Genomic DNA, 115,033 nt, shown 5'->3' with positions numbered 1-115,033 from the left:
CCACGCCAAGCGTCGGCTTCTCGTCGCTCGCGCCGTCTTTCCCGACAAAATACCGTCGCCCGATTTCGAACAGGCGCGCACCGGCAGCGCCGCGGTCGGCATTACGCTTGGCGGCAGACAGCAGCCCGGGGATGAGCGAGGGGCGCATGGCTTTCATGTCCTCGCTGATCGGGTTGTCCAGCACCCACAATTGCGCTCCGTCCGCGAAATATTCCGCGTCGGCAGTCGGCAGGAAGGACCAGGTCACCGCTTCGTTCAGCCCGCGCGCGGCAGCGGCGCGGCGCAGCTTGCGCTCGACCTGCTGCAGCGGCGTGGCGGTCGGCCGGGCCACGCCCTCGACGCGCGGCAGCGCGACGCTCTCGACCTTGTCGAGCCCGTAAATGCGAACCACTTCCTCGACCAGATCGGCCGGGCCTTCGATATCGTGGCGACGCAGCGGGCAGGTCACCTGCCAGTCGCCTGCCACTTGGAAGTCCAGCGCTTCCAGGATCGCGCGCTGCTCGTCCTGCGGCACATCCACCCCGCCGAGCCGTGCCGTCAGGCCGGGATCGAACGCAACGACCTTCGGCTGGTTCGGCGCTTCGCCGGCGCGCACTACCTGTGTCGGTACACCGCCGCAGGTCTGCACTATCAGGTCGGTCAGCAGCGCCAGTCCCTCGTCGAGGAACGCCGGATCGACTCCGCGTTCGAAGCGCGTGCGCGCATCGGATGCCAGACCAAGCTTGCGCCCCGTCACGCCGATACGCGTGGGATCGAAATAGGCAATCTCCAGCAGCACGTCGCTGGTATCCTCGCCCGCGCCCGAATGTTCACCGCCCATGATCCCGGCGATGTCATGCACCCCGGCTTCGTCGGCGATCACGGTCATCGTATCGTCGAGCGTATAGGTCTTCTCGTTCAGCGCCTCGACCGTCTCGCCGTTCTTGGCGCGGCGCGCTGTCACGGCCCCGCTCAGCTTGGCAAGGTCGTAGACATGGGCCGGACGGCCGGTCGAAAGCATCAGGTAATTGGTGCAGTCCACCAGCGCGCTGATCGGGCGCTGGCCCGCAGCCTTGAGGCGGCGCTGCATCCAGTCGGGCGATGCGCCATTGGTCACGCCCCTGATGACGCGCCCGTAAAATGCGGGGCAGCCTTCGGGATCGTCGATCCGGATTTCGGTCGGGCATGCGCCGTCGCCTTCTATCGCGGGCACTTCGGGCGCCTTGAATGTGCCGAGCCCCGCTGCAGCCAGATCGCGCGCGATACCCATCACGCCCATGCAGTCTGGCCGGTTCGGCGTGATTGCCACATCGAACACGGGCGATGCATTGCTATATTCGGCAAAGCTGGTGCCCGTCGGCGCATCCTCGGGCAGTTCGATGATGCCGTCGTGTTCGTCGCCCAGTTCCAGTTCGCGAACCGAACACATCATGCCATTCGATTCGACGCCGCGGATCGCGCTCTTGCGCAGTTCCATTCCGTTCGCGGGGACCACCGCGCCCGGCAGGCCGAGCACGCCTTTCATCCCCGCGCGCGCATTGGGCGCACCGCAGACGACCTGCAGCGGGTCACCCTCGCCGGTATCGACGCTCAGCACCTGCAGCTTGTCGGCATCGGGGTGCGGCCCCGCCGTCAGCACATGCGCGACGCGGAAGCCGGCCAGCTTGTCGGCCGGGTCCTCGATACCTTCGACCTCGTGGCCGATCCGGTTGAGCGCGGACGCAATGTCGGCGACCGAAGCGTCGGTCTCGAGGTAATCCTTCAGCCATTCGAGCGAGAACTTCATGCCTTCGCTCCCACGCCTGCGGAAAGGGTCGGCTGGTCGAAGGCCGAAAAGCCGTAATGATCAAGCCATCGCTGGTCGCCGTCGAAGAAGGCGCGCAAATCGTCCATCCCGTATTTGAGCATGGCGAGCCGGTCGACGCCGAGCCCCCATGCGAAACCCTGCCATTCGTCGGGGTCGAGCCCCGCAGATTCGATCACGCGGCGATTGACCATGCCGCTGCCGAGCAATTCCATCCAGCCATGGCCCGGCGCATCGCCGTCGCCGCCCAGAACCTTGCGGCCGTTCACGTCTTCCCAGCCCACATCGACCTCGACCGATGGTTCGGTGAAGGGGAAATAGCTGGGGCGCAGGCGCAGGACGATATCGTCGCGCTCGAAGAACGCCTTGAGGAAGGTCTCCAGCGTCCATTTCAGATGGCCCAGGTGGATGCCCTTTTCGATCACCAGACCTTCGACCTGGTGAAACATCGGCGTGTGGGTCGCATCGCTGTCGCTGCGATAGACGCGGCCCGGCGCGATGATGCGGATCGGCGCGCCGCGCTCGACCAACGATCTGATCTGCACCGGAGATGTATGTGTTCGCAGCAGCATGCGTGTGTTCGGCGCATTATCAAACGTATGATCGACATGCTTTTGCGGGAAGTAGAACGTGTCGTGCATGGCCCGCGCGGGGTGCGTTTCGGCCATGTTGAGCGCAGTGAAATTGTGCCAGTCGTCCTCGACTTCCGGCCCTGTCGCGACGGAAAATCCAAGGTCTGCAAAGATTTCCGCCAGTTCGTCCATCACCTGGCTGACCGGGTGGACCGAACCCCTGGGCGCTTCCGGCGCCGGCAGCGTCAGGTCGATGCCCTCGCCCGCAAGCCGCGCTTCAAGCTCTGCATTTTCAAGCACTTCCTTGCGCGCCGCGATCGCATCGGCAGCCTCCGTGCGCAGTCCGTTGAGCAGCGGCCCCTGCACCTGCCGCTCTTCCGGCGACATCCCGCCCAGCGTCTTCATCAGGCCCGAAATCGACCCCTGCTTGCCGAGGAATTCGATCCGCAGTGCTTCGAGCGCTGCTGCATCGGGAGCGTTTTCGATCCGCGTCAGCGCATCGGTCTTGAGTTGGTCGAGGTCGGTCATCGGATCCGCTTGGAACTGTAGGAATTGTCTCTGCGCAGCCCCTAGCCGCATGTGCACAAATGCTAAAGCCCCGTTTCCCGCCGACCGGCGGCACGTTCCCGCATCACGCCTTCGGGCGGTTCGCCTTCACCTGTGCCGCGGGGCTGTGCAGCACCTGCATCGCTTCGCCCGCGACCGCCATACGCGCATGCGCCGCCGCGGCCAGGATCGGGTGCGGCAACCGGGCGTATTCGCTCGGCGACATGGTCATGAAGCGCTTGAAATCGCGCACGAAATGCGCCTGATCGTGATAATGCGTGTCGAGCGTGTCGATCCATTTGAGCGAAGGGTCGAGCATGAATTTCGCCAGACTGCGGATGAAGCGTTGACGGCGCAGCAGCAGCTGCGGACTGAAACCGAACACGCGGCCGCAGAACCGTTCCATCGTGCGCATTCCCATACCCAGCGCCCCCGCAAGCTCTGCCACGTTATGCATGTGCGGATCGACCAGAGCCTGCTCGCAGCGCAGTATTTTCGCCTCATGCGCCGCCGGCTCCGCGAAAATTCCCGCGAGGTGACGCAGGAGGGCGTCCCGCTCCGCCACGAGATCGCGGTCTTGCTCCGGGATACAATCGCACAGGGCCCGCAGCCGGGACAGAGCCGGGTCGGTGTCGACATCGGCATGGCGGTCGGCATAGTCGCTTGCAGGGGCAGATGTCAGCCGCGCCCAGCCGAGCGGCATCAGGCCGATTCCCCATGACCTGCCATTGGCGGCGCGGAACCGCGTGGTGACACTCGTCGGTCCGGTCAGCAGGGCCCGCGGCATTCGCTCAAGCGGACCGCCGCCAAGTGCCGCTTCGATGTTGCGATCAGGAATGATGCGCAGATTGGCCCATTCGGGATGCAACCAGTCTTCGACAGGTTCCTTCCCGCATCCGGATACCTCCAGATGATACAGCGTGGTGACATAGGGGCTCAGCCCTGGTGGTGGCAGGAAGAACCGCAAGGAAATCGCATCGAGCGCGCCTCCTTTACTCATCGCCATTCCACCCGGCCAATAGCCCGTATCACTTGCGCCCCCGCACACATTCTAGTTGTCCCCTTGGCAATTCCAGACCCGCAGCCAAAGCTATCCGGGCTTGTCGAGCGTCTGCACCGGCGACCCCCAGACCTTCTTTCGTTCCGCCATGAAGGCACTCAGCACAGGGTGCGGCTTTGCGGCATATTCGCTCGGCGCGCACTGCATGAAAGCATGAAACTCGTGCACGAAATGCGACTGGTCGTGATAATGGCGGTCGATCACCCGCGACCAGTTCGCCCGCGGCTCCAGCATGAAGGCGGCGAGGCTGCGCATCAGTCTTTGCCGCCGTAGCAGCAGGCGCGGCGAAAAGCCGAAATGCCGCAGGCAGATCCTCTCCAGCGTCCGCTTCGAAAGTCCGCATTTCTGGGCCAGCTCTTCGACCTGAACGATATACGGATCCACCATGGCTTCGTGTATGCGCTGAATACGGGCGCAGTCCCGCGGTGGATCGGCCAGATTGCGAAAAAAGTCGGTCAGCCATTCGAACTGCTCTTCGTCCGAATGATCCGGCGTACACAGCTTTTCGCATAAGGGAACGAACGGGGCGAAGGCCGAGCTGTGTTCGCCATCGACGACGGTATTGGCATGTTCGCATGCGTCGAGCCCGACAAAGCGCGCCCAGCCCAGGGGAAACAGTCCGATGCCCCACATGCGGGTACGACCGATGGTAAAGTGCGTCGGGCACGAACTCGGGCCGGTTGCCTGAAAGCGCATGCCTTCCACCCGCGAACCGTCGGTAAAATCGGCCGCCGGGGCATTACCGGCAAAGAAGCGCAAATTGGCCCATTCCGGCTGCAGCCAATCTTCCAGGATCTCGCCTTCGGGTAAATCGACCTCCACGCGATAGAAGCTGGTGAAACACGGAGCGAGGTCGGCAGGCGGCGCAAAAAAGCGCACGTCGATAGCTTTATGTGCAGTCAATCTCCCCCTCCCCTCCACACCAGAAGTATAGCCGGTTGTAGGCGAGCGACAAGGCGCACACGAAAAAGGGCGCCCCTTGCGGAGCGCCCTTTCGAAAAGTCGTTTGAGGCAAGGACCTTAGGCGGGAAGCGCCTTCTTGGCCTGCTCGATGATCGCCTTGAAGGCCGCGCCTTCGTTCATGGCGAGGTCTGCCATTACCTTGCGATCCAGCTCGATGCCGGCCAGCTTGGTACCGTGCATGAACTGCGAATAGGTCAGGCCTTCGGCGCGAACTGCCGCGTTGATACGCTGGATCCACAGAGCGCGGAAATTCCGCTTCTTGATCTTGCGGTCGCGGTAAGCGTACTGGCCGGCCTTTTCGACCGCCTGACGGGCGATGCGGATGGTGTTCTTGCGACGGCCGCGATAGCCCTTCGCCTGATCGAGGATCCGCTTGTGCTTCTGGCGCGTGGTGACGCCGCGTTTAATGCGAGGCATTTCGTATTCTCCTTAAATCGCGCTCAGTCGAGGCCGTAGGGGGCCCACTTTTTCACCGTACGGCTGTCGGCTTCCGACAGGACGGTGGTGCCGCGGTTCTGGCGAATATACTTCGCATTGTGGCTGATCAGGCGGTGGCGCTTGCCGGCGACACCATGCTTGACCTTGCCGGTTGCGGTGATTTTGAAGCGCTTTTTCACACCGCTTTTGGTCTTCAGCTTGGGCATTTTCATCTCCTTTACAGAGACACGTCGCGCCAGCCCTGGCAGCCCTTACGGCCAGACCGGCGGTGAATCACGTGTCGGTGAAGGGCGCGCGTCTAGCGATTCTGCGGGCAAAAGCAAGTCAGAAGTGGGTCAGGTAGCCCCCGTCGACCGCCAATGTGTGCCCGGTGATGTAACTCGCTTCGGGGGAGGCGAGGAACGCCACTGCCCCGCCGATCTCATCCGGATCGCCCCACCGGCCCAGCGATGTCCGCCGCTCCAGATGCTGCGCAATGCCCGGATCGGTGGACATTTCCTCGTTCGCCTCGGTCGCGAAATAGCCCGGCGCCACTGCGTTGACGGTAATGCCGGTGCCGCCAAGCTCTGCCGCGAAGGCTCTCGTCAGGGCGGCAAGCCCGCCCTTGCTGGCCGTGTAGAGAATATCGCCGCGGGCTATTTCGGCAGCGATGGAGGTTATGTTGACAATACGCCCATAGCCGCGCGCTTCCATCAACGGGACAGCCCGCCGCGCGAGATCGAAGGGAGCGACAAGGTTGGTCGCCAGCATGGCCGCCATGTCCTCTCGCCGCAGCTGCGCAAGCGAACGCCGATCACGCTGGCCGACATTGTTTACGAGGATGTCGAGCCCGTCTTCGGCCAGTGTTTCGAAGGCCGCTGCGGTCGCATCGTCATCGCCGATGTCGAATGCCAGCACGCGCGCATCGCCGCCGATCCGGTCGGCCGCGTCGCCAAGCGCAGCCCTGTCACGACCATTCAGCCAGACGCTCGCCCCGGCACGCACCAGGCGTTGCGCGATCGCAAACCCCAGCCCGCGCGCAGCCCCGGTGACAAGCGCTATGCGCCCCTCCAGTGAACCCTCCACATTCATGTCAGTGCTCGTAGATCATCTTGACCGTCATACCACCGTCGATGTTGAGATGCTGCCCCGTCACGAAGCCGGCCTCATGCAGATAGGCGACCGCCTGGGCAATGTCTTCGGGACGTCCGATCCGCCCAGCGGGATGCTGATCGCGATCTTTTGCACGGTGATCCGGATTGCTGCGCTGGCCCGTTTTCTGCCACGGCCCCGTTTCGATCCACCCCGGACGTATCGCATTGACGCGGATCTTGGGGCCCAGGGACACGGCAAGCGAATGGGTCAGTGCATCGAGACCGCCCTTTGCCGCAGCATAGGCAAAGGTGTCCGGTTCGCTCATCACCGCACGGGTAGAGGACATGTTCACAATGCTGGCGGTTTGCGCGCGGCGCAGAAGCGGGAGGGCCGATCGGGTCACGAGAAACGCGGCCGTCAGGCTGGCATCTACCCACGCCTGCCAGTCCTTCAGCGCCAGCTGTTCCAGCGGCCCTGCATAGGGATCGGCAATGCCGGAATTGTTCACTACGCAGTCTAGCGGATCGCCGTCCAACCAGTCTTCCACGCGCTCGAAAGCGCCCGCGACGGCGCCTTCCCTGCCGACGTCGGCTGTCAGGAACAACGCCGTTTCGCGCGGCAGCGCATCGCGCAGTTCCGCCAGCGCCTCCGCGTCCCGGTCCAGCCCGATGACGCGCCAGTCGAGGCCGTGAAAATGCATGGCGATGGCGCGGCCAATGCCATTGCCTGCGCCGGTTATCAGTATCGTTCGCATGCAACGCAAACGAGAACGGGGTCGATCAGTGCCTGTGACCGTGCGCCGAAGAACCGCCCATCGCTTCCAGCACATCGTCAAGCCGGGCCGCATCGCCGAGGGCGATCACGCGGCCGTCGCTTCCCGCGTCAAGCGGGTTGCCCTGCCAGTCGCTCATCACCCCACCGGCGCCTTCGACCACGGGGACGAGCGCCGCGAAATCATACAGCTTGAGCCCGGCTTCGATGACCACGTCGACATGGCCGCTCGCGACCAATCCGTAATTGTAGCAATCGCCGCCATATATAATCTTCCGTTCGGCCACCGCCTTGGCGACGCCCATGAATGCATCGACGTCGTCGCCAGAAAACTGATGCGGGCTGGTGGTCCCCAGCACTGCGTCGGAAAGGTCCTTGCATGGCGCGGCGCGCGCGGGCTTCCCGTTGAAGGTCGTCCCTTCGCCGATCTGCCCGACCCAGCGTTCCCGCGCGATAGGTTGATCGATCACGCCCAGCACCGGCCAGCCATCCTGCACTAGGGCGATCAGCGTGCCGAAGATCGGGCGCCCGGCGATGAAGCTGGTCGTTCCATCGATCGGATCGAGAACCCACTGCCGTGCGGCACCTTCGTTGCGTGTGCCATATTCCTCGCCGATGATCCCATCGTCTGAACGCTCGCTTTCGAGGATTGATCGCATCGCCGCTTCGGCTGCACGGTCGGCTTCGGTCACGAAGCTCTGGTCTGGTTTACGCTCCTGCGACCATTCGCCGCGAAAGAGGGGCCGGATGGCTTCCCCTGCGGCATCGGCGAGACGATTGGCGAGCGCGAGATCGGAATTTCTTTGCATTTGAACCCATTTGGCTCAATGCTCGGCCCGGTCAAGACGACACATAGTGACAATGTCATGCCCTTCGGGTCGCATCGAAGGGGGAAATGATCCGCATTGTCAGAAGAAAAACCACAACGATCCGGCAAGGATCGGGGCGACCAGACATGGCAGGGAATGACTTCCACGACCGGCTCGACCCCCGGCGGGATGCCGCTCGCCTATAATCGCGCGCCTTGCGATACACTCAAGCCTTGGATCACCCGATTGGGCGTCACTTCGGTAAACCTGCCGGAGGGAAAGACGATCGAATGCGGCACGTTCGGCGAACAGCCGATCCTGAGAATGATCTTCGGCTCCCAGTGGTCTGCGCACACAGCCGAAGGCTTGCAGACATTCAGTCCGGGCGAACGGGGCCTGGCACTCTATTTCGGACCCTGCACCAAGATGATGCGGCTTACCGCGCATGGGTCCTTCAAGGTGGTCACCGTCAATTTCGCACCCGGTGGCACGCTCGGGCTCGACCTGCCTTCCGTCGAAGAGACGATCGACCGCATCCTTCCCTTCGACCCCTTCGATCGTGCCGCCCGCCCGCACGAAGCCTACATACCCCGCGACGATGCCAAGGCATGGCTGGAGGCAGCCGAAACGCAGTTGTTGACGTCCTTCTCAGCGACTTCCCCGAAACGACCCCACGATCTTCTCGCGGAATTCGAACGGCTGTGCCTGACCGATCCGGGCGCATCGATCGCCGAATTTGCGCATGACAGGGGTATCGCGAGACGGACGCTCGAACGCGTCATCCGCAAGAGCTGGGGGGTCACCCCGCATTTCGCCATGCGCCGGGCGCGGGCGCTCGACATGGCGGCGGCGCTGCTCGAAGTTGCGCTTGAAGAGGACGAGCCGGAAATGCGCCTGCGCTATTTCGACCAGTCCCATGTGACGCGAGAATTGCGCAGCCTGCTGGATACCACGCCCGGGCGCCTCCAGAAGGGAAGTCATCCGCTGCTGCGGATTACCATGGAAATCCGCCAGTCGCGCAGGGTCGAAATTCTGGCTGGAGGTACCAGCGAAAATCCCCGGCCCTGGCGCGATCCGAATGCCGAACCGCGAAGTGTCAATCGAACAGAGAGCTGACCGAACTTTCGTCTGCGATGCGGCGAACGGCCTCGCCGATCAGCGGGGCGATGGTCAGGATGCGGATGCGCTGCGAATCCTTGGCATCATCCGTTGGACGGATCGAATCGGTAATGACCAGTTCTTCCAGCGCCGACCCGTCGACGCGGGCAACTGCACCGCCGGACAGCACCCCATGAGTGATGTAGGCAGTCACGCTCTTAGCGCCCTGATCGAGCAGAGCCTGCGCGGCGTTGCAGAGTGTCCCGCCCGAATCGATGATGTCGTCAATAAGGATACAGTGGCGGCCCGACACGTCGCCGATGATGTTCATCACCTCGCTCTCGCCCGGACGGTCACGGCGCTTGTCGACGATGGCCAGCGGCGCGTTGTCGAGCCGCTTGGCCAGCGCTCGGGCGCGCACCACACCGCCCACGTCGGGCGACACGACCATCAGGTCCTGATCGCCATACCGCGCCTGAATGTCCGCGGCCATGACGGGCGCGGCGAACAGATTGTCGGTCGGGATGTCGAAGAAACCCTGGATCTGGCCAGCGTGCAAATCGACTGCAAGAACGCGGTCGGCGCCTGCCTCGGTGATCAGGTTCGCAACCAGCTTGGCTGAAATCGGGGTTCGTGGCCCCGGTTTACGGTCCTGCCGGGCGTAGCCGAAATAGGGTACGACCGCCGTGATACGCCGCGCCGATGCCCGCTTGAGCGCATCGATGCAGATCAGCAGTTCCATAAGGTTGTCGTTCGCCGGATAGCTCGTCGACTGGACGACGAACACGTCTTCCCCGCGTACGTTCTCGTGGATTTCGACGAAGATTTCCTCGTCGGCGAAGCGGCGCACCTGCGCATCGACAAGCGGCATTTCGAGATAGGCTGCGATCGCACGCGCGAGCGGCAGGTTCGAATTGGCGGCCATGATCTTCATGCGGCGAATCCTTGGGAAAGCTGGCTGAGCGCCCCGCCTAGCCGAGCGTCATGGATATGCAACATGTCAGACGGGCATTTCCCCGCCCGGCGCAGCTTATTTTGCCCGGTGCTCGCCCTTGATCCAGCGCACCGTGCCGGAACTGGCCCGCATCACGACGCTTTCGGTCGTCATGCGGCCGTCACGCAGATATTTCACGCCTTCCAGCAGCGAACCGGAGGTGACGCCCGTAGCGGCAAAGATGCAATCGCCCTTCACCAGCTCGTCACGGGTGTAGATCCGGTCGAGATCGTCGATCCCCCACTTGGCGGCGCGTGCCTTCTCGTCATCGTTGCGGAAAACGAGGCGACCGTTGAACTGGCCACCCACGCAGCGCAGGGCCGCAGCGGCCAGGACACCTTCCGGCGCACCGCCCTGGCCCATGTACATGTCGATGGTCGTATCTTCGTCCGTAACCGCGATCACACCGGCGACATCGCCATCGCCGATCAGCACCACGCCGCAGCCGAGGTCGCGCAGTTCCGCGATGAGATCGGAATGGCGCGGACGATCGAGCACGCAAACGATGATGTCGCCGGGCTCGACACCCTTGGCTGCAGCAACGGCCTTCACGTTTTCGGTCGGCGATTTTGCCAGGTCGATGATCCCCTCTGGATAGCCGGGACCAACGGCCAGCTTGTCCATGTAGACGTCGGGCGCATTGAGCAGGCACCCTTCCTCCGCCGCTGCCAGCACCGCCAGCGCGTTGGGACCGGCCTTGGCGGTAATCGTCGTGCCTTCCAGCGGGTCGAGCGCGATATCGATCTTGGGACCCTTGCCCTGCGCCCCGCCGACCTTTTCGCCGATGAAGAGCATGGGCGCCTCGTCGCGTTCGCCTTCGCCGATGACGACGGTGCCGTCCATGTAAAGCGTGTCGAAGGCCTTGCGCATCGCTTCCACGGCGGCGGCATCGGCAGCCTTCTCGTCGCCGCGGCCGATAAGCCTCGAGGCGGCCACCGCCGCAGCTTCGGTCACGCGGACCATTTCGAGGACGAGGACGCGATCGAGCGGGTTGTCGGCAGGCGAGTTCATAATGGGTTCAGTCCTCGGAAAGCTGGTAGGGCTATGGATGGGCGATCCACCCGCTGGCAAGAATTCGTATGCGCGGCCGGATAGACAGGGAGCTTTGCATTGTCGAGACACTGGCGCGTCGGGCCGTTCATCGTGCTGGGCCTTTTACTGCCCGCCCCGCTTGCCGCGCAGGACGAATCCGGAGAGACGATCGACATTCTCGTCCCTCCCGAAGATTACCTTCCTCCCTCCGAAGATTGCAGTGCCGAGGAGGAGGCCGCGTCGATCTCGGGCGAGATCATCGTGTGCCGCAGGCGCTCGGATGGCGGCGAATACGGCTACGACAAGGAACGGGCCGAACGCGAATATGCTGCCAAGACCATGAACAAGGGTGACCTGCGTACTCCCAATGTCGATGGGCCAGGCATCTTCCAGGGGCCCGCGACGATTGGTGGTGTCTGCGGCATCGGCCTCAACCCCTGTCCGCCCCCGCCTGCCTATCTCATCGACTTCTCGACGCTGCCCGAAGCCCCGCCGGGATCGGATGCAGACCGGATTTCGCGCGGCTTGCCACCCCTGGGCCGCGGTGCCGCAACCACCGAGGCGGAAAGCGCCGCGCGGGCAAAGCAGCTCGGCCTACCCCCCGTGCCGGACAGCAATGTCAGTCCTTCAGAATCGGCATCACCAGAGGCGGAGCCGTCAGACTAGGCGATCCCTCCAGCAGTTCGAGCGCCTTGGTGACGCAACGCTCCGGTCCTTCGTGCGTGACCATCGCCACCAGCACTTCGCCGCCTTCGTGGTCACGCCCGCGCTGGATCAGGCTCTCGATCGAAACTTCCGCATCACGCATCGCCGCGGTAATCTCGGCCAGCACGCCGGGCCGGTCGGTGACGGTAAAGCGGATATAGTCGCGCCCGATGCGCTTGCCCGGATCGGCGGGCGGGAATGTCTCCAGTTCCTCCACCGGAACGGAAAACGGCGCGCCCAGATCTCCCCGCGCAATGTCGATCAGATCGGCGACGACCGCGCTGGCGGTCGGCCCGGCCCCGGCACCGGCGCCCTGAAACAGCAGGCGGCCCGAGAAATTACCTTCCGCCACCACGGCATTGGTCGGGCCCGTCACGGCGGCAAGCGGATGGCCGCGGGCCACCAGGCACGGGCGAACCCGTTGCAGCAAGGCCGGCGTGCCGTCGCTTTCGTCGATGGAAGCGATGCCGACCAGCCGGACGACATAGCCCAGCGTCCCAGCCTGCGTGATGTCCGCCGCACGCACTTCGCCGATACCGGTCGCATCGACATTGGCGAAATCGACCCGCGCGCCAAAGCCGATGGCCGACAGGATGGCCAGCTTGTGCGCGGCATCGACACCCTCGATGTCGAATGTGGGGTCGGCCTCGGCAAAACCCTTCGCCTGCGCTTCCGCCAGCATGGCGTCGAAGTCGGCGCCCGTCCGCTCCATTTCCGACAGGATGTAATTACAGGTGCCGTTGAGAATACCGTAGATCCGCTCGATACGGTTGGCCGCCGCTCCTTCGCGCAGGCCCTTCACCACCGGTATGCCGCCGGCAACCGCGGCCTCGAATTTCAGCGGCACGCCGCGCAGGGCGGCCTGTTCCGCCAGCGACAGGCCGTGATGCGCGATCATCGCCTTGTTCGCCGTCACGAAAGCCTTGCCCTCGTCCAGCGCCGCCCGCGCCAGCGTCAGCGCGGGTCCGTCCGAGCCACCGACCAGTTCGAGCACGACATCCACATCCGCCCGGGCGGCCATCGCCTGCATGTCGTCGACCCAGGCGAAAGGCGACAGGTCCACGCCGCGGTCGCGCATGCGGTCGCGGGCATTGACCGCAACGATCTGAAGCGCCCGCCCCGCGCGGCGTTCGATCGTCGAACGGTTGGTTTCGAGCAGCTCGATCACGCCGGTGCCGACAGTGCCGAGCCCGGCGAGGGCTATGCGTAAAGGATCAGACATGCCCGCTCGCCTAGCGCAGCATGCCTGTCAGTTGGAACCAGTTTGTCTTGGAAAGGGTGAAGCCGGGCCTGTTCAGCCGCGGGTCCGCTCGCATTTCCCGAGCGCCTGGCGCACCAGCGCATAGTCCGCCGCCGCAATTTCCCGCGACCGCGGGTCCTGCGACAGATTGGCATTGGTCGGCAGGGTCTCCGGCAGTGCGCAGGCCAGCTGGTACCATTCCAGCGTATTGCGCTGCGGGGCGGTGGCGGACTGATCGACGATCTCGGTCCACGACACGCCCCAGCGCGGCTCCTGACCCGGGCGGCGCACGATCGTCACCGATACCGGACCGTCGTTCTCCGTATCGAGGAACAGCTGCGTTTCCGATTCCCCCACCAGCGTGCCCTGCACCGCCAGCGCGTCGCGGATCCCCGTTACTTTCGGCGGCGCATCCTGCGACAGCAGGGACGAGAGCACCGGCCGTAGCCGGGTCTCGAACGCCTCGCTGTAAGGGAACTGGGCCTGCGGATCGATCAGCTGGATCTGATCGGCATGTCCCGGCACGGGCCGCGCGAACAGAATGACATCCTGCTTCTTCAGCTTGGGCGCCTTGCCTTTAGCCGTCATGGGCACGTCGACGAGATAGCGCAGGGACTCGCCTACCGGAGTCGTGCCCGCGATCAGCGCAGACGTGCGCGCCTCGACGTAAAGCCTTACGAAACCCGGGGCGAGACCCGGGGAGCGTTCCCGCTCGACAGTAGCCTGATTGCGGATCTCCGCACGCACCACCAGAGGAGCCGTGTCGGCCAGATCGACCAGATCGGCATAGGTCAGCGCAGGCGCTGTCCCCGCCGCCTGCTGAGCACCCGCTGCGGATGGCACCATCGCCAGCGCCGCACAGGCGAGGAGCAGGCGTGAAGGCACTCGGGAATTCGACATGGGCAAGAATCTTTCTTTTGATGCGTCGGTGCTCGCGATTCGGAAAACCACCGGGGCCATTCAGGGTTCCTTCCCGGGAAGCACTGAATCCGCGGTTAACCGATAAAGCGTTTGCGGAGGGGGGGCTCCTTGGGTAAGGATCGCCCCGGACCCGAGTAAATGATACATTGTTGCTTGGGGGGAGGCGTCCGGGTTCTTATCGGGAACTTCGGTGCGTCTTTGCCGCTTGGCATTTCGTGCCCAGGTGGCGCAAACGCCTTAACGGCACCCATTTCTTGCCATTCAGGCGGGTCGCAATGGGTGTCAATCTGCCCCGGGTTACCGGGGCGCCGATGGAGTGATGCAACCGAATGGCTTATGCTGACCAACAGATGAGCGGCAATCGCGTCGTCGCGATCATCATTGTTGCCCTCATCCATATCGCTCTCGGTTACGCCCTCATCACCGGCCTCGCATATAATGCGGTCCAGCAGGTGGTCGAGCGTGTGACTACGATCGATATCGAGGAACCCCCGCCGCCCGAAGAAGAACCGCCGCCGCCGCCGCCGGAAGATATTCCGGATACGCCGCCGCCGCCGGTCGCACCGCCGCCGCCGATCAATATCGCGCCGGCTCCGCCTCCGATCCGGACGCAACAGACGATTCCGCCGCCGGCACCCCCGCGGCTCGTCATTCCGCCGCCGGCACCCCCGGCACCGCCGCCACCGCCGGCCGTTGACCGGACTTCCGGTGCTACCCCACGGGGTCAGTCTGGTTGGGCGCGCCGCATTCAGAGCAACTACCCTCGTCGTGCCGAACGTGAAGGCACCGAAGGCTCTGTGGGCGTAACAGTGACCATCAGCCCTGATGGCCGCGTATCATCCTGCAGTGTTTCGCGTTCGAGCGGATCGAGTGATCTCGATGCGGCAGCGTGTGACGGGATGACGCGTTATGCTCGTTACAACCCCGCCACCAATGCGGCAGGCGATCCCGTGCAGGACACGGTATCGACCACCATCGTCTATCAGCTGAATTAATTATCCCGCGCCTGCTGCGGCGGGCGGATATCGGAATTTTCAAAAGGATTATTCGTTATGACCTTCGAACTTCTTGCTGCTGCGGGTGAAGCAGCGCCGCAGAACTCCTTTGGCTTCATGGAAGCCATGGAACAGGGCGGCATCATTGCCTGGTCGATCCTCGCCGTTCTGGTGATCATGTCGGTCGGCTCGTTCTACATTCTCTTCACCAAGCTGCTCGAACAGCGCAAGGTGATGAGCCAGTACAAGGCCGTGCGTACCAACTTCTGGAAGGCCAACAGCCTTCGTGACGGCGCTACCAAGCTCGACAAGAACAGCGCATGGCGCCAGCTCGTCGACGATGCGATCCTCGCAGAAGATCAGCACGCCAAGATGACCGACAAGCTCGAAGCCCACGACTGGATGCACGGCTCGCTCGCGCGTTCGGAAGACACCATCAACTCCAAGCTTGCTGGTGGCCTGCCGTTCCTCGCAACGGTCGGTGCAACCGCACCGTTCGTCGGACTGCTCGGTACGGTTATCGGTATCTACCGCGCCCTGATCAACATCGGCATCGCCGGTTCGGCTTCGATCGACAAGGTCGCAGGCCCGGTTGGTGAAGCACTGATCATGACCGCCATCGGTCTTCTGGTCGCGGTTCCGGCCGTGTTCGCCTACAACTGGCTCCAGGGTCGTAACAAGCGCATCGCTGAAATGCTCGGCGCCTTCACGACCGACCTGCTTGCCTACATCAACTCGAACGGCACGGTGAAGCCGGCTGCCCTGACCGCTACGTCGACGCAGCAGGCCGCCAAGGCTGCTCGTACGGCACCGGCAGGCGCGACCACCACGACCACGACTACGGTCAAGAAGTAATCGATCGGAACCCGGGGGCGGCTTCGGCCGTCCCCGACACCCTCGCATCGAACCCAAGAATTTCGAACGTTAGGAACTGAACCATGGCGATTTCGACAGGAGGTGGCGGCAATGCGCCCATGTCGGACATCAACACCACGCCACTCGTGGACGTGATGCTGGTGCTTCTGATCATCTTCCTCATCGCGGTTCCGGTCGCGATCCAGACCATCGAGAAGCTGGAAATTCCGGTTTTCGAATCGGTCGAATCTCAGGACAAGGTCGAAAACCTTCTCCTGACCGTCAGCACCAGTGACGATAACGGTGTTAGCGCCGGCGAACCCGGCTTCCAGGGCGCATCGCGCAATGGCGAATGCCGGGTATATTTCAACAACACCACCGCGGTGACGTCGGAAGAACTGTACGATCGGGCCTTTGAACGCCTCGACAACATCGTGCAGCGCGCCGGCGGTCCCGAAGTGATCATGAACGACCCGGAAAAGATTCCGCAGGTCCATATTCGTGGTGACGTCAATGCTCCGTGGTCGTGCGTTGCAGGTGCCATCTACAACGTCCAGGCGGCGGGTTATCCCACCGTCGGCTTCATCTCGAACCCGGTCGACCCCAACGGTTGATCGTGCGTTTCGCCAAGCAGATTAGGGAGTAATCCACTATGGCAATGTCAGGCGGTAGCGATGATGGCGCCCCGATGATGGAAATGAACATGACGCCGTTGATCGACGTCCTGCTCGTTCTCCTCATCATGTTCATCATCACCATCCCGGTCGCAACCCACTCGGTTGACATCGACCTTCCGGCACCCAGCCAAACCCCGCCCGACGTCACTGTCGAGCCGGACAAGAACAAGCTGGTGCTGACGGCAACCGACGAAATCCTGTGGAACGGCAATTCCATCGATCAGGGCCAGCTGCGTACGCTGCTCGATCAGTCGACACAGATGGCTGTCGAACCGGAACTGCAGTTCGAACCCGAACCCCTCGCCAGCTACGACCTTTCCGCAAAGGTCCTGCAGCTGATCAAGGTGAGCGGCGTGACCAAGTTCGGCTTCGTCGGTAACGAACGTTACAGGACATTCGGAAAGGCCGGTTGATCCAGCGGAACGTCGATAGAATACTCGGAAAGGGGCGGAGCGATCCGCCCCTTTCTTTTTATGCGGTGCCGAACATTGGCTGGCATTCACCCAATGCCGCTCAGTCGGCAGGCAAATCCACCTCGTCCACCCGCATGGCTGCACCGGCAAGGCTTTCCGCCTCCAGTAACAGCTCGTCGTCGACCGAACCCTGCGGCGTCGCCTCGCGGCCGATCATGACCATGACCGGCACTGCAAGCGGGCTCACCCGGTCGAGCTCGACATGCACCAGCTGTTCGGCGGAACGGTCCAGCAGATCACCCAGTCGCCCGACATCTGTCAGCCGGGTTCGCGCATCCGCCCACGCCGCTTCGAGAAGAACGTGGTCCGGCTCGTATTTGCGTAGGACGTCGTAGATCAGGTCGGTCGAGAAGGTGACCTGCTTGCCGGTCTTGCGCTTTCCCGGATGCTGGCGCTCCACCAGCCCGCCGATAACGGCAACCTCACGAAACGCGCGGCGAAGCAGGTGCGAATTCTGCACCCATTCGATGAATTCATCCTGCAGGATGTCGGGCGACAGCAAGGGGGCCGGATCCTGCACTGGCTTCAGGCCCCATACGGCGAGCGAATAATCGTTTGCGACGAACCCGCCCGGCATCAGGCCCCGTTCTTCCATTCGCCGCGTGATCAGCATTCCCAGGCTCTGGTTCGCGTTCCAGCCTTCGAAAGTGTAATAGACGCTGTAATGGCGCTTCGCGTGTGGGAAGCTTTCCACTAGCAACTGCCCCGGTCCGGGCATCTGCGAGCGCCAGTCCTGCACTTCCAGCCATTCGCGTACGTCGTCGGGAAAGCGCGCCCAGCCGGCGCGATCGACAAGCATCGTGCGTACCCGGTCGGCAAGATGCGTCGTCAGCGGCAGTCGCGCACCGCCGTAGCTGGGGATCATGGCGCTGGCCTTGGCTGCCTTCACGACGACCTCCATGTCCTGCACCTTGATCACCTCGAGGCTCATCCCCGCAAACGCGAAGGTATCGCCGGGGCTTAGCGATGCGGCAAAGCGCTCCTCGACCTTGCCGAGAGACCGTCCGCCGCGCCCTCGCCCCGCGCTAATGCGTACATCGAGCATTTCCGCATCGATGATGATCCCGGCGTTCATGCGGTGGCGCTGTGCCTGCTCGGGGTGGCTCAGGCGCCAGACGCCGTCGGCGTCGCGGACGATGCGCTTGAACTTGTCGTAGGCCTTCAGGGCATATCCGCCGGTTTCCACGAAAGAGAGGACACGCTCCCAGATCTCTTCGTCCAGCCAGGCATAGGAAAGGCTCGAGCGGACTTCCGCCAGCAGCTCGGCTTCCTGAAACGGTGCCGCGCAGGCGCAGGCCATCACGTGCTGGGCCAGCACGTCGAGCCCGCCGGGCCTGAATTCCTCGCCGTCGCGCTTGCCCTCGTCGACCGCCTCCTTCGCGGCCGTTGCCTCGAGGAATTCGAACCGGTTGCCCGGCACGAGCAAGGCGCGACTGGGCTGATCGAGCCTGTGGTTGGCCCGCCCGATGCGCTGCAGCAGGCGCGACGATCCCTTCGGTGCCCCCATCTGCACCACCAGATCGATATCGCCCCAGTCGACCCCCAGATCGAGGCTGGCGGTCGCCACCAGCGCGCGCAGTTCGCCCCGCGCCATCGCTCCCTCCACCTTTCGCCGCGCTTCCTTGCTTAGCGAGCCGTGATGGACGCCGATCGGTAGGTTTTCCTCATTCACTTCCCACAAATTCTGGAAGATGTACTCGGCGAGGAACCGCGTGTTGGTGAAGATCAGCGTCGTCCTGTTGGCCCTGATCTGTTCGTACAGCTGCGGTATGGCCCAGGTCGCCGCATGCCCGCCCCATGGCACGCGCTCCTCGTCCGGCAGTAGGATCTCGACCTCCGCCCGTGCCCCGGCCTCGCCCTCGACCAACCGGACAGTGTCGATATCCCCCCACGGCGCCAGCCATTCGCGAAACCCTTCCGGATTGGCCAGCGTTGCCGACAGCGCCGCTCGCCGCATGCCCGGCGCAATCGCCTGTAGCCGCGCCAGCGCCAAGGCGAGCAGATCGCCCCGCTTGCCCGTCGCGAACGCATGTACTTCATCAATCACCACCCGCTTCAGCCCGCGGAACAGTTCGAAGCTGTCGGGATAGGAAAGCAGCAGAGACAGGCTTTCCGGTGTCGTCAGCAGGACGTGCGGTGGCCGTGTCCGCTGGCGCTTCTTGCGGTCGGAAGGCGTATCTCCGCTACGGGTTTCGACCCGGATTGGCAGGTCGAGCTCTTCGATCGGCGTCAGAAGATTGCGCTGCACGTCATGTGCCAATGCCTTGAGCGGGGACACATAAAGGGTGTGCAAACCCTCGGGTGGCTTATCACCATCGAGGCGCGAGGGCGTGAAATCGGCCAGCGTCGGGAGAAAACCCGCGAGAGTCTTCCCAGCCCCGGTGTCGGCCACCAGCAAGGCGTGCCGGTCGGCATCGCTGGCGCCCAGCATATCAATCTGATGGCGCCTGACACGCCAGCCGCGTCCGGCAAACCAACCTTCCAGTTCTGGCGGCACAACGGACTGCATCACGACAGAAGCGATGGAGCCGTGGGTTCGGTTCCGCCCCCGCGCAGTTGCCGCGTGTCCACTCTACATTTCTGGGTCGAGGGCCGTTTCATCCATAGGCTTGGGCGGCTTTACGATTTCGCCCAAGCTATCCGCATCCACATCCAGAAGTTCAGCCAGCCGGCTCCGTTCGGCGGAGGTAAGATCCGCATACGCACGTTCGGCGGGGAGCGAACCCATCGCTTCTTTCATCGACGATTCCATGTCTCCGAATCCGCTCATCATGGCGGGCAATGCCTGCATGCTGGCCTGCATCACCTGTGGATCGGAGAACAACGCCATCGATTCTTTCGCATAAACGCCGCCGGTAGGTGTGGCGAAAAATGCAGAAATGTCGTTCAACTGGTTCTCGTCGAACCGCACGGCATAGGCTTTGGAAAGGCCGTCCCGCATCGGACCTTCCATTGCCGAGAACATGCCACCCATCTTGCCGGTCAGGACGTCCAAGATGACATCGACGCGCTGATCATACGCAGGGTCGAGCATGGACAGTATCTCGACCTGCTCAGTCTCGCCAAGCTGCGCGATCGCCTCCTGTTCGACCTCGAGCCGTGAGGCCAGGATGAATTCCGGTGTCGCGAACATGGAGACCACCGGACGTACCATCTTGTCCATCATGTCGCCCATCATCTTGCCATAGAAGCCTTCGGGCATCATCTGGCCAACGACTGCCTCTGCCATGGGCAGCCGCGATTGCTGCTCTGAAGTTAGGGGCTCGGTTTGAAAGAGGCCGGCCATCAGACCCGCGAATTCTTCCATCCTCTCAGGCGTTGAACTTGCGGACTCCTCGCTGTCCACATCTTGTGCAAACAGCGGGTTCGCAGCAGCAAGTGCTGCGATCGCTATCGTTGTCCTGACCAATTTTCGCATCACTTCCCTCCCTGATGTTACCGCTGGATCAATGGCCGGCCTGTGGCCCCCGCTGAAGACCGGACGCTTCAAGCTGCGCATCGATCTGTGCAACAAGTCGGTCCAGGCCTTCCTGGCTTTCGCTTTCGGCGCGAGCGACAAGGACATCCTGCGTGTTCGAAGCCCGTAGCAGCCACCAGCCATCGTCGGTCGTTACCCGCACACCATCGGTGGTGTCGGCAACCGCATCGCTCGCAGCGATCCTACCGGCGATCTCTTCGATCGCAGCGAACTTGCGGCTCTCATCGACCTGAAACCGCATTTCAGGCGTGTTGACCATAGGCGGCATCGCTCCGCGCAACTGGGTAACCGATCGGCCAAGCCGCGCTGCCGCGGTCATCAGTCGGACACCCGCATAGAGTGCATCGTCATACCCGTAATACTCGTCCGCGAAGAAGACATGCCCGCTCATTTCGCCTGCGAGCGGCGAACCTGTTTCCTTCATCTTGGATTTTATCAGAGAATGGCCGGTCTTCCACATTACGGGATTGCCGCCATGTGTTGCCACGTGATCGAACAGCGCTCGGCTGGCCTTCACATCGGCAATGATCGTCGCGCCCTTCGTCCGTGCCAGCAGGTCTTCCGCGTAGATCATGAGCAACTGATCGCCCCAGATTACGCGCCCCTCGCCATCGATTGCACCGATGCGATCTCCATCCCCGTCGAACGCCACACCAAAATCGAGCGACTTGTCGGCGACAAGCTTTCGCAGGTCCTCGAGATTTTCCTCTACCGTCGGGTCGGGGTGGTGATTGGGGAAATTCCCATCGACCTCGGTAAACAAGAGGTGATGTTCGCCCGGAAGCCGCGCCGTCAGTTTTTCAAGAGCGGGGCCGGCAGCGCCATTGCCTGCGTCCCACCCGACCTTGAGACTGTCCAGCACACCTGGTTCAACGCCGTTGAGTGCCTCGATCATACGTTCGATATACGCGTCGATTACGTCGCGACTTTCAACTTCGCCCGATCCGTCGGCCCATTCGCCTTCTGCGCCGCGGCGGCCCAGCTCCTGGATATCTGCGCCGAAGAACGGCCGACCCTGGAACACCATTTTGAAACCGTTGTAATTTGCCGGGTTGTGGCTGCCGGTGATCTGGATGCCGCCATCGACATCATCGGCGGAAGCTTCCGCATAATATAGCATCGGTGTCGGCCCCATGCCGATCCGGACGACGTCCATGCCCGATGCGGTCAGTCCCTCGATCAAAGCGTGTTCGAGCAAAGGCGAACTGACCCGACCATCATATCCGACGGCAACCTTGCTCCCACCCGCCTCAGCAAGCATGGTTGCAAACCCGCGACCGATTGCCCGCGCATCGTCCGGGCCCAAGGTCTCCCCGATAATGCCGCGAATGTCATACTCGCGCAGAACGGTGGGATCGAAAGCATGGCTCATTCTGGACGCTCCGGTTTTTCGTGCATTGTGTCACTTAGCAATAAGTCGCGGGCAGCGTTGAGTTCCTGCATTGCCGCGTTCGAACCGCCTCTGTCGGGATGTATCATGGCAGTTCTGCGACGATGCGCCTCGCGTATTTCGCGGCGATCGGCCCCCACACCTACGCCCAAGAGCGAACGCGCTTTTTCTATACCGATCTGATTGGCTGGCTTTGCCTGGAGGTATTCCCATGGCCATTTTCCGAATATCCAGCGACATGCAACCGAAAGCAGCACCAAAAGCGCTATGAGCCGGATCACTGCGTGCCGCCTTCGGAATTTTCGTTGCCGCTACCCGGTAAACGCAGACTCGCGACAAGGCCGCGTAGCTCTTGCCGTGCAACAAGGTGGCTGGTGCCAAGATCGCCCAGTTGTCCCTTGTCCAGCAAGGTCAATCCAGAGGGGAAGAGCTCACGATAGACGACGCGTTCTGACAGTCCCTTGGCCACGCGAAAACCAACACGTTTCGCCATTTCGCCCAGGGCCTGCTCGATCCGGGCCATGTTGCGCGCTTCGGTATAACCCGTGCGGTTGCGGACAACGACCCAGTCCATTTGCGCGCGCTGCTGTTCGATCGAGGTCCTGCTGCGCTTCAGCCGCGCTTCCCAGATGAGTTCGGCATAGAAGGACAGCTTCTTTACCTTGAAACTCTCCCCTTCGACCTGACCTATGAGATCGAAATCGACGAAACTGTCGTTCATTGGGGTGACGAGCGTGTCGGCAGTGGTCGCGGAATGCCGGGCCAGCGGGTCGTCACGCCCCGGCGTATCGATGACGATAAAGTCCGCACCGGCCGCCTGCTTTTCGATCAAGGCTTCCATGGCGCCTTCGTCCATATCTTCGACGACATGGCAGCGAGCCGTCGGCAGAGTGATCGAACGACGGCGCATCGTTTCTGCGCGATTTTCGAGATAGCGATGCATCGTCCGCTGCCGATGATCGAGATCGAAAGTGACGACATTGGCGCCCTGAAACGCGAGGGCGACGGCGACATGCACTGCTGTCGTCGATTTGCCCGTTCCGCCTTTTTCATTGGCGAAGACAATGCGATGAGGTTGCGAAACCATCAGGAAAAAGCTGGAAAAATCATGCTGCGCAATTCCCTATCCGCCCCATCACGTGGCGGCAACGCGCCTAGTGCCCGGAAGGCGTTTTTTTCCAGAATGACGCATCCCTACTAGCGCAATGCCGATCATTTGATAATCTTCGCCGATCCGGGTCGCGTGCGACGGGCGAGACACGACAGCAAGTCGGCAGCCGCGCACTGTTTTCACAATGGGGGACCCCGGATTATGAAAAAGGCATTTCTCGCGGCACTAGCCGTACTGTCGATGACCGGCCTGGTGTGCCAGCCCGTTCTGGCACAAGGCAAATCGTCCGGTCGCAAGGCACAGGATCGTGCGGCGACGGAAATTCCACGGTGCACCCGAAATCTCGGTACGATTGCGGTCGTCGAGCCGGACGACAAATGGTGGCGTGAACTGAATCTCGGCAGCCCAGAACAGATCATCCGCGTCTTCGTTCAGCGTTCGGGTTGTTTCACCATGGTCAGCCGAGGTCGTGCGATGCAGAGCCGTGCGATGGAACGGGCATTGCAGGAACAGGGCGAGCTTCAGGACGGACAGAATGTCGGGCTGGGCCAGGTGGTGACTGCCGATTACTTCCTGCAACCCGATATTGTCAGTGCGAACAGCAATTCCGGCGGTGGGGGCGGCGCCTTGGGCGGTGTCGTCGGAGGCCTGTTCGGCCGCGCTGCAGGGGCGCTTGCGGGCGGCATTCGGGTGAAAAAAGGCGAAGCGAACGTCGTGCTGTCGCTCGTCAATGTGCGCACTACTGTCGAAGAGGCGCTGGTCGAAGGGTATTTCCAGAAAAAGGATCTTGGCTGGGCCGTTGGGGGCGGCCTGTTCGGCGGGGGAGGAGGGGCTGCCGGGGGGTTCGGCGGCTACGAAAATACCGCTATCGGCCAGATCATCGTGCTCGCCTATCTCAACGCTTATACCGATATGGTAACCCAATTGGGCGGCCTGCCGCTCGATGCGGCGGCGGCAGCACCCGAGGCGCGCTGAGAAGCACCGGCTTGCAAGTTATGGGGCGGGACGGCACAGGACGCCCGCCCTTTATCGTAACCGGGAGGAGGCTCCTTGCAAACCGTCACCCAATTATCAGATCTGCGTCGTGAAACTGATGCCTTGCAGGCCACCGGTACACTCGCACTGGTGCCGACGATGGGGGCCCTGCACGAAGGCCATCTGACGCTGGTACGAGAGGCTGGCCGGGCGGCCGACCACGTCGCAGTATCGATATTCGTAAACCCTCGGCAATTCGGCGCGAACGAAGATCTGGACGCCTACCCGCGACAGCTTGCGCGAGATGCCGCTTTGCTGAAGGCAGAGGGGGCTTCCTTGCTCTGGGCCCCTCCCCCGGGAGAAGTTTACCCCGAAGGTTATGCGACCAACGTATCGGTTTCAGGTGTTAGCGAAGGCCTCTGTGGGGTCAATCGCCCCGGCCATTTCGATGGTGTCGCGACGGTTGTCTGCAAGCTGTTCAATCAGGTCCGGCCCGACATGGCTTTCTTCGGTGAGAAAGACTGGCAGCAGTTGGCCGTAATACGCCGGATGGCGAGAGACCTGGACCTTACCCGCCCCCATGTCGATGCGATCCACGGCGTCGCAATCGTGCGAGAAGACGATGGACTCGCGATGAGCAGTCGCAACGCCTATCTCTCCCGCGAGAATCGCGCCATCGCCGCAACTCTGCCGCAAGAGATGCGCTTGGCAATCGAGCGCATCGGCGCAGGTGATGCGACCGGGTCTGTTCTCGAAGCCTTTCGTGACCGGCTGCTCGATGCAGGGTTCGATTCGATCGATTACGCCGAAATTCGCGATGGCCGCGACCTTGCCCCTGCGAGTGAGCCTGGTCCGGGCGACCGATTTTTCGTAGCTGCACGAATCGGCGGGACGCGGCTGATTGACAATATGCCGGTTGCATGAAGCTGCCGAAGTCTGACATTTTTGGCCGGCGGTCCGAGGTGACCATTGAGCCGTCAGGAAATTTGGAGCTGATAAGGGAAGGAACTCACAACATTCGCAGCGCTAATGTGAGTAGGTGATTGCCAGGTATAGTAGGCGTGCGCCATGCATGTCCTATCAATTTCTAGCTGAAATTCGGTCGTGAGAATGTAAAATCGCAATGATTTTCCGGAGGTCTGCAATGAGATCGCCGTCCCGATCACTACACATTGCAATACTGCCCGCGATCTTTAGGAGGTCGGCTTGGATGGCCAAGCATTTTATCTGAAGGACGCAAATGCCCACGATAGTACCTGTTATTCTTTGCGGCGGTAGTGGCACACGGTTGTGGCCTCGCAGCCGGGCAGTAAAGCCAAAGCCCTTTCTGTCCTTGGTTGGTGATTGCACTTTATTCGAAGCCGCTCTGCGTCGTTGTCCCGCGTCGAGAGGCTTTTCTCCGCCAGTCGTGGTGACCGGCGGGAAACATGTCGAACATGTCGAAGCACAACTGGGTAAAATGGAAGGCGGCCAAGTCATCGTCGAGCCTGCCGCGCGCAATACTGCGGCCGCGATCGCACTGGCCGCGTATCGCCTGCCTGATGATGCGATCATGCTGGTGTGTCCGAGCGACCACCACATCGGTGATGCTGATGCGTTTGCGTCCACGGCCCGTGCCGCCGCGGACTTGGCAAGCGAAGGATGGCTGGTGTCCTTCGGGATCGAGGCCACAACGCCAGAAACCGGGTTCGGCTATTTGCGTCAGGGAGAAAAAATTTCCGACGCCGGCTATCGCACCGCACAGTTCATCGAAAAGCCTGATCTTGAGCGCGCCAAATCTTTTCTGGCCGAAGGTAGCTACGCCTGGAACGGCGGCATCTTCGCATTCCGCGTCAAAGATTTCATCGCTGAGCTTGAAAGCCATAGGCCCCAGATTGCGGCCGGCGTAAAGGAGGCCGTCGCCAAGGGTCAGGAAGAGGGCCAGCGCTTCCACCCAGATGCTGATGTCTTCGGCAACGTCCCTAGCGACTCCGTCGACTATGCCGTGATGGAAAACACCGAACGTGCTGCCATGGTTCCGGCCGTCATGAACTGGTCCGATATCGGTAACTGGCATGCCCTGCACGAAGCACTGGAACGTGATAGCTCGGGCAACTCAGTGCGCGGCGCCGGTACGGTCGAGATGGTCGATTGCCGAAATGTTCTTGTAGATACTGACAGGCTGCGCGTTTCGGTTATTGGGTTGGAAAACGTAATCGTCGTTGTCGATGGCGATGACGTCATGATCACCAGCGTCACCGGGACGCAAAAAGTCGGCAAGTTGGCCGGCGCCGTCAACCAATAGTTTTGCTACGAAAATCCAGGACACGCCCAATGAACGCCCAGCTTCCAATCCGTCAGGTCGCAAAGCCTTGGGGAAAGTGCGAACTGCCTGCTCCCTTTGGCACACGAGAAGGGGAGCGCATCGGCGAGATTTGGTTTGAGCCGCCGCAGGCGTTGCCTGAGCTGCTGGTGAAGTACATCTTCACCAGCGAACCCTTGTCTGTGCAGGTGCATCCTAGCGATAACCAGACAGTCGAAAAGGGCTTGGGCAAACAAGGTAAGGAAGAGTGCTGGCTCATCCTCGCCGCCGAAGAGGGCGCGAAATTGGGCATTGGCTTCGATGAGCCACTTTCGGCTGACGAAATGCGTGAAGCCGCCATGGACGGCTCGATAGAGCAAAAGATGACCTGGCACACTGTGTCACCGGGTGACTTTTTCTACATTCCGGCGAACACCGTGCATGCCATCGGCGCAGGCGTGAGCCTGATTGAGGTGCAGCAGAACAGTGACATCACCTATCGCCTCTACGACTATGACCGTCGGCGCGAACTGCACTTGGACGAAGGAATGGCGATAGCGAAAGGCGAACCCTATGTGCTCGATCAGTGTCATATGTATGTCTCGCCAGGTGTTAGCGCGACATTGGTAAAAGGACCGCTATTCCAGCTTGACCAAGTAGTAGGCCCCCCGGGAGACGATGTGGCCGCACGCTATTCTGGCAAACTTCTGGTCATCCCTCGTAACGGCGATGTGACGATCGGCAGCGAAGTTATCGCACCGGGCAGCTGCGGCTTTGCGGAAGCACTCTCGGAAGTCATGTTTTCTTCCGATGGCGTTTGCTTGGTCGCTGCACCTAATGCAAACGAACGGTCGTTGAGCGAACTCCGTCTCTAATTCTCAGTCGCCCGGCTCGGCAGCAACCGGCGCGATAAAACACTCCGCCGCAAAAACGCAATTCGACGGGCTTTGGCCGAGGTGGAGCAGGTGCGATTATTACCGATTACACCTTCCTCATCGCGGACAACCGGTTTTGCTTTCGCGCCAAGTTTGCTTATGCCGCGCCATTACACAATATACGAGTTAACATGACAGACATTCCCGCGATCGTTCCCGTCATCCTGTTTGGCGGGTGCCGCATTCGGCTTCGCCATGAGAAGGACCGCGCGGCGTTGTCGCAAGTGGGGGAATGACAATGATACGCACTGCTTCGATCGCCAACATCATGGCGGATTCTGGTGTGGCCTTCGGTACCAGTGGCGCGCGCGGCCTCGTTACCGCGATGACGGATGAGGTCTGCTTTGCGTATGCGTGCGGATTCCTGCAGCATATGGCCAAAATCGGCCAGTTTAAACCTGGCGGAGCAGTGGCAATCGCTGGAGACTTGCGCCCATCGAGCCCGCGCATCCTAGCCGCCTGCGCCGCCGCGATCCGGCACATGGGCGGACAAGTGGCCTACTGCGGCTTTGTGCCCTCACCCGCTGTTGCGGCCTACGGATTCGCACAGGCCATCCCATCGCTGATGGTGACAGGAAGCCACATTCCCGATGATCGCAACGGTATTAAATTTAACCGCGCGGACGGCGAAGTGCTCAAGCCCGACGAATTGGCAATGCGTGCGCAAACCGTAACGCTGCCCGGTCTGTTCGACGCTGCGGGCATGCTAGTCACACCGGAAGACTGCGGGCAATTGATAGATGTGGCCGCCCCATACGCATTGCGCTACGTCGATTTTTTTGGCGCCGAAGCGCTGCGCGGCATGAAACTAGGCGTCTACGAACACTCCGCTGTTGGCCGTGACTTGCTTGCCGGGATATTGACCGAACTGGGTGCAGAGGTCGTACGCTTGGGTCGTTCCGAACAGTTCATCCCTGTTGATACCGAAGCCGTCAGGCCCGAGGATCAGGCGCTCGCGCTTGACTGGGCGCGCGAACTCGACCTCGATGCGATCCTTTCAACTGATGGGGATAGCGATCGCCCGCTGCTTGCCGATGAAACCGGTGTATGGATGCGCGGCGACGTGCTGGGTATCCTGTGCGCGGAGGCGCTCGGGATCGATGCCGTGGCCACCCCGATCAGCTGCAACTCGGCGTTGGAGCTGTCGGGCGCCTTCTTCGCCGTGCGCCGTACTCGCATCGGCTCCCCCTTCGTTATCGAGGCAATGAACGCTCTGCTCGCCGATTTCGGGAGCGTCTGCGGTTACGAGGCGAACGGCGGATTCTTGATCGCTTCACCAGTGAAGGCTGGCGATCGCACACTCTCGGCATTGCCGACCCGCGACGCGGTACTGCCTATGGTCGCGGTCCTGGTCGCCGCCCGGCGTCAGAACATGACGCTGAGCGGCCTACAGGCAAAACTGCCCGCACGATACACCTTCAGTGACCGTTTGCAGAACTACCCGACCGCCAAGAGCCAAGCGCTGCTGACGCGACTTCAGGAAGGCACGAACGAAGACGTTCTGGAGCGCACCTCGGCGATGTTTGGCGAACTAGCTGGCTACGCGAGGGCCATCAACACCACCGACGGACTGCGTATCACCTTTGATGGGGGCGACATCATTCACCTACGCCCCAGTGGCAACGCACCCGAACTGCGCTGCTACGCCGAAAGCGCGACACCGGAACGGGCAGCTACGCTCGGCGAAGTGGCACTAGAGATCGTCCGCAAAAGCTGATGATCGACGTACGGTTGACAGACCCGCGCGGCTTCGATCAGGCCGATGCCCTTAATGTATGCGCAGACGGCTCGAGTTGGTCGTCCAACGCATCAATGATGATCGCAGCGGACTTCTTCCAGTCGGCGTCCGGAGCCGTGACCGCCGCGCGGCCCGCCCTGATGTCCGTAACCCAGTTGCCGATGTAATCCCCCAGCGTCGCGGCATCGCCCGTTGCGGGAAAATAACGCACCCCTCGCTCCTGGTGGACACGGAAGATCGGCAAATCGCGAGCAAGTACAGGCTTGAAGTGTCCGAGTGCCTCGATCAGCGGCAAGCCGAAGCCTTCCGCATGAGATGCAACGATGACCCCTTCGCAGGCTTGGTATATCTGTTCCAGTTCCAGATCCCCGACATCGTCGAACCAAAGAAGTTTATCTCCATGCTCGGGATGGTTACGAATGGCATCGCGCAGCATTTCGATCTTCCAGCCCATCCGACCGACCAGCACCAAGCGGTATTGCGAACCCTGTAGCCACAGTTCGCTGAAGGCGGAGATGACATCGGCGTGCCCCTTGCGTGGCTCCAGTGTTCCTACCATTAGCGAGAACGGCTGCGTCATATCAAACCGGGAGGTTGCTGGAGCTGCTGCCGCAGCTTCCTGCAGCATAGATTCTGAGATTGCATGCCCCATCGGGACGATGCGGGTCGCATAACCTTCCTCAAGGCCAAAGCGCTCGGCGAGCACCCGTCGCAAATCGTCCTCGGTTTGTTGCGATATGCATAGGAAGCCATCTGCGATGCCCGCGATGATCTCAAGCCACGCCTTGTACCGGAGGACATTATTGGCAGAGAACCACTCGGGCCGCTCCGCTGGCAGCAGATCACACACCAAAAACCAAAGGCTTCCCCCTGCACGCCGGAAACGGGAAAGCTGCCGGCGATGGTAACGCACGGTGTCGAGCGAGAAATCCAGACCGATGAAGACATCCCGCGGCCGCGCCACAATTGGCGTTCGGTCAATCGCTTCCACCTCACAAGGCCAAGAAATGACGTGATAGGGGTTTCGCCTATCGCCAGCAACGAACCGGACGTCCCATTGCTCTTCGGGGGTTTCGGCAAGCGCGAGAGCCAGCGCGCGCACCACCCGTTGAATGCCGGTGCCGGCATCGTGACGACTGATGACTGCAAGATCCACGTACATGCGCCGTATCTGCCTAGGGATCGCAGGTACCGTAGCTTTTTGCACCTTTCGCCGGCGCTTTATCCGCAGCCGACGCAAGGCTGGACCGGCAAAGTGCTGATCCAAGCGGAAAGGCAGCAAATCCAGAAAAGGACGCAAAGCTTTGGCCACGTCTAAAAAACTGGTCCGACCCTACTGCTGCGAAATCACTGTTGCAGTGGTGGCCGCTGGTAGCAGCGTTGAGAAGACCGCGCCAAGAAACTTCTGAAAATCAGCCAACGGAGCGTTTGAAACGTAAAGCACGTCCTTGTCTTGGATTGGAAAACTCTGCGCCACAAAGAGCGTCGCAGGATCCTTCAGATTTATGCGATAAATAACCGGGATCCTGCCATCTGGTGTCGGCTTACCCAGTTGTTTCAGGTTTTGAGGCAGAACTTCTGGTCGTTCGAAGCGAAAAATGAACACGCCCTTCGCATTAGCACGGGCGTCATCCAGACCAGAAATGCGTCCAAGTGCTTGCGCCAAAGTTAAGCCCGTAGCCTCGAAAGGCAACTCTCCGTTTCTCCCCACTGCACCAAGAGCAGTGAAGCTGTAAGGCTGGAACAACAAGGTCATGACATCATCAGGTTGTAGGCGTACGTTCTGGCGGGGATCACGTATCACGGTTTCCAGTGGCAGTGCAGATACGCTGGAACCACGTGTAATCTGTATCACCATTTTGCCAACGGGCTGCTTAACACCGCCCGCTTCTGCAAGAACGTCGAGTACGCGCTCTCCGCGCGCCGTCAGCGGTACGCGCGCGCTGGTAGCGACGTCACCAACCACAGTCACATTTGCCGCGGCGTTGCGGGCAAGGCGGACGATCGTCTGAGGTTGGTGTGCTTTGCCAATCAAGCGCGTGTTAATTTCTAGTCCGATTTCCTGAGGGGTCCGTCCGGCGGCCTGAACACGGCCAACGAACGGTACAATGATCTGACCATCGCTATCGACCATTTGCTCGGGCAACGCTGTTCCCCTTGCAGTCGCCCCTTGGGATGTTAGTTGCATTGCCCCACCGGCAACCCCGAACAATGCAGCAGGCGGCGCTTCCCAAATCGCAATATCCAGCACGTCACCCTTGCCGATTACTGATCCCATCGGGCTCCCTTCGCCAAGGCTCTCTGAGAAAGGTATCTGATAATTGCTAGCCACTATGTGGCGTGCGACTGCGTCGTTGACATCGATAATTGCAATTCCAGCGTCGCTGGCAGACGGACCGTTTGCAGCACGTTCGATTTGCCCGGTCGATGGACCGGAACCCGGCAAGACTGCGCATCCGGCCAAGGCCAGAGCTACGAAAAGAATGCCGCTCAGCCGGACAGGAACCATCATTTTTGTCATATTAAGTTAGCTAGCACCGTATAAAGCCACCGAGCGGTGGCTGAAATGACCCGGCATATGGAGCAAGCGGCGTTCCGGATCAAGGAATGCCGCTTGATTTTAAAAAACCGCAACCCGTGACGCCAAAATTTTCGATATTCGAAGGCCAACAATCATCGACGCTGGACGCTGGCAACTCTGATCGCTAGGGGTTCCCGCTGGACACTGCGGGCTGTGAAATTCCGTTGCTGAACAGAAAAATGATTGTTCACCCGTAACCCATGGGTCCGCCAATCTGCGAAACTCCACAGCGATGTGGCTGACAAGGTTCAAATGAAAACGTCGTTTAAAGCAAGTCTCGGAAAGGTGCGGCCACTCTTCCTTTTCATGGTTGTCATTCCAACCGCACTATCAATACTGTACTTTGGAGTATTCGCGTCTAACGTTTATATATCTGAATCGCAGTTCGTGGTTCGCAGCCCAGACAAGCAGTCGCCCACCGGCCTAGGAGTGTTGTTGAAGTCCACTGGTTTCGGCAGCTCAGGTGACGAAATTTATGCCGCCCAAGAGTACATGCTTTCGCGCGATGCTCTCGCGGCCCTCAATACCGACGACGACTTCGTCCAAGCATACGCAGCGCCATCAATATCTGTTTTTGATCGCTTCGCCCCCTTAGGTCTAAGTGATAGCTTCGAGGATTTGTATAAATATTACAAGAAGAAAGTCGCAATCCAGCAGGATACAACCTCCTCCATTGTGACGCTCACTGTTCGGGCCTTCACACCGATGGATGCTGCCGAAATCAATAGCCAGCTGCTGGAGATGGCTGAAGCAACCGTCAACAAGCTAAACGAACGTGGGCGACAAGATCTCATCCGTTTCGCGCAGAGGGAAGTTGATGAGGCAAAGGCTCAGTCCAAGGCGGCTGCGTTGGCCTTGTCAGTCTATCGAAACCAAGTGGGCGTAGTGGATCCCGAGAAGCAAGCAACTGTACAGCTGCAGATGATTTCGAAAATTCAGGACGAACTGATCGCTACCCGCATGCAGCTTCGCGAACTGCGGGCCTACACCCCGGAAAATCCTCAGATCGCAATTCTTGACGTACGTGCCAAGGGCTTGGCGCAAGAGATAGACGAGCAGCTTGGCCTCGTTGCCGGAAATCAAAAGTCCCTTTCATCGCGTGCCGCCGAATATCAACGGCTGGCGCTGGAGAGCCAGTTTGCTGATAAAAATCTGGCCAGCGCGATGGCTTCGCTGGAAGAGGCCCGCAATGAGGCGCGCCGAAAACAGGCATATGTGGAGCGTATCGTTGACCCTAACGTGCCCGATGCTCCTCTGGAGCCGCGCAGGTGGCGTGGAATCTTTTCTACGTTAATCCTCGGCCTTGCTGCCTGGGCTGTTATTAGCATGCTAGTAGCTGGCATGCTGGAACACAGAGACTAGAGATTAGGTCATGGCCGTCCAGCAGTTCATGGAAATTGGGAAAAGTGCGTCGATCCAATGGCGTGTAATCTATGCCCTGCTAATGCGCGAAATTCTCACGCGGTATGGACGCCACAATATCGGCTTTCTGTGGCTGTTCGTGGAGCCGATGCTTTTTACAACCGGGGTCACCATCTTATGGACCTTAGCAGAAGCGTTTCACGGCTCCTCCCTGCCAATCGTGGCATTTGCGCTGACGGGATATTCCAGCGTTCTGCTCTGGCGAAACATGCCAGCGCGCTGCATCGGAGCTATTGAGCCCAATTTGGCCCTCATGTATCATCGGAACGTCCGTGTGATTGATATCTTCTTGGCCCGCGTGCTCTTAGAAGCCGGCGGCGCGACAATATCATTTATCGTACTCAGCCTTTTTTACATCTATATAGGTTGGCTGGAACCGCCAGAAGACGTGCTAAAAGTGACACAAGGATGGCTGCTGTTGGCGTGGTTTGGCGCTGCACTCGCTATGCTCCTAGGCGCCATTGGAGAGAAAAGCGACTTGGTGGAACGTTTGTGGCATCCAGCTTCGTACATCATGTTTCCACTCTCTGGCGCAGCTTTCATGGTCGATGCGCTCCCTCCGACTGCTCAAAAGTACGCGCTATACGTGCCAATGGTAAATGGTGTGGAGATCGTTCGTGACGGTTATTTTGGCGACCAGATACGTACGCATTACGACCTGCCATATCTTCTAGGATGGTGCATGGCACTATCGGTGCTGGCCTTGGCGCAAGTCGCGGTCATCAACCGAGGGATCACTCCCGAATGATCGACGTCGATCATGTCCATAAGGTCTATCCCACCCGCCAAGGCGATAGGATCGTCTTAAATGACATTTCGTTCAAACTAGCACGGGGCGATAAGTTGGGAATTCTAGGCCGCAATGGCGCGGGCAAGTCGACGCTGGTTCGCCTTGTCAGCGGCGCGGAACAGCCCACGTCCGGGAGCATCACTCGTGGCATGTCGGTATCTTGGCCGATCGCCTTTGGCGGAGCGTTTCAGGCCACACTAACCGGCATGGACAATGTTCGCTTCATCAGCCGTATCTACAATCAGGACTACGCGCAAAATATCGATTTTGTGGAAAATTTCACGGAATTGGGGTTGTACTTGCGTGAACCGGTCCGCTCGTACTCGCAAGGTATGCGCGCGCGTCTCGCTTTCGCCATTTCAATGATTATCGAGTTTGACTGTTATCTAATCGACGAAGTGAGCGCGGTGGGAGACGCTCGCTTCCATGAGAAATGCGCAGTGGAATTATTCCAGAAACGGGCTGATCGCGCAATGCTCATTATTTCACACGACGTTGAGTATGTCCGCCATCACTGCTCGCAATTTGGTGTCCTACATGAGGGCAACATACAATTTTACCCAGATTTCAATCAGGCATATGATCAGCATATGGTCAACTTGCACGAATCGTAATGTTTCTTAAGTGTCAATATGCGCGTCTTATAGTTTGCTTGACCCACTCCTTGTCCGTGCAGTTGCTTTACACCAACGGCGCATTCAAATTTAGGCGATTTCTGTTAAAATGCATGTCAATGATCTTCTCGCGCTTAACAGTGCATCATTTATCGAAGCCGCATATTCGACAATCCTCAAGCGCCAGGCGGACCGAGAGGGCTTTGATCACTACATGGGTCGTCTCGAATTAGGAGATACCAAGGAAGCCATCCTCGTTGCCCTTGCCACCTCCACTGAAGCGCAAAGAATGAGAATAGACCTTACCGGGCTTCCGGCGGTTATCAAACGAAATGGTAAGTCACCTTGGCGCCGGTTCTCACGTTTTCTTTCCGAGATAGGGGGAATGCGACGACGACTGGTTCGCATTGAGCATATGTTGAGCGAACAGAGGCGTGGCCTTAGGAGTGCGGCCGTCGCCGACCCCGCGCTTGTATTCGATAGCGATCATTTGCCGAATTTGGCCGTTGCAGGCGATGAACTTAGTCAAACGTTGACTTTATTGAGGGACAACCTGTCCTACACTGCTCACGACGCCGATCTGTTTATAGACAATTTCAAAAAGACAATCCGCGCAAGCCCGTTATTTTTTGTGATAGGTAAGTAAATTGAAACCGGTATTTATGCAAGAAGACCTTGGAACGTCGTTCCAAGGTCGCATCATTCAGGTCACCGAAGCGCTTGACCGTGCCGATGCCGTTTCTAATCAAGTCATTGAACTCGATCGCATGTTTTTAAACATGGGAATTAATTCGATCGTGGTCAGTAAATTTCATCATGAAGACGTGTCGTCCCACCGTATCAACTTGGAAGATGTAGGTGTACAAGAGGATGATATTGTCATTTTTCATTCGTGCGGCTACACCGAACATGCCGGGCCTTGGGCTGCTCGGCAGTATTGCACTAAGGTTTTCTTATATCACAACATAACGCCGCACGAATTATTTTCTGAAAATTCTGATCTGTACAAGTTCTGCAAGTTAGGCCGGGAGCAGCTTGCCGATTTCATTCCGGATTTTCATTATTTCTGGGGTGATAGCCAGTATAACCTTGACGAGCTCATCGCGCTTGGCGCCCCGCCCGATCATAGTTTCGTCGTGCCGATCGTCGTGCCCCCTGCCCCGCCCGTCAGGCTGGGCCATGCAGGCGGCAAAGTCCCGGGAAGCTGGGTGTTCCTAGGCCGGATAGCGGGCAACAAGGGGCAGATCGACCTAGTGCGGCTGTTTGCCCGCGCGCGCCAGCAGGATCCCAGTGCGGCCAGCCGTCTGGCGATCGTGGGCGGCTTCAACACCGCCGATGATTATTATGTGCGGTTGCTGGAGGAAATCGACCTTTTGGGGCTGACCGATGATGTGACCATAACCGGCAAGGTCAGTGACGAACGGCGCGAGCAGTTATTGCGGGAGGCGCAATTTTATGTCGCACTCAGCGTGCATGAAGGATTTGGCGTTCCTCTCGTCGAAGCACCATTACGCGGCTTGGCCGTGCTGGCGCTGGACCGCGCGGCCGCGCGCGAAACCATGGGCGGCATCGGTCTACATGAAGATGAGGACAGCCTGTTTCGCGCACTTTTTACGCTCGCGAGGGACACTACCGCATACCGGGCGCTGGTAGAGGCGCAGGCCGCCAATGCCGGGCGCTTTGCCCGGGGTAGCGTACGCGCGGACCTGGTCACAGCGATCAAACCGATGCTGCCGGAAAAGGATCGCTACAAAAGCGTTTCAGTCGTCATTTGCACTTATAATCGCCGCGATTTTCTCGCCCGCAGCCTCGATTACCTCCAATGTCAGTCCAATCCCAATTTCGAGGTGGTCGTCGTCGACGGTCCGTCCGACGACGGAACGAAGGAACTGCTGGAAAACTGGCGCGGGCGGATTAAGATCGCCAGAAATCCGCTCCGCAATCTCTCAGTTTCGAGAAATCTGGGTATCGAACTCGCTCGAGGCGACATCGTCGCATTTATCGATGACGACGCTATCCCGTTCGACAACTGGATCGACAGCATCCTCGACGAATATAACAGCCGTCCGCTTCTGACCAAGGCGCTGGGCGGCCCGGCCTTCTTTGCCGGAACTCTGCGCTTTCAGTCCGAGGATATTGGGATCGACCGGCACGGCAACGCGTGGCTCAACATCCCTCGTCACGAAGTAGGTCAGGGTGGGTGGCTGCGTTCATGTCTTGGTACTAACTCCACATTTGTACGTCAGCACCTTGTCGACATCGGCGGATTTGACGAACAGTTCGATTATTATCTCGATGAATCAGAGCTTTGTTTAAGGATACAATTGCAAGGCAATCTGATTGGCTATGCCCCCGACTTGCTCGTTCGGCACGAGTTTGCCCAGAGCCACAATCGCAAGGGGCGGTATAATTACGACTGGCACACCATCAGCAAGAACACGGCTTATTATGTCGCAGCCTATAGCGGTTTATCGGGCGAGACTTTGCGGTCCAACCTGGTGCAGCGACTGGAGCGCGAACGCGTCCTGCCGCTGAAAGGTGCGCTCGACCGTGGCGAAATCTCCAAACCGCTGTTTGAGAATGCGCTCGCAGCGCTCGAGAAAGGCATGGAGCAGGGTCTGGCTGACGCAAAGTGTTGGCCCAAAACACGCAAGTTGGAGACAGGAAGCAGGCCGTTCCTGCCATTCGCTTTGCGGCAGGGATACAAGGTCGTCGGACGCGATATTCCCAGACTGCATATCTGCATCGTGACCAAGGAAATGCCCCCCTTCACGCGGGGCGGCGGCGTTGGAACGCTTTATTATCACCTCGTCAGTGAACTGATTCTGATGGGTCATGACGTCAGCATCGTGGTGCCGGGCATCGAGGAGAGGGCCGTCCGTCAGGGACCGCTGACGGTCTATTATACTCAATCCCGCTCGATCGACGTGCCCGGCATGGACGCGGGACTCAATAACAATATGACTTGGTCCGTTGCTGCGCTGCACCAAGTCATATGCATCCATGAGGAAAAGCGTGTGGACGTGATCGACAGCGCGCTGTGGGACAGCGAAGCGCTGGCGATCGCCGTCGTAAACCGCTTCGAACGTCCGCCACTGGTCATCCGGCTCGTCACTCCCTTTACCGTCGTGGCCGATATCAACGGATGGGCTGTGCAGCCGCGGACGGCGAGGTTGTTCGATGGCTTCGAAAAGGAACTGATCCAAAATGCCGACGCGATCATCCCGATCAGTGAGAAGATAGCGTCGACGATCAGCACCGCGCAGAAGATCACGCCCGACGCGCGGTGGCACCAGAGCTATTGCGGAATAGCCTACTGGCCGTTGTTTGATGTCAACGAAGATTATAACGACCTTCCGGAACTCAAAGGTCTGGGGTCCGATCATCTCGACAATTCCAAGATCATCCTGTTCATTGGTCGCTTAGAAAAGCGCAAAGGTATCGATCTCGTATTATCCGCCATCCCGTCGATGCTTGCGGCAGACCCGGAGGCGCGGATTGTCATCGCCGGCAGCGATCCGGAAGGCTGGCAGCAGCGCGCCCAATACATGATACCGTCAGAGGAAATACAGCGCGTGCATTTCTTGGGCATGGTTTCCGATGCCGTGAGAGAAAAACTGCTGGCACGCGCTTACTGCCTGTTGTTTCCATCACGGTATGAATCATTTGGCCTGGTGCCGCTGGAAGCCTTTGTCCATGGTGTTCCGGTAATCGCCTCTAAAAGCGGGGCCATTCCTGAAGTCGTCCTAGACGGAGAATGCGGATTACTGTTCGATGAAAGCGACAGTGATAAATTGGCAGATGCGGCCCGGCGTCTGCTTACTGACGCGTCGCTTCACCGTAGGTTGAGCGAAGGTGCTTTGAAACGCGTTCGTGACCTCAGCGCTCGCAACAGTGCGCAAAATACCCTGATGATTTATCAGGACCTCCTTTCCCATCGCGAGGCATCTGCATCATGAAAGATAGCTTGCAAAAACACTATGAGTCCGCCTTCGCCGAGAAGGAAGGCGAAATCTACGGCACTATGAGCAAATTGGATGTTGCCGCGCACACTCGCAAGGTCGAAATTCTTGCGAACATGGATCTTCCAGACTTGAGCGACGCCACTGTCCTTGATTATGGTGTCGGATCGTGGGGATTCGGCTGCATCTTCAATCGCCTTAAGCAATGTAAGGTCGGCATCGGCATCGACGTGTCATCCGTTGCCATCGCGATGAGCGAAAAAGTATCGTCTGCCGATCCAGCACTCAGCGGCAAGACGATCAAATATCTCACCTCGACTGGTTATGATATCGACCTTCCCGACAACAGCGTAGACCTCATTTTCTGTGGTGAGTGTATTGAACATATCGAGGAAAGCACTGCATTTCTGTCCGAGCTTTATCGAATACTGAAAATGGGCGGCATAGCCGTATTCACAACACCCAATTCAAGCCCGTGGCTTTATCGCCAATTCAATCTGCGCTGGTGTATGGGTTTCGAGCATGTCGCCCTCATGGATTATGCAATATTTCGGCATGAACTAGAGAAATATTTTCAGATCATCGACATAAAGGGGTTCAACCATTCTCTGCACCCGCAGATAGATTGGCAGTTGGACGAGCAATTCATCAATGACTGGGCCAAGATTGGCCTCGATACGCCACAAGACGCCACGAGCATGATTGCCACGGTCAAGAAAGTTGATGCCGAGCTTTATGAAAAACAGCGGGTCATCATCACCGAGGCGGATGCGGTTCCTACACTGGCAGAAGCGCAATCAGTCGAACTGGAGCCGGGCATCTTCGGTATCGCAGTAGAAATAGACAACGGCTTCACCGTCCCGGTACCCTCTGGCATGACCCGCTGCCAGCTCATCTTTTGGAACCATTCCTGGAGCGGCGTGGTCGAAATCGTCAACGGAGACGAAACGCGGTTGGTGGATTTGTATTCCCCGACGCCAGGATGCTGGAGAGAAAGCTTGGAAGTTACAGCAGGCGAAATTCTCGTTCGGCCGAGCGGTTCGGCATCTCCTGACAGTCACGGCACGCAGGCCATCCTGTATCGGGCGGTGTTCGGCGGCCCACAATAGCGAAAGAGCGCAGGGGACATGGTGTTTCTTCCCAAGCATGCGATAATTTTGTGTGGGACAATATCACCCTCCCCAGCGATTCGTCCATATTCAGGCGCGTGGGTCCATTGAGCCGCCATCGCTGGAGCCGCGTAGCGGCCCTAGTTGGTGCTGTGATACTCGGGCTTGCGGCGGCAAGGTCAACAGCCTCTGCTGTAACCCTTGATGACCTCTGGCGCGGCACTGCGCATTTCGAGCAGGTAGGGCAGATTGACTGGGTCTCGGCACCCCATGGTAGCATGGGGGAAAGCTCCAGCTGGTTCACGGTACGATCGGGCATCTGGTACGCGTTCAATCGGGTCGCCATGGCCGACCCCGATGGAAAATGCCCCTCCACCCATATGCAGATCGTCGTTCGCGAAAGTCACGATCAGGGTGGAAGTTGGTCCAATAGCACAGTAGCAGCAGCACCCGGCGACAGCGCCCGTGGCGATGGATGCGCCGTACTCGATGGTAGCGGTTATTTCGATGCAACTACCGGTATCTGGCATTTGCTGGCGCAATGTTCCGATGATAGGAACCAAGGGGGTTGGGGCATGTGCCATTATGTCCGCAAAGCCGCTTCCCCGATGGGGCGATTTACGCCTGATCCTGACAATCCTGTCGTCAAGGGAGGCGATCTGTGGGCACGCATTTGCAATCGGTCCGGTTCAGCTTGTCCCCCGACGACTGTCGATGAAGGCACGCCGGAAATCATCGCCCAATCCAACGGACAATTTCTGGTGACATTTCATGGCTTCGATTATGGTTCGAAAAGGGCGTTTCGAGGCTTGGCGTCCACATCCGATTTCAAAAGCTGGCGGGTCGAGGGCGCTGGGTTGCCGGGCGCTCCCTTGCTGGGCGCGTCCGAATGTGCGCACCAACTTCCCCACTGTGTGGGTGTAGGCCAGGCCACCACGCTCTTCACCGAAAGATATCTGTATGTTCTGGCAGAAGCGATGGACAAAAGCCTGCAGTGCCTGTCTGATCAGCAGTGGCAATTCTATCTTTATCGCGCGCCTGCAGGGCCGTTCCCGCAAACCGGGTCGAAAGTCTGGCAGACCTATCCCGGATCAGCCTTGCTAAAACCCTCCTCTGACGATCCGGCGACCACCTGCAAAGTGACCTATGCCCGCTGGATACAAGACGGATCCTCGACCTATCTCGTATACGAAGATCGTATAACCAAAAGCGTCTATCTTAACCGGCGATTATTGAAGCTGGTGCCGGGATCCGGAGCGGCCATTCGCTTGAAGTAAGACTTGGTATTGCTGCTATCAAAGCCATGGCGTTGCAATATTCAACCGACCGCCGCACACAGAAAATTCACTCGAGTCCATTCGCATTGGAAGCATGACTATTGCTAGCAACTATTTTTCTGGCGAACTCATATATTTCGCGATCAACGTCAGTCAGCGGCTCCAAGGCTTGCATGATTAACGCAGATGGCTTGATGGCCTCAATCTCTCGAATGCTAGGATGCTGAGCATGAACTACTTCGGTGACATTATCTCTCCGGAGCGAGTCAAATGAAGTAAAATTGAGGGTTCGAGCAAGCCTCTCAACGGATCTATCCATGCTCTCCGTAAGTACAATTTCGTCGACAGCTTCTAATCTATCTTTAACCTTCTTCAGTAATTCTCGTTTTTGATTGGCGGAAGAAGCGCATTCTTTAGAATCGGAAAATGTATGCAGGTAACAATTGTTAGTTGCGATTGATGATAATATGATGTCACAATTAAAAAACTCTTCCGCTGACATTATTTGCGCCGCACGAACTTGCGGATTAGGAGAGTCGCGTTTTGGATGAGAGTGATAATATCTGTATAGGGATAGAAGGCGGTCTATGGGATCGCGGAAGCACGTTATCAACGTTTTTCGATGCCGTGGCAGTGCAAGTGCGGTTTGATAATTAAAATGCCCGCCGATTAGATCATATTTACTTAGATGCTCTAAAGTGTACCCATGCGGATCACTAACTTGAAGGCTCAACCCACCTTTCGCTGAGTAAGACTCGGAAAGCCAATTGAAGAGCGAAGTACCGCCGGTTTTGGGCAAGTGAACCAGCACAGTGACGGAACGGTCGTAATCTGGGATAGCTCTGCTCTCACGACACTGTTGTCGTAGATGTGCCAGCCCTTCTTTGCTCCGAATAAGCGCTTGTCTTAACGACTCGAAGTCGGGGTGGTTGCGATGGTGTATAATTGCGACCTCGCTCTCGGGTGGCCTGCCCAGCAAGGCTCTATAGGCCCAGATCACTTCTTCACGCTTTAGCATAGTGCTCGCCTTAGTGCGTTCTCTTTTGCATACAAGTCTTGTACGCATTTTTCGAGGCTGCGATGGAATCTGTTTTTGTTCGCTCTTATAGCAGAGCGCAGCCATTTGCCTGCCTAACCTGCGGCTACATGGCGGGTTGGCTAGCTGTTCTTATTGCTCCTCACCAAACCTCGCTGGTCTCTATGAGCAACTCTCCTTTATCGACCGTCTCGACGATGCGAGGCGTCAGGCTTATTCCAGCCAACGACAGGTCGCTGCCGTCTGCAACCCATAGCCGGACTTCTACACTTTCTGCACGTTCGGTCATGACATAGTCGCCTTCAACGATCCATCGATCACCCATGTGCATCAATGGTGCGGTAAAATGCACCTTGGCGCCCCCGTCTGAGACAATGTCGATGGCTTCCGAACCGTCTAGGCGGGTTATGTCCCCTTCCGCCCTGATAGTCCAGGAACCGGCTTCGAGCGGTAGGTAGGGGCCAAACGCAAGAAAGCCAGCCTCTGCATTGGTGCGTATATGCGTGCCATCTGCGACGCCCACCTGCGAATGCAACCGATGATCGCTGCCCCAAAAGCGAAGAGCGCCATCCGGCAGCCAGCGAAGATAGGGCTGATTGATGCGCAGGACGCAGGCAAGCAGCGCATCGGCACTTTGCGCCCAAGTCAGCCATTTCATTCGCCGGGGCTTTGCCACGCCCTTCTTGGGTTTGAGCAGGTTTTCAATGGCCTGCGCCAGAACGGCAGGTTCCGTGGAATCGGGGAAGTAGGTTGCGGCGTCGCCCGCCACTTCGCGGAACACCGGAATATCGCGTGCCAGGACCGGCAGATCGTAGCGGGCCGCTTCAATCAGCGGCAGGCCGAACCCTTCGCCCTGGCTTGCCGCGATCAGATAATGACACGCCCCGTAGACCGCGAAAAGATAATCGTCCGCTATGCCCTGAAGCCAGAACAGACGCTTGCCCAACTCGAGATGATTTTTCAGTCGGGCGATGAAATCGTCCATCATCCAGCCAGGCTTACCGACGATGACGAAGTTGGCATCGACACCCTTGGCCCACAGCATCTCCATCGCATCGAGCGTCTGGCGAAAGCCCTTGCGGGGTTCGACCGTCGCGACCGACAGGAAGGAAGGTGTTTCCCGGAGCCGGGCGAGCTGAGCGTCCGCCCCCGCGGGCAGAGCATCGGACGTGGCAGATGACATTTCGGGGTCGCAACCCAGATGAAACCAATCGATGTCCAGCGGGGTGATGCGATCTGGGCCGTAATGGTCGAGCCATTCACGATATTCGTCCGCGACCGCCCGCGAAATGCAGACCACGCCGTCAAACTCGGAAATCACCTCCAGCCATGCATGGTGACTGGGTCGGGCACCGGGGAAGAAGAATTCGGGTGCGATCGCCGGCAGCAGATCATAGATGATAAAGCAGACCTTGACGCCCATGCGACGCCATTCCCGCAACATGGGCCGTTGCTGCGGCACGATGGCGGGCTGGAGGTCGAGGCCGACGAAAATGTCCCCGGCGACCGGCTCGACCTCTTCGTCCTCGCTCCAGAAAGGCCAGATGTCGAGCATCCGGCTGGTGAACTGGCGGGCATAGCGGTAATTGGGCTTGTTCAGTTCCGCATAGACGGGCTCGACGATATAGTCGGCCGGAGGGTTGAGCAGCCACTGCTTCAGGATCGAGCGGACCACGCGTTGGATACCCGAACCCCAGTCCCGCTGGACCAGCTCGGAAATGTCGACCAGCAATTTCTTGCGCCGGAGCGCCGGAGGAGCATTGCGGCCCATCGCCTGCACCAGGTTGAGCCAATCGCTTTCGTTCAGGGCGAGGTTTCTTCCAGCTAGCTCTTTTTCAAGGCCGGACTGGCCGGTTTCGGCCCGCGCATAGGTTGCTTCGATAGCCTCCGCATAATCCGCTGCACAGCGGCGGGGATCATTATGGCTGGCGATCCGGGCTCGCGCGCGATCCCCCATGTCCCGGCGCAGCAAGGCATCGGCGTACAGCTTCGACAGCGCCTCGATCAGATCGTCGTCGCTGAAATCATCCGGCATCATCCATACGGCGTCAGGGTCCAGCTCTGCCATGGAGCCATTGGCATTGACGATAGTCGGCAGCCCGACATTCATGCAGTCGAGTACGGTCCCGGATGTCTCTCCACGGGAAAGGGTCCGCAACTGGACACCGATATCGGCCGCGGCCAGCCATTGACGGAAGCTGGCCTGATCGGCCCAACCCGTGATCTCGATTCTGCCCGCCGAGCGGCTTGAACGAATGCGCCGGACCAGATCCTCGCCATAAGGCCCGGGATTATTTTCGCCCACGAAGATCAGGTGACAGTTTGGCTGGTCGGCGAGCGGACTTTCAAGCCATGCCGACAACAGCCGGTCGTTCATCTTCATCGGGCCGAGAATTCCGAAGCTGCACACGACGAAATCGTCCGGGCCCAGCCCCAGGATCTTGCGGGCGGCGACACGGTCGAGGCCGGCAGCAGGCTGACGCAGATGGGGAATCAGCGCCCAATCGTCACCCACGCCGTCGCCATAATAGGTCCGGGCAAGCTGGCGCGAGAAATCAGCGTGGACGATGACGTCCAACGCGTGCTGAAGCACCTCCATATTAGCAGGATAAGCCCAGACGACATCGGCCGTGTCCTCCGCCTTGAAACGGTGGACGACCGCCGGCCAGCCATGCGCCTCGAACAGCGCGCGCGCCCATGCGCCGGGCTCCTCGTCATACACGTCGCGGTGCGCCACGATGCCGGACAGGAAGAAATCATGAAGCATGACCACGCCGGGATAGGCGCGGATCAGGTCGAACATGTGCGAGTGGAAATGCGAATTGCCGAAGTGATACAGGATGCGGTCGAAGTCATGCGCATGCTGCTTGAACCAGCCGATCGACCGCATCTGAAAGTTCGCGGCGATCGCCGGATCGCTGATGCTGTCCTGGCGCACGATCACGTCGATACGGTAATGGCGCGCGAGATCCGGCAGAAGTTCGGCACTGTAATCACTGATCCCGCTGGCCTCGGGTGGAAGCGGCGAGATATAGGCCAGTCGGGGCTTCCGCGTTGAGACGCTCCGGGGCGGCGGGCTGACGGTGCGTCGCTCGTGCGCGATCGAAAGCGCGTCCCACGCGGCTTGCGCGGTCTGATCCCAGCTGAACCGTTTGGCTTGCTCCAGTCCGTGCCGTTCCAATCTTTCCCGCAACGCATCGTCCGTGAGGACGGCGCGCATCGCCCGGGTGATCGCGGTGACGTCATGCGGGTCGAACAGCGCCTCGCTGGTCCCGATCACTTCGGGGAGGCTGGAACGGTTGCTAGCGATGACGGCACGACCACATCGCATGGCCTCGAGGGCCGGCAGGCCGAACCCTTCATGCCATGAGGGAAAAACAAACAATTTGCACGCTCGGTAGCAGGCGAGAAGGTCATCTTCAGGAATGTAGCCGGTTAGAACCAACTCATCGCCGCCAAGCCCATGCTCTTTCGCCAGCGCGGTCAGCCGATCCCGGTCCGCTGGCTGAATGGAGCACACGACCGCAAGCTGATGCGCGCTACGGAGGGCAGAAGGCAGCATGGCATAGGCCTTGATCAGCCCTTCGATATTCTTGCGGTGATCGATTCCACCAGTGTACATGACAAACGGACGCACCAGTCCATAGGTTTTACCAAGCTCCGCCCGGCGCTTGGCGCTGACCGGAGCGGGGCTGAAATGATCTTCGGCTGCGGTCGATATGTTGACCGCTTCCTCCTGCCCGGCCCCAAGCCATTCGATCGCCTCTTGGCGGGACGATTGGGATATGGCGAGCAACAGGTCCGCGTCGCGCAGATGAGCCAGCTTGCGCTCGTACCATTTGGCCAACACGGGGTTCTGGAGATAGATGCCGCTGTTGATGAGCGGAATGAGATCATACAATACGACCGCGGTCGGTATGCGGGTGGTGAACCGCCCGATGCTCGAAACGACATCGTCCCCCAATCCTTCGAAAAGCGAAGTGATGAGCACGAAATCGGGGTTGAGGCTGGCGAGAAACTGCTCGCGCATCAGTTCGGCAGCTTCGCGCCGCGCATCGCACTGGGGATCCGCATCGTGAACCGGCCCTGCCAAATGCATGATCCGGATCGCCTCAGGCGGCAATATATTCTCAAGCGCCCGGCGCAACGGCTCAATGGTATCCGGGAACAGGGCGCTAAGCACCACGATCACCTCGTGCTTGCCCCGCAGGCGGGCCAGCCCGCGTGTAAGCGACAAGCAATAGCGACCGATGCCCCGATTGCGGTTAGATCCCTGCGCACCCTGAAGATCGACGACGAGACGCATTAGGCGTGCGCTCCAACGCTCTTGAGTGTCCGCATGCGGTGCAGAATGTTCCGTGCGTGGGGGCCACTGATCCGGGCGGTATCTACCTTGTGGAGGGATGGCGCAGCTGCCGCCAGCTCCGCCCGTTGGCTCTCCACGAGGCGATCAAAGCGTGCCTGCGCATCGTCGCGGATCAGCGCAAGAGCGTTGTGTGTGTCGATTCTGGCCTGATCCAGCTCTGCACGCAGCCCTGCTTCGCGAGCAGCAAGCGCAGCAAAAGCATGTTCCCCTTGCTCGCGCAATGCATTGGCCGCCCTTTCAAGCATTTCGTGCGATTGCGCGACGATTGATTTTATATGGGCCTGTCCGCCCTCTTTGGTTCGTGCAATGCGAACCGCATTGGCTTCGCTTTCGATATTTCTAATCTGCTGTTCCCACCGTTTCCGACCGAACCAGCGCCACCCTTGCCTGCTGCGCTTATGAATCTTCACGAGCCGCTCCAGTTCATAAGAAACCGACCGATGATCGACCGCCTCGTTGGATGCAGCGACATCCGCCTCGACGGCTGCACGGCTCTTGCGTTGAATTAGAGCCTCATAATGCGCGAGACCGTCCGGGTCCGCCCTGCGTCCCAAATAATTCTGGTAGAGCCATTCGATAAATTCCGTGTCGCTACCTTGTTCGCGTTGTTTGCACCGACGAACAGTGGCCTCGACCGACTGATAGATCTCAGCAATCATGGCGACGCGGCCGCATCCCAGATGCAGTGACCGTTCGCGGGCTCTTTGTTCAGATGATGAAGGCGCGCGGCCCAGCAGCAGTTTGAAGCTTTGGTGGACAAGATCGGGGGTCGGGAGCGAGAGAAGATCGACAACGGACTGGGCAGGCTGAAATGTTGCTTTCATAACGTCCTTGGGTTCGGCATCGCCGGCTGGCACAGGAATGGCGGAATAAATCGAAGCCATTGCAGGCTCAGCCGAAGGTTGGTCGATCATATGTTCGCGCAAGAGCCGGCGCAGGGGTTTGGCAAGAGCCCAGCTTCGACTGTTGATGATTGCGCTCATGCGGTTTTTACTATGACTAAGTTGCTTTGCAAGCTCATCTTTCTCCGCATGCGCTGCCGCAATCGTCTGTTGCTCCCGTCGCTCTAATTCGACAATTCGGAGCTGCGCTGATCGTTCACCCTCGATCGCCGCGTCAGTGATACGGGCAATTTCACCTCGAAATGCCTCAGCTTGCTTGATTAGCTCCGCTTGATGGGCCAGCGCCCGGTCTGCCGTCATATGTTCGGCAGCCACAATCCGGTTATGAGCATCGAACAGCAGGATCTGACTTTCTGCCCGCTGGCGTTCGGCCTCGGCGCGCAGCCGTTCTGCATCCTGTGCAGCCTCAGTCCGCAACCGGTCCAGCGCTTCGTGCATCTGATCCCGAATTGCGCGCTCCTGCATTACCGCAGCGTCACGCTCCCGGTCCAGCGCACGCTGCGTCTCGCGCATCTGGACCAGCGCCGCAGCGACGCGCTCTTCTGATGCCTGTAACACAATGCGTTCTTCGGCCAGACGTGTTTCAAGCCGGGCTGCCTCCACTGCGGCGACGCGTTTGACCGCGTCTTCGCCCTGGGCAAGCAATTCCCGCTCTCGCGTGGCCATGTCGGTCCGCAGACTCTCGATCCGATCGCGGGCCTCAACCAGATCGCGCTGCAGCGCCGCGACTTTTACATCCGCGTCGTGCGTAAGACGCCGGATATCACGCTCGCTAGCGGCGATCAGGTCAGCCTCACGCGCCGAGGCAACGGCGCGATCGCTTTCTAACGCGGCGCGCATTGCGGCAATCTGCTGTTCTAGACGAGCCTTATCGGCTGCCGCCGCAATCGCACCATCTCGCTCCCGCGCGGCAATCTCTGCCAAGCGGATTTCTGTTCTGTTCCGTTCTCGTTCGCGCAGGTCAGCCAATTCGGCATCCGCCGTGCGCCGAAAATCGGCGATTTGGCGTTCGGCTTCGCTTCTCCAATGTTCGCTGAGCGCGTCGGTTTCCGAGCGCATGTCGGCGAGGCTGCTTTTCAGTGTCTCTATTGTGCTCTCAAGGGCTTCGATGTCCGCTTGGTGCAATCGTTGGACGAGGATCGCGTGATCAGACAAGGGATCGAACTGGAACCCGTCGAAGATGTTGGGTGGGAGCGCGAAATGATCGTCCAGCGTGCGATGCGCGTCGCTGATGTAGAAGCGATTGAGGCCGTCATAATAGACATGGTGATAGCCTTTGGCGATGATCAGTTCTTCCCAGGATTCATGACTGGGCGTCTGGCTGCCGGGAAGATTGGCCTCTATCACGACGATCCAAGGACGCCGTAGAGACGTGCGCCAGCTTTCGAGCACCTCCCGCTCCATGCCCTCGACATCAATCTTCAGCCAGTGGATATCATCCGATGGGGCAAGCGCGAGAAGTTCGTCGAGCGAAACCGTGGGGACGGTGATTTCCCGATATGGGTACCCGGCGGCGGCATGTGCCTCCGCAATATCGCGACGGCCGGTGGAAAGGCCTGTGTCGGCGATGTTAAAAAAGGTGGCTGTCCCCTGATTTTCCGAAACAACCGCCGCGATAACCGTTTCGTTTGGACGGTCCTTGCGCAACATGTCAGAGAATTCGGGTGTCGGTTCGACATGGATGCCGCGCCAGCCATGTTCGGAAAATATCTTGCTGACGGAATCCTTAATTGGATGTTGTGCCCCTACGTCGATGAAGAACCCGGCCCCCACGTCACCAAGGGCCCGCCAAAGCATGACGTCCTCAAAGTTCTGGGAGCGGGATCGGATACCCATTGATCAAAAAACTTCCTGATGATGACTTCCGTTGGCCGGGACCGGCTTTGAAAAAGCAATGGCTCCAAGCTTGCGCTGCCTCGATCGAGTTAAGACCCTACGGAGCGGGCATTTCCCGATATTGCGGCCCGGAGAAATGCCAAGGGTGTTTTGGCATCGCCGAGCACGTAATATTATCTTCCAAGCATCCAAGCCAGTGTGTCGCGAAAGTCGTGGATCGCCCGCTGTCCAGTCAGATTTTCGATCTTGCTGCGGTCACCCCACAGCGTTTTCACCTCGTTTGCGCGAACGAAGGCGGGATTGACTGCAACATCGAAATCATGCCCCGAAATCTCTTTGATCATCGCGATGACATCGTAGAGCGTTTGCGCCTTACCCGAACAAATGTTGAAAATCTGGCCTATAGCGGTAGGATCATTCAGCAGCGCAGCGTAAGCAAACGCCACATCGCGCACGTCGGAAAAGTCGCGCGCTATTTCCAGATTTCCAAGTTCGATTGCCGTCGCGCCACGCCGGACATGATCAATGATCTTTGGAATGAGGAAATTGATCGCCTGCCCAACACCAGTATAGTTGAAGGGCCGAGCAATGATGATCGGTAGCTGGTCACGATAGAGACGAGCGACGAACTCCATCGCCAACTTGCTGACGGCATAATCGTTTATAGGATCGGGCGCGACGGTCTCGTCGATCGCTCCACTAATACGATTGCCATAGATGTTGGCGCTGGAAGCAAGGAGTACAGCGTTGGCGCTGCCGGCGGCAACCACCGCCTCGAGTATGTTGCGGCTACCCACCACGTTGGTCCGGTAGATATCTTCGATTACGCCATGAGAGACGAAAGCGATCGCAGCCAAATGCGCAACTTTGTCGGGCTGCACATTGAGAAGGATATCAGTGAGACTCTGTGCATCGTTGAGATCGCATACGTAGCAAGACGAAAGGCTTTCAATCGGCGTGGAAAGTTCGTTGTGTGAGATTCCGACCACCTGGTGCCCCTGCTCTGCCAGTGCGGTTGCTAAATAGCGACCAGTGAAGCCATCCACGCCGGTAATCAAAACTTTGCTCATAACCACCTCACCGTCGCTGAAGTGCATTACCTGGCGGCATCTGGCACCGCCGGGTAAATGCCGTTCTAATTAGCCGACCTTCGATCACGGAACTCAAAAAGACGCATTCACGCTGTTTCGAACGAGGTCGGCATCGACCATCATTTTGCAGAGTTGCTCTAACGTCGTTTTGGGCTTCCAGCCTAGCTTGTTAATCGCCTTTTCCGGATCGCCGATCAGCAGGTCAACTTCCGCGGGGCGATAGAATTGCGGATTGACCCGCATGACCGTTTTGCCGGTGGCGATGTCGATCGCAACTTCCTTGTCTTCCTTGCCGGAGAATTCCACCTCGATATCCGCGGCCTTGAACGCCATCTGCACGAAGTCGCGAACTGTTTCCGTACGGTTGGTCGCAAGAACATAGGTGTCGGGCTCGTCGGCTTGCAACATCCGCCACATGCCCTCGACATATTCTTTGGCGAAGCCCCAGTCACGCCGCGGATCGAGATTGCCTAGTTCCAGGCAGTCAAGCTTGCCGAGCTTCACCTTGGCAACGCTGTCGGTGATCTTGCGGGTCACAAATTCTCGGCCTCGCAGCGGGCTTTCATGGTTGAAGAGAATGCCGCTGGATCCGAAAATATTGTAGCTTTCACGATAGTTGACCGTGATCCAGTGCGCATAGAGCTTGGCAACGCCATAGGGGCTGCGCGGATAAAAAGGCGTGTCTTCCTTTTGCGGCACGGCCTGCACCTTGCCAAACATCTCCGACGTGCTCGCTTGATAGAAGCGGATCTTTGGATCAACGATCCGGATCGCTTCCAGCAGATTGAGCGGACCAATGCCGGTAATTTCAGCGGTTGTGATGGGCTGGTCGAAGGACACGCCGACAAAACTTTGTGCAGCAAGGTTGTATACTTCGGTGGCACCGGTCGTCTGTAGCAACCGGATGCTGGATGAAAGATCCGTCAGATCGTATTCCATCAAGGTCAAATTAGGGTGATTGGCAACGCCGACCTCCTCGATCCGCCAGAAGTTTACGGAACTCGTCCTGCGATAGGTGCCATAAACCTTGTACCCCTTGTCCAGCAGAAGTTCGGCTAGATAAGCACCATCTTGGCCCGAAATTCCGGTAACTATTGCAGTCTTCATGTAGTCCCTCGTGTAAAAAAGGCATCTGGCCCAAGCCAGCCATAGTGAACGCAGCGGCCATGTCGACGATCCTAACGCCGGATGCAACTCTAGGCACAGCGCTAAAGCAAAATTCTCTACTAGCCTAACGATGGCTGTCTGCTGATCCAGATTGCCCATATCTACTCTGCTCGGTGCGCGAGTGATGCCGATCATTCCCCCGGCCAATTCGATTCGGTATGTTTTTGCGAACGAACGCTTCCTCTATGACCGAGCGCAGGCCAAATCTCTTCGCATGTCCTTTGGCAATGCGCTTCAGCATCGATCGGTGCGGCGGCTTTTCTTGTGATAGGGCTATTGAGCTTCCCCTTGGAGTGCTTGCTCTTCTTCGATTATCAGGCTGTAGCTACTCAAATAAACCGCCCGGTGTTGCTCTTGCTGTGCCAGGACTGCCCGACACTGCCCAGGTCATTGGTTGCGCACGCACACCAATGTTCGAACCGGGCCGTTCATCTGGGCCGGGCGGAAGTGGTTTCTTTAGCCGAACATTGGATGGTGAAATCAACCGGCTTGATCGACACCCGTCATCGCGACGTTGGTGTACTCTGCTGCCAGCGCCAAGAAGATCCACTCTGCCTTGTGCCGCGCGTGTGCTTTTTCGCTGTGACTTTCTATCGAGGGATATTGCCGTCAGTCTTTTAAGACTTGGCCGTCAAAATGGCGGCATTGGTTGGCAACCGGACGAGCCAAGGCACAAATCAATAAGTTTTCAAGGGCCTTATATCACTTTTTTAGTGCATTTTTGGAGTTGGGTTGGAGCGGGTAAGGGGAATCGAACCCCTCTAGCCAGCTTGGAAGGCTGGAGCATTACCACTATGCTATACCCGCTCGGGTCAGGCGCCATTGCCACCGAAGCCGCGCCTGCGTCAACACGCTATTGCGTTTCTTTGCTTGCTTCGCCTTCGTCATCTTCTGTTTCTGTCGCCAAGCTTTCAGCCAGGGTAGGTTTTTCGACCTCCGCCGGCTGTTCTGCGGTGTACACCTCTATCTCGACTCGGCGATTTGCCAGCCTGCCCTCTTCATTTGGCGAACCGTCGGGAAGCGCGTTGGGCGCTGCCGGATTCTGTTCACCGAAGGCGATGACGGAAATACGGCTCGCTTCCACATCGTTTTCGACAAGCCAGTCTCGAACGGCTTCGGCGCGGGCACGAGAGGCTCGCATGTTCGCATCGTCGCTACCGCCGCTGTCGCTGTGTCCACGAAGGACGATAGCCCCTCCGCCGGTCACCTGGGGCGAGGCAAGTACGGTCGCCAGCTCCGCACGGGCTTCCTGAGAAAGTTCGGCGCCATCCGGAAAGATGATCCGGGTCTCCAGGGATTCCGGCGGGCTGAGGCTATCAATCGGCTCGACCTGAAATTCCGGACGGAAGATCGAGCGTTTACCTTCAGCGGGTTCTTCCGGGGTGGTTGGCGGTTGTTCGCTGTTGCACGCCGCCAAGAGTAACGTCGAAACAACGATTGCGACGTGGTGTTCATGCCGGTTCATCAATTCATGTTCCTTGCTCGGCGGTCTTGCTGCGCTTTCGCTCGCGTTTCGCGGCCGCGTCCTGTGCGGTACGTTCTTGTGGTGGAGCGAAACTGACTATGACATCGCCAGCCCGCGGTTCGGGTCTTGCCGCATGGGTGAAGAAGCGGATCGTCCCATTCTCTCGCAGCAGCAATAGCATTGCTGCCGCATCCGGCAAACGCTCGCGCGCTGCTTCGAAATCGAATTCGTCGGAGAGCTTCGTTTTGCGGAAGACCCATCCGCGCGAGAGGCGCTCGTTGACGTCTTCGACGCCGAACCCGCTTTCGAAGAGTGCGCGGCCGCGAATGCTGCTGGGAAGCGAATGTCGATCATCTTCATCCACAGCATCGCCGAGCTGGAAGACGGTGTCTCTGCCTATTTCGTATGCAAACTCGTTGCAAACCAATGCGTTATAAGCCTCGTTCTCCGTCGCGGCGACCAGGACGGCGTAGGGGGTAAGATCCAGATTATGCTCGGTCGCTTCGTTGAGGATTTCGCCGTGATAGAACGGCAGGCCATTCTGCCGGGCTAGTGCGAGACGTTGCCAGCTCGCATCGACGACCATGACCGGCGCCTTGAGCTCTTTCATCATCATCGCCAGCGATATGGTCCACGGCGTGCTGCCGACTATGATGATGCCCGGCCGATTGCTGCCTTTCAGGTTCAGCAGCTTGGCGACCAGATCGATCGTAAAACCATGGGCGACAATCGTTACGACGACCACGGCAAAGCTGAGGCCGATCAGGGCAGTCCCGTCATAGCCGATTTCTTCCAGGCGAAGTGCGAACAGGCCGGAGATTGCGACGAGCACGATCCCGCGAGGGGCAATCCACGCAAGAAAGAGCCGCTCGTTCCATGGAACCGAACTGCCCAGCAGGCTGAGCAGTATCGTGGCCGGGCGGACCAGGAATAGCAGCGCCAGCAGGAAGAGGCCGAAATTCCAGTTGAGGTATGCCAGTTCCTCGAATTTCAGGCTCGACGACAAGAGGATGAAGATACCGGAAATCAGGAGAACGGCCACGTTCTGTTTGAACGGATGGATGCTCCGCAGGGACGTCACGTTCATGTTTGCCAGCGCCACACCCATGACGGTGACGGCAACAAGGCCCGCCTCGTGCTCGATCTGATTGGACAGAACGAAGACCACGATCACCGCCGTCAGCAGCACCGGAACCTTCAGGAATTCAGGGACGGTACCGCGCGGGAAGGCCCACGCGATCGCTGCTGCAGCCACATAACCGATTACGCCGGCAAGGATTGCTGCGAAGATCAGCGGCGGGACGACTTCGAACAGGCCCGAACCCGGCGACGCGGTGACTGCACGGAAATATTCATACGCGACAACCGCGAACAGGGCGCCGATCGGATCGTTGACGATAGCTTCCCACTTGAGGATCGCCGCCGGTCGCGATTTCACCGATGATTGCCGCAACAAGGGCATGACGACGGTCGGGCCGGTGACCACAAGAATACCCGCAAACAGGATCGCCACAGGCCATTCGAGCCCGCCGATCGAATGTGCGGCAAAGGCCCCAAAGACCCAGGCGATCGGACCGCCCAGGATCACAAGGCGCCAGACAGCTTCGCCTGCGTGCCGCAATTCGCGGAGGTCGAGGCTCAGGCCGCCCTCGAAGAGGATAAGCGCAACGCCGATCGCCACCATCGGATCGAGCAGTTCGCCGAAGGCATGTTCGGGATCAAAGAGCCCGAAGACCGGACCCGCCAGAAATCCAGCGGCCAGCATGAGGACGATTGCTGGCCACCCGGTACGCCAGGCAAGCCATTGAGCGCCTATGCCCAACATGCCCACCATCGCGATGACTAATGACTGTTCCATGCCCCCCTCTGGCTGCGCGACTATATCGCTAGTCCGGGCGCCCACACGGCGCCAGCCCTACCAATGCCCGACCCTGGCATTATTTCCATCGCTATGCGCGATTCATGCGCCGGCGAAATTCATCAATGCGCGTACGTCGACCGAGCGTTCGGCGAGCTTTTCCCGACCACCAAGTTCGGGCAGATCAATAACGAATGCGGCGCGAGTGACCAACCCGCCCGCATTTCGCAACAATTCCGCCGCAGCGGCAGCGGTGCCGCCTGTTGCAAGAAGATCGTCGACGATCGCTACCGCTTGCCCGTGTGCAATGGACTGCGGGTCCATTTCCAAACGGTCGACGCCATATTCGAGTTCGTAATCTACGCCGATAACGCGGCAAGGCAACTTTCCGGGCTTGCGTATCGGAATGAACGGCAATTCCAGCCGCGCGGCGACCGCCGCACCAAAGATGAAGCCGCGCGCCTCCATGCCGGCGATTGCCTCAGCACCCGAAATTTCCCTGGCAAGCCATTCTATCGTGGCGGCAAAGCCAGGCCCATGACCGATGAGGGTGGTAATGTCGCGGAACTGGATTCCTGCCTTGGGAAAGTCCGGGATTGTCCGGACAAGGGCTTTGAGCTCGTCAGGCGTCATGGCGTCGACCCTCCAAACAAAGAAGCCCCTTGCATCCTGACGATGCAAGGGGCGCATATCATCTTGAGAAAAGAGATAATCTAGGCGTCTTTGCGCTTGGTCGCTGCCCAGATCTGCTTCTTGGAGAAGTACGCAAGCACAGTCGCGAAAAGCAGGAAGATCAACACCGGCCAACCTGTCTGCTTGCGCTTCACCAACGTGGGTTCCGCTGTCCATGTCAGGAATGCGGCTACGTCGGTAGCCATCTGCTCGATGGTGGCTTCGGTGCCATCGTCGAAGGTCACCTGACCGGCAGTCGTCAGCGGCGGAGCCATGGCAAGGTTGAGGTTCGGGAAATAGGGGTTGTGATGCAGGCCCGGAGCCGGCGCGGCTTCGGGATGTTCTGCCAACAGTTCCGCGGACGGTTCCTGATAGCCCATCAGCAGCGAGGCGACATAATTCGTGCCATCACGGCGCGCCTTGGTCATCAGCGAGAGATCAGGCGGAATGGCATTGTTGTTGGCTGCAGCCGCTGCGACATTGTTGGGATAAGGCGACGGGAAGTAGTCCGTAGGCAGGCCAGGACGCGTGGTCGCTTCGCCGGTGTTCGGGTCGATACCGGGCACCTGCTTGGATGCCGCGAAAGCCTTCACCTGACCTTCGTCATAGCCGATCTGTTCGAGATCGCGGAACGCGACGAACTTGAGGCTGTGACAGGCCGAGCAGACTTCGTTGTAGACCTTGAAGCCACGCTGAAGCTGCTGAACGTCCCATTTTCCGAAAGGCCCATCGAACGAATAGGCGATATCCCGCGGCTCTTCGTAAGGAAGGTAAGCGGGTGCCTCTTCCGTAATCGCGGCGTAGGCGCCGACCACGAAGGAATACAACGCTACGACCGCGAAGCCGAGGCCGACGAGAATTGCGACAAGGCGGATGCTGAGAAGCTTGGTCATTTCTTTTCTCGTACTCGCTTAGGCAGCCGTCTTGGCGTTTTTGCCGAGCACTGCCTTGTCGTCCGAGCCGAGCACGGCTTCGGTTATCGAATAGGGCAGCGGTTCCGGCTTCTCGATCTGGCTGACGATCGGAATGATCACCAGGAAGTGCAGGAAGTAGTAAGCCGTGGCGATCTGGCTCAACATCACGAAGGGTTCTTCGGCCGGCGCACCGCCGCAATAGAACAGCACGGCCATGGCAGGGATGAGACCGAACCAGAAGAACTTGCGGAACATCGGACGGTAATGGCCGCTGCGCACAGGCGACTTGTCGAGCCAGGGGAGGAAGAACCAGATCAGGATCGAACCGAACATCGCGATCACGCCCATCAGCTTGGCCGGAATGAACAGGAAGTCGACCGTGAAGGCGCGAAGGATCGCGTAGAAGGGCCAGAAGTACCATTCGGGCACGATGTGCGCCGGCGTCGAAAGCGGGTTCGCTTCGATGTAGTTATCCGGGTGACCCAGCGTGTTCGGCAGGAAGAATACCAGCGCGAAGTAGAGGATCAGCGCCACACCCAGACCGAAGCCGTCCTTCGCCGTGTAATACGGGTGGAAGGGCAGCGTGTCGCTTTCCTGCTTCACTTCCACGCCCGTCGGGTTCGACGATCCCGGAATGTGGAGCGCCCAGATGTGCAGGATAACAACCCCTGCGATTACGAAGGGCAGCAGGAAGTGGAGGCTGAAGAAACGATTGAGCGCCGCATTGTCCGGAGCGAAGCCGCCCAGCAACCAGACCTGAATCGGCTCGCCCACCAGTGGGATTGCGCCAAACAGGCCGGTGATGACCTTGGCGCCCCAGAAGCTCATCTGACCCCAGGGAAGGACGTAGCCCATGAAGGCGGTGGCCATCATCAGCAGGAAGATGACGACGCCCAGCAGCCAGATCATTTCACGCGGGGCCTTGTACGAGGAGTAGAAGAAGCCGCGGAAGATGTGCAGGTAGACGACGATGAAGAAGAAGCTGGCGCCGTTGGCGTGCGCATAGCGCATCATCCAGCCCCAGTTTACGTCGCGCATGATATGTTCGGTCGTGGCAAATGCCACCTGGGCGTTGGCAGCATAATGCATCGCCAGCACCACGCCGGTCACGATCTGAAGCACCAGGAAGAAGCCGGCCAAAACGCCGAAATTCCAGAAATAGCTCAGATTGCGGGGAACAGGATAGCCTGCACCGACAGCGTTATAGACGAGGCGCGGCAGCGGCAGCTTCTCGTCGAAGAACCTCATGACCGGATTGGTCGGGGTATATTCCTTGGCCCAGGGAAAGCTCATCGTATCGTCTCTTCTCTCTACGCTCAGCCGACCTGAATGACGGTGTCCGAGGTGAACTCGTATTCCGGCACTTCGAGATTTGCCGGCGCGGGACCCTTACGGATACGGCCAGCCGTATCGTAATGCGACCCGTGACAGGGGCAGAAATAGCCGCCGTATTCGCCTTTGACTTCGCCTTCGGCGGCACCGAGGGGAACACAGCCGAGGTGAGTACAGACGCCCATGGTCACGAGCATGTCTTCGTGACCTTCCTTCGTCCGTTCCTCGAGAGTCTGCGGATCCCGCAAGCTGCTGGTATCGACGGCGTTGGCCGCCTGGATTTCAGCACCCGTCAGGCGACGCACGAACAGCGGCTGCTTGCGAAACACTGCCTTGATGGCCTGTCCCGGCTCGATCGCCGAGACATCGACTTCCGTCGAACTGGCGGCAAGGACGTCTTTCGACGGCGCCATCTGGCTGATCAACGGATATACGACGGCAAGACCGCCGATACCCGCAGCACTGACTGCAGCGATGTCGAGAAAGTCACGGCGGCGGATACCGTCATCGGTAACGACTGCCGTTTCGGAAGTTGCGGTTGCAGCGGTGTCTGCCATCAGCGCTTTGCCTTGCCTGCCTTGGTATTGCGCCGTGGCCCGGACGGGTTAGGCGCAGAGTGCGAATCCATGGCCGGACCTATCCGAAAGCCGGTACGCCCGAATATACGGTACGTGCGCGGAAGCCCCCAGTGTGCCCGGTTTGGACGCGCCTCTAGCCGCTATGCGGCAGGTTGCCAACCGCCATTTTGGCAAGCTTTGTACGTCAAGGTGCAATCGCGGCAGGGATCACACGGGTAGTGCGATGACGCTGAGCTGCCTGCCCCCGGTTTCCTCGCCCCGATGCGTTGCGCGCCTGAACGAGAAGAAGCGATGGGGCTGCGCATAAGTGTCTTCGCGCAGATCCTCGATATCGCGGACACCTGCATCGCTCAGGCACTGGTACACATAGGCTGGCAGATCGAACTGGTAATGGCCGGGGCGCCCGGCTGCGAAGAATGGTGCATCGCGATTGTCGAACTGTTCGCGAAATCCCTGATCGACCTCGTAGCTGCCCTGCGCGATCGTGGGGCCGATTGCCGCCTTTATATCGGATGCATGTGCACCCAGCGACACCATCGCCGCCACCGTGTGTTCCAGCACGCCGCCCACTGCTCCGCGCCAGCCAGCATGCGCTGCACCGACAACGCCGGCTTTGGCATCGCTCAGCAAGACCGGAGCACAATCGGCGGTGACAATGCCCAATGCGATACCCCGCCTGGCGGTGACGAGCGCATCGGCTTGCGGTGGTTCGGGCCATGGCTCATCGACGATCACGACCGTCGCCGAATGTATCTGGCGCGGACACATCAATTTCGCGCCGCGGGCTATGTCGTCGGCTTCCAGACCAATCGACGTCGAGAAGCCATGGGGAATGCCATCGAGCAGGTCGGCCTTCAGGAAACCACTCACCACGCGATCATCCCAGCGAACGCGTGACCTGTTCGAACGTGTCGCGCGAGAGTTTTGGCGCAGCAGCAACTCTTTCGAGCGCGTCGCGCATCAACTTCGCGCGCCCTTCTTCGATCCGGCGCCAGCGCCCCAGGGACGGAATAAAGCGGGCTGCCGTCTGCGCATTGATCGGATCGAGTTCCAGAACGAGGTCAGCGATCATGTCATAGCCCTCGCCATCCGCCGCGTGAAATGCGGAAGGATTTGCCGCGAAGGCCATATAGAGCGAGCGCACTCTGTTGGGGTTCTTCAACGTGAAGTCCGGGTGAGCGCGCAGAGCTTTCACATGATCGATGGCGTGCGGATGAAGCGAACTGGCCTGCAACGCGAACCATTTATCGATGACCAGCGCATTGCCTGCGTAGCGATTGTAAAAATCTTGCAGCTTGTCGGTGCGTTCCGGGCTGTCCAAGCCGGCAAGGACCATCAAAGCGCCCTGACGATCGGTCATATTGTCCGAATGGTCGTACTGATAGGCAGCGAGTTCGGCTGCCTTTGCGGGATCGCTGGCAGCGGCATAGCTTAGCACCAGCGTCTTGACCTTTCGCGCGCCCTTGGCGTCTGCATCCAGCGAAAACGGCAGGCCTTCGACCCGATCGTAAAGAGCGTGGAACTGTGACGCCAACCGATCACCGAGATCGGCCTTCAGCGCCTCCCGCTCGGCATGAATTCGGCCAGGATCGGCAACCAGCATCTGCTCTGCGATATAGGCCTGGCTTGGCATCGACATCAGTTCGCCGCGCATGAGGTCTTCGAGGCGATCGTCTTCAATCACCGATTTCATTGCCTGCGCTATGTCGCCGCGCGCCGCCTTGCAGCCAGTATCGTCAAGATCGCCCGTCACTGCGCCGACGAGATAGCCGGTCATGAGTTCCTGCATCGCTTCATACCGGGCGAACGGATCGTCGTCCTGCGCAGCCAGAAACACGAGATCATCCCGAGATACGTCGCGCTCGATCGAAACCGGGGCTGAAAATGTCCGATTGATCGAAAGCACCGGCTTCTGCGCAAAGCCACCGAACGTGAAAATTGCGCTGTCCTGATCGAGAACGACGAGTTCTTCGCCCGTGTTCTCACCCGACTGACGGTCGAACAGCGCGACCTTCAGGGGAATCGGCATCGGTTTCTTGTCGGGCTGACCGGGAGTGGCAGGAATGGTTTGCGAAAGCCTCAGCGTCGCGCTGTTGCCCGCATGCTCGAGCTGCACCCTTACCTTCGGCGTGCCCGCCTGCGAATACCAGCGGCGGAACTGGGTCAGGTCCATGCCGGTGCCATCTTCGATGGATTTGACGAAATCCTCGCATGTCGCGGCTTCGCCATCGTGGCGATCGAAATAGAGGTCGGTCCCGCGGCGGAACCGCTCTTCGCCAGCCATGGTCCGCATCATGCGAATGACTTCGGCGCCCTTGTTGTAGATGGTCGCCGTGTAGAAGTTGCTTATCTCGCGATAGGAATCGGGCCGGATCGGATGCGCGAGAGGGCCGGAATCCTCGGGGAACTGTACGCCGCGCAATACGCGGACATCCTCGATGCGCTTGACCGGCGCACTGCCCATATCCTGGCTGAACAACTGGTCGCGTAGGACGGTGAAGCCTTCCTTGAGGCTCAGCTGGAACCAGTCGCGGCAGGTGATTCGGTTTCCCGACCAGTTGTGGAAGTACTCGTGGCCGATCACACCCTCGATCCCGTCGTAATCGCCGTCGGTGGCGGTGTCGGGATCGGCGAGGACATACTTCGTATTGAAGATATTGAGCCCTTTGTTCTCCATCGCCCCCATGTTGAAGTCCGAAACCGCGACGATATTGAACAGATCGAGATCGTATTCGCGCCCGAACGTCTCCTCGTCCCATTTCATGGATCGCTTCAGGCTCTCCATCGCATGCTCGGTCCGATCGAGATCTCCGTCGCGGACCCAGACGTTCAGTTCCACCTTGCGGCCGCTGGCAGTCGTGAAACTGTCTGTCCGAGCGACGAGGTCGCCGGCCACCAGGGCGAAGAGATAGGAAGGCTTGGGCCAGGGATCGTGCCATTCCGCCCAGTGCGTGTCGCCTTCTTCGCCAGTGTCGGAACGGTTGCCGTTGCACAGCAGTACAGGGAACTGCGCTTTCGGCCCGCTCATTCGCACAGTGTAGGTGCTGAGCACATCCGGGCGATCCGGGAAGAATGTGATGCGGCGAAAGCCTTCCGCCTCGCACTGGGTGCAAAGCATGCCATTGGAAGCGTACAGCCCCATCAGTTGCGAATTGTCGGACGGGTCCAGTTCGGTGACGATTTCGAGTGTATGCCGCTCGCCTTCCAGCGTGACGACGAGATCGTCGCCGTCCATCATATGCCCTGCGCAATCGCCTCCATCGCAAGTGATCGACACGAGTTCAAGACTATCGCCGTTCAGGCGAATTGTCGGGGAAGCGTCGGCATCCGGATTGCGTTCGACATCAAGCCTGGCGACCACACGCGTTTTATCGAGGCCCAGATCGAACTCCATCCTGATCGTCGGGATCAACCAGGCAAAAGGCGTGTAATCTGAGCGCTTTATTTCGGGCGGCGCCTTGGGTTCAAACGCTGCATCGGCCATTTCGGGGTTGCCGTCGGGCGAAGCGGGAGTGCGCGCAATATCCATGAATGTCCTGTCGTTTTTCCGGGCGAAAATGCTCTGTCACCCAATGCAACGCCCGTCGAGGCCTTGCGTTCAATCGGCAGGTCGCAGGTTCTGTCCGATTGACAGCAACGACCTGCTCCCGCACCGAACGCGTCCGATGCTGAACTCGATTGCCACCTTCCTTCGCGCTTTCGAAGGCCCTGTACGCGGCCAACCCGGCAGCGAATGAGCAGGCTGCTCATCTTCGGTCTCGGCTATACCGCATCCCGCATTGCGCGCATCATGGAAGCGCGTGGCTGGCACGTCGATGCGACGGGAGGCGCGGGCAATGTCAGTTTCGATGATTCGCACGCAGTGACTGCAGCCCTCGCTCGGGCAACCCACATCCTGAGTTCCGTTCCGCCGTCCGGTGATAGCGATCCGGTGCTGGATGCCTATGGCCATGCCTTGCGTGGAAAGTCGCTCTTTTACCTCTCCTCTACCGGCGTTTACGGCGATGCCGGCGGCGCTTGGGTCGACGAAGCTTCTCCAACCGGAACTGGGCGGCGAACTGCCCGGGCGCATTGCGATGCGCGGTGGCTCGAAATGGAGGCGCGGGTGTTCCGCCTGCCGGGCATCTATGGTCCCGGGCGCAGCGCGCTTGACCGGGTGGCAGAGGGCAAAGGACACCGGATCGACCTGCCGGACCAAGTCTTCAGCCGGGTCCACGTGGACGATATCGTTTCAGGGGTGGTAGCTGCTTTCGAAAGCGAGGCCCCGCCGGGAGCCTATAATCTCGCGGACGATCTGCCGACCAGCCAGAACGCAGTGATCGAAGAGGCTGCGCGGCTTCTGGACGTGCCACCTCCGCCGTTACAGACGATGGAGGAGGCCGACCTTTCGCCGATGGCGCGCGGTTTCTACGCCGAAAATCGCCGTGTGGCCAACGGCAAGGCGAAGCGGTTGCTCGGCTGGACCCCGCGCTATCCAACGTATCGCGAAGGTCTGGCCGCGATCAGGGCTCAGGCGTAGCACGGCGCGGCGGCGGACTTGCCCGCCCACGCATGGCGATCACCATTCCCGATAGCGTAATGACGGCCCCGGCTGCCGGCAGCGGTCCCCACACGAACCCTTCGAACAGGGTCGAAAGGACCATGGCCACTACCGGTACGATTACCGAACTGTAGGCCGCCTGACCGGCCCCGATTTTGCGAACCAGGCCATAATACAGCGGGAAAGTCACCACCGAACCGGCAAGCCCGAGATACAGGATACCGAGCGAGTATGAGGTGCGTGTATCGAATTGCGGCGGCCCCGACGTTGCCCATGCAAACACGCTGTTGATCACCACGCCAATGGCCATCGACCACGCCAAGAGGGTGAGAAAGGGCTGCTTCTTCGCGCCCTCCATTGCCTGCGTGATATTGGCAGCGCTGGCCGAAAGAATGCCGCAAACCGTCAGCCCGGCACCGAGCAGCACTTCGCTCAAGGTCGCAGGCGACGACTGCCATTCATGGGCGAAAAGCAGCGCGACACCTATTGCCGCGATCGCCGAGCCGACAATGAACGGCCCGGTGATCTGCTGGCCCAGAAAAACGCGCCCGAAGATCGCATTGGGAACGACCAGCAGGGCGAACATGACTGCCACGAGACCCGAAGTGATATAGCTTTCGGCATTGTAAACGAAGGCGAAATTGAGCGTGAACTGGAACAGGCCCAACAAACAGGCCCAGCGCATGCCACCCGGCGCGAGAGACAGTCTTTCCCGTCGGATTGCAGCCAGGGCGAACATGCCGAGGGCCGCCACGATGAAGCGATAGGAGATCGACCAGCTCGCCGGGACGCTGGCGATCTGGTCGCGTATCACCAGCCAGGTCCCGCCCCAGATCACGCTGACAAGCAGAAATGCGGCGAAATTACGGGGCGTAAACAGGCTTTCGCCCTCTACAGGCGTACTCATAGCTGGGCGAGCGCCTTTGCCAGAGCGGACGCGTCTTCTTCAGGCGTATTCCATGCCGTAACGAAGCGGGCAGCATCGTCGCCCCAGTCGTAAAAGCCGAAACCCTTTTCGCGCAGCGCCTGGCGTTCGTCTGCAGTGCAGCGCACGAACAATTCGTTCGCTTCCACTGCATGCATCAATCGCTCCTCGCAACCAGCGGCGATTTCCTGAGCCGCAGCATTGGCATGGCGCGCGTTGGTCAGCCAGATATCGCCGTCCAGCATGGCGTGAAGCTGCGCGGCAAGAAACCGGCCCTTGGATTGCAAGTGCCCGGCACGCTTGCGGCGGTAACGGGCCACATCGGCAAGAGCGGCGTCAAAGAACACGATTGCCTCAGCCCCGAGACCGCCGTTCTTGATGAATCCGAAGCTCAATGCGTCGACATCTCCTGCTGCTTCAGCCGGAGTGGATTCAAGAAAGGCAACGGCATTGGCAAAACGGGCGCCATCCATATGGATTGCGAGTTTGCGCTCTCGCGCCAGCGCCACGATGGCTGCAACCTCTTCGGGCCGATAGGTCCTGCCATATTCGCTGGCTTGAGTGATAGAGATGGCGTGCGGTTGAACCTGGTGCACATCGTCGCGGATCGGGTCGACGACGGCGCGGATCGCATCGGGCGTCAACTTGGCGCCATCGCCCTTCGCCAGCAGCAGCTTTGCGCCGTGAAGATAGAAGCCTGGCGCGCCCCCTTCGTCCATTTCGATATGGGCTTCTTCGTGGCAGACGATTCCCCCATGCGGTTGAACCATGGTTGCCAGGGCAAGACAGTTGGCTGCCGTCCCCGTAGCTACCCACAGAACCGCACATGGCTTGCCGAACAGGTCGGAAAATCTCTGGTCGAGAGCATTGCTCAGACCATCCCCGTCATAAGGCGAATCGGGTGCGTCCGCCGCCTTCAGGGCATCCCAGATGGCCGGGTGAACCGAGGCGGCATTATCGGATAGGAACTGCATCGGAACGCCCATAACCACCGGCGCATTGCTTGCACAGGAAGGAATAACGGAACGATGGAAACTTCACCGATTGCTATACGCAAAGAGGATAACGAAACGAGCGGTCAGTATGTCGCAAGCGACGGCGATGGTACGCACGCAGGCAAACTGACATGGACTCTGCGCAATGGCGCGCGTGATGCGGAGCACACCATCGTCGCGCCGGACATGCGCGGGAAGGGTATTGCCGCAAAACTGGTGGATGCCCTTATAGACGACGCACGCGACAAAGGCTTCAAGATCATCCCGAGCTGTTCCTATGTCGCCGCACAATTTGACCGCCATCCCGAATGGGAAGACTTGCGCGCCTAGGCAGATTGCGAACCGGCTTCCACAACCTCGGAAAAATCCTGCTCGCCCATGCTTGAAAGAACCGCGTCGCGGATGCGCATTGCGTCCGCCAACGCGATACCCCGCATTCGCAGGTGTCCCCCGGCAAGCCCGAACCTGATGTCGGCATAGCCCCGCACGCGCGCCAAGGGATTACGGACGATTTCGACCGATTGCAGCTTTTCGCGCGATGCAATGGCCATGCTGGGCGCGAACCAGCCGTGCCGGGTATATAACTGGCGTTGCCCCAGCGCATGCCGATCCCAGCGCCAGCGCATATATTCGTGCAGGGCAAACCATCCGCCTCCGGCTATTATCGGCAGCAAGGCGAGATATGCATTGCCAGATACGAACAGCGCGGCGGCAATTGCGATCATCAGGAAGAATCCCATGAGAAAGCCGTCGATCCGATAGCGCCGGGATGAGCGATGCCACTCGATTTCCGCGCCCGGCAGTTCGAACCCGGTTTCGGCCACTACCGGGGAAATTTCTTTCAGCCGGGCAAAAGGCACCGCTTCGTGATTGGCCGACCCGCTATCGCTGGCGAGACTGACGAGCTTCAGGGAATGCCAGCCGAACCACCGCCTGACCAATCCCGTGCTGAGCCGCAGCGCCTGCACCCGGTGCACCGGCATGACGAGATCGGTGCGCGTCAGCAGCCCGCGCCTGCGCCGCAAACCCTTGTCGGTTCGCTCCAGCCGGAAGCCCCATTCGCGAAGGACCGTTCGGACCACTCCCGTTGCGACACCGATGAAGATCAGCGAACCCACGGCGATCACACCCCCGACAAGCTGGGCAAGCACTCCGAGGCCAGCCAGCCATTGGCCGGGTCCGGCTATCTGTTCGCGCCACGAGCGCCAGTCCCAGACTTCGAACGGCAGCAGGAAATCGAGTTGTTGCGCGGCCCCCGCGACGACCGCGACGACGGCAAGGGAAAATTCGAACAGGCCGAAAGTGAGCACGCGCCCCGGCCCCATTTCATAGAGCAGTCGGGAATCCGGCTCGGGCGCGATGTCGGTGTGGATATTCTGCTCGGGTAGCGAACTGCCATCGCGCCGGGACCGGACGAGCTCCCGCAGGCGCTCGCCCTCGACCTCCGGCAGATAGGCAAGTTTCAGGTCGTCGCCCCCGCCCGCCCCGGTCTCGAATTTTACCTCGACGAGCCCGAACAGCCGCGGCACGAACTTCTGTTCAATGCTGACATCCTGAATTCGCTCATACGGTACCGACCGCGCCTCGCGCGACAGAACCCCGCTTTCCACCCGGATGTCGTCTGCTCCGACCGTATAGGTGAAGCGCGCCCAACGCAGATAGGCGAAGAATATGTTCGCCCCGACCGCCAGCACGACAAGGGGGAGGAAATATAGCAAGGCATCGCCGAAATCGCCTTTGTCCAGAATGGTGAAACCGCCGACGACGAGTGGCAGGACAAGCTGGGAAAGCATGGCGACAGCCCGCACGGCAAACGTGCGCGGGTCTGTTCTGCGGGGCGTGTCCTCCAACGGTTCGGTCACCGCGTGTCGCGCCTAATTGCCGCGCGGATATCTTCGCGCATGGCTGTCGCATCTGCATGGCGCAGGCCGGGAAGCGATACGGAGGCGTTGTGCGTGCCCGCCGTGTGGACGGTCAGAGTAGCCAGGCCGTAAGCGCGTTCCAGCGGCCCCTGCCCCACATCGATGTGCTGGACGCGGCCGAACGGCACGACCGTATCGGCACGGAAGAAAACGCCGCGCACCACCCGCAGTCTTTCCTGCGCCAGTGAATATCCGCGCGCATTGTAACGCCTCAACGGCACACGGACGAGCGCATAGGTGGCGACGAGCAAAGCCGGGATCCAAACCGCCCCGGTCCAGCCCGGGATTGCGAATTCCGCAATGGTGGCGGCCACCAGCAATACAACCCCCACGATCGCGAACTGCAGGCGCAGCATCGATTTGTAAGCAGGGTCGAGCGGGGTCAGATCGTCGGCTTCATCCATACCGTGCTAGCTAGGCAATACAGCGCGCCGATACAATCGGCTTTCGCATCGCGCCGGCATCCCTGCGGGCGGGGCGAACACTGGACATTCCATTTTCCGGGAAAATGGTGCTGCTGGGGAGGATTGAACTCCCGGCCTCACCCTTACCAAGGGTGCGCTCTACCACTGAGCTACAGCAGCACATGTCGCCGCGAGAAAGGCTCGCGGGGTGGAGGCGCGCGCTATTGGCAGACGCGGAGCATAAGTCAACCTTCGCTTGAGCCCGGAGGCAAAATTGGCGAAGGCTTTCTGCATGGCCAGTGAGAAAAACAAATCGAGCCGTGAGGAACGCCTCGCCGCAAAACTTCGCGAGAACCTGCGACGCAGGAAAGCGCAGGGGCGCGAAATCAGCGAATCGGACCAGACAAGCCTTCCCAATGAAGAAACAGAGCGCTAACGCGCACTGCTCCTAGGGGAAACCGGAGTAATCATGTCGAAACTGATCCTCGTTCGCCACGGACAGAGCGAGTGGAACCTCGCCAACCGTTTCACCGGCTGGTGGGATGTCGACCTGACCGAAAAAGGTGAAGCCGAAGCGCGTGAAGCCGGCGAATTGATGAACGCCAAGGGCGTCCTGCCCACCACGGCTTTCACCAGCCTTCAGAAGCGGGCGATCAAGACGCTCAACATCGCACTGGAAGCCTGCGACCGTCTGTGGATCCCGGTGACGCGCGACTGGCACCTGAACGAGCGCCACTATGGCGGTCTTACCGGGCTCGACAAACAGCAGACGCGCGAAAAGCACGGCGATGAACAGGTCCACGTCTGGCGCCGCAGTTTCGACGTCCCCCCGCCGGAAATGGAAGCCGGCAGCGAATTCGATCTTGCCGAGGATCCGCGCTATGCCGGGATCGACGTACCGCGCACCGAAAGCCTCAAGCTGACGATCGAACGCGTCCTGCCTTATTGGGAAGAAGCCATTCTGCCGCTGCTGGGCAAAGGCGAGACGGTCATCATCTCCGCCCACGGCAATTCCCTGCGCGCGCTGGTCAAGCACCTGTCCGCCATCTCGGATGACGAGATTACCGGGCTCGAAATCCCGACCGGTCAGCCGATCGTCTACGAGTTCGAGGGCACGAAGGTGTCGGGCGAACGCTACTACCTCAAGGATTCGTAAGGATGGGCGCCAAAGTTGCCATCGTCATGGGTAGCCAGTCCGACTGGGAAACCATGACCTGCGCCGCAGAGGTGCTCGACGAGCTCGGCGTGGAAAGCGACGTGCGCATCGTATCCGCGCATCGCACGCCCGACCGGATGTACGATTTTGCCAAGGGTGCGGCGGACGCGGGTTTCGAAGTCATCATCGCCGGCGCCGGCGGTGCGGCCCACCTTCCCGGCATGATCGCCGCGCTCACCCATATTCCCGTGCTCGGCGTGCCGGTGCAGTCCAAGGCGCTTTCGGGGCAGGACAGCCTGCTGTCGATCGTCCAGATGCCGGCCGGGGTTCCCGTGGGGACGCTGGCCATCGGCAAGGCAGGGGCGACCAATGCAGGGCTGCTCGCCGCGGCCATTCTTGCCAATCACGACGCCGCCGTGTCGCAGCGCCTGCAGGACTGGCGCGCGGCCCGCAGTGCGGCCGTGACCGAGCGTCCCGTCGGTTGATGCTGAAGCGCGGCAGCACGATCGGGATATTGGGTGGCGGCCAGCTTGGCCGGATGATGGCGGTCAGCGCGGCCCAGCTGGGCTATCGCTGCATCGCTTACGCGCCCGAGGGCGACAATGTCGTCAGCGACGTGTGCGACGACATCTTCACCAACAAATGGGACGATGCAGCCGCAGTCGCTGCCTTCGCTGCGCAATGCGATGCCGTGACCTGGGAATTCGAGAACGTGCCCGTCGCCACGGCGGCGTCTATCCCCGAAGACCGGATATTCCCGCATCCGCGCGCGCTCGAAACCGCGCAGGACCGGCTGAACGAGAAGCGCTTCGTCGAAGGGCTCGGCGGCCGACCGGCGGCGTATGCCCGCATCGATTCGCGCGCCGATCTGGAAGCCGCGATCGACACTCTGGGCGCACCGGGCATTCTCAAGACGCGGCGCGATGGATATGACGGCAAGGGCCAGTGGCGCATCGGTTCGGACCGCGATGCCCAAGGTCTGAACCTGCCGGACATGCCCTTGATTTACGAAGCTTTCGTCGAATTCGAGGCCGAGTTTTCGGTTATCCTGGTCCGCGGGCAGGACGGGGAAATCCGCTTCTGGGATTCGACGCGCAATTCGCATGATCACGGCATCCTTGCGACGTCCTCCCTGCCCGCTGGCGAAGCGATCGCGGCACAGGTCGACAGGGCGCGGGAGCTGGCGCGGCAGGTGGCCGACGCGCTGCGCTATGTAGGCGTGCTGACGCTGGAATTTTTCGCCACGCGGGACGGGCCGGTGTTCAACGAGATGGCCCCGCGGGTCCATAATTCGGGGCACTGGACGATCGAGGGCGCGGCCACGAGCCAGTTCGAAAATCACATCCGCGCTGTAGCCGGACTGCCGCTTGGCAGCACAGCCACGGTCGCCCGGTCGGTGACCATGACGAACATCATCGGGCGCGATATTCTCGAAACCGAAGAATGGCTTAGCCAGCCCGACACGCATCTGCACGACTATGGCAAGGCCGAGGTTCGCGAGGGGCGCAAGATGGGCCATGTAACGAAGCTGGAACGGTGAATCTGTTCCTGATCTATGCCCGCGCGGCCAATGGCTGCATCGGTCGGGACGGGGCGTTGCCGTGGCATCTGCCGGCCGATCTGAAGCGGTTCAAGGCGCTGACAATGGGCAAGCCGATGATCATGGGACGCAAGACTTTCGAGAGCCTTCCGGGCCTGTTGCCGGGTCGCAGGCACATCGTGCTGACCCGCCGAGAGCGCTGGGATTCGACCGGCGCCGAACTGGCGAGGGATGTCAATCAAGCGTTTGATCTGGCGTCGAACACTGCCGAACAGGCGGCAGTGATCGGCGGCGCGGCGATTTTCGACGTCTTCATGCCGCTGGCGGATCGGATCGAGCTGACCGACATCCATGCCGATTTCGAAGGCGACACCTTCATGCCCGCCCCCGGACCCGAATGGCGCGAGATCGCCCGCGAGGACCACGCTGCCGAAGGCGATGCGCCCGCCTACAGCTTCGTCACGCTGGAACGGGCGCGGGAGTATGCCGCGTGAGGTTCCTCGACCACCGCGAGCCACTGCCCGAAAGCCTGCGCGGCGCGATTGTGGCGCTGGGCAATTTCGACGGTTTCCACCTGGGCCACCAGGCCGTGGCGGGCGAGGCGATCCGCTGGGCGCGCGAGGAAGGCCGCCCGGCCATCATCGCCACTTTCGATCCGCATCCCGTGCGCCATTTCCAGCCCGATGCCCCGCCCTTCCGGCTGACGACGCTGGAACAGCGGCAGGAGCTGTACCTCGCTGCCGGGGCGACCGCGATGCTGGTGTTCCATTTCGACGGCGAGCTGGCCGGAACTACCGCAGAGGATTTCGTGCAGCGCCTGCTGGGCGACCATCTGGGCGTGGCAGGCGTGGTGACGGGCGAGGATTTCACCTTCGGCAAGGCGCGCGGCGGCAATTTCGACAGGCTGGTCAGCCTTGGCAAAGAGGTCGGGATCGAGGCGCGCGCGGTGCCGCCCGTGCTGGATGGCGGCGAAGCCGTATCGTCGAGCCGCGTGCGCAATGCCCTGCGCGACGGCGATCCGCAGGAAGCGGCCCGGCTGCTGACCCGGCCCTTCGCCATTCGCGGCGTGGTGCAGCATGGCGACAAGCGCGGGCGCGAGATCGGCTATCCCACGGCGAACCTGCCGGTGGAACATTACCTGCGCCCGAAATACGGCATTTACGCCGTGACCGGGCGCATCCTGTCGACCGGGCAGGAGCTGAAGGGCGCGGCCAATATCGGCGTGCGGCCTCAGTTCGATCCGCCCAAGGAACTGCTTGAGCCCTATTTCTTCGATTTTTCGGGCGATCTCTACGGGCAGGAGATCGAAGTCGCGTTTCACCACTTCCTGCGCGGCGAGGCAAAGTTCGACAGTCTCGACGCGCTGGTGGCGCAGATGGACAGGGATTGCGACGAAGCGCGGCGGCTGCTGGCGCAGCTTTAGCGATTCGTCATTCGCGCGCAGGCTGCAATCCAGCCGGGAAATGCCGTGGCCCGCGCCGGATCCCTGCCTGCGCGGGGATGACGGTAAGAGGCGGGCGGGCAGGCCACTCCGCACTTTCCTACACGGCTGCTTTGCCCTAACGGCCAGCACCTATGTCCGAAAAGCGCGATTACCGAGATACCGTCTTCCTGCCGAAGACCGATTTCCCCATGAAGGCCGGCCTCCCCCAGAAGGAGCCGGGCATTGCCGCACGCTGGGAATCGGACGGACTGTATCAGCAGCTGCGCGATGCACGCGCCGACCGCGAGAAGTTCATCTTCCACGATGGTCCGCCCTACGCCAATGGCGACATGCATATCGGCCACGCGCTGAACCATACGTTGAAGGACATGGTCTGCCGCACGCAGAACCTGTTGGGCAAGAATGCGCCCTATGTTCCGGGTTGGGACTGCCACGGCCTGCCGATCGAGTGGAAGGTCGAGGAACAGTACCGCAAGAAGAAGCTGGACAAGAAAGCGGTCCCGGCGAAGGAATTCCGCGCCGAATGCCGCGCCTATGCGCAGCACTGGGTCGATGTGCAGCGCGAACAGCTGAAGCGGCTGGGCATCATGGCGGACTGGGACAATCCCTATCTGACCATGCAGTTCGACAGCGAGGCGACCATCGTGGCCGAGCTGACGAAGTTCGCAGAAGCGGGCAATCTCTATCGCGGTTCGAAGCCGGTGATGTGGAGCCCGGTCGAAGAAACCGCGCTGGCCGAAGCCGAGGTCGAATACGAGGACATCACCAGCACGCAGATCGATGTCGCGTTCGAGATCACCGAGAGCCCGATCGAAGAACTGGTCGGCGCGCATGCGGTAATCTGGACGACCACGCCGTGGACGATCCCGGTGAACCAGGCTTTGGCCTATGGGCCGGACATTGAATACGCGCTTATCAGCTGGCCGAACGCCAAATATCTGGTGGCCCGCGAACTCGCTACTGAGTTTATCACTCGCATAACCACCGTTCCGAGTGGACAACCGTCCGAACCATGGCCCGACGCCGATAAGTGGGATGAGAATCTCCAGATATTCAAAGGCTCCGACCTCGCCGGAACGGTCGCGCGCCATCCGATGCACCATCTTGGCGGGTTCTACGCCAAGCCCCGCCCATTCCTGCCGGGCGATTTCGTTACCACCGACAGCGGTACGGGTCTGGTCCATATGTCGCCCGATCACGGCGAGGACGATTTCCTGCTGTGTCGCAAGCACGGCATCGAGCCGGTGTTCGCCGTCATGGCCGACGGGCGTTATCGCGACGACTGGGAATGGCTGGGCGCAGGCGATGTGGATGCGGACGGCAAGGAACGCCGCCGCAGCGTCATCAACAAGCCGTTCAATTCGCCCGAAGGCCCGATCTGTTCGGACCTGCGCGAAGCCGGTGGGCTGCTGTCCGCCAGCGACGACTACCAGCATTCCTATCCGCATAGCTGGCGCAGCAAGGCCAAGGTCATCTATCGCTGCACGCCGCAATGGTTCGTGCCGATGGACAAGCCGCTTGGCGCGCCCGAAGTGCCTGTCCTTCGACAGGCTCAGGACGAGCGGGGCGGGGAACAGGTCGCAGATACACCATCCGCTCAGCCTGAGCCTGTCGAAGGCCACGCGCTGCCCTCGACCCTGCGCGAGCGCGCGCTGAAGGCCATCGCCGACACGCGCTTCGTTCCCGAAAAGGGCCGCAACCGCATCGGTTCGATGGTCGAAGGCCGCCCCGACTGGGTGCTGTCCCGCCAGCGCGCCTGGGGCGTGCCGATCACGCTGTTCGTGAAGAACGGCACGGGCGAATATCTGCAGGATGCAGACGTGAACGCCCGCGTGATCGCCGCGGTGCGCGAAGAAGGCGTCGATGCCTGGGATGAGGCGCGCAAGGCCGAATTCCTCGGTTCCGCGCACAATCCCGACGATTACGAAATGGTCACCGACATTCTCGACGTCTGGTTCGATTCGGGCTGCACCCATGCCTTCGTCCTCGAATCGGGACGCTGGCCGGACATGCAGTGGCCCGCCGACCTCTATCTGGAAGGCAGCGACCAGCATCGCGGCTGGTTCCAGTCGAGCCTGCTGGAAAGCTGCGCGACGCGTGGCCGCGCGCCCTTCGACCAGATCCTGACCCATGGGTTCACCATGGCCAGCGACGGGCGCAAGATGTCCAAGAGCCTTGGCAATACCATCGACCCGCTGAAGGTGATGGAACAGTATGGCGCCGACATTATCCGCCTGTGGGCGCTGAGCGTCGATTTCACCGAGGATCACCGCATCGGCGATGAAATCCTCAAGGGCGTGGGCGACCAGTATCGCAAACTGCGCAATACCTTCCGCTATCTGCTGGGCGCGCTCGACGGTTTCGTGGGCGACATGGGCGATGCCGGGGAAATCCCCGAGCTGGAACGCTATGTCCTGGCCCTGCTGGCCGATCTGGACGGCAAGCTGCGCAAGGCCGTCGAGGATTACGACTTCAACGCCTATACCCGCCTGCTGGTCGATTTCTGCAACGAAGACCTGTCGGCCTTCTATTTCGATATCCGCAAGGACAGCCTTTATTGCGACGGGCCGGATTCGGTGCGCCGCAACGCCTATCGCACCGTGCTGGACATATTGTTCCACGCACTGGTCCGCTATGCCGCGCCGGTGCTGGTGTTTACGGCGGAAGAGGTGTGGGGCACGCGCTATCCGGATGGCGGCAGCGTCCACCTGCTGGAATGGCCTGCTGTGCCGGGCGTCACCGCGGACGGGGCGAAGTGGGACAAGCTGCGCGCCTTGCGCGAGGACGTGATGGAAGCGATCGAACCGCTGCGGCGCGAGAAGGTCATCCGGTCCGGCCTGGAGGCCGATGTAATCGTTCCCGCCGACGCTGTGCCGGAAGGTTTCAGCGACGATGATCTGGCCGAACTGTTCATCACCGCGTCAGTGACGCGTAGCGATAGCGCGGATGTGACGGTCACACGGACATCCGAAAACAAATGCGGGCGCTGCTGGCGCCTGCTTCCTTCCGTGACGGAAGACGGCGATCTATGCGACCGCTGCGAGCCCGTCGTCGCCCAACTGGATGCCGCCCGATGAACCCGATCATGAAGAACCGCATCATCGGCTGCGTGACGGCACTGGCCATCTTCGTGGTGGACCAGCTGACCAAGAATTACGTCACCAAGGGGCTGGGCATCGACCGTGTCGGCGATGCGATGGAAATCCTGCCCTTCTTCGACCTGCGCTTTACCCGCAATTTCGGCGTGTCGCTGGGCATGTTCGAAGCGACCAGCCCGGAAATGCGCTGGGGCCTGGTGCTGGTAACCGCGCTGATCGCCCTGGTGGTGACGGTATGGATGATGCGCGAGAAGCTGCTGGCGGATATCCTGGCACTGTCGCTGATCCTTGGCGGGGCGCTGGGCAATATCAAGGATCGCTACGATCTCGGCTATGTCGTCGATTTCGCCGATCTGCATTTCGGGGAATTCCGCCCCTTCCTCATTTTCAACGTAGCCGATGCGGCTATCACCATCGGTGTCGTCATCGTCCTTGCGCGTGCCTTCTTCATGGGCGACAAGGACAAGGCGGAGGTCGATGGCCTCATGAACAGCAAGGCGGCCGATGCCGCGGAGAGCAAGTGATGATCAAATTCGCCCGAATCGCCCTGATGGCCGGCCTCGGCGCCATGACCGCAGCCTGCGGCAGCGGGGGCCTTCTCGACCGCAACCGGCCCGATGAATTCGCCGTGCAGCGCCAGGCGCCGCTGGTGGTTCCGCCCGATTTCAACCTGCAGCCGCCCCAGCCCGGCGCCCCGCGCCCGAGCGAAGGCAGCGCCGCTGCGCAGACGCTGGACGTGTTGTTCGGCGGTCCGCAGGCCCGTAGCGGCGTGGAAACCAGCATGCTGGAACGCGCCGGTGCCGCCGAACCCGGCATTCGCAGCGCTGTGGGCGACCCGCAGACCGCGACCGTCGCCAAGGGCGCAGTGACCCGCGACATCATCGCCGCCCCCGAAGGCGACGGTGCAACCGCAAGCGCGGTGATACCGGGCTGAAGCCCGGGTTTCGTTCAGCCTCATGCGCCGGCGTCCGCGTGTGCGGCCTTAGGCTGTCCTCGCTCACACGCCCTTCGGGCGCATCGCTGCGGGCGGCCAGTCGGCCTTGCCTCGCCTGCGGCTCGGACACTTTCGCCATTCGTATGGTGTGCGCCAGATCCGGGCCGGTGAAGGTCCGGCAGGGGCGACCGCCCGCCCGCAGCGGGTGCAGCTTGCTGCACGTCTAGCGAGGACGAACCCGCGCAGGCCGGTTCGCAAATTAGAGAATCTCAAAATCCGCTGGCCTGGCGAAGGTCGTCAGCCCGCCTCGCGGCTCACCAGCAGCTTGTCGATCCGGCGACCGTCCATGTCGACCACTTCGAAACGCCAGCCCTGATCGGTGAAATAGTCGCCTTCGCCGGGCAGGCGCTTGAGCACATGCAGCGCGTAGCCCGCCGCCGTGCCGAATTCGCGATCGTCGCCATATTCGAGGCCCAGCCGGTCGGCCAGCACATCGGCCGAGAGCGAGCCGGAGACCAGCAGGCTGCCGTCTTCCCGCTCGACCACGCCGGGCCCTTCGGCACCGTCCTGATCGCTGAGGAAATTGCCGACCAGCGCGGTGAGCAGATCGACCGGAGTGACGATGCCGTCGAGATGGCCGTATTCGTCATGCACCATGGCCATCGCTATTTCGGCCTGCTGCAGCACGCGCAGCGCATCGACCGCATCGAGCTGATCGGGCACGACCTCGGTCTTGACCATCAGGGCGCGCAGATCGATCGGTTCCTTGGCGATCAGGCGCGTCAGGATATCGCGCACCTTGACTACGCCCAGCACCCTGTCGGCCGAGCCTTCCGCCACGGGCATGAGCGAATGCGGGCTGGTGTCGATCGCCGCGCGAATGGCCGCCGCGTCCGCATCGGCATCGATCCAGTCGACTTCGGTACGCGGGGTCATCAGCTCGCGTACTGGACGCTGGGCGAGGCGTACGACGCCCTGCAGCATCTGGTGCTGTTCGCTTTCGATCACCCCGCTGCGGGTGGCTTCGGCAAAGAGCATGTGCAGTTCTTCCGCCGTGACCGAGCTTTGCCCCGAGGGACGCACGCCGAGCAGGCGAATCAGCACGCCCGAGGACGCATCGAGCAGCCACACGAGCGGCGCCGCCACGCGCGCCAGGATCGCCATGGGCCGCGCCATGACCAGCGAGATGGGCACCGCCGCGCGCAGCGCGATCTGCTTGGGCACGAGCTCGCCGATGACCAGCGTGGCATAGGTGGTGATGGCGATGACAGACGCGAAGCCGATTTCCGCCGCATACTGCTGGGGCACGCCCAGCATGGCGAGCCGTTCGCCCGTCGGCCCGCCCAGGCTGGCGCCCGAATAGGCACCCGAAATGATCCCGACCAGCGTGATGCCGATCTGCACGGTCGACAGGAACTTGCCCGGATCGGATGCCAGGGAGATGGCCGTGGCGGCGCCCTTGCTCCCTTTGGAGGCGGCCTGCTGGAGGCGCGATGTCTTGGCCGACACGATGGCAAGCTCGCTCATGGCGAAGACGCCGTTGAGCACGATCAGCCCGATGATGATCAGCAGGTCTGTCCAGGGAAAGGGTGTCACGCGGCAACGGCTAGCACAAAAGTGCGCCGCTGCCAGCGCCCCGCGTGAAACTTATCTGACATGGCTGTGGAACGGCAGGGGCGTTGAAAGGTTTGAGGAACAGCGACGCGGGTGGGCGCGTCCGGTACCACTCGCCCGGAGCCGCCCCAAGGGTCGGATGCCGCGCAGAAAAGGGGAAGAATAGATGAAGAACTCACGCATTCTCACAGCAAGCCTTGCAGCCGTTTCGCTGCTGACCGTCTCGGCCTGTGTCACCGATCCGAACACCGGCGAACGCAAGGTCTCGCGCACCGTACTCGGCGGCGCCGGCGGCGCTGTTGCAGGCGGCCTGCTCGGCGGTCTCATCGGCGGCAAGACCGGCCGCATCATCGGCGCCGCAGCAGGCGGCATCGGTGGTGGCGTCATCGGCTACAAGATGGACCAGCAGATCAAGGAACTGGAAGAACAGACCGCCGGCACCGGCGTCGACGTTTCCGAAACCGATGGCGGCGAAGCCATTCTCGTCAACCTGCCAGACGGCGTGACATTCTCGACCGGCAGCTACACCATTTCGCCGGGCTTCCGCGATCTGCTCGACCGCGTGGCCGGCAGCCTGCGCCAGTATCCCAACAGCCTGATTGACGTATACGGTCACACCGACACGACCGGCTCGGCCACCACGAACCAGCGCCTGTCGGAACAGCGCGCACAGGCCGTGGCCAACTACCTGATCTCCCAGGGCGTCAGCTCTTCGCGCGTGCGCTGGATGGGCTTCGGCGAAACCCGCCTCAAGGTCTCGACCGGCGACAATGTGAACGAACCGCTGAACCGGCGCGTCGAAATCAAGATCGTTCCGTTCGATCAGCGGGACATCGAAGCCGCACAATCGCAGGGAATGTAATACTCCACAGCCCTTCGAGCTGTCGCAACCAACTGGGGCCGGTTTACGCCGGCCCCTTTTTCATTGTGCAGCCGCGACGCGTGTTGCGATCCGTGCCACCGCGGCGGCGTGGATGCCGGGGGCGCTGGCGAGTATGCCGAAGGCGCGGGGATCGCGCTTGTTATAGTCGAGCTTCTTCCCGAACGCATCGCTGACCGCCGCCCCTGCTTCGCGCGCGATCAGGCCCGCTGCGGCGATATCCCATTCGAAACCCCACCGCACCGTCGCCACGAGGTCCGCTTCGTCTGCAGCGACCATCGCGATGCGCAAGGCAATGGAGTTGGGTTGATCGACCGTCACCAGATCGGCATCGGCTTTCGGCAAGACATGCGCGGGCACCCGCGAGCCGGCGAATTCCTGACGCGTGCTGGCCACAAGCCTGTCGCCGTTGCGATAGGCGCCCTGCCCCGCCACCGCCTGCCAGGTTTCCTTGCGCGCGGGGGCGCACAAGGTGCCGATGAGCGGCCGCCCGCCACTGATCAGGGCAACGGAAACCGCCCAGCCGGTACGGCCGCGGATGAAATCGCGCGTCCCGTCGACCGGATCGACCAGCCAGATGAGATCATTGTCCAGCCGCGCTGGATCGTCGGCGGTTTCTTCCGACAGCCAGCCTGCCGACGGCAGCAGCGCCCCCAGTTCCCGCTTGAGAAAGGCGTCCACTGCGAGATCGGCTTCGCACACCGGATCGCCGGGCTTTTTCTCCCACGCATTCAGATCGTTCCCCGCCCCCGGCCAGAGGTCGTAGGCGATCCTTCCTGCTTCGGAGACGATGGATTCGAGGCGCTGACTATCGATCATGAAAGAATGCCTGCTGCCTGCACCCGAAAGCGGGCCTTTTCAAGCGCGTCCAGACATGCTTAGGGCCCTCGCAACTCACTTTCCCCAACGCATGACGCGAAGGACGACGCTCCACCATGAACATCCACGAATACCAGGCCAAGGAACTGCTCGCGAAATACGGCATCGGCATCCCTGCAGGGCATGCCGCGCTGACGGTCGAAGAGGCCGTGGAGGGTGCGAAGAAGCTGCCCGGACCGCTTTACGTCGTGAAGGCACAGATTCACGCCGGCGGCCGCGGCAAGGGCAAGTTCACCGAACTGGGTCCCGATGCGAAAGGCGGCGTACGCCTGTCTAAGAGCATCGAAGACGTGGAAGCCAATGCCAAGGAAATGCTCGGCAATACGCTGGTGACCGTACAGACGGGTGAGGCCGGCAAGCAGGTCAACCGCCTCTACGTGACCGACGGCGTCGACATTGCCAGCGAATACTATCTGTCGATGCTGGTCGACCGCGCTACCGGCCGCGTTGCCATGATCGTATCGACCGAAGGCGGCATGGACATCGAAGAGGTTGCCCATTCGACGCCCGAGAAGATCACCACCATCACCATCGATCCGGCACAGGGCTTCATGCCGCATCACGGCCGGGCAATGGCCTTCGCGCTCAAGCTGACGGGCGATCTGAACAAGCAGGCGCAGAAGCTGGCGAAGCAGCTGTACACCGCCTTCATGGATCTCGATTGCGAAATGCTCGAGATCAACCCGCTCGTCGAAACCGAAGACGGCAACCTTCTGGTGCTCGACACCAAAATGAGCTTCGACGGCAACGCGCTGTTCCGCCACAAGGACGTGGAAGCGCTGCGCGATGTGACCGAGGAAGATCCCGCCGAAGTCGAAGCGAGCGAATACGACCTCGCTTACATCAAGCTTGACGGCAACATCGGCTGCATGGTGAACGGCGCGGGCCTTGCCATGGCGACGATGGACATCATCAAGCTGAACGGCGCTTTCCCGGCCAACTTCCTCGACGTCGGCGGCGGCGCCACCACCGAGAAGGTGACGGCGGCATTCAAGATCATCCTGAAAGATCCTGCGGTCGAGGGCATCCTCGTCAACATCTTCGGCGGCATCATGAAATGCGATGTGATTGCCAACGGCATCGTGCAGGCAGCCAAGGACGTGAACCTTTCCGTGCCCCTCGTCGTACGCCTGGAAGGCACCAATGTCGAAGAAGGCAAAGCCATCCTCGACAATTCTGGCCTCGCCATCGTCAGCGCCGACGATCTGGGCGACGCGGCGAAGAAGATCGTTGCCGAGGTCAAGAAGGCCGCATGATCGCCCGGCACAGATGATTTGCAGCTTTTGAAAGGCGGGCCCCGGAAACGCGGCCCGCCTTTCTATTTCTGGCGCCAGGGAACACTCGTTCGCGGCCAGCCTTATCTAAGCGAAAGCCCGTCGAACGCTCACTTGACGTTTACGTAAACGCAAGTTAGGCGGGCGCCACAGTTTCCAGTCGAGAGGAAGGCAGAACCCATGAAAATCCTCGTCCCCGTCAAGCGGGTGATCGATTACAACGTCAAACCGCGCGTCAAGGCCGACGGTTCGGGGGTCGATCTTGCGAACGTCAAGATGAGCATGAACCCCTTCGATGAAATCGCCGTCGAAGAGGCGATCCGCCTGAAAGAAGCGGGCAAGGCCGAAGAGATCATCGCCGTCAGCATCGGCCCGGCAAAGGCGCAGGAAACGCTGCGCACCGCGCTGGCCATGGGCGCCGACCGCGCCATTCTGGTGCAGACCGATGACGAAGTCGAACCGCTCGCCGTTGCCAAGATCCTCAAGGCCATCGCGGACGAGGAACAGCCGGGCATCGTGATGCTGGGCAAGCAGGCGATCGACGACGATTCGAACCAGACCGGCCAGATGCTCGCGGCCCTGATGGGCCGTCCGCAGGGCACCTTCGCCAACACGGTCGAAGTCGACGGCGACAGCGTTACCGTGAAGCGCGAAGTGGATGGCGGCCTGCAGACGGTCAAGCTGACCATGCCGGCAATCGTCACCACCGACCTGCGCCTGAACGAGCCGCGCTACGCGTCGCTCCCCAATATCATGAAGGCGAAGCAGAAGCCGCTCGATACCAAGGCTCCGGTCGATTACGGTGTCGACACCGCACCGCGCCTCAAGACCACCAACGTCTCCGAACCGCCGGTTCGCCAGGCAGGCGAAAAGGTCGAGGACGTCGACGCGCTGGTCGCCAAGATCAAAGCCCTCGGCATTGCATAAGCCAGACAGACGAGAAGGAAGACAGATATGAAAACCCTCGTTTGGGTCGAACACGACAACAAGAGCCTCGCCGATGCGACGCTCGCCGCCGTAACCGCTGCCGGCAAGCTGGGTGAAGTCCACCTGCTGGTCGCAGGCTCGGGCTGCCGCGCGGTCGCCGACGAAGCCGCCAAGATCGAAGGCGTGGGCAAGGTCCATCTCGCAGACGATGCGGCCTACGAGCATGCGCTGCCGGAAAACGTTGCCCCGCTGGTGGCCGATCTGATGGGCCATCACGATGCGTTCGTGGCGCCTGCAACAACCACGGGCAAGAACATCGCCCCGCGTGTCGCCGCGCTGCTCGACGTGATGCAGATTTCTGACATCCTTTCGGTCGAAGGCGACAAGACCTTCACCCGCCCGATCTATGCCGGGAACGCGATCGCGACCGTCGAATCGTCCGACGAGAAGCTGGTGATCACCGTGCGCGGTACGGCCTTCGAAAAGGCCGCTGCCGAAGGCGGCTCGGCAAGTGTCGAAGAGGTTTCGGGGCCTACCGATGCCGGTCTTTCGACTTTCGTCAGCGAAGAAATCGCCGAAAGCGATCGTCCCGAACTGACGAGTGCCAAGGTCATCGTGTCGGGCGGCCGTGCGCTGAAGGATTCCGAAACCTTCGAACAGATCATCACCCCGCTCGCCGACAAGCTCGGTGCCGGGATCGGTGCCAGCCGCGCAGCCGTCGATGCGGGCTACGTTCCGAACGATTACCAAGTCGGTCAGACCGGCAAGATCGTCGCACCGGAAGTCTATATCGCCATCGGTATTTCAGGCGCGATCCAGCACCTTGCAGGCATGAAGGATTCCAAGACCATCATCGCCATCAACAAGGACGAGGACGCCCCGATCTTCCAGGTCGCGGACATCGGCCTGGTGGCCGACCTGTTCAAGGCGGTGCCGGAGCTTACTGAAAAGCTCTGATTGAATTGACATAATGTTTATGTACCCTCCCGCAGCGCATTGTTGCGGGAGGGTTTTTTGTTTCATCATGTTTCGAGGTTATCCATCTTTCTGGCCGTGGTCGCCACATCCCAACCTGTTCTTGCAAGCGCTCCGGATAGTATGGTCCTCGAACCATCGTCGCAGTGGCAACTCGATTACGGGGATACCCGCTGCCGGATCGGCCGGATTTTCGGTGAAGGCGAAACTGAGACGGCACTTTATCTGGAGCAGGTGGAGCCTTCTGAAAGCCTCCATTGGATCGTCGGGGGCGGGATAGTCACCCGCCTCGGATCGAAGTTCACAACCCAGTTCGGACCTGGTTTCGATCCTTACATCACCCGATCGGACATTGGTTTAACAATATCAGGTTTCGGGGATGCCGTTCGCGGGACCGGATTTGAAGATTCCGAATCGAACGCCGAATCCGACGAGGAAGAGCCAATCGGTCTACCACATCTGGATCCTAACGAAGGGGCTTCGGTTGAATGGGTGAGACTGTCTCGGGGCAATCGGAGCTATCAGCTTAAATTAGGCAATCTCAAGCCCGTATACGAAGCAATGAATACCTGCATGGTCAACTTGGTCACCTATTGGGGCGGCGATCCAGAATTGCTTCGCAAGCGAAAAACTGCACCCATCCTGACAAACTTGAACCTTGTTGCGATGCAAATCCAGCGCCACTATCCCTCGCAGGCACTTTCGAGAGGCGCACAGGCAGATTTGCTAATTCGCGCGATGGTCGAAGCCGACGGCACGGTAAGCAAATGCCATATTACAAGCCTGACGCAGGCAGACTTGTTCGATACCGAGGCGTGCCGTGTCATGCTTAAGGATGCGAAGTTCGAACCTGCGACAGACATGGATGGGCGCGCGATGGCATCTTACGCAATTCAACGAGTGCTCTACCGAATGAGTTCTAACCGTTAGAATATCGCCTCGAGTGTATGGATCGTCACGCCGACTAATCCGCCCACCATCGTACCGTTTATGCGGATGAACTGGAGGTCGCGCCCCACGGCGCCCTCTACCCGATCGGTGATCGTCCGGGCGTCCCAGCGGCGAACGGTTTCCGATACCAGCCGCACGATCTGGTCGCCATAACGGGTGGCGACACCGACCGCGGTACGGCGGGCGAAGCGGTTGACCTGGCGTTGCAGCCGCGCATCGTCGCGCAGAGCGGCGCCCAGTTCGCCCAGCGTCTCACCGAGATAACCGCCGCCCGGTCCATTGGAATTGCGGATCGACGTGATCAGATTGGCCCGCAGCCTTTCCCACACACCCTGCCACCATTCGCCGATGGCCGGATTGTCGAGCAGTTCGTTCTTCATGCGCTCCACACGCTCCCGCATCTCCGGATCTTCGCGCAGGCCCCTGGCGAGCTCGTGCAGGCCTTCCTCCACCTTGCTGCGGAGAGGATGCTCGGGATCGACCAGAACCTCCGCCAGCAGCTTGTAGAGCCCGTCGAGCACCGAATTGGCGAGCCGCTCGTCGAGGCCGGTGAACCGCAGTACGGCGTTGGCGCGCTTGTGCACCATGTCGCGCACCATCGTTTCGTTGTCTTCGAGTACCAGGCCGGCCCAGCGGATGATCTTGTCGATCAGCGGCTTGTGGCGCCCGTCGGCGATCATCGCGTCGAGCATGCCGCCCAGTAACGGCGCCACTTCGAGCTTGCCGAGCTGGGTCTTTATCCCGCTGCGGACCTGTGTGCCGAGCCGTTCCGGATCGAGCGATTCGAGTACTTCGACGGCAAGTTCCCCCGCCCCCGAACGGATACGCGAATCCTTCATCGCGCCGGGATCTGCCAGGTAACTGCCGACGGCGTGGGCCAGGTTCATCGAGCCCATCCGCCGGCCGACAACGGCTGGCGTCAGAAAGTTTTCGCGCAGGAAGCCTGCCATCGTGTCGGCGATGCGGTCCTTGTTCTCCGGAATGATCGCCGTATGCGGTATCGGCAGGCCGAGAGGGCGGCGAAACAGCGCGGTCACGGCGAACCAGTCGGCAAGGCCGCCGACCATGGCCGCTTCGGCAAAGGCGTGGAGATAGCCCCAGGCCGGATGCGCCTCGAGAAAGCGACCGGACCAAAGGAACAGCGCGGCCATCAGCACGATGAGCCCGGTTGCCGTGCGCCGCATGGTGCGCGCACGGTCTGCCGCTATCGGAGGGTCTCCGGAAGGCAGACCCGCTGGCGAGCGGCCCTTCACTCCGCGGGTTCGACCCCCGGCTCTTGCGAGCCGTTCCGCACGATCCCGCGCGTATCATCGCCTTCCTTGTACGTCAGCATGCGGGTGCGCAGCCACGGGCCAACCCGCTTTTCGAAGCCGTCGGCAAGGCTGAACCCTGCCGGCACGATAAGCAGCGTAAGCATCGTCGACAGGATCAGTCCGCCAATCACCACGGTACCCATCGGCGCGCGCCATGCCCCGTCGCCGCCGCCGAACACGCCCGACAGGGCCGTCGGCACCATGCCGGCGGTCATCGCGACCGTCGTCATGACGATCGGCTGTGCACGCTTGTGACCGGCATCGATGATGGCGTGCAGCTTGCGCGTGCCCTTGTCCATTTCCTCGATGGCGAAGTCGATCAGCAGGATGGAGTTCTTCGACACGATGCCCAGCAACAGCAGGATACCGATGTAGACCGGCATCGATTGCGGCTGGCCGAACAACCACACCAGCAGAATGCCGCCGAGGGGAGCCAGAGCGAGACTGGTCATGTTGACCAGCGGGCTCATCAGGCGCTTGTAGAGCAGCACCAGGACGGCAAACACGAGCAGGACCCCCGATGCGATGGCGATTGTCAGGCTGGTCATGAGCTCAGCCTGCCATTCGTCCTGACCGACGACGTCGCGATTCACCCCCTGCGGGAGATCCTGCAGGATTGGCAAGGCATCGATCTTCGCCTGCGCTTCGCCCGTCACCACGCCCTGCGCCAGATCGGCGCCGACAAGAACGCGGCGGTTCTGGTTGTAACGCTGGATCGTGGTCGGACCCGAACCGAAGGTAATGTCGGCAACGCGGGACAGCGGCACCGACCCGCCGCTGGCGGTCTGGACCGGCAGATTACGGATGGTGGTCAGATCTTCGCGCGATTGCTCCGGCAGCTTGACCCGGATGGGAATCTGGCGATCGGAGAGCGAGAACTTGGCGGCATTCTGTTCGATCTCGCCCATGGTCGCGATGCGGATCGTCTGGCTCAGCGCGACGGTCGTCACACCGAGTTCCGCGGCAATGTTCTCGCGCGGGGTGATGATCAGTTCGGGGCGGTTGATGTCCGCGCTGATGCGCGGCGCAACCAGCATGTCGATGCCCTTCATCTGTTCGACCAGCTTGGCAGCGGTTTCGTTGAGAAGTTCCGGATCCGACCCGGCAAGCATGACGGTCATATCGCGGCCAGACCCGAATCCACCCGATTGCGACGCGAACCGGACGCGCGCATCGGCGATCTGCGCAAAGGTCGGGGCCAGGGCTCGTTCAAATTGAATGGAGGTACGTTCACGGTCGGGGCGCAGCGTGATGTAAATCGTCGCCTGCCCTTCGCGCACGCGTTCAAGCGCCCGGTCGACTTCCTGCTGTTCGTAAAGGATCGCCGCGACCTGATCGGCTACCCGTTCGGTCGTCTCGAGAGTGGTCCCCGGGACCATCTCGATTTCGATCCGGCTATTGTCATCGTCGATATTCGGCTGGAACTGTGAGGGCACGATGCCGAACAGCAGGATGGTCAGCAGCAACGCGAAATAGCCGACACCCAGCATCCACACCCGGTGATCGAGGAAGCGGGCACGGAGATATTGCCACACCTGCGCCATGTGATCGCCGAAACGCCGAACAACGAAACCGAGGATTGCGAAGGCGGCCAGTGTGGCCAGCAGTCCGGCAGCGAGGGCCAGCGCAAGCTGGATCACGCCGACAAGTTTTGAAAGGATTTCAGCAGGCAGGCTGGCATTGGGGCCAGCGATCATGGCCGAAATGCCGAACCCCTGCAAAAATCCCGAAACCGTCATCGTGACACCGGCGGAAACGGCCAGGGCGAGCAGCACGACCAGCAACAGGGACAGGACGTAGAGCCAGCGATGGCGCGGTCCTTCAAGCCCTTCGCGCGCAGCATACATCTTGCCCCGATCGAGCGACCACCGCAGCACGTTCATATAGCGGTCCATCAAGGGACCTTCACCGTGCGCGGCTTCGCCATGGGCCTTGAGGAAATAGGCGGCGAGCATCGGCGTGATCATACGGGCGACGGCCAGCGACATGAGGACGGCGACGACGACGGTGAAGCCGAAATTCTTGAAGAACTGACCCGAAATACCGGGCATGGCGCCGACGGGGAAGAAGACCGCAACGATGCAGAAGCTGGTAGCGACCACCGGCAGTCCGATTTCATCGGCAGCATCGATCGATGCCTGATAGGCCGTCTTGCCCATGCGCATGTGTCTGACGATGTTTTCGATCTCGACGATCGCATCGTCCACCAGCACCCCTGCCACCAGGGCCAGGGCGAGAAGGGACAATTGGTTCAGATTGAACCCGAGCAGATCCATGAACCAGAATGTCGGGATAGCCGACAACGGAATGGCGACGGCCGAAATCGCCGTTGCCCGCCAGTCGCGCAGGAAGAAGAACACCACTACCACGGCGAGGATGGCGCCCTCGATCATCGCGGCCATAGCGCTTTCGTACTGCTCCTTGGTGTATTTCACCGTGTTGAACAGCGGGATGAACTTCACACCCGGATTTTCGGCTTCGATCTCCTTGATCTTTTCGAGAGCGTCTTCATAGACGGTGACGTCCGAAGCGCCCTTGGCGCGGCTCATGGCGAAATTGACGACTTCCTTGTCCCCGACCTTGCTGATCGACGTCCGTTCGGAATATCCGTCGCGCACCTTGGCGACATCGGCGAGCTTGACGGTGCGGCCGCCACCCAGCTGAATCTGGCGCTGGCTCAGCGCATAGGCGTCTTCGCTATTGCCGAGCACGCGAACCGACTGCTTGGTGCCGCCGACTTCGGTCGCGCCACCAGCCGCATCGATGTTGCTTTGCCGCAGCACTCCGTTGATCTGGCTCGCGGTAACACCCAACGCCTGCATCTTCGGCAGGTCGAGGATGACTTCTATCTCGCGATCCACTCCACCGAACCGGCTGACTTCCGCCATGCCTTCGATGCTCAGGAGTTGCTTGGCGACATTATCGTCGATGAACCAGCTCAAGCCTTCGATCGTCATGTCGTCCGCTTCGACGGCATAGATCGCCAGGAAGCCGCCGGAGACTTCCTGTTTGGTTACGCGCGGTTCAATAATCCCGTCAGGCAGAGACCCGCGGATCTGGTCGACCGCGTTCTTAACCTCGGCAACGGCGTCGTTCGGGTCCGTACCGATCTCGAACTCGATAAAAGTATTGGAATTACCCTCGCTCGCCGTCGAATTGATCGAATTGACCCCGTTGATCGAGCGAACGGCGGATTCGACCAGTTGCGTAATCTGGTTTTCGATTTCGGTCGGTGCCGCGCCGGGTTGGGAAATCGATACGCTGACCGCCGGAAATTCGATGTCCGGATTGTTGACCACATCCATGCGGGCAAAGCTGATCAGTCCCGCAAGCAGGAGGGCGGTGAACGCGACCAGCGGAATGACAGGATTGCGGATCGACCAGGCAGAAATGTTCCGGAAGCTCATCTACTTGTCTCCGCTCACTCGGCCTCGGCCGCGCGCGTCTTCACGGTTTCGCCTTCGGTCAGGAACCCACCGGCACGCAGCACGACTTTTTCACTGCCCGTAAGACCGTCGGTAATCACGATGCCCTTCGAAGTAACCGTACCTGTCGTGACCGGACGACGCTCCGCCTTGTTTTCGGCATTGACGATCAGGACGTATGGCCCCTCGCGATCGGACAAGACGGCGCTTTCCGGCAGGATCGGGGCAACGACGGTGCCGCTGGAGATGGTCGCGGTAGCAAATCCACCCGGCCGAAGCCCGGGAGCGTAAGACAGCGCTATGCGCACAGTGCCTTGCCTGTCTTCAGGGCTAATCGTGGGCGAAAGCTGCCAGACCTGCCCGGTATAAAGCTGGTTGGTGCCGACAGGGCGGATCTGCGCTCTTGTTCCGACAGAGATGGAACTGAGAGCATCTTCGTTCAGACGAGCCAGCATTTCCATTTCGCCGCCGCGCGCGATGCGGAACAGGGGGGCGGCCCCTGCGCTGACCGTCTGGCCGGTTTCGACACTGCGCTCCAGGACATAGCCGGAATCGGGTGCGACGATATTGAGGCGGGCGTTGCGGGCGCGCAATTCGCCGAGCTGTGCCTGCGCTACGCGGACGCGGGCGACCGCAGCATCGCGTGTGGCCGTCAGACGATCGACATCCGCCTTTGAAACGAAGCCGCGATCGACCAGCTGGAGCGCACGGTCGAGATTGGCCTGCGCCAGATTTGCATCGGCTTGGGCCACCTGGATATTGGCCGCGGCGCTCTGGACCTGCTGAGATTGTACGGACTGGTCGATGCTCGCGAGCACCTGTCCCTTGCGGACCCAGTCGCCGGCTTCCACCGGAACGGACACGACGCGGCCGCCTTCACCGACAACGCCCACAGGCATTTCGCGGCGCGCAGACAAAGTACCCGTGGCTGTGATTTCGCCATCGACCGTCGTCCGGCCGGGGGTGATCACGGTCACGGTCGGCGCCTGTGCATTTTCGTCACCCGCCGGCGTCGTCGTGCCCGCGCCGCGCAGGACGAAGAACGCCACGATCGCCACGGCAAGAACGAGCAGAGCAGCAATGATGATGATCCGGCGCTTCTTGCGCGCGGACCCTTCGAATTCGGCGGACTCACGGTCGAGTTCGACCGCAATCGGCTCGCCCTTTTCAGCCATCACTCCAGATTCGTAGTTCATCTTTTCCCTGCCCCAGTAGCGCCACGGATATGCGGTGTATTACATGCCTATATCACTTAGCGCAAGATTTTCGCAATCCGGGCGATATAACAGGGTCATGATTAGGGCAATCTAGGGTTCGACCGATGGCATGCATGGCTTGACGAATGTCACCGTCAAACCACAACGTGGAGCAGACACGAAAAGGGCGGAGCGCCTGGTAGCGCCCCGCCCTTCGCGAAATAAGTGTATCGTTCGGCTTAGCGGACGCGTCCGCGCTGAACCATATTGGCGATGCCGAGAAGCACGATTGCGCCCAGCAGCGACATCAGGAGGCCCGGTACGCTGAATTCGGTCAGCGTCGCGCCGATACCGATGAGCGAGCCGATGAAGCCGCCGATGAACGACCCGACGATGCCAACGATGATATTCCAGAAGATGCCCATCGAGGCATCACGGTTCATCACAAGGCTTGCGAGCCAGCCGATGATACCGCCGACGATGATTGCGATAATCCAACCCATTACAATTCCTCCTGTTTACCCCGTCAAACCCTTTGGCCCTTCAACGGACCGTCGTGTCATACGGTTCCCTGCGTTGGGTGCAGGAATGCAAGATGAGCGTGTGGGTGGGTGTTTGGTTCCCGCGGAGCGATCCCAGGGAACCGGCCGGGATCAATATTTCAGCTGACGCTCGTAGAGGTCGCGATAATGCTGGATGCGCGTTACCCGCAGGCCCTGCATGCCCGAACGGTCGACCGACCGCTGCCATGACGCGAATTCCTCGAGGCTGAGCGAATAGCGTTCGAGCACTTCATCGATGGTCAGCAGACCGCCGTTCACGGCAGCCACGACCTCCGCCTTGCGGCGCACGACCCAGCGCTTCGTCTTGGGTGAAGGCAAGTCGTCAACGGTCAGCGGCTCCCCGAGGGGGCCGATAACTTGTGCAGGGCGGATGTCCTGGTTTTCGATCATTTGTTCTCTCTATCGCCGTGCACCGCATCGCTTGCGGCATCCGCAGCACTTAACCCGGTGGGTTTGCCATGGCTTAAATCTTCATGGTTAAACGCCGGTTTACTTTCCTCGCCGACCTCGCGGCGAGCTTCGCCGAATGCGTTGAAGCCGCCGCCGACCTTGCCCAATTCGTCTCGCAAATCGCGAGTCGCGGCGAGTTTTGCGACCAGATCGGTCCAGCGGAACTGCCGCAAAACCGTAGTTTCACGCTGATCCTGGACCTGCGCCCTGTTGATGTGCCCCTCGAACATGCAAGATGGATAGCGCGCCATGGTAAACGATCCGTGAAACCATGATTGTGGGCCTTACGGGGTCCTACTGGTGGCAGGCGCGCAAGCCGTGTATGGGGCGGCAATGCACGCAACCGAAACCCTATCGCCGGACCAGGCCGCTGCACTGTTCGACCTGCCGCGGCCGGCTTCCGAATGCCGTATCGTCGTCGCCATGTCGGGCGGCGTGGACAGTTCCGTCGTGGCAGCGCTCGCGGCGCGCACCGGGGCCGAAGTCATCGGCATCACGCTGCAGCTCTACGACTATGGCGCGGCAACCGGGCGCAAGGGTGCGTGCTGCGCCGGGGACGACATTCGCGATGCGCGCGCGGTCGCCGAACGTCTCGGCATCGCGCATTACGTGCATGATCACGAAAGCGCCTTTCGCGAAGACGTGGTCGAAACATTCGCGGACGATTACCTCGCCGGACGCACGCCGGTGCCCTGCATCAGGTGCAACATGGGGCCCAAGTTCACCGATCTGCTCGACATGGCGCGCGAACTGGGGGCGGACTGCCTCGCTACGGGCCATTATGTCCGGCGCGTCATGGGCCCGGCCGGGGCCGAATTGCACCGCGCGGCCGATCTTGCGCGCGACCAGTCCTATTTCCTTTACGCCACGACCGACGACCAGCTCGATTTCCTGCGCTTCCCGCTGGGCGGCATGCCCAAGACCGATGTGCGCGATCTTGCCGAAGGGGCGGGCCTGCGCAACGCAGCCAAGCCCGACAGCCAGGACATCTGCTTCGTTCCGGACGGCGATTACGCCAAGATCGTCAAGAAGATGCGGCCCGAAGGCGCACGGCCGGGCGCGATCGTCCATGCCGCCACGGGCGAAACCCTGGGCGAACACAAGGGCGTCATCCACTACACGGTCGGCCAGCGCCGGGGTCTCGAAATCGGCGGCCAGCCCGAACCCCTGTATGTCGTCGGCATCGATGCCGCCGAAGCGCAGGTCAAGGTCGGCCCCAAGCGCATGCTGGCGGTGGCCGAAGCGCATATCATCGAGACCAATCGCATCGGCCCGCTTCCCGACGTGCCGCTGACGGCCAAGGTCCGCAGTCTCGCCAAGCCGGTGCCGATCGTGCTCGACGGTTCGCTGGGCGACGGCCAGCCCGTGGCGATACGCTTCGCCCAGCCCGAATTCGGCGTGGCTCCGGGCCAGGCGGCGGTGATCTATGCCGGTGACAGGGTCGTCGGTGGCGGCTGGATCCATTCGACCACGCAGGTCGCCGCCTAGTCCTGCCACTCCTGCAACAGGCAGCCGTAGCCTTCGCGGTACGTCGCGGTGTCGGACGCGATGAGCGGGATGGACGCTGTTACGCTCTTCGCTTCGGCATCCTCGCTCAGCGAGATCAGTTCCATGCCGTCCAGCTTGTCCTTGGCGCAATCGTCCAGGCTGCGTCCGGCCACGAAGCGGCACGAACAGGCGACCCGCGCGGCATAGGCCGATCCGGTGGCGCCCGTCTTGCGCAGGCCATCGCCCCACGCCAGCCAGGCGGCGCCCAGCAGCGCGGCAACCAGCAGGATCAGCCACAGCCAGCGGCGCGGGTTGCGGGAGTGTGTTTTGGCCGTTGCCAAGCGGGATTCCTTCGTGCGAGTGACGCTGGGCCATGACCCTGCATTTCGCCCCCCTTATCGCGCTTGCCCTCGCCACCTCAAGCCTCGTCTCCTGCGGCTCGCCGGGTCCGGTCGAAGAACCCCCGCTGAGCGATGAGGCTCTGGCCGCGGTGAGCAAGGATCCCGGCGCCCCGACCAAGGCCCTTGCCCGCGCGGCGGACGAATTGTTCACGCTGGACGGGCTCGGCGAAACGCGCGCGCTGGTGGTCTACCATGGCGGAAAGCTGGCGCTGGAACGCTACGCCCCGGGCTATGACAAGGATACGCGCTTCGTCAGCTGGTCGATGGCCAAGACGGTCACCGCCGTGATGATCGGCATGCTGGTGGCGGACGGGCAGCTGCGGCTCGATGCCCCCGCCCCGGTCCCGCGCTGGCAGCGCACCGGCGATCCGCGTGCCGAGATTACCCTGCGCCATCTGCTCCAGATGCGCAGCGGCCTCGAACACACCGAAGCCGGCGATCCGCCGTGGGAAAGCGGCGAAGTGCGCATGCTGTTCCTCGACGGGCGCGACGACATGGCCGATTACGCCACCGCCCAGCCGCTGGAGGCGGAACCCGGCGAAAAATTCGAATATTCCTCCAACACCACCGTGATTCTCGCCGCGATCGCGGCCCGCGCCCTGACCGACAGCAAGGATCCCGACGTGCGGCGCAAGGCGGTGGCCGATTATCTCAAGGCGCGATTGTTCGAACCGCTGGGCATGACCAGCGCCGTGCCCGAATTCGACCGTGCGGGGACACTGATCGGCGGCAGCCTGATTCATGCGACCGCGCGCGACTGGGCGAAATTCGGGGAATTGCTGCGCAACAAGGGATCCTATCGCGGCGAGCAGCTCGTCCCGCGCCAGTGGGTGGATGAAATGGTCGAACCCAGCCCGCGCAGCCCGCAATACGGGCTTCAGACCTGGCTCAACCGCCCCCTTCCCGAAGGCGAGGAACACCCGCTCTTTCCCGATCGTGCTCCGCACAGCGCCTTCTCGCTGATCGGTCACATGGGTCAGTATGTCTTCGTCTCGCCAGCACAGAAACTCACCGTCGTCCGGCTCGGCCATTCCAACGCCGAAGAACGCAAGGCCATGCTCCAGCAACTGGCCGACGTGATCGAACTCTATCCTGCAAGCTAGGGCAGGACGAAACTGCCTTCGACCACGGTGATGCAGGATCCGGACAGGATCGCCCTGTCCCCGTCCCGGCGGCAAACGGCATGCCCGCCACGTTTCGATGCCTGGAACGCAGTGAAGCTGTTCCGCCCCAGCCGCTCGGTCCAGAAATAGGTCAGCGCGGCGTGGGCCGACCCGGTGAAGCTGTCTTCATCCACGCCGCCGCCCGGCACGAAAACCCGGCTCACCACATCGGTTTCCAGACCCGGCGCCGTGCAGATGAACTGGTCGTTCCCCAGCGCGGCCAGACCGCGCAGATCCGGGTCCAGCGCACGCACCTGTTCCTCGTTTTCGAACAGATAGATGCCGTACCGATCGGGGCTGAGCCAGACGTCCTGCGGCTTCGCCCGCAACAGGTCTACCGCCTGCGCCCAGGCGTCCGGCTCGGTCGGGATCAACGGCAGTGCCAGCTCATATCCGGCAGCCCCGCGGGTTACCGCGAGCAGCCCTGCCCGGCGCGTACGGAACGTCACTTTATCGCCGCCATCGCGCATCAGCAGCGCGTGTCCGCTGGCAAGCGTCGCATGGCCGCACAGGCGCACTTCTTCCGTCGGGGTGAACCAGCGCAGTTCCCAGTCAGCCTCGCCGCTCGCATCGCGCACGACGAATGCGGTCTCGGCGAAATTGTTCTCTTCGGCGATGGCCAGCAGTGTCGCATCGTCCAGCCAGCGCTCCAGCGGCATCACCGCGGCCTGATTGCCCGTAAAGGGGCGCTCGGCAAAGGCATCGACATGGAAATAGGGCAGCTTCAAACTCACGCATCTTTCTCCAGCTTGGCGAATTCGTCATCCTCGACCAGCGGATTGCCGGGTTCGTCAACATGGCCTTCCGGGTCGATATGGATGAGCAGTTCCATGCCCGGAAACTGTCCGCACAAATCCTCTTCGACCCGTTCGATGATCGCGTGCGCCTGCTCGATCGTCATCGCCGGCGGCAGGTCGACATGGAACTGGACGAAATCGCGGTTGCCGCTGGTCCGTGTACGCAGGTCGTGCAGGTTGGAAAGCTCGGGATGCCTGGCCGCCGCCTCGACGAAGGCGATCCGGCGCGATTCGGGCCATTCGCGGTCCATCAGCGCATCCACCGCCTCGCTCGCGCCGCGCCACGCCCCGAAGGCGAGCCAGGCGGCAATGGCGAGGCCGAACAGCGGATCGGCCAGGCCCAGGCCCGCATACTGATCCAGCATCAGGGCTGCGATCACCGACAGGTTCAGCAGCAGGTCGGACTTGTAATGCAGGTGATCGGTCTGGATCGCCAGGCTGCGCGTCCGGCTCATCACGTAACGCTGCCAGCCGAGCAGGGCCAGGGTAAGCGCAATGGCAACCACCGATACGGCGATACCGTCTCCTGCGGCAGCGGTCTGGTGCTGCCCGGCAAGCTGCATGATGGCGCGCACCGCGATCCCGAATGCGGAAAGCGCAATCAGCATGACCTGGAATATCGCCGCCAGTGCCTCTGCCTTGCCATGACCGAACCGATGGTCCTCGTCGGCGGGCATGGAGGCGACCCATACGCCGGTCAGCGTGGCGAGGCTGGCGATCAGGTCGAGTGCCGAATCGGCCAGACTGCCGAGCATGGCCGTCGATCCGGTGCGCCAGCTGGCCCAGGTCTTCAGCGCAACCAGTATCACCGCCACGGTGATGGACGCCATCGCCGCGGAACGGGCGAGTTTGGCAGTGGGCGCCGTCATGGATAAAGCAGCGTGTTGGACCACGCTTCTTCCGCGCTATCACGCGAAAACAGGCGCCGGTCGTGAAGGCGGAATTCGCGATCCTGCCAGAATTCCATCCGGCGTGGACTGAGCCGGAAGCCCGTCCAGTGTTGCGGGCGCGGCAAATTGCCTTCGGGATAATGTTCTTCCAGAGCGGCCACCCGGTCGAGATAGACCTGGCGATCCGGCAGCGGGCGGGACTGGTCGCTGGCAGCGGAACCGATTTGCGAGACCCGGGCGCGCGAATGGAAATAGGCGTCGGCCATCTCCGCGCTGACTTCCTCCAGCGGGCCTTCTATCCGGATCTGCCTGCGCAGGCTTTTCCAGTGAAACAGCAGGGCCGCGCGCATATTGGCGCGGATCTGCTCACCCTTGCGGCTTTCGGCATTGGTATAGAATACGAAGCCGTCGCTGCCATGATCTTTCAGCAGCACCATGCGCACGGACGGGAATCCGTCGGGCGATGCGGTGGCCAATGCCATCGCATTGGAATCGTTGGGCTCGCTTTCCTTTGCCTCGGCAAACCACACTTCGAACAGCATGAACGGGTCGCTCTGCGGAATGGCGCTGGTGTCGTTCTGCATCGGACGTTTCCTACACTGGGAAGAAGTTGGAACTGGGTTCAGGAGCAAAATTCACCGGAGCCCGTTTTTGCCCGACAAGGCCTATATACAGGAAATAGCCATCGACCATGGGATGTTCTCTATCGCCAATATGTTCTGCAGGAAACCACGCGCGCTTGCATGCGCATGGCGTAGCAATTAGCTAACACACCATGGCCGATCCCTACTCCACACTTGGCATAGCGCGTAACGCGTCCGAAAAAGACATCAAGAGCGCCTATCGCACGCTCGCCAAGGAACTGCATCCCGACCGCAACAAGGATAATCCCAATGCGGCCGAACGCTTCAGTCAGGTGACCAACGCCTATGATCTGCTGTCCGACAAGGACAAGCGCGCGCAATTCGATCGCGGCGAAATCGATGGCGATGGCAACCCGGCCAATCCCTTTGCGGGAATGGGCGGCAGTGGCGGATTTCGCCCCAATGGCGGTCAGCGCGGATACCGGACGGAAGATTTCCAGGGGTTCGGCGGTGAAGAAGTCGATCTAGGCGACATCTTCGAAGGCCTGTTTGGCGGGCGCGGACCGCGCGGCGGCGCAGGTGGACCATTCGGCGGCGCCCAGCAGCAGCGCCGTCAGCCACCCCAGAAGGGCGCGGATATCGGCTACAAGCTGCGTGTCCCCTTTACCGATGCAGCGACGCTGAAGGATCAGCGCATTACGCTGGCCGACGGCAAGACGATCGATCTCAAGCTGCCCAAGGGTGTCGAAGACGGCACGCAGATGCGCCTCAAGGGCAAGGGTCAGCAGGGTCCCGGCGGCGCGGGCGATGGCCTCGTCACCATCGCGATCGACCGGCACAAGGTATATCGGCGCGAAGGCGACGATGTGCGGCTCGATCTGCCGATCACGCTCGACGAGGCAGTGAACGGCGGCAAGGTCCGGGTGCCCACGGTCGATGGCCCGGTCATGATGACCATCAAGGCCGGCACCGACAGCGGCACCGTGCTGCGCCTGAAGGGCAAGGGCTTTACCCGCAAGAACGGAAGCCGGGGCGATCAGCTCGTGACGCTCGAAATCCACCTTCCCGCCGATCTCGCGGAACTTGCCAAGCGGCTCGATGGGTGGAAGGACGATGGGGATCCGCGCAGCAAGCTCGGGATTTAGTTTTTGTCGCAGCAGGACTTGGTAGAAGATCAGGACCGCGAGGTTCGTTCGCTGTCGCCGGAACAGCGGCGCAAGGACGCACGCCACCTGCGCGATCGTCTGGAAGATCAGGTCGGGCCCGGCACGCGCGCATGGGAAGTGGCAAAGCGTACGCTTGTCGGTACCTATAATGACGGGTTCATCCACGCGGGCAACCTCGCCTATCTCTCGATGCTCGCCATTTTCCCCTTCTTCATCCTGGGGGCGGCGGTCTTTTCGGCCTTCGGTGAAGAAGCCGAACGCGCGGCCACGATCAATGCCGTCCTCAGCGCCATGCCGCCCGTGGTCGGCAATGTCATCGAACCCGTCGCCCGCGACGCGATCGAAGCGCGCAGCGGCTGGCTTTTATGGGTCGGCGGGCTGGTCGGCCTGTGGACGGTGGGCAGCCTGATCGAGACGATCCGCGATATTCTGCGCCGTGCCTATGGCACCCATGCCGAACATGCCTTCTGGAAATATCGCCTGCTTTCTTCGGGTGTGATTCTCGGCGCGGTATTCCTGCTGATGCTCAGCCTCATCGCGCAATTCCTCATCGGCACCGCACAGGAAGTGATCGAAGCCTATTTCCCGCAGCTCGTTGATCGAGTGTCGGACCTGCGCCTGTCGCGCATCGTGCCGGCGCTCGGGCTGTTTGGCTCGCTCTACCTCATCTTCTATTCGCTCACGCCATCGAAATACCGGCGCAAGCGTTATCCCAAATGGCCCGGCGTCCTGCTCACCACTTTGTGGTGGATCGCCGTAACGACCTTGATGCCCGCGGTGCTGCGCAACTTCTTCTCCTACGACCTGACCTACGGCGGGCTTGCCGGGGTAATGATTGCGCTGTTCTTTTTCTGGCTTGTCGGGCTGGGTGTGGTTATCGGCGCCGAACTGAACGCCGCCTTGGCCGAAACGCCCGAGGAAGAAATGAACTTTATCGGGCGGGAAGACGAACGCCGCCGGGCTTCTCTGGCCCGTGAAATGCAAGAAGAGGAGCACGCCGAATGAGCGGGTTGATGACAGGAAAGCGTGGGCTGATCATGGGATTGGCCAATGACAAATCGCTGGCCTGGGGAATAGCGAAGCAATTGCGCGAACACGGCGCCGAACTGGCGTTTTCCTATCAGGGTGACGCGTTGAAGAAGCGCGTGGGCCCCCTTGCCGAACAGCTCGGCAGCGATTTCCTCATCGAATGCGATGTGTCGGACATGGCCGCGCTCGACACGGCGTTCGACACGCTCAGATCGCGCTGGGACACGATCGACTTCGTCGTTCATGCCATCGGTTTTTCGGACAAGAACGAACTGCGCGGGAAATATGTCGACACCAGTCTCGACAACTTCCTGATGACGATGAACATTTCGGCCTATTCGCTCGTCGCGGTCGCGCAGCGGGCTGCGGCCATGATGCCCGATGGCGGCTCGATCCTTACCCTGACCTATTACGGCGCGGAAAAGGTCATCCCGCATTACAACGTCATGGGTGTGGCCAAGGCCGCCCTGGAAACCTCGGTGAAATATCTCGCCAACGACCTGGGTCCGCAGAACATCCGCGTCAACGCGATCAGCGCCGGGCCGATCAAGACGCTGGCCGCCAGCGGCATCGGCGACTTCCGCTACATCCTCAAGTGGAACGAACTCAACTCGCCGCTCCGCCGCAATGTCACGATCGACGATGTCGGCGGATCCGGCCTCTATTTCCTGTCCGATCTTTCCTCGGGCGTCACCGGCGAAACCCATCACGTCGATGCCGGCTACCATGTCGTCGGCATGAAGCAGGAAGACGCGCCCGACATCGGGCTTGTCTGATATTTTTGTTCATCGTATGTTCTGCCTCGACTCAGGGGAGGACGTGCGATGCTCGAAGGTGGATGCCAGTGCGGTGAAGTACGATATCGGGTGTCGGGCGATCCGGCGCATCATGCGCTGTGTCATTGCCGGGATTGCCGCGCCTCGTCCGGTGCTCCGGCAACAGCCTGGATGGCCTTTCCTGCCGAAAACTTCAATGTAATCAAGGGGAAAGCAGTTTCCTACAACTCCTCCGGCGCCTCCTGGCGGCACTTTTGCGGCCAATGCGGCACCGGTATGTATTTCATCAACGAACAGATGTTGCCGGGTATCGTGGACATCCAGTCCGCTACCCTCGATGACGCGCAGGCTCATCCCCCGGCAGCGCAGATCCAGACGGCCGAACGCCTCGATTACATGTCCGATCTCGCAGCCATGCCCCAGTTCGAACGGTACCCGGGCCCGTAAATCCCGCGATCAGGCCACGTCAGGCCATATCCCGCGCGTGTCATAGATAATCCTGTCCTGCCGTTCCTCGGCGGGAATCACCTTGAACACGTCGTGGTCGACGAGAGCAATGAGTACACCGCATTCCTCGAGCGCGGTATCGATATCGACCAGTTCCGCGTTCGTACCGGCAAATTCCTGCGGTAGTTCGCCTGCATAAGGTTCCACGACGCACACCCTGTCCCCATATTCGCGTGCAAGGGATGCAGCGACATAACGCGCGGGGCTTTCGCGGAAATCATCGATGTTCGCCTTGAAGGCGAGGCCCAGGCAGGCAATTTTCTCACTCGGATTGGCTTCGGCCAGTGCTCTTGCACGGGCAAGCACGTGATGCATCTTCAGGTCGTTCGTTTCGCGAGCCTGGCGAATAATCCGCGCTTCCTCGGGCGCGCCGTGAACGATGAACCACGGATCCACGGCGATGCAATGACCACCCACACCTGGTCCGGGCGTAAGAATATTAACTCGCGGATGCCGATTGGCGAGACGTATCACCTCCCAAACATCGAGCCCCTGCCGGTCGGCGATCATGGAAAGCTCGTTAGCGAAGGCGATATTGACGTCGCGAAAGGCATTTTCGACCAGCTTGGTCATTTCGGCAGAGCGCGCATCCGTCGTGACGCATTCGCCTTTTACAAACCGTTTGTAGAAAGCGAGCGCCTTCCTTGCGCAACGAGGCGTAATTCCCCCGATCGACCGATCGTTATGCGTCAATTCTTCCAGAATTTTGCCCGGCAATACCCGTTCCGGACAATAGGCGATGCTGATGTCAGGGCGAGCTTCTGCTATTCCCGGCATGGCCAGATCGGGACGCACTGCGGCGATCGCATCGCGCACCGCTTCGGTCGTGCCGACGGGCGACGTCGATTCGAGAATAACCGCGTCACCCTGCTTAAGAACTTGAGCGACCTTTCTTGCCGCCGCCATGACGTAACTCGTATCGGGCGTATGGTTGCCGTCCTTTGCGAAAGGCGTGGGCACCGCAATGACGAACACGTCGGCAGTTGCCACTTCGGTCGATGCCTTGAGCAGCCCACGCTGGACAACGGCCTGTACCAGACCATCCAGATCGACTTCCTCGATGTGAATTTCGCCCCGATTGATCGTATCGACGACGCCTTGCGCCACATCGACACCATGCACCGGACAACCAGCACGCGCGATGACCGCAGCAGTAGGCAGGCCAATATATCCCAGCCCGATCACACAAACGTCCGGCTTCATGTCACCACGCATGGTATTTCAATCCCTGAATTTTGCCGAGCATGCCTAGCGTCGGGTGGTAAATTTAACAGTAACGGCTATTTCCGTGGCACCAGAAGGTCGATGATCCTTCCTGCCGAGTGCCCATCGCCAAAAGGATTATGTGCACGGGCCATGGCGGAATAAGCCGCGTCGTCGTCAAGCAGCCGTTCGGTCTCGTAGACAATCTTATCTGCATCTGTGCCCACCAACCTGGCCGTTCCGGCTTCCACGCCTTCGGGCCGTTCGGTGGTTTCGCGCATGACCAGCACCGGCTTTCCCAACGCAGGCGCTTCTTCCTGAACACCCCCGCTGTCGGTAAGCATCAGATGGCTGATATCGAGCAAACGCGCAAAATGCGGATAGTCGAGCGGATCGATCAAAGCGACATTGTCGAGTCCACTGAGCTCATCGTTCATAACTGCCCGGACGTTCGGATTGAGATGCACGGGAAAGATGACCGCCACATCGGGTCGCGCGGCAATCCGTGCAACAGCTCGAGCTATGTTCCTCATCCCGTCACCGAAATTCTCGCGGCGATGGCTCGTTACGCCGATGATGCGTTTGCCGGCGAAGCGGGATTCCAGCGAAGCAAGACCGGAGGCAATTTCCGGGTGCGCCTGGGCATGTTTCGTGACCCAATGCAGAGCGTCTATGACCGTATTCCCGGTCACATGCACGCTCTTAGGGTCGACGCTCTCACGCAATAAGGCCGCCTGCGCGGTCTCTGTCGGTGCACAATGGAGGGTGGCGAAGGTTCCGACTGCGCGTCGGTTAACCTCCTCTGGCCATGGCTGGTAGATATCACCACTGCGCAGGCCTGCCTCGACATGGCAAACCGGGATCTTGCGGTAGTAGGCGGCAAGTGCCCCCGCCAAGACCGTGGTCGTGTCGCCCTGCACCACCACCCAATCAGGCTGTTCGTCATCAAGCACTTTGCCGATTTCGAGCAGAGCACGTGCGGTCAGCGCATCGAGGGTCTGGCCCGGCTGCATCAAATCGAGATCGTGGTCAGGGATGACGCCGGTGATATCGAGCACCTGGTCCAGCATTTCGCGATGCTGAGCTGAAATGCAGACGCGGCTTTCGAATCGCGTATCGTCGGCCAAGGCATGAATTACGGGAAACAGTTTGATCGCTTCGGGTCGAGTGCCGAAGACGGTGAGGATTTTCTGGCGCGCGGTCATGCGCGCATGCCTACCCGCAAAAGGTTAAATGGCGATAGAAATTACAGCGGGTCTTCTTCACTGGTGCTCGGCTGGGGTAGCGCGGAGACGTCCGGCGTTTCAGCGGCGCGCTCGCGGTCGAGTCGTTCCATGTATTCACGCTCGATCATCTCGACGCGCTCCTGCTCGGAGGCGGCGTCTTCATCGATGGTCGAAAGACGCTTGGCACGCTCTGCCGCGATGATTTCACCGAAGCGCACGCCGGCGTTGTTTGCCTTGTCGGCATAAGCGGCGTCGATCATCTGCTGCGTACAACCGGTGAAGCCGCCGGCGCCCGTTGGCGAACAGGACATGATTCCGAACGCCCCAGCCATTTCGAAGCTCTCTACGCGTTCGGCCCAGGCTTTGTTATCGGGGCTGTCCGAAAAGCGGAGATTTTCAGGAATGCGGTACCGCTCGCTCTCCGCCTTGCGCGCGCAGACGACGATTTGATCAGCCGTGCTTTGGGGGCATTCATCATCGCCATAGACGATGACCATATTGTAATTGTCATCCGACGCTTCCGGTACCTGCTCCTGTGCAGCTAGGGGGAAAGCAAGCGCAAGGCTGGCAATGGCAATCAGGGGCTTCGACATGGTCGTCCTCTCGGCGAATAGGTACGCAGAGCTTAGCGCTCTGCGGGGTGAACTGTCTATGAAGCGCGCGCCGGGCCCTGCCGGTTCCCGTTATACGCGTTCGGAGATACGGATTGCAGTCCGGCACCCCAATCGAATCAGCCCGGACAGCAGCGGATAGGCTGGAGCACGTTCCGCTCCGGCGGCTAGTGCGGCGTCACGATGTTCCCGCTCGTCATCGCGAAATTGCTCGATCATTCCCGCGAGTTCGGGATCCTCGCCGGTCTCGTGGAGGCGGTCGAGCTGCTTCGAATAATGATCGTCGATTTCGGTTTCGATTGCCGCGGTACAGGCCATGGCCGCTTCCGGTCCGATCAGGGCGCTAACTGCGCCCAGGGCAAACCCTGCCCTGTCCCAGAAAGGCTGAAGTACCGTCGGGCGGACACCGCGTTCGGCCATGAGCGCATCGAACTTCGCCCGGTGACCAGCCTCCTGTTCGGCCATTCCTGCGATTTCGGCAGAGTGCGGGCCACGGTCGCCCATGACCGCCAATTGCCCCGCGTAAATGCGGGTGGCACCAAATTCGCCTGCCTGATCGACGCGAATCATACGTTCGATATGGTCGGGAACAGCTGTCATACACGTCGGTCCTTGCCGAGCAGCGCCAGAATGGAAAGCCCCGCCACAGTCGAGATGAGGAAATTATATCCCGCCAGGCTGATGCCGAAGAGGGTCCACGCAGGCTCGTCACATCGGACCAGCGGCGTGTTCATGATGTCGTCTAGCGCGTTGCCTGTGCCGCCCCCCGTCACCACCGCACAGGATGTCACACCCTGCCACCAGCCATATTCGACGCCCGCATGAAACAGCCCGATCCCGCCCGAAATCAGAATGGCCAAAGCGGCAAGACCGGTCCACAAACGAACTGGAGCAATGGCATAGGCTATCAAAGCAAGCGCCACGGCGGCGAAATGCGGCCAGCGCTGCCACCAGCACATCTCGCAAGGATATAGCCCGAAACCATATTGCGACAGATAGGCGCCGCCCAGCAGCAAGGCTGGAACGGCGAGCGCCAGGACGCGGGCGAGACGAACGTGCTGCGAAAGGCTCATGGAGCCGCGGTGTACCTTATTTGACGCGGGCGGCAATGCTCTTGGGGCTGGTACGGCGCAGCGTTTCCAGTGCGTAATGCAGCTGGAAATCCTCGATACCCTTTTCCTTCAGCTCTTCAGCGGTCTGTTGGAAACGCGGGTCTTCACGCATGTCCTTTTCGATCGCCTCGTCGGCAAGACCGATTTCGTTGACCAAGTGCCCGCGCAGGTCCGATTCGCGCATCTGGAAACGAGCGCGCTTTGCCAGATCGGGATCGGACAGCTGCGGCACAGCAATATCGGGCGTGATCCCGCCTTCCTGAACCGAGTGGCCCGAGGGAGTGTAATAGCGCGCCGTCGTGAGCTTGAGCGCGGCATCATTGCCGAGCGGCAGCAACGACTGGACGCTGCCCTTGCCGAAGCTGCGTTGCCCCATGACGACGGCCCGGCGATGATCCTGCAGCGCCCCGGCGACGATTTCGGAGGCCGAAGCCGAGCCGGCATCGATCAGCACGACGATGGGCAGACCCTCGGCAATATCGCCGCGGAAGACGGTTTCCGCATCGTAGGAAATGTTTTCGCCCCGCGCCCGGCCGCGCTGGGAGACGATACGGCCATCGCTGAGGAAGAGATCGGAAAGCGCGACCGCCTCATCCAGCGAACCGCCTGGATTGGATCGCAGGTCGAGCACCAGGCCGTTCAGGCGGCCCGTAGCGTTCTTCTGAAGATCTTCCCATGCGCCGAACACGTCGCTGCCCACATCGCGCGAAAATTCATTGACCATGATGTGGCCGATATTGCCATCCTCAAGCTCCCAGGTGACCGGCTCGAGCTCGATCACGCCGCGGGTCACCGACACATCGAAAGGTTCATCCCGACCGGGCCGGAATATCGTCAGCTGGATCGACGAACCTTCGGGACCGCGCATCTGCGCCACTGCCTCATCGAGCGACTGGCCAACGATGAACTTGCCATCGAGATGAGTGATGTAGTCGCCCGCCTTGAGACCGGCCTTGTCGGCGGGGCTGCCGCGGAACGGCGAAATGATCTTCACGGCACCATCGTCCTCGACAACGGAAAGTCCGAGGCCGGAATAATTGCCGTCGATCATTGTTTCGAGGCGTTGGAGATCGCTGCCGTCGAGATAGCCGGAGTGCGGATCGAGCGAAGACAGCATGCCATCGATCATGCCGCGAATGAGCACGTCGTCTTCGACCGGCTCCACATAACTGGCCTTGATGCGCTGATACACCGCCAGAACCTTGGCGAATTCGGGACCGGCGCGGCCATCCACCTGCGCAAGGCTGGCGGTAGTCGCAGGGATTAGCGCCACGGCGGTCACGAGGGCGGCCGAACGGGCCAGGGCGGCGAATTTCATTGGCGGAACAACTCCTTTGCGCGCGCAATCTATAGTCTGTCTGCGCTGAATGCCAGATGAGCATTGCTACCAACCCGGCATGGAGCGATTTAACGCCCGCGTGTCACCGCAAATGGTCGAGCGGGTTCACCGGTTCCCCATCCTGCCTGAGCTCAAGCGTGACCTCGCCCGGCGCTGCCGGTGCAAGGCCGAGCGGCGACCCGGCCCCCACATTCTGCCCCACATCGACATCGAGCGTCCCGAGGCCCGTCACGAGGCTGATCCACCCATTTGCATGCTCGACAATCACGATCCTACCGAATCCCCGATAAGGGCCGGCAAACGCAATCCTGCCCGCGCCCGGGGCGACGATCTGCGCGCGTGGGCGCGCCGACAGCACAATCCCCGCCTGCCGCTGTCCGCTGGCCGCCGCCTCGCCGAAACCGGCCGCGATCTTGCCCGCGACCGGCAATTGGTACTGCGTGGGCGGTTCAGTGGCGCTTGGCCGCGGCGACGGGGCAGAAGAAACGCGCGCCATCCGCGGATCGGCGGGCCGCGGCAATGGCCCCGGCAAAGCAGCAAGCCGGGTGCGGAGCGATCCGGCCACTTCGAGCCGCCCGACGAGTTGATCGAGATCGATCGCCTGTTCTGCCAGGACCAGGGCCCGCTGTGCTTCACGATCGGCACCGCTGGCAGCGCGCCTTGCCTTCAGGCGTTCGCTTTCCGCCAAGGCCGTGAGCTGCTTGCGGCGCTGGATCAGCGCCGCTTCGCTGTCGCGCCGATCGGCCACGGCCTGACGTGCTTCGGCCTGAAGCGATTTGGCTCTGTCGAGATCGCCTCGCAATGCCGCTGTGCGATTGCGAATTACTGGTATCGTGCTGTCGAGCACGGCGCGCGTATAGACGAGATCGCGCAATGAACCGGATTGGAGCCCGGATAACGCCAATGGGCGGCGCGACATCGACTGGAGCGCCCCGGTCAGGCGAACGAGAGGGGCCCGCCGCGCCGACAGGCGCCGATTCAGCAGTCGCCTCTCGCGATCGGTAAGCGCCAGACGGGCTTCGGCAGCAGCAATCGATGCCTCCGCCTGCTGCACCCTCGCCGCCAGAGCAGCCGCATCGGCGCGGGCCTTGGCCGACGTCTGGCGCGAACTGGCCGCCTCGCGTTCCAGCCTTTCGCTGCGCGCGCGGGCGTTGCGCTGCTGCTGGCGCGCAGCATCGAGCGCCGCGCGCGCTTCATCCGCGCTGTCGAACCGAGAGGGTGCCTGCGCAATCGCAGGCAGGCCCAACAGACCTGCGACGGCAAATGCAGCAATGACGGCGAAGCGGCACCTCATGGCGTCCGTCCTGCCCGATCAGCCGCTGCGATGATAGGGGTGACCGGCAATGATGGTCGTAGCGCGGTAGAGTTGCTCCGCCAGCATGGCGCGAGCAAGCAGATGCGGCCAGGTCGCCTTGCCGAAGGCGAGCAGCAAGTCGGCCTGGCTGCGCTCGTCTTCGGAATGCCCGTCGGCGGCGCCCAGTATGAAGCGGCATTCGCGCATACCGTCGTCCCGCCAGCGTCCGAGAATGTCCGCCAGATCTTCGGACGGGAGATCTCTTCCGCGCTCATCGAGCAGGACGGTCTTGTACGGCGCCTGCGGCTCGGGAACGCGGCCCCCGGTTTCGGGCAGTTCGGTGAATTTCACCGGCCATGTCAGCCGCTTCTCATAGCGCGCGACAAGTTCTGCCTCGGGCGAGCGCGCAATTTTCCCGCGGGCGATGACGTGAAGCAGAATGATCAACGCTCCCGAAATGGTGGCAGGCTCGGCTCGGTCGATCCCGGCAAAGCCAAGGTAAGGGCCCGCGCGGAGCCATTTCTCGAGGACGGTCTTAGGCCCCCGCTCTCTATCTCGAGAACGGGAAAATGATTACGCCATCCCGGCGACGGGCGGCGCATCACCGAATGCCCACATACGCTCAAGATTGTAGAAGCTGCGAACCTCCGGGCGGAAGATGTGGACGACGACATCGCCTGCATCGATCAGCACCCAGTCGGCAGCTGGCAGCCCTTCGAGCTTAACCGGACCAAAGCCTTCCTGCTTCACCTTTTCGGCAAGCTTTTGAGCCATCGCGGCGACCTGACGGGTCGAGCGGCCCGATGCGATCACCATGTGATCGGCAATGGAGCTTTTCCCTTCGAGATCGATGGTCACGACTTCCTGAGCCTGATCATCATCGAGCTGTTCAAGCACAAGCTTGAGCAGCGGATCGGATTTTGCATCAGCCAAGGCAATCACCTTTGCCGAAGCAGTCCCGGAAGAAGCCGGGCTGGTTTGCGCCTGAGTCATAGGCGAATATGTTACTCCTGATTTGAGAGGCTTGGGCCATGAAGGATACAACGCGCATCATGGCGCGGTGGTTTCCTCCTCGGACGGTATCCTTCGATGCGTCAGCTGGTCCCTCGGAGACGGCCCGGCATAGCGTAAAGCCCAATCGGGATCAGCACGGCGGATGGCCGTGGCCGATCTTTCATCGGGATCGAAACGCAATGTCACCAGTGCCGGTGCGCTCCATTCGCCCCTATTCACAAAGCTGGGAAGAGGTACGGAAAAGCGCCTCAGCCAGGCCATCGCGGGGCTCGCGATAGCAGCGGCATCATAGCCGGGCCTGGCGATAACCGCAATCGGCATCGTGCGTGCAATGCCGCGCCAGTCGCGCCAGCGATGGAACTGCGCCAGATTGTCCGAGCCCATCAGCCAGACGAACTCCCGTTTCGGGTATCGCCGCGTGAGGGCTTGCAATGTGTCCGCGGTGTACCGCGTGCCCAGTTCGCGTTCGATCGCCGTCACGCGGATACGCGCCCGTTTCGCTTGCGCCATCGCCGAGCGGGCACGGGTGGCGAGCGGCGCCATCCCCTCTGCCGGTTTGAGCGGATTTCCGGGGGATACGAGCCACCAGACCTCATCGAGCCGCAGCGAGCGCAGCGCGAACAGCGAAATACGCCGATGGGCGGCATGTGCCGGATTGAAGCTGCCACCCAGCAGGCCGATCCGTTTGCTGATGCCGGTCAAACCGGGAGCCTGTCTCGTTCAGGAAACACATGCGAACGAATGACAGCGCTGCCCCCAGCGAATCGATGAAGCGCAAAAAGCAGTAGTTGGGAAATTAGTTCCCGGGCTTGTTCGAAAATTTGCGCGCGGCGAAACGACTCGTCCCGTTCAGGGTTCGACTCGTGGATTCTTCGGGAACCTCGATTCGATTTCATTAACATCTTTCGCTAGCGACACGCCCGGGACGTTAAAGACCATAAGGGACGGGTCGTTTTGAGCAAACCATTTGCCACCACTGGCTGGGGGAACCGTGTGCGCGGCTGGTTCCCGGACCGCGAATTTTTCATGCGGTCGGAAGGCCAGGTCCGCTTCATCACCATATCGTCGAGATTGCAGATGACGGCCGCCGCTATTGCGCTGGCCGTCTTCGTTATCTGGATGACATCGATGGCCGTTGCGGGCTGGACCCAATATCGCGCCACCGCCGACCGGCTGTCATTGCTGGACCGCGAAGCGAAGGTGGCAACTGCGACCGAGCGCGTGGACGCCTATCGCAACGACATCGACGCCGTCGCAAGCGACCTCGTAAAACGGCAGGAATTCATCGAGGACATGGTCGCCTCGCTGCCAGAGGACGTGAAAGCGGTACAGAACGTCAGCGATTCGTCGGGTGAAGCGGCGGCTATGGTGGACAAGGTCAGCGTATCCATTCCCGAAGCCGGACGGCTGGCGCGGATCGAAGCGCGTCAGCTGGCTTTTGTCGAAGGCCTTACGCGTTATGCCGACTGGCGTTCACAGCGCGCCGCAGCTGCGCTCAAGAAACTGGGCCTCAATCCCGATTCGATGATCCGCAATGCCGATCGCGGCGCGATGGGTGGTCCGCTCGAGAAACTGACGACCGGCGCCGGCGATACCATCGATCCGCGCTTCGAACGTCTCGGTCTTTCTATTGCCCGCATGGATGCGCTCGAGCGCGGCCTTGACGGCGTACCGCAGGTCGCCCCGGCCAATGTCCAGATGGTAACATCGAGCTACGGCTATCGCCGCGACCCGTTCACCGGCGTCGCCGCCATGCACAAGGGTCTCGATTTCCGCGGGCCGACAGGCACGCCGATCTACGCCGCATCCGATGGCCGCATCAGCTTTGTCGGTCGCAAGTCGGGCTATGGCAATGTAGTGGAAATCAGCCACGGTAACGGGCTGATGACCCGTTATGCCCATATGTCGAAATTCAACGCGAAGGTCGGTCAGACGGTCGTAGCCGGGCAGACGATCGGTGCGATCGGATCTACCGGCCGCTCCACCGGCCCGCACCTGCACTTCGAGGTGCGAATCAACAACCGTGCGGTCAATCCGCGCACCTTTCTGGAGACAGCCCCCCATGTTCTCGAAGAAATCCGACGAACTTCCCAGCTCGACTCCGCCAGCTAATCCGGGAAGAGATCGTATGGCCAGCAAGAGCAATTCCACCTTCTCCGTCCTCGGGTCCGATCTGACGATCACCGGCGACATCCAGGCATCGGCCGATCTGCATATCGATGGTTCGGTCGAAGGCGACATCGCCTGTTCCTCTCTGGTGCAGGGCGAAACCAGCACCGTTAAAGGCGCGATCAAGGCCGAGTCCGCCCGGCTGGCCGGCACTGTCGAGGGATCGATCACCGCACGCGAACTGGTAATCCTGAAATCCGCGCGGATCATGGGCGACGTTTTCTACGACGCGCTGACCATCGAACAGGGAGCTCAGGTGGAAGGCCGGTTCGCCCACCGCGATACGAAAGCCAAGGCGTCCGCACCGCCACAAGGTGACACAAAGCCCGAGCTCACCGTCGCCGGCTGAGACCTTATTTCCAGAAAACAGAAAGGCCGCCCGCGCAGATGCGTGGGGCGGCCTTTTCTTATCCGACTGCAGACACGCGTCAGTTTAGGACTTCGGCCCGCAAAGCCTTGCGATCGAGTTTACCGATCATCGTCTTGGGCAGTTCGTCCCGTATGACGACTTCGGCAACGCGTTCGTGCTTGCCGACACGCGCATTGAGCCATTCACGCAGCTGTGGCCCGGTCGCCTCACCCCCGTTTTCAAGCGTGACATAGGCCACGGGCACTTCGCCGCGATACCCATCGGGCCGCCCGATCACGAGCGCTTCCTTGACGGCTTCATGTTCGAGCAGGACGTCTTCGACCTGGCTGGGAAACACCTTGAAACCGCCCACGGCGATCATGTCCTTGATGCGATCGACGATTTCCAGAAAGCCGTCTTCATCCAGCGTGGCCACATCGCCGGTGCGCAGCCAGCTTTTGCCGTGGTGTTCGACGAATACGTCCTTTGCCGCTTCGGGCCTGTTCCAATAGCCCTGCATCACCTGCGGGCCGTGGATCGCCAGTTCGCCCGGCTCCCCGTCGGGTGCGATGACTGTGGGATCTTCCTTGTCGAGCAGGAGGACTTCGGTGCCCATCACGACCTGCCCGATCGTGCCCGGCTTGCGCATGCCTTCGTAAGGATTGGCCGAAACGACACCGGAGCTTTCGGTCAGCCCGTATCCTTCGACCAGCCGCACGCCGGTGGCCGCTTCGAATTTCTCGCGCAACGGTCCGGGCAGCGGCGCGCCGCCCGATATGCAGACCTTGAGCGTCGAGAGATCCGTCTTGGCCAGATCGGGATGATCGACCAATGCCTGGAACATGGTCGGCACGCCTGGAAACCCGGTCGCGCCGTATTTTTCGATGGTTTCGAGGACCTGTTTGGTTTCAAAGCGCGGAACCATGGCGATTGACGCTCCCGTCAGCACGGCATGGTTGAGAAGCGTGGTATTGGCGAAAACATGGAAGAAGGGCAGCGCCCCCATGAGGACTTCGCCTGCCGGATCGCCAAACGGGTTCAGGCCCGCAGTCTGCTGGGCGTTGATGGACAGATTCGCATGGGTGAGCATGGCCCCTTTCGGGGTCCCGGTGGTCCCGCCGGTATATTGCAGAAGCGCCAGCGCGTGCGGATCTTGCGCAGCAACGCCGCCCTCCAACCGCGCCCCTTCGTCGAGTAAATCGTTCCAGCGTAGAATGTCACGACCATAGTCGACCCCGGCAACCTTGCTGCGCGCGAACAGGCGCAACGCAATTCCCTTCAGCGTCGGCAGCATCTTCGCCAGCGAGCTGACAACCAGAGTTTCGAGCGCCGACCCGCGCAGCACCTTGGTGGCGGTGGCATAGAGTTCCGGCACATCGACGGTCACCAGAAGCCGCGTGCCCGAATCCGCCACCTGCTGCGCGAGTTCGTCCACCGTGTAGAGTGGAGAGAAATTGACCACCACCGCACCGGCCATCATCGCCCCGTAATAGGCAGCGACGTAGCTCGGCACATTGGGCAGAAACAGGCCGACGCGATCCCCTTCGCCGATACCGCGTGCGTGCAGCGCGCGTGAAAATGCCTGCGCATCGGCATAGAGTTCGGAATATCGATAGGTGCGCCCGAGAAAATGCAGCAGCGGTGCCTGCGGCGATGCCTTGGCGCTGCGCCCGAACATATCGGGCAGGGACATCGCTTCGAAATGCGTATCCCATGCAGTCGGGTGATGGTTCGGCAGCTTGCTTACATCCATGTCAGTAGCATGGAGTATTGTGCTATAAAGGCAAGCAAAAAGGCGGGAGAAGCCGCTGCTTCCCCCGCCTTCGTCAACTCTTCAGAAAGACGAGCTCAGGCTTCGTCGGTAGTCTCGCCTTCGCCGGCTTCCTGCGACACGCGTTTCGCTTCGAGCCAGGCTGCCGCTTCCGCTTCCTGCGCGGCTTCGGCAGCGGCCTTTTCGTTGGCATCGCGTTCGGCGCGCAGTTCTTCGATCAGCTTTTCCCGATCGCTCGAACCCTTGACCTCGACGGGCAGCGCATCGTCTTCTTCTTCGCTGACCGGCAGGTTTTTCGCGGCCTTGGCAACGACGGCGTCGAGTTCACGCTGCGAACAAAGGCCCAGCGTAACCGGATCCTTGGGCTGGATGTTCTGGATGTTCCAATGGCTGCGTTCGCGGATGGCGCCGATGGTATTGCGGGTGGTACCAATCAGCTTGCCGATCTGCGCATCCGAGATTTCCGGGTGGTTGCGAAGGATCCAGGCGATGCCGTCGGGCTTGTCCTGACGCTTGGAAACGGGGGTGTAGCGCGGCCCCTTGGTCCGGCTGACTGCCACCGGTGCGCGCTGCATCTTCAGGCGATAGTCGCTGTCCGCCTGGCCCTTTTCGATTTCGGCCAGCGTCAGTTCGCCCGAATGTACGGGATCGCGCCCGGTATATTTGCTGCCCGCCAGATCGTCGGCCATGGCCTGTACTTCGAGGATGTGCAGACCGCAGAATTCGGCGATCTGTTCGAAGGAGAGGCCGGTATTGTCGACCAGCCAGGTGGCGGTCGCATGCGGCATCAGCGGTTTGGGTTGGTCGGCCATGAATGTGCCTTTTCTCGTATCCGAAAATAGAAGGGCCGCCCCTCGCGGGACGGCCGTTACCTTGCCGATGTAGGCGACAGTCCCGGATTCGGCAAGCGTTTCGCTAGACGATGGGCAGTTCTTCCGCGTCGAACGCGGCGAGACCGCTGAGAAACTGCCCTGTCGCGGAAGCCCAGGTGAAGCCCGCACCATAGGCAGCACAGGCTTTCCGGTCGCAGAACAGCGCCGCGGCTATGGCGCGGTCGAGATCATCGCACATTGCACCGACATCGTCCGTTATGATGTCGCATGGCCCTGCCACGGGATAGGCGGCGACCGGCGTTCCGCAGGCCAGCGCCTCTATCATCACAAGGCCGAACGTATCCGTCCTGCTGGGGAAGACGAAGACGTCGGCAGCCGCATAACAGCCGGCCAGTTCGCGGCCCGTGCGGCGCCCGAGGAAATGCGCATCGGGATATCGCGCCTTCAGGGAAGCCAGCGCCGGACCATCGCCGACCACCACCCTGGTGCCGGGATAGCTGCCTGCGAGAAATGCCTCGATGTTCTTTTCCACGGCGACCCGGCCGACGTAAAGCTGGATCGGCTTGGGGAGATCGGCGAATTCGGGCGGCGGCGGCGCGTCGGGCGTAAAGCAGGACAGGTCGACCCCGCGGCTCCAGCGATGGAGGCGTGTCAGGCCATGCGCGCGCAGTTCATCGCTGATGCTTTCTGTAGCGACGAGCACCCGTTTCGCCGGGCGGTGGAACCACTGGATATAGCGCCAGAACCATTGCGCGGGCAGGCGCGTGCGTTTCGCCAGATAATCCGGAAATTGCGTATGATAGGCCGTGGTGAAGCAGATCGAATGCCTGGCACAATAGCGCCGTGCCGTCATGCCGAGCGGCCCTTCGGTGGCGATATGGATGGCCTCCGGCGCGAAGGATCGCAGAAGACTGGCGACAGCCCCCGGCCTGGTGAAGGCAAGGCGGATTTCCGGATATGTCGGACAGGGAATGCTGGCGAACTGATCGGGAGAGACCACCATCACCTCATGGCCATCCTCGCGCAATTGCTCGCACGTCGTCGTCAGCGTGCGCACGACACCGTTCATCTGCGGATGCCAGGCATCGGTGACGATGGCGATGCGCTGCGGGGTCTGGGGAGCAATCGACCGGGCTGGCCCGGGAATGGATTGCATCAGGGTCATGCAGCCTCGGGCACCGTCACGGCGACGTCATGACGCCCGGCGTCGCGCCGCGCGACTTCTTCGGGCCAGTTGAGGATTTCCATGCTTCCGTCGAAATGTTCGACCAGCGCATTGCATCCTTCGACCCAATCGCCATCGTTCCAGTATTCGACGCCGTCGAAGTCGCGAAATTCCGCCGTGTGAATATGGCCGCATACCACCCCGTCGACGCCGCGTTCGGCGGCCGCGCGGGCAACCACTTCCTCGTATTTGGAAATGAACTCGACCGCGTTCTTGACCTTATGCTTGGCCGCGCGGGAAATGGACCAATAGGGCAGGCCCAGCCGTTTGCGCAGGCTGGCCACCCAATTGTTGAGCTTCATCATCAGGTGGTATGCGGCATCGCCGATGAAGGCGAGCCAGCGATGCGCCAGCATGATGGTATCGAATTCATCGCCGTGCAGCACCATCAGGCGCCGACCGTCGGCGGTTTCGTGGAAGGCGGCACGCATGATCTCCACCCCGCCGAAGTTCATGCCGGCGAAGGGGCGGATCATCTCGTCGTGATTGCCCGGGATATAGACGATGCGCGTACCGCGCTTGGCGCGCTTGAGAATGCGCCACACGATGTCGTTATGTTCGGCCGGCCAGTAAAACTTCTTCTTCAGCCGCCAGCCGTCGATGATGTCGCCGACCAGATACATGGTTTGGCTGTCGGTGTGGTCGAGAAAGTCGATCAGCAGTTCGTGGTTGCACCCCTTGGTGCCGAGATGGACGTCGCTGATCCAGATCGTGCGGAAGCGGCGCCGTTCCCCCAGCGTACGCTCCGGCACGCTGGGCCTGATCGATGGAAAATTCGCCACCTTGTGAGCGGCGTCGAAGTGTTTGGGCAAATCGTTCATGGGCCAGACCCCCGATCACTGTCGGGTATGCCCTAGCCCACGATTGTTACAGGCGATTCACAGTGCCGTTACGGAATGGCGACATTGCGACGATTGCGCGTCAGCTTTCGGCGACCTCCAGCACGATCTTTCCGATATGATCGCCGCCTTCCATACGGGCATGGGCCGCCCCCGCTTCGGTCAGCGGGAAAATCTTGTCCATGACGGGCGCGATGGTGCCATCCTCGAACAAAGGCCAGGCGTGATTGTGGATCTCGTCGGCCAGCAAGGCCTTGAAATCGTCGGAGCGCGGCCGAAGCGTGGAGCCGGTCAGCGACAGGCGCTTGCGCATCACGGTCGCCATGTTGATTTCGGCCTTGAGGCCGCCCAGCACGGCGATGGTCACATGGCGCCCATCATCGGCCAGGCATTCGATATTGCGCGCCACATAGTCGCCCGACACCATGTCCAGCACCACATTGACGCCCTTGCCGCCGGTAAAGGCCTTCACCTCCTCCACGAAATCCTGGCTTTTGTAATTGATGGCGAGATCCGCCCCGAGGTCGCGGATCGCCTGGCACTTTTCTTCGCTCCCCGCGGTTGCGATCACCGCGATGTCGAATGCCTTGGCGAGCTGGATCGCCATGGTGCCGATCCCGCTGGTGCCGCCATGCACGAGCAGCGTGTCGCCATCGCTCGCCCAGCCGCGTTCAAAAACGTTGTGCCACACCGTGAACAGCGTTTCCGGAATGGCCGCAGCGGTGGCCATGCTCATCGTTTCGGGAACGTGGAGGCAATGGGCCGAATGGGCGAGGCAATATTCCGCATAGCCGCCGCCCGACACCAGCGCGCAGACCCGCCGATTGATCAGTTCGGGCGCTGCGCCCTCGCCGACGGCCACCACCGTGCCCGACACTTCGAGCCCCGGAATGGGCGAAGCGCCCGGCGGCGGCGGGTAGAAGCCCTGCCGCTGGATCACATCGGGCCGGTTGATGCCGGCATGGGAAACGCGGATGAGAACCTGATTCTCACCCGGTTCGGGCACCGGCAATATTTCGGGACGCAAAACATCCGGGCCTCCCGGATCGTCAAAGCCCATTGCGGTCATCGTCTCGGGCAAATCTGCTGCCACTCGCGCCCCCGTTATCTGTCTGGTCATAGTGGCGCTACTGCCACTTTTGCGGTGCAATACCGTTCGTACCCGTTGACAGCAACCGGGCATCCTTGCGAGATTGCCAATCGATGGATGACGATGACCGTCCACGCCCCCGAGGCGATGCCGCGAGCAAGCTCGCCACCGAAGACCTCGGCCCTTATTCGCAGGACGAACTTCAGGAGCGGATCAGGCTTCTCGAATCCGAAATCGTCCGCGTCGAGAAACACCGCCTCTCCGCCTCTGCCCACCGCGATGCGGCAGAAGCGTTGTTCGGGCGAAAGGAATAGTTGGCGATGCGGGGGCTGATATTTTCCGGCTCCGCACCCATATTCGCCATGCATACAGCAATGGCTAACCTCCGGCCCGTAGGCTGTTTCCAGTTCGCCCCAAGCGAGTCGCCCAAGAAAGACAACTGAATGCCCAGCTTTGCAGCCAACCTCGAAAAGACCCTCCACGCAGCGCTCACCGACGCAGGCGAGCGCCATCACGAGTACGCGACTCTGGAGCATCTCCTTCTCGCGCTCATCGACGATGACGATGCCGCGCAGGTGATGAATGCGTGCGGCGTCGATCTGAGCGAACTGACGGCCGTGGTGAAGCAGTATCTCGAACAGGAATATCAGTCGCTGCAATCGGACGAAAGCGCCGACCCGCAGCCGACCGCCGGTTTCCAGCGCGTCATCCAGCGCGCGATCCTGCATGTGCAGTCTTCCGGCAAGGATACGGTGACCGGGGCCAACGTACTCGTCGCTCTGTTTTCCGAACGCGACAGCTACGCCGTCTATTTCCTGCAACAGCAGGACATGAGCCGGCTCGATGCCGTCAGCTTCATCAGCCAC

At 60.8% G+C, this 115,033-nt stretch carries 107 protein-coding genes and 2 tRNA genes (2 of these 109 running past the window's edge); 43 read left to right on the top strand and 66 right to left on the bottom strand.

All coding sequences use genetic code 11. From position 1 onward, the window contains the following. From pheT to hisN, 9 genes are all read right to left on the bottom strand, one after another. Positions 1–1,765, bottom strand: the 5' portion of a protein-coding gene (pheT, locus tag AC13F2_RS08560) for a phenylalanine--tRNA ligase subunit beta (RefSeq protein ID WP_482965104.1). It extends 626 nt beyond the left edge of the window; only the first 1,765 of its 2,391 coding nucleotides appear in the window; it begins with the start codon at positions 1,763–1,765; its stop codon lies beyond the left edge, outside the window. Further along, positions 1,762–2,883, bottom strand: a complete 1,122-nt coding sequence (gene pheS, locus AC13F2_RS08555) for a phenylalanine--tRNA ligase subunit alpha (protein WP_482965103.1) — start codon at positions 2,881–2,883, stop codon at positions 1,762–1,764. The genes pheT and pheS overlap by 4 nt, the downstream gene beginning before the upstream one ends. A 103-nt stretch (positions 2,884–2,986) precedes the next feature. Beyond that, positions 2,987–3,901, bottom strand: a complete 915-nt coding sequence (locus AC13F2_RS08550) for a helix-turn-helix domain-containing protein (protein ID WP_482965102.1) — start codon at positions 3,899–3,901, stop codon at positions 2,987–2,989. 90 nt (positions 3,902–3,991) lie between these two features. Beyond that, positions 3,992–4,864, bottom strand: coding sequence for a helix-turn-helix domain-containing protein (locus AC13F2_RS08545; protein ID WP_482965101.1), 873 nt, complete (start codon positions 4,862–4,864; stop codon positions 3,992–3,994). A gap of 117 nt (positions 4,865–4,981) precedes the next feature. Beyond that, a complete protein-coding gene (rplT, locus tag AC13F2_RS08540; RefSeq protein WP_103024611.1) occupies positions 4,982–5,341 on the bottom strand; it encodes a 50S ribosomal protein L20 in 360 nt (119 codons plus the stop codon). Between the two features lie 23 nt (positions 5,342–5,364). Then, the gene (rpmI, locus tag AC13F2_RS08535; protein WP_050601380.1) at positions 5,365–5,568 is read right to left on the bottom strand and encodes a 50S ribosomal protein L35; all 204 of its coding nucleotides are present in this window, start codon (positions 5,566–5,568) and stop codon (positions 5,365–5,367) included. 118 nt (positions 5,569–5,686) lie between these two features. After that, a complete protein-coding gene (locus AC13F2_RS08530) occupies positions 5,687–6,433 on the bottom strand; it encodes an SDR family oxidoreductase (protein WP_482965100.1) in 747 nt (248 codons plus the stop codon). A gap of 1 nt (position 6,434) precedes the next feature. Further along, entirely contained in the window at positions 6,435–7,190 is a 756-nt protein-coding gene (locus AC13F2_RS08525; RefSeq protein WP_482965099.1) for an SDR family NAD(P)-dependent oxidoreductase, read from the bottom strand. 25 nt (positions 7,191–7,215) lie between these two features. Next, complete coding sequence (hisN, locus tag AC13F2_RS08520) at positions 7,216–8,016, bottom strand: histidinol-phosphatase (protein ID WP_482965098.1); 801 nt, start codon at positions 8,014–8,016, stop codon at positions 7,216–7,218. Positions 8,017–8,172: 156 nt separating this feature from the next. On the opposite strand from hisN, the gene AC13F2_RS08515 reads away from it, so the two are divergent. Beyond that, entirely contained in the window at positions 8,173–9,132 is a 960-nt protein-coding gene (locus tag AC13F2_RS08515) for a helix-turn-helix domain-containing protein (protein ID WP_482965097.1), read from the top strand. Here the strand turns inward: AC13F2_RS08515 and AC13F2_RS08510 are convergent. Together AC13F2_RS08510 and glpX are read right to left on the bottom strand one after the other, a co-directional pair. After that, a complete protein-coding gene (locus tag AC13F2_RS08510; protein WP_103024616.1) occupies positions 9,113–10,048 on the bottom strand; it encodes a ribose-phosphate pyrophosphokinase in 936 nt (311 codons plus the stop codon). The genes AC13F2_RS08515 and AC13F2_RS08510 overlap by 20 nt on opposite strands. A gap of 96 nt (positions 10,049–10,144) precedes the next feature. Next, complete coding sequence (gene glpX, locus AC13F2_RS08505) at positions 10,145–11,119, bottom strand: class II fructose-bisphosphatase (RefSeq protein ID WP_103024617.1); 975 nt, start codon at positions 11,117–11,119, stop codon at positions 10,145–10,147. A 99-nt stretch (positions 11,120–11,218) separates the two neighbouring features. Here glpX and AC13F2_RS08500 point away from each other — a divergent pair, with 99 nt between their 5' ends. Continuing rightward, on the top strand, positions 11,219–11,806 hold the full coding sequence (locus tag AC13F2_RS08500) for a hypothetical protein (protein WP_482965096.1): 588 nt from the start codon (positions 11,219–11,221) through the stop codon (positions 11,804–11,806). On the opposite strand, the gene AC13F2_RS08495 is transcribed toward AC13F2_RS08500, so the two are convergent. Continuing rightward, entirely contained in the window at positions 11,760–13,067 is a 1,308-nt protein-coding gene (locus tag AC13F2_RS08495) for a homoserine dehydrogenase (protein WP_482965095.1), read from the bottom strand. The genes AC13F2_RS08500 and AC13F2_RS08495 overlap by 47 nt on opposite strands. Positions 13,068–13,139: 72 nt before the next feature. Continuing rightward, positions 13,140–13,985 carry a hypothetical protein gene (locus AC13F2_RS08490; protein ID WP_482965094.1) on the bottom strand — a complete coding sequence of 282 codons (846 nt, stop codon included), beginning with the start codon at positions 13,983–13,985 and terminating at the stop codon, positions 13,140–13,142. A gap of 350 nt (positions 13,986–14,335) precedes the next feature. Between AC13F2_RS08490 and AC13F2_RS08485 the strand changes: the two genes are divergently transcribed. The 4 genes from AC13F2_RS08485 (at position 14,336) to AC13F2_RS08470 (ending at position 16,946) form a co-directional block, all read left to right on the top strand. After that, the gene (locus AC13F2_RS08485) at positions 14,336–15,001 is read left to right on the top strand and encodes a TonB family protein (RefSeq protein ID WP_103024620.1); all 666 of its coding nucleotides are present in this window, start codon (positions 14,336–14,338) and stop codon (positions 14,999–15,001) included. A 57-nt stretch (positions 15,002–15,058) separates the two neighbouring features. Then, entirely contained in the window at positions 15,059–15,856 is a 798-nt protein-coding gene (locus AC13F2_RS08480; RefSeq protein ID WP_103024621.1) for a MotA/TolQ/ExbB proton channel family protein, read from the top strand. A gap of 83 nt (positions 15,857–15,939) precedes the next feature. After that, positions 15,940–16,470: an ExbD/TolR family protein gene (locus tag AC13F2_RS08475; protein ID WP_173830083.1), complete on the top strand. Its 531-nt coding sequence runs from the start codon at positions 15,940–15,942 to the stop codon at positions 16,468–16,470. Between the two features lie 38 nt (positions 16,471–16,508). Further along, positions 16,509–16,946, top strand: coding sequence for an ExbD/TolR family protein (locus AC13F2_RS08470; protein WP_103024622.1), 438 nt, complete (start codon positions 16,509–16,511; stop codon positions 16,944–16,946). A 100-nt stretch (positions 16,947–17,046) separates the two neighbouring features. On the opposite strand, the gene AC13F2_RS08465 is transcribed toward AC13F2_RS08470, so the two are convergent. From AC13F2_RS08465 to AC13F2_RS08445, 5 genes are all read right to left on the bottom strand, one after another. After that, positions 17,047–19,515 (bottom strand): ligase-associated DNA damage response DEXH box helicase, encoded by a 2,469-nt coding sequence (locus tag AC13F2_RS08465; protein ID WP_482965159.1) that lies wholly within the window; start codon positions 19,513–19,515, stop codon positions 17,047–17,049. A gap of 63 nt (positions 19,516–19,578) precedes the next feature. Beyond that, on the bottom strand, positions 19,579–20,424 hold the full coding sequence (locus AC13F2_RS08460) for a DUF2059 domain-containing protein (RefSeq protein ID WP_482965093.1): 846 nt from the start codon (positions 20,422–20,424) through the stop codon (positions 19,579–19,581). A gap of 28 nt (positions 20,425–20,452) precedes the next feature. Beyond that, positions 20,453–21,856: a phosphoglucomutase/phosphomannomutase PgmG gene (pgmG, locus tag AC13F2_RS08455; RefSeq protein WP_196847344.1), complete on the bottom strand. Its 1,404-nt coding sequence runs from the start codon at positions 21,854–21,856 to the stop codon at positions 20,453–20,455. After that, positions 21,853–22,155 (bottom strand): J domain-containing protein, encoded by a 303-nt coding sequence (locus AC13F2_RS08450; protein WP_482965092.1) that lies wholly within the window; start codon positions 22,153–22,155, stop codon positions 21,853–21,855. Before AC13F2_RS08450 ends, pgmG begins: the two co-directional genes overlap by 4 nt. Then, a complete protein-coding gene (locus tag AC13F2_RS08445; protein WP_103024627.1) occupies positions 22,152–22,961 on the bottom strand; it encodes a division plane positioning ATPase MipZ in 810 nt (269 codons plus the stop codon). The genes AC13F2_RS08450 and AC13F2_RS08445 overlap by 4 nt, the downstream gene beginning before the upstream one ends. A 225-nt stretch (positions 22,962–23,186) precedes the next feature. Between AC13F2_RS08445 and AC13F2_RS08440 the strand changes: the two genes are divergently transcribed. The 5 genes from AC13F2_RS08440 to AC13F2_RS08420 all read left to right on the top strand — a co-directional run bounded on the left by AC13F2_RS08440 (position 23,187) and on the right by AC13F2_RS08420 (position 28,893). Continuing rightward, complete coding sequence (locus AC13F2_RS08440) at positions 23,187–23,960, top strand: CsgG/HfaB family protein (RefSeq protein ID WP_482965091.1); 774 nt, start codon at positions 23,187–23,189, stop codon at positions 23,958–23,960. 75 nt (positions 23,961–24,035) lie between these two features. Further along, positions 24,036–24,884 carry a pantoate--beta-alanine ligase gene (gene panC, locus AC13F2_RS08435; protein WP_482965090.1) on the top strand — a complete coding sequence of 283 codons (849 nt, stop codon included), beginning with the start codon at positions 24,036–24,038 and terminating at the stop codon, positions 24,882–24,884. 316 nt (positions 24,885–25,200) lie between these two features. Next, entirely contained in the window at positions 25,201–26,244 is a 1,044-nt protein-coding gene (locus tag AC13F2_RS08430) for a mannose-1-phosphate guanylyltransferase (RefSeq protein WP_482965089.1), read from the top strand. 29 nt (positions 26,245–26,273) lie between these two features. Continuing rightward, positions 26,274–27,116: a class I mannose-6-phosphate isomerase gene (locus tag AC13F2_RS08425; protein WP_482965088.1), complete on the top strand. Its 843-nt coding sequence runs from the start codon at positions 26,274–26,276 to the stop codon at positions 27,114–27,116. A 298-nt stretch (positions 27,117–27,414) separates the two neighbouring features. Then, positions 27,415–28,893, top strand: coding sequence for a phosphomannomutase (locus tag AC13F2_RS08420; RefSeq protein WP_482965087.1), 1,479 nt, complete (start codon positions 27,415–27,417; stop codon positions 28,891–28,893). A 37-nt stretch (positions 28,894–28,930) separates the two neighbouring features. Here the strand turns inward: AC13F2_RS08420 and AC13F2_RS08415 are convergent, their stop codons facing one another. Beyond that, a complete protein-coding gene (locus AC13F2_RS08415; protein WP_482965086.1) occupies positions 28,931–30,076 on the bottom strand; it encodes a glycosyltransferase in 1,146 nt (381 codons plus the stop codon). A 171-nt stretch (positions 30,077–30,247) separates the two neighbouring features. Beyond that, positions 30,248–31,435 carry a polysaccharide biosynthesis/export family protein gene (locus AC13F2_RS08410; protein ID WP_482965085.1) on the bottom strand — a complete coding sequence of 396 codons (1,188 nt, stop codon included), beginning with the start codon at positions 31,433–31,435 and terminating at the stop codon, positions 30,248–30,250. 243 nt (positions 31,436–31,678) lie between these two features. Here AC13F2_RS08410 and AC13F2_RS08405 point away from each other — a divergent pair, with 243 nt between their 5' ends. The 7 genes from AC13F2_RS08405 to AC13F2_RS08375 all read left to right on the top strand — a co-directional run bounded on the left by AC13F2_RS08405 (position 31,679) and on the right by AC13F2_RS08375 (position 40,669). Then, on the top strand, positions 31,679–32,857 hold the full coding sequence (locus AC13F2_RS08405; protein ID WP_482965084.1) for a KpsE/RkpR family capsule polysaccharide export protein: 1,179 nt from the start codon (positions 31,679–31,681) through the stop codon (positions 32,855–32,857). Between the two features lie 10 nt (positions 32,858–32,867). Continuing rightward, positions 32,868–33,665 (top strand): ABC transporter permease, encoded by a 798-nt coding sequence (locus tag AC13F2_RS08400; protein ID WP_482965083.1) that lies wholly within the window; start codon positions 32,868–32,870, stop codon positions 33,663–33,665. Next, positions 33,662–34,321, top strand: coding sequence for an ABC transporter ATP-binding protein (locus AC13F2_RS08395; protein ID WP_482965082.1), 660 nt, complete (start codon positions 33,662–33,664; stop codon positions 34,319–34,321). The genes AC13F2_RS08400 and AC13F2_RS08395 overlap by 4 nt, the downstream gene beginning before the upstream one ends. Before the next feature lie 109 nt (positions 34,322–34,430). Further along, positions 34,431–34,967 carry a DUF4214 domain-containing protein gene (locus tag AC13F2_RS08390; RefSeq protein ID WP_482965081.1) on the top strand — a complete coding sequence of 179 codons (537 nt, stop codon included), beginning with the start codon at positions 34,431–34,433 and terminating at the stop codon, positions 34,965–34,967. Between the two features lies 1 nt (position 34,968). Continuing rightward, a complete protein-coding gene (locus AC13F2_RS08385; protein ID WP_482965080.1) occupies positions 34,969–38,280 on the top strand; it encodes a glycosyltransferase in 3,312 nt (1,103 codons plus the stop codon). After that, a complete protein-coding gene (locus AC13F2_RS08380; protein WP_482965079.1) occupies positions 38,277–39,392 on the top strand; it encodes a class I SAM-dependent methyltransferase in 1,116 nt (371 codons plus the stop codon). The genes AC13F2_RS08385 and AC13F2_RS08380 overlap by 4 nt, the downstream gene beginning before the upstream one ends. A gap of 107 nt (positions 39,393–39,499) precedes the next feature. Continuing rightward, complete coding sequence (locus tag AC13F2_RS08375) at positions 39,500–40,669, top strand: hypothetical protein (protein WP_482970462.1); 1,170 nt, start codon at positions 39,500–39,502, stop codon at positions 40,667–40,669. Positions 40,670–40,736: 67 nt separating this feature from the next. On the opposite strand, the gene AC13F2_RS08370 is transcribed toward AC13F2_RS08375, so the two are convergent. From AC13F2_RS08370 to pepN, 14 genes are all read right to left on the bottom strand, one after another. Then, on the bottom strand, positions 40,737–41,687 hold the full coding sequence (locus tag AC13F2_RS08370; RefSeq protein WP_482965077.1) for a sulfotransferase family protein: 951 nt from the start codon (positions 41,685–41,687) through the stop codon (positions 40,737–40,739). A gap of 160 nt (positions 41,688–41,847) precedes the next feature. Continuing rightward, entirely contained in the window at positions 41,848–46,011 is a 4,164-nt protein-coding gene (locus AC13F2_RS08365; RefSeq protein WP_482965076.1) for a glycosyltransferase, read from the bottom strand. Next, complete coding sequence (locus tag AC13F2_RS08360; RefSeq protein ID WP_482965075.1) at positions 46,011–48,770, bottom strand: FkbM family methyltransferase; 2,760 nt, start codon at positions 48,768–48,770, stop codon at positions 46,011–46,013. The genes AC13F2_RS08365 and AC13F2_RS08360 overlap by 1 nt, the downstream gene beginning before the upstream one ends. A gap of 212 nt (positions 48,771–48,982) precedes the next feature. After that, positions 48,983–49,879, bottom strand: coding sequence for a GDP-mannose 4,6-dehydratase (locus AC13F2_RS08355; protein ID WP_482970461.1), 897 nt, complete (start codon positions 49,877–49,879; stop codon positions 48,983–48,985). 93 nt (positions 49,880–49,972) lie between these two features. Beyond that, positions 49,973–51,007, bottom strand: coding sequence for a GDP-mannose 4,6-dehydratase (gene gmd, locus AC13F2_RS08350; protein ID WP_482965158.1), 1,035 nt, complete (start codon positions 51,005–51,007; stop codon positions 49,973–49,975). A 793-nt stretch (positions 51,008–51,800) separates the two neighbouring features. Continuing rightward, positions 51,801–51,874 (bottom strand) — tRNA-Gly (locus tag AC13F2_RS08345). Positions 51,875–51,920: 46 nt separating this feature from the next. Further along, positions 51,921–52,532 (bottom strand): OmpA family protein, encoded by a 612-nt coding sequence (locus tag AC13F2_RS08340; protein ID WP_482965073.1) that lies wholly within the window; start codon positions 52,530–52,532, stop codon positions 51,921–51,923. Between the two features lie 4 nt (positions 52,533–52,536). Continuing rightward, the gene (locus AC13F2_RS08335; RefSeq protein ID WP_196847340.1) at positions 52,537–54,390 is read right to left on the bottom strand and encodes a cation:proton antiporter; all 1,854 of its coding nucleotides are present in this window, start codon (positions 54,388–54,390) and stop codon (positions 52,537–52,539) included. A gap of 102 nt (positions 54,391–54,492) precedes the next feature. Continuing rightward, positions 54,493–55,023, bottom strand: a complete 531-nt coding sequence (locus AC13F2_RS08330; RefSeq protein ID WP_482965072.1) for an adenine phosphoribosyltransferase — start codon at positions 55,021–55,023, stop codon at positions 54,493–54,495. An 80-nt stretch (positions 55,024–55,103) separates the two neighbouring features. Continuing rightward, on the bottom strand, positions 55,104–55,955 hold the full coding sequence (locus AC13F2_RS08325) for a cytochrome c1 (protein ID WP_482965071.1): 852 nt from the start codon (positions 55,953–55,955) through the stop codon (positions 55,104–55,106). 18 nt (positions 55,956–55,973) lie between these two features. Then, complete coding sequence (locus AC13F2_RS08320) at positions 55,974–57,269, bottom strand: cytochrome b (RefSeq protein ID WP_103024649.1); 1,296 nt, start codon at positions 57,267–57,269, stop codon at positions 55,974–55,976. Positions 57,270–57,292: 23 nt separating this feature from the next. Continuing rightward, positions 57,293–57,865 (bottom strand): ubiquinol-cytochrome c reductase iron-sulfur subunit, encoded by a 573-nt coding sequence (petA, locus tag AC13F2_RS08315; protein ID WP_103024650.1) that lies wholly within the window; start codon positions 57,863–57,865, stop codon positions 57,293–57,295. Positions 57,866–58,093: 228 nt separating this feature from the next. Further along, entirely contained in the window at positions 58,094–58,756 is a 663-nt protein-coding gene (pgeF, locus tag AC13F2_RS08310) for a peptidoglycan editing factor PgeF (RefSeq protein ID WP_301641938.1), read from the bottom strand. 7 nt (positions 58,757–58,763) lie between these two features. Then, the gene (gene pepN, locus AC13F2_RS08305; protein WP_482965070.1) at positions 58,764–61,415 is read right to left on the bottom strand and encodes an aminopeptidase N; all 2,652 of its coding nucleotides are present in this window, start codon (positions 61,413–61,415) and stop codon (positions 58,764–58,766) included. A gap of 204 nt (positions 61,416–61,619) precedes the next feature. Here pepN and AC13F2_RS08300 point away from each other — a divergent pair, with 204 nt between their 5' ends. Beyond that, complete coding sequence (locus AC13F2_RS08300) at positions 61,620–62,405, top strand: Rossmann-fold NAD(P)-binding domain-containing protein (RefSeq protein ID WP_482965069.1); 786 nt, start codon at positions 61,620–61,622, stop codon at positions 62,403–62,405. Here AC13F2_RS08300 and AC13F2_RS08295 read toward each other — a convergent pair. Continuing rightward, on the bottom strand, positions 62,389–63,333 hold the full coding sequence (locus tag AC13F2_RS08295) for a DMT family transporter (RefSeq protein ID WP_482965068.1): 945 nt from the start codon (positions 63,331–63,333) through the stop codon (positions 62,389–62,391). The genes AC13F2_RS08300 and AC13F2_RS08295 overlap by 17 nt on opposite strands. Continuing rightward, entirely contained in the window at positions 63,330–64,325 is a 996-nt protein-coding gene (locus AC13F2_RS08290) for a threonine aldolase family protein (protein WP_482965067.1), read from the bottom strand. The genes AC13F2_RS08295 and AC13F2_RS08290 overlap by 4 nt, the downstream gene beginning before the upstream one ends. Before the next feature lie 54 nt (positions 64,326–64,379). On the opposite strand from AC13F2_RS08290, the gene AC13F2_RS08285 reads away from it, so the two are divergent. Then, positions 64,380–64,676, top strand: a complete 297-nt coding sequence (locus tag AC13F2_RS08285; protein ID WP_482965066.1) for a GNAT family N-acetyltransferase — start codon at positions 64,380–64,382, stop codon at positions 64,674–64,676. Here AC13F2_RS08285 and AC13F2_RS08280 read toward each other — a convergent pair. From AC13F2_RS08280 to AC13F2_RS08270, 3 genes are all read right to left on the bottom strand, one after another. Further along, positions 64,673–66,208 (bottom strand): PH domain-containing protein, encoded by a 1,536-nt coding sequence (locus tag AC13F2_RS08280; protein WP_482965065.1) that lies wholly within the window; start codon positions 66,206–66,208, stop codon positions 64,673–64,675. The genes AC13F2_RS08285 and AC13F2_RS08280 overlap by 4 nt on opposite strands. Further along, positions 66,205–66,672 carry a PH domain-containing protein gene (locus tag AC13F2_RS08275; RefSeq protein WP_375247084.1) on the bottom strand — a complete coding sequence of 156 codons (468 nt, stop codon included), beginning with the start codon at positions 66,670–66,672 and terminating at the stop codon, positions 66,205–66,207. Before AC13F2_RS08275 ends, AC13F2_RS08280 begins: the two co-directional genes overlap by 4 nt. Before the next feature lie 105 nt (positions 66,673–66,777). Then, positions 66,778–66,852, bottom strand: a tRNA-Thr gene (locus tag AC13F2_RS08270). Between the two features lie 289 nt (positions 66,853–67,141). Here AC13F2_RS08270 and gpmA point away from each other — a divergent pair. The 8 genes from gpmA to AC13F2_RS08230 all read left to right on the top strand — a co-directional run bounded on the left by gpmA (position 67,142) and on the right by AC13F2_RS08230 (position 74,844). After that, complete coding sequence (gpmA, locus tag AC13F2_RS08265) at positions 67,142–67,828, top strand: 2,3-diphosphoglycerate-dependent phosphoglycerate mutase (RefSeq protein WP_482965064.1); 687 nt, start codon at positions 67,142–67,144, stop codon at positions 67,826–67,828. Between the two features lie 2 nt (positions 67,829–67,830). After that, positions 67,831–68,313, top strand: coding sequence for a 5-(carboxyamino)imidazole ribonucleotide mutase (gene purE / locus AC13F2_RS08260; protein WP_221596900.1), 483 nt, complete (start codon positions 67,831–67,833; stop codon positions 68,311–68,313). Next, on the top strand, positions 68,313–69,368 hold the full coding sequence (locus AC13F2_RS08255; RefSeq protein WP_482965063.1) for a 5-(carboxyamino)imidazole ribonucleotide synthase: 1,056 nt from the start codon (positions 68,313–68,315) through the stop codon (positions 69,366–69,368). The genes purE and AC13F2_RS08255 overlap by 1 nt, the downstream gene beginning before the upstream one ends. Next, positions 69,365–69,862 (top strand): dihydrofolate reductase, encoded by a 498-nt coding sequence (locus AC13F2_RS08250; protein WP_234003240.1) that lies wholly within the window; start codon positions 69,365–69,367, stop codon positions 69,860–69,862. Before AC13F2_RS08255 ends, AC13F2_RS08250 begins: the two co-directional genes overlap by 4 nt. Further along, complete coding sequence (locus AC13F2_RS08245) at positions 69,859–70,791, top strand: bifunctional riboflavin kinase/FAD synthetase (protein WP_482965062.1); 933 nt, start codon at positions 69,859–69,861, stop codon at positions 70,789–70,791. The genes AC13F2_RS08250 and AC13F2_RS08245 overlap by 4 nt, the downstream gene beginning before the upstream one ends. A gap of 152 nt (positions 70,792–70,943) precedes the next feature. Beyond that, positions 70,944–73,889: an isoleucine--tRNA ligase gene (gene ileS / locus AC13F2_RS08240; protein ID WP_482965061.1), complete on the top strand. Its 2,946-nt coding sequence runs from the start codon at positions 70,944–70,946 to the stop codon at positions 73,887–73,889. Positions 73,890–73,897: 8 nt separating this feature from the next. After that, on the top strand, positions 73,898–74,434 hold the full coding sequence (gene lspA, locus AC13F2_RS08235; protein ID WP_301641952.1) for a signal peptidase II: 537 nt from the start codon (positions 73,898–73,900) through the stop codon (positions 74,432–74,434). Further along, positions 74,434–74,844, top strand: a complete 411-nt coding sequence (locus AC13F2_RS08230) for a DUF3035 domain-containing protein (protein ID WP_103024662.1) — start codon at positions 74,434–74,436, stop codon at positions 74,842–74,844. Before lspA ends, AC13F2_RS08230 begins: the two co-directional genes overlap by 1 nt. Before the next feature lie 297 nt (positions 74,845–75,141). Here the strand turns inward: AC13F2_RS08230 and AC13F2_RS08225 are convergent, their stop codons facing one another. Next, positions 75,142–76,440 (bottom strand): hemolysin family protein, encoded by a 1,299-nt coding sequence (locus AC13F2_RS08225; RefSeq protein WP_221596894.1) that lies wholly within the window; start codon positions 76,438–76,440, stop codon positions 75,142–75,144. A 184-nt stretch (positions 76,441–76,624) separates the two neighbouring features. On the opposite strand from AC13F2_RS08225, the gene AC13F2_RS08220 reads away from it, so the two are divergent. After that, positions 76,625–77,320: a YiaD family glycine zipper/OmpA-like lipoprotein gene (locus AC13F2_RS08220; RefSeq protein WP_103024664.1), complete on the top strand. Its 696-nt coding sequence runs from the start codon at positions 76,625–76,627 to the stop codon at positions 77,318–77,320. Between the two features lie 60 nt (positions 77,321–77,380). On the opposite strand, the gene AC13F2_RS08215 is transcribed toward AC13F2_RS08220, so the two are convergent. Then, a complete protein-coding gene (locus AC13F2_RS08215) occupies positions 77,381–78,157 on the bottom strand; it encodes a 3'(2'),5'-bisphosphate nucleotidase CysQ (RefSeq protein ID WP_103024665.1) in 777 nt (258 codons plus the stop codon). Between the two features lie 116 nt (positions 78,158–78,273). Between AC13F2_RS08215 and sucC the strand changes: the two genes are divergently transcribed. The 4 genes from sucC (at position 78,274) to AC13F2_RS08195 (ending at position 82,323) form a co-directional block, all read left to right on the top strand. After that, positions 78,274–79,473 carry an ADP-forming succinate--CoA ligase subunit beta gene (gene sucC, locus AC13F2_RS08210; protein WP_103024666.1) on the top strand — a complete coding sequence of 400 codons (1,200 nt, stop codon included), beginning with the start codon at positions 78,274–78,276 and terminating at the stop codon, positions 79,471–79,473. A gap of 198 nt (positions 79,474–79,671) precedes the next feature. Continuing rightward, positions 79,672–80,418, top strand: a complete 747-nt coding sequence (locus AC13F2_RS08205) for an electron transfer flavoprotein subunit beta/FixA family protein (protein ID WP_482965060.1) — start codon at positions 79,672–79,674, stop codon at positions 80,416–80,418. Positions 80,419–80,445: 27 nt separating this feature from the next. Beyond that, a complete protein-coding gene (locus tag AC13F2_RS08200) occupies positions 80,446–81,375 on the top strand; it encodes an electron transfer flavoprotein subunit alpha/FixB family protein (protein ID WP_103024668.1) in 930 nt (309 codons plus the stop codon). Between the two features lie 141 nt (positions 81,376–81,516). Next, positions 81,517–82,323, top strand: coding sequence for an energy transducer TonB (locus tag AC13F2_RS08195; RefSeq protein ID WP_482965059.1), 807 nt, complete (start codon positions 81,517–81,519; stop codon positions 82,321–82,323). Here AC13F2_RS08195 and AC13F2_RS08190 read toward each other — a convergent pair. The 6 genes from AC13F2_RS08190 to AC13F2_RS08165 all read right to left on the bottom strand — a co-directional run bounded on the left by AC13F2_RS08190 (position 82,320) and on the right by AC13F2_RS08165 (position 89,542). Then, on the bottom strand, positions 82,320–83,528 hold the full coding sequence (locus AC13F2_RS08190) for a DUF445 domain-containing protein (RefSeq protein WP_482965058.1): 1,209 nt from the start codon (positions 83,526–83,528) through the stop codon (positions 82,320–82,322). The two genes, AC13F2_RS08195 and AC13F2_RS08190, sit on opposite strands and share 4 nt — an antisense overlap. 65 nt (positions 83,529–83,593) lie before the next feature. Further along, the gene (locus AC13F2_RS08185) at positions 83,594–87,064 is read right to left on the bottom strand and encodes an efflux RND transporter permease subunit (protein WP_482965057.1); all 3,471 of its coding nucleotides are present in this window, start codon (positions 87,062–87,064) and stop codon (positions 83,594–83,596) included. A gap of 14 nt (positions 87,065–87,078) precedes the next feature. Next, positions 87,079–88,278, bottom strand: coding sequence for an efflux RND transporter periplasmic adaptor subunit (locus AC13F2_RS08180; protein WP_103024672.1), 1,200 nt, complete (start codon positions 88,276–88,278; stop codon positions 87,079–87,081). A 239-nt stretch (positions 88,279–88,517) separates the two neighbouring features. After that, positions 88,518–88,781, bottom strand: coding sequence for a GlsB/YeaQ/YmgE family stress response membrane protein (locus AC13F2_RS08175; RefSeq protein WP_103024673.1), 264 nt, complete (start codon positions 88,779–88,781; stop codon positions 88,518–88,520). A gap of 150 nt (positions 88,782–88,931) precedes the next feature. Further along, positions 88,932–89,231, bottom strand: coding sequence for a CtrA inhibitor SciP (gene sciP, locus AC13F2_RS08170; RefSeq protein ID WP_103024674.1), 300 nt, complete (start codon positions 89,229–89,231; stop codon positions 88,932–88,934). Next, on the bottom strand, positions 89,228–89,542 hold the full coding sequence (locus tag AC13F2_RS08165) for a hypothetical protein (protein WP_482965056.1): 315 nt from the start codon (positions 89,540–89,542) through the stop codon (positions 89,228–89,230). Before AC13F2_RS08165 ends, sciP begins: the two co-directional genes overlap by 4 nt. An 82-nt stretch (positions 89,543–89,624) precedes the next feature. On the opposite strand from AC13F2_RS08165, the gene mnmA reads away from it, so the two are divergent. Continuing rightward, positions 89,625–90,779, top strand: coding sequence for a tRNA 2-thiouridine(34) synthase MnmA (gene mnmA, locus AC13F2_RS08160; RefSeq protein WP_482965055.1), 1,155 nt, complete (start codon positions 89,625–89,627; stop codon positions 90,777–90,779). Here mnmA and AC13F2_RS08155 read toward each other — a convergent pair. Beyond that, positions 90,776–91,120 (bottom strand): hypothetical protein, encoded by a 345-nt coding sequence (locus AC13F2_RS08155; RefSeq protein WP_196847311.1) that lies wholly within the window; start codon positions 91,118–91,120, stop codon positions 90,776–90,778. The genes mnmA and AC13F2_RS08155 overlap by 4 nt on opposite strands. A 32-nt stretch (positions 91,121–91,152) precedes the next feature. Between AC13F2_RS08155 and AC13F2_RS08150 the strand changes: the two genes are divergently transcribed. Continuing rightward, entirely contained in the window at positions 91,153–92,283 is a 1,131-nt protein-coding gene (locus AC13F2_RS08150) for a serine hydrolase domain-containing protein (RefSeq protein WP_482965054.1), read from the top strand. Here the strand turns inward: AC13F2_RS08150 and AC13F2_RS08145 are convergent. From AC13F2_RS08145 to pdxH, 3 genes are read right to left on the bottom strand one after another with little or no spacing between them, the layout of a single operon-like run. Continuing rightward, positions 92,280–93,071: a PhzF family phenazine biosynthesis protein gene (locus tag AC13F2_RS08145; protein WP_221597429.1), complete on the bottom strand. Its 792-nt coding sequence runs from the start codon at positions 93,069–93,071 to the stop codon at positions 92,280–92,282. The two genes, AC13F2_RS08150 and AC13F2_RS08145, sit on opposite strands and share 4 nt — an antisense overlap. 2 nt (positions 93,072–93,073) lie before the next feature. Continuing rightward, entirely contained in the window at positions 93,074–94,009 is a 936-nt protein-coding gene (locus AC13F2_RS08140) for a cation diffusion facilitator family transporter (protein WP_482965053.1), read from the bottom strand. Next, entirely contained in the window at positions 94,006–94,614 is a 609-nt protein-coding gene (pdxH, locus tag AC13F2_RS08135) for a pyridoxamine 5'-phosphate oxidase (RefSeq protein ID WP_196847309.1), read from the bottom strand. Before pdxH ends, AC13F2_RS08140 begins: the two co-directional genes overlap by 4 nt. 191 nt (positions 94,615–94,805) lie before the next feature. On the opposite strand from pdxH, the gene AC13F2_RS08130 reads away from it, so the two are divergent. Genes AC13F2_RS08130 through AC13F2_RS08115 form a run of 4 tightly spaced genes read left to right on the top strand, consistent with a single transcriptional unit; the run spans position 94,806 to position 98,032 of the window. Further along, a complete protein-coding gene (locus AC13F2_RS08130) occupies positions 94,806–95,759 on the top strand; it encodes a DnaJ C-terminal domain-containing protein (RefSeq protein WP_482965052.1) in 954 nt (317 codons plus the stop codon). A gap of 3 nt (positions 95,760–95,762) precedes the next feature. Beyond that, positions 95,763–96,785 carry a YihY/virulence factor BrkB family protein gene (locus AC13F2_RS08125; RefSeq protein WP_103024683.1) on the top strand — a complete coding sequence of 341 codons (1,023 nt, stop codon included), beginning with the start codon at positions 95,763–95,765 and terminating at the stop codon, positions 96,783–96,785. Beyond that, entirely contained in the window at positions 96,782–97,585 is an 804-nt protein-coding gene (gene fabI, locus AC13F2_RS08120; protein WP_482965051.1) for an enoyl-ACP reductase FabI, read from the top strand. The genes AC13F2_RS08125 and fabI overlap by 4 nt, the downstream gene beginning before the upstream one ends. 48 nt (positions 97,586–97,633) lie before the next feature. Next, positions 97,634–98,032, top strand: coding sequence for a GFA family protein (locus AC13F2_RS08115; protein WP_397489577.1), 399 nt, complete (start codon positions 97,634–97,636; stop codon positions 98,030–98,032). Positions 98,033–98,041: 9 nt separating this feature from the next. Here the strand turns inward: AC13F2_RS08115 and wecC are convergent, their stop codons facing one another. From wecC to AC13F2_RS08065, 10 genes are all read right to left on the bottom strand, one after another. Further along, a complete protein-coding gene (gene wecC / locus AC13F2_RS08110; RefSeq protein ID WP_482965050.1) occupies positions 98,042–99,307 on the bottom strand; it encodes a UDP-N-acetyl-D-mannosamine dehydrogenase in 1,266 nt (421 codons plus the stop codon). A 65-nt stretch (positions 99,308–99,372) separates the two neighbouring features. Beyond that, entirely contained in the window at positions 99,373–100,500 is a 1,128-nt protein-coding gene (wecB, locus tag AC13F2_RS08105; RefSeq protein ID WP_482965049.1) for a non-hydrolyzing UDP-N-acetylglucosamine 2-epimerase, read from the bottom strand. A gap of 41 nt (positions 100,501–100,541) precedes the next feature. Next, positions 100,542–101,114 carry a hypothetical protein gene (locus AC13F2_RS08100; protein ID WP_482965048.1) on the bottom strand — a complete coding sequence of 191 codons (573 nt, stop codon included), beginning with the start codon at positions 101,112–101,114 and terminating at the stop codon, positions 100,542–100,544. Between the two features lie 90 nt (positions 101,115–101,204). Continuing rightward, a complete protein-coding gene (locus AC13F2_RS08095) occupies positions 101,205–101,732 on the bottom strand; it encodes a demethoxyubiquinone hydroxylase family protein (protein WP_482965047.1) in 528 nt (175 codons plus the stop codon). Next, entirely contained in the window at positions 101,729–102,205 is a 477-nt protein-coding gene (locus tag AC13F2_RS08090) for a disulfide bond formation protein B (protein ID WP_301641965.1), read from the bottom strand. The genes AC13F2_RS08095 and AC13F2_RS08090 overlap by 4 nt, the downstream gene beginning before the upstream one ends. Before the next feature lie 16 nt (positions 102,206–102,221). Beyond that, on the bottom strand, positions 102,222–103,562 hold the full coding sequence (locus AC13F2_RS08085) for a S41 family peptidase (RefSeq protein ID WP_103024691.1): 1,341 nt from the start codon (positions 103,560–103,562) through the stop codon (positions 102,222–102,224). 103 nt (positions 103,563–103,665) lie between these two features. After that, positions 103,666–104,877 (bottom strand): murein hydrolase activator EnvC family protein, encoded by a 1,212-nt coding sequence (locus AC13F2_RS08080; RefSeq protein WP_482965046.1) that lies wholly within the window; start codon positions 104,875–104,877, stop codon positions 103,666–103,668. An 18-nt stretch (positions 104,878–104,895) separates the two neighbouring features. Further along, a complete protein-coding gene (locus tag AC13F2_RS08075; RefSeq protein ID WP_482965157.1) occupies positions 104,896–105,318 on the bottom strand; it encodes a 23S rRNA (pseudouridine(1915)-N(3))-methyltransferase RlmH in 423 nt (140 codons plus the stop codon). Positions 105,319–105,450: 132 nt separating this feature from the next. Beyond that, complete coding sequence (rsfS, locus tag AC13F2_RS08070) at positions 105,451–105,870, bottom strand: ribosome silencing factor (RefSeq protein ID WP_103024693.1); 420 nt, start codon at positions 105,868–105,870, stop codon at positions 105,451–105,453. 57 nt (positions 105,871–105,927) lie between these two features. Beyond that, positions 105,928–106,593, bottom strand: coding sequence for a nicotinate-nucleotide adenylyltransferase (locus AC13F2_RS08065; RefSeq protein ID WP_482965045.1), 666 nt, complete (start codon positions 106,591–106,593; stop codon positions 105,928–105,930). A gap of 252 nt (positions 106,594–106,845) precedes the next feature. Between AC13F2_RS08065 and AC13F2_RS08060 the strand changes: the two genes are divergently transcribed. Next, positions 106,846–108,003 carry a M23 family metallopeptidase gene (locus AC13F2_RS08060; RefSeq protein ID WP_482965044.1) on the top strand — a complete coding sequence of 386 codons (1,158 nt, stop codon included), beginning with the start codon at positions 106,846–106,848 and terminating at the stop codon, positions 108,001–108,003. 16 nt (positions 108,004–108,019) lie between these two features. Further along, entirely contained in the window at positions 108,020–108,409 is a 390-nt protein-coding gene (locus AC13F2_RS08055) for a bactofilin family protein (RefSeq protein ID WP_482965043.1), read from the top strand. A gap of 79 nt (positions 108,410–108,488) precedes the next feature. On the opposite strand, the gene AC13F2_RS08050 is transcribed toward AC13F2_RS08055, so the two are convergent. The 5 genes from AC13F2_RS08050 to AC13F2_RS08030 form a co-directional block, all read right to left on the bottom strand. After that, positions 108,489–110,162: a long-chain-fatty-acid--CoA ligase gene (locus AC13F2_RS08050; RefSeq protein ID WP_482965042.1), complete on the bottom strand. Its 1,674-nt coding sequence runs from the start codon at positions 110,160–110,162 to the stop codon at positions 108,489–108,491. A gap of 95 nt (positions 110,163–110,257) precedes the next feature. Further along, entirely contained in the window at positions 110,258–110,992 is a 735-nt protein-coding gene (locus AC13F2_RS08045) for a DUF1013 domain-containing protein (RefSeq protein ID WP_482965041.1), read from the bottom strand. Positions 110,993–111,095: 103 nt separating this feature from the next. Then, entirely contained in the window at positions 111,096–112,178 is a 1,083-nt protein-coding gene (locus tag AC13F2_RS08040; protein WP_482965040.1) for a glycosyltransferase family 4 protein, read from the bottom strand. After that, positions 112,175–113,059: a UDP-2,3-diacylglucosamine diphosphatase gene (locus AC13F2_RS08035; RefSeq protein WP_482965039.1), complete on the bottom strand. Its 885-nt coding sequence runs from the start codon at positions 113,057–113,059 to the stop codon at positions 112,175–112,177. Before AC13F2_RS08035 ends, AC13F2_RS08040 begins: the two co-directional genes overlap by 4 nt. A 100-nt stretch (positions 113,060–113,159) precedes the next feature. After that, positions 113,160–114,197, bottom strand: coding sequence for an NAD(P)H-quinone oxidoreductase (locus tag AC13F2_RS08030; RefSeq protein ID WP_482965038.1), 1,038 nt, complete (start codon positions 114,195–114,197; stop codon positions 113,160–113,162). Between the two features lie 83 nt (positions 114,198–114,280). Between AC13F2_RS08030 and AC13F2_RS08025 the strand changes: the two genes are divergently transcribed. Then, positions 114,281–114,481, top strand: a complete 201-nt coding sequence (locus AC13F2_RS08025) for a DUF1192 domain-containing protein (protein WP_482965037.1) — start codon at positions 114,281–114,283, stop codon at positions 114,479–114,481. Between the two features lie 129 nt (positions 114,482–114,610). Next, positions 114,611–115,033, top strand: partial view of an ATP-dependent Clp protease ATP-binding subunit ClpA gene (gene clpA / locus AC13F2_RS08020; protein ID WP_103024701.1) — the 5' end (the start) only. It continues 1,965 nt past the right edge of the window; only the first 423 of its 2,388 coding nucleotides appear in the window; the start codon lies at positions 114,611–114,613; the stop codon falls past the right edge of the window.

The sequence above is a fragment of the Qipengyuania sp. L-5Y genome (assembly GCF_056859455.1).
This window is presented reverse-complemented; position numbering and strand designations above follow the sequence as displayed.

Bases quoted from the DNA above. Each gene is read 5' to 3' on its own strand.
- pheS (WP_482965103.1), bottom strand. From the start codon at position 2,883: ATGACCGACCTCGACCAACTCAAGACCGATGCGCTGACGCGGATCGAA.
- AC13F2_RS08550 (WP_482965102.1), bottom strand. From the start codon at position 3,901: ATGAGTAAAGGAGGCGCGCTCGATGCGATTTCCTTGCGGTTCTTCCTG.
- rplT (WP_103024611.1), bottom strand. From the start codon at position 5,341: ATGCCTCGCATTAAACGCGGCGTCACCACGCGCCAGAAGCACAAGCGG.
- rpmI (WP_050601380.1), bottom strand. From the start codon at position 5,568: ATGCCCAAGCTGAAGACCAAAAGCGGTGTGAAAAAGCGCTTCAAAATC.
- AC13F2_RS08530 (WP_482965100.1), bottom strand. From the start codon at position 6,433: ATGAATGTGGAGGGTTCACTGGAGGGGCGCATAGCGCTTGTCACCGGG.
- AC13F2_RS08525 (WP_482965099.1), bottom strand. From the start codon at position 7,190: ATGCGAACGATACTGATAACCGGCGCAGGCAATGGCATTGGCCGCGCC.
- hisN (WP_482965098.1), bottom strand. From the start codon at position 8,016: ATGCAAAGAAATTCCGATCTCGCGCTCGCCAATCGTCTCGCCGATGCC.
- AC13F2_RS08515 (WP_482965097.1), top strand. From the start codon at position 8,173: ATGACTTCCACGACCGGCTCGACCCCCGGCGGGATGCCGCTCGCCTAT.
- AC13F2_RS08510 (WP_103024616.1), bottom strand. From the start codon at position 10,048: ATGAAGATCATGGCCGCCAATTCGAACCTGCCGCTCGCGCGTGCGATC.
- glpX (WP_103024617.1), bottom strand. From the start codon at position 11,119: ATGAACTCGCCTGCCGACAACCCGCTCGATCGCGTCCTCGTCCTCGAA.
- AC13F2_RS08495 (WP_482965095.1), bottom strand. From the start codon at position 13,067: ATGTCTGATCCTTTACGCATAGCCCTCGCCGGGCTCGGCACTGTCGGC.
- AC13F2_RS08490 (WP_482965094.1), bottom strand. From the start codon at position 13,985: ATGTCGAATTCCCGAGTGCCTTCACGCCTGCTCCTCGCCTGTGCGGCG.
- AC13F2_RS08485 (WP_103024620.1), top strand. From the start codon at position 14,336: ATGGCTTATGCTGACCAACAGATGAGCGGCAATCGCGTCGTCGCGATC.
- AC13F2_RS08480 (WP_103024621.1), top strand. From the start codon at position 15,059: ATGACCTTCGAACTTCTTGCTGCTGCGGGTGAAGCAGCGCCGCAGAAC.
- AC13F2_RS08475 (WP_173830083.1), top strand. From the start codon at position 15,940: ATGGCGATTTCGACAGGAGGTGGCGGCAATGCGCCCATGTCGGACATC.
- AC13F2_RS08470 (WP_103024622.1), top strand. From the start codon at position 16,509: ATGGCAATGTCAGGCGGTAGCGATGATGGCGCCCCGATGATGGAAATG.
- AC13F2_RS08465 (WP_482965159.1), bottom strand. From the start codon at position 19,515: ATGCAGTCCGTTGTGCCGCCAGAACTGGAAGGTTGGTTTGCCGGACGC.
- AC13F2_RS08460 (WP_482965093.1), bottom strand. From the start codon at position 20,424: ATGCGAAAATTGGTCAGGACAACGATAGCGATCGCAGCACTTGCTGCT.
- pgmG (WP_196847344.1), bottom strand. From the start codon at position 21,856: ATGAGCCATGCTTTCGATCCCACCGTTCTGCGCGAGTATGACATTCGC.
- AC13F2_RS08445 (WP_103024627.1), bottom strand. From the start codon at position 22,961: ATGGTTTCGCAACCTCATCGCATTGTCTTCGCCAATGAAAAAGGCGGA.
- AC13F2_RS08440 (WP_482965091.1), top strand. From the start codon at position 23,187: ATGAAAAAGGCATTTCTCGCGGCACTAGCCGTACTGTCGATGACCGGC.
- AC13F2_RS08430 (WP_482965089.1), top strand. From the start codon at position 25,201: ATGCCCACGATAGTACCTGTTATTCTTTGCGGCGGTAGTGGCACACGG.
- AC13F2_RS08425 (WP_482965088.1), top strand. From the start codon at position 26,274: ATGAACGCCCAGCTTCCAATCCGTCAGGTCGCAAAGCCTTGGGGAAAG.
- AC13F2_RS08420 (WP_482965087.1), top strand. From the start codon at position 27,415: ATGATACGCACTGCTTCGATCGCCAACATCATGGCGGATTCTGGTGTG.
- AC13F2_RS08415 (WP_482965086.1), bottom strand. From the start codon at position 30,076: ATGTACGTGGATCTTGCAGTCATCAGTCGTCACGATGCCGGCACCGGC.
- AC13F2_RS08410 (WP_482965085.1), bottom strand. From the start codon at position 31,435: ATGACAAAAATGATGGTTCCTGTCCGGCTGAGCGGCATTCTTTTCGTA.
- AC13F2_RS08400 (WP_482965083.1), top strand. From the start codon at position 32,868: ATGGCCGTCCAGCAGTTCATGGAAATTGGGAAAAGTGCGTCGATCCAA.
- AC13F2_RS08395 (WP_482965082.1), top strand. From the start codon at position 33,662: ATGATCGACGTCGATCATGTCCATAAGGTCTATCCCACCCGCCAAGGC.
- AC13F2_RS08390 (WP_482965081.1), top strand. From the start codon at position 34,431: ATGCATGTCAATGATCTTCTCGCGCTTAACAGTGCATCATTTATCGAA.
- AC13F2_RS08380 (WP_482965079.1), top strand. From the start codon at position 38,277: ATGAAAGATAGCTTGCAAAAACACTATGAGTCCGCCTTCGCCGAGAAG.
- AC13F2_RS08370 (WP_482965077.1), bottom strand. From the start codon at position 41,687: ATGCTAAAGCGTGAAGAAGTGATCTGGGCCTATAGAGCCTTGCTGGGC.
- AC13F2_RS08365 (WP_482965076.1), bottom strand. From the start codon at position 46,011: ATGCGTCTCGTCGTCGATCTTCAGGGTGCGCAGGGATCTAACCGCAAT.
- AC13F2_RS08360 (WP_482965075.1), bottom strand. From the start codon at position 48,770: ATGCTTTGGCGGGCCCTTGGTGACGTGGGGGCCGGGTTCTTCATCGAC.
- AC13F2_RS08355 (WP_482970461.1), bottom strand. From the start codon at position 49,879: ATGAGCAAAGTTTTGATTACCGGCGTGGATGGCTTCACTGGTCGCTAT.
- gmd (WP_482965158.1), bottom strand. From the start codon at position 51,007: ATGAAGACTGCAATAGTTACCGGAATTTCGGGCCAAGATGGTGCTTAT.
- AC13F2_RS08340 (WP_482965073.1), bottom strand. From the start codon at position 52,532: ATGAACCGGCATGAACACCACGTCGCAATCGTTGTTTCGACGTTACTC.
- AC13F2_RS08335 (WP_196847340.1), bottom strand. From the start codon at position 54,390: ATGGAACAGTCATTAGTCATCGCGATGGTGGGCATGTTGGGCATAGGC.
- AC13F2_RS08330 (WP_482965072.1), bottom strand. From the start codon at position 55,023: ATGACGCCTGACGAGCTCAAAGCCCTTGTCCGGACAATCCCGGACTTT.
- AC13F2_RS08325 (WP_482965071.1), bottom strand. From the start codon at position 55,955: ATGACCAAGCTTCTCAGCATCCGCCTTGTCGCAATTCTCGTCGGCCTC.
- AC13F2_RS08320 (WP_103024649.1), bottom strand. From the start codon at position 57,269: ATGAGCTTTCCCTGGGCCAAGGAATATACCCCGACCAATCCGGTCATG.
- petA (WP_103024650.1), bottom strand. From the start codon at position 57,865: ATGGCAGACACCGCTGCAACCGCAACTTCCGAAACGGCAGTCGTTACC.
- pepN (WP_482965070.1), bottom strand. From the start codon at position 61,415: ATGGATATTGCGCGCACTCCCGCTTCGCCCGACGGCAACCCCGAAATG.
- AC13F2_RS08300 (WP_482965069.1), top strand. From the start codon at position 61,620: ATGAGCAGGCTGCTCATCTTCGGTCTCGGCTATACCGCATCCCGCATT.
- AC13F2_RS08295 (WP_482965068.1), bottom strand. From the start codon at position 63,333: ATGAGTACGCCTGTAGAGGGCGAAAGCCTGTTTACGCCCCGTAATTTC.
- AC13F2_RS08290 (WP_482965067.1), bottom strand. From the start codon at position 64,325: ATGCAGTTCCTATCCGATAATGCCGCCTCGGTTCACCCGGCCATCTGG.
- AC13F2_RS08285 (WP_482965066.1), top strand. From the start codon at position 64,380: ATGGAAACTTCACCGATTGCTATACGCAAAGAGGATAACGAAACGAGC.
- AC13F2_RS08275 (WP_375247084.1), bottom strand. From the start codon at position 66,672: ATGGATGAAGCCGACGATCTGACCCCGCTCGACCCTGCTTACAAATCG.
- gpmA (WP_482965064.1), top strand. From the start codon at position 67,142: ATGTCGAAACTGATCCTCGTTCGCCACGGACAGAGCGAGTGGAACCTC.
- purE (WP_221596900.1), top strand. From the start codon at position 67,831: ATGGGCGCCAAAGTTGCCATCGTCATGGGTAGCCAGTCCGACTGGGAA.
- AC13F2_RS08255 (WP_482965063.1), top strand. From the start codon at position 68,313: ATGCTGAAGCGCGGCAGCACGATCGGGATATTGGGTGGCGGCCAGCTT.
- ileS (WP_482965061.1), top strand. From the start codon at position 70,944: ATGTCCGAAAAGCGCGATTACCGAGATACCGTCTTCCTGCCGAAGACC.
- lspA (WP_301641952.1), top strand. From the start codon at position 73,898: ATGAAGAACCGCATCATCGGCTGCGTGACGGCACTGGCCATCTTCGTG.
- AC13F2_RS08230 (WP_103024662.1), top strand. From the start codon at position 74,434: ATGATCAAATTCGCCCGAATCGCCCTGATGGCCGGCCTCGGCGCCATG.
- AC13F2_RS08220 (WP_103024664.1), top strand. From the start codon at position 76,625: ATGAAGAACTCACGCATTCTCACAGCAAGCCTTGCAGCCGTTTCGCTG.
- AC13F2_RS08215 (WP_103024665.1), bottom strand. From the start codon at position 78,157: ATGATCGATAGTCAGCGCCTCGAATCCATCGTCTCCGAAGCAGGAAGG.
- sucC (WP_103024666.1), top strand. From the start codon at position 78,274: ATGAACATCCACGAATACCAGGCCAAGGAACTGCTCGCGAAATACGGC.
- AC13F2_RS08205 (WP_482965060.1), top strand. From the start codon at position 79,672: ATGAAAATCCTCGTCCCCGTCAAGCGGGTGATCGATTACAACGTCAAA.
- AC13F2_RS08200 (WP_103024668.1), top strand. From the start codon at position 80,446: ATGAAAACCCTCGTTTGGGTCGAACACGACAACAAGAGCCTCGCCGAT.
- AC13F2_RS08195 (WP_482965059.1), top strand. From the start codon at position 81,517: ATGGTCCTCGAACCATCGTCGCAGTGGCAACTCGATTACGGGGATACC.
- AC13F2_RS08190 (WP_482965058.1), bottom strand. From the start codon at position 83,528: ATGCGGCGCACGGCAACCGGGCTCATCGTGCTGATGGCCGCGCTGTTC.
- AC13F2_RS08185 (WP_482965057.1), bottom strand. From the start codon at position 87,064: ATGAGCTTCCGGAACATTTCTGCCTGGTCGATCCGCAATCCTGTCATT.
- AC13F2_RS08180 (WP_103024672.1), bottom strand. From the start codon at position 88,278: ATGAACTACGAATCTGGAGTGATGGCTGAAAAGGGCGAGCCGATTGCG.
- AC13F2_RS08175 (WP_103024673.1), bottom strand. From the start codon at position 88,781: ATGGGTTGGATTATCGCAATCATCGTCGGCGGTATCATCGGCTGGCTC.
- sciP (WP_103024674.1), bottom strand. From the start codon at position 89,231: ATGATCGAAAACCAGGACATCCGCCCTGCACAAGTTATCGGCCCCCTC.
- AC13F2_RS08165 (WP_482965056.1), bottom strand. From the start codon at position 89,542: ATGGCGCGCTATCCATCTTGCATGTTCGAGGGGCACATCAACAGGGCG.
- mnmA (WP_482965055.1), top strand. From the start codon at position 89,625: ATGCACGCAACCGAAACCCTATCGCCGGACCAGGCCGCTGCACTGTTC.
- AC13F2_RS08150 (WP_482965054.1), top strand. From the start codon at position 91,153: ATGACCCTGCATTTCGCCCCCCTTATCGCGCTTGCCCTCGCCACCTCA.
- AC13F2_RS08140 (WP_482965053.1), bottom strand. From the start codon at position 94,009: ATGACGGCGCCCACTGCCAAACTCGCCCGTTCCGCGGCGATGGCGTCC.
- pdxH (WP_196847309.1), bottom strand. From the start codon at position 94,614: ATGCAGAACGACACCAGCGCCATTCCGCAGAGCGACCCGTTCATGCTG.
- AC13F2_RS08130 (WP_482965052.1), top strand. From the start codon at position 94,806: ATGGCCGATCCCTACTCCACACTTGGCATAGCGCGTAACGCGTCCGAA.
- fabI (WP_482965051.1), top strand. From the start codon at position 96,782: ATGAGCGGGTTGATGACAGGAAAGCGTGGGCTGATCATGGGATTGGCC.
- AC13F2_RS08115 (WP_397489577.1), top strand. From the start codon at position 97,634: ATGCTCGAAGGTGGATGCCAGTGCGGTGAAGTACGATATCGGGTGTCG.
- wecC (WP_482965050.1), bottom strand. From the start codon at position 99,307: ATGCGTGGTGACATGAAGCCGGACGTTTGTGTGATCGGGCTGGGATAT.
- wecB (WP_482965049.1), bottom strand. From the start codon at position 100,500: ATGACCGCGCGCCAGAAAATCCTCACCGTCTTCGGCACTCGACCCGAA.
- AC13F2_RS08100 (WP_482965048.1), bottom strand. From the start codon at position 101,114: ATGTCGAAGCCCCTGATTGCCATTGCCAGCCTTGCGCTTGCTTTCCCC.
- AC13F2_RS08095 (WP_482965047.1), bottom strand. From the start codon at position 101,732: ATGACAGCTGTTCCCGACCATATCGAACGTATGATTCGCGTCGATCAG.
- AC13F2_RS08090 (WP_301641965.1), bottom strand. From the start codon at position 102,205: ATGAGCCTTTCGCAGCACGTTCGTCTCGCCCGCGTCCTGGCGCTCGCC.
- AC13F2_RS08085 (WP_103024691.1), bottom strand. From the start codon at position 103,562: ATGAAATTCGCCGCCCTGGCCCGTTCGGCCGCCCTCGTGACCGCCGTG.
- AC13F2_RS08080 (WP_482965046.1), bottom strand. From the start codon at position 104,877: ATGAGGTGCCGCTTCGCCGTCATTGCTGCATTTGCCGTCGCAGGTCTG.
- rsfS (WP_103024693.1), bottom strand. From the start codon at position 105,870: ATGACTCAGGCGCAAACCAGCCCGGCTTCTTCCGGGACTGCTTCGGCA.
- AC13F2_RS08055 (WP_482965043.1), top strand. From the start codon at position 108,020: ATGGCCAGCAAGAGCAATTCCACCTTCTCCGTCCTCGGGTCCGATCTG.
- AC13F2_RS08050 (WP_482965042.1), bottom strand. From the start codon at position 110,162: ATGGATGTAAGCAAGCTGCCGAACCATCACCCGACTGCATGGGATACG.
- AC13F2_RS08045 (WP_482965041.1), bottom strand. From the start codon at position 110,992: ATGGCCGACCAACCCAAACCGCTGATGCCGCATGCGACCGCCACCTGG.
- AC13F2_RS08040 (WP_482965040.1), bottom strand. From the start codon at position 112,178: ATGACCCTGATGCAATCCATTCCCGGGCCAGCCCGGTCGATTGCTCCC.
- AC13F2_RS08035 (WP_482965039.1), bottom strand. From the start codon at position 113,059: ATGAACGATTTGCCCAAACACTTCGACGCCGCTCACAAGGTGGCGAAT.
- AC13F2_RS08030 (WP_482965038.1), bottom strand. From the start codon at position 114,197: ATGACCAGACAGATAACGGGGGCGCGAGTGGCAGCAGATTTGCCCGAG.
- AC13F2_RS08025 (WP_482965037.1), top strand. From the start codon at position 114,281: ATGGATGACGATGACCGTCCACGCCCCCGAGGCGATGCCGCGAGCAAG.